The organism is Pseudomonas sp. 05N431, from assembly GCF_056397005.1.
On record NZ_JBFTMN010000005.1, the window covers coordinates 1 to 114,496 of the forward strand.

The following is a 114,496-nucleotide window of genomic DNA, read 5'->3' on the forward strand; positions in this document are numbered from 1 at the left end:
TACTCGCTGCTGTCAACACCTCTTTTTCTCCGCTTTCGACCGAGATGATCGAACCGTCAATAAGGCGAAAACACACTGCCTTACCAACTCCTTCAGGCTTCGATGAACTGAAGCGTAACCGCTGTCGAAAACTGCGTAACTCTTTGTTTACCAAGGAGTTTTCCGTTTCGACTGTGCCGGAAGTGGGGCGAATTATAGACAGATATAATTCGCCGTCAACCCCTATTTTCAACCTTACTCGGATTTAAGAGTAATACGCGCAAATGCCTTCTTTCCGGCCTGGCAAACATGGGTCGCGCCCAGCGCATATATAAAGGTGCGATCAACCACTTCGCCATCTATACGCACACCGCCCGAACCAAGCAGATCACGCGCGACCGCCGAGTTCTTCACCAGCCCTGCTTTATTAAGCACAGCTGCTATCGGCATATCCTCAGTCGCAGTCAGCTCGATCTCTGGCAAGTCATCCGGCAACTCGCCTTCCTTCATACGGTTACCCGCACCACGGTGAGCGTTCGCCGCCGCCTCTTCACCATGGAAGCGCGCAACAATCTCTTCAGCCAGCTTGATCTTGATATCCCGCGGATTGGCGCCAGCCTCAACATCTGCACGCAACGCATCGATCTCTTCCATGGACCGGAAGCTGAGCAACTCGAAGTAACGCCACATCAGCACGTCCGGAATCGAAACCAGCTTGCCGTACATGACACCTGGCGCTTCCTGGATACCGACGTAGTTGCCCAACGATTTGGACATCTTCTTCACGCCATCCAGCCCTTCGAGCAATGGCATAGTCAGAATGCATTGAGCCTCCTGACCATAACTGCGCTGCAGCTCACGCCCCATCAGCAGGTTGAACTTCTGATCGGTACCGCCCAGCTCGACGTCCGCACGCAACGCGACCGAGTCATACCCCTGAACCAGCGGGTACAGGAACTCGTGGATAGCGATTGGTTGATTGGTCGAATAGCGCTTGTCGAAGTCATCGCGCTCAAGCATGCGCGCCACAGTGTATTGAGAGGTCAGGCGAATGAAATCCGCAGGCCCCATCTGATCCATCCAGGTGGAGTTGAAAGCCACCTCGGTTTTCGCCGGATCAAGAATCTTGAACACTTGAGTCTTATAGGTCTCGGCGTTTTCGAGAACCTGCTCACGCGTCAACGGAGGACGGGTAGCACTCTTGCCACTCGGATCACCGATCATCCCGGTGAAGTCACCTATAAGGAAGATCACCTGATGACCCAGATCCTGGAACTGGCGCAACTTATTAATAAGCACCGTGTGACCCAGGTGCAAATCCGGCGCAGTCGGATCGAAGCCAGCCTTAATACGCAGCGGCTGGCCGCGCTTGAGCTTCTCGATCAGCTCGGACTCGACCAACAGTTCTTCCGCACCACGTTTGATCAGCGCTAGCTGCTCTTCAACCGACTTCATAACAGACCCGCAAGGCTCAGATTCAAAGGGAACCAACCATACAAGATCGCGCACCAAATACAAGTTTTGCCCGGCGCACGGACGCCAATCCGCGAACAGAGCATTCGCGACTTGCTTAAGAGATGATTTGGTTATATTTTATACAGTTATTTCATCTTCATCATGTCATTCATCTTTTCCAATTCATCTTTTCCAAAGTCAAATTACCTATGACCACAGAACCGTCTAAAGCGCCGCCGCTTTATCCGAAGACCCACCTGCTCGCGGCAAGTGGCATTGCCGCCCTTCTCAGCCTGGCGCTCCTGGTATTTCCTTCCAGTGACGTTGAAGCCAAAAAGACAACCCTGAGTCTTGAACTGGAACGCCCCGCAGAACAACTGACACAAGATCAAGACGCTGCTGACGTCGTTCAAGCCACAAACGAGCCAGTCGAATCGCCATTCGCCCAGATCGAAACCACTACCGACGATACCAAGGAGTCAGCTAAAGCAGCCCCGGCACCGGTCGTTGAAGAGAAGAAAGCTCCAGGCCACCGGGAAGTGATCGTTGCCAAAGGCGACACCCTCTCCACACTGTTCGAGAAAGTCGGGCTTCCAGCCGCCTCGGTGCACGATGTATTGGCCAGCGACAAGCAAGCCAAGCAGTTCACCCAGCTTAAACACGGCCAGAAACTCGAGTTCGAACTGGGCCGCGACGGCCAGTTGACCAATTTGCACAGCAAGCTCAACGACGTTGAAAGCATCAGCCTGAGCAAAAACGCCAAGGGCTATACCTTTAACCGCATTACAACCAAGCCAACCGTGCGCTCCGCCTATGTCCACGGCGTGATCAACAGCTCGCTTTCGCAATCCGCAGCGCGGGCCGGCCTGTCCCACAGCCTTACCATGGACATGGCCAGCGTGTTTGGTTATGACGTCGACTTCGCCCAGGATATTCGCCAGGGTGACGAGTTCGATGTGATCTACGAGCAGAAAGTCGTCAACGGCAAGGCTGTCAGCAATGGCCCCATCCTTTCTGCCCGCTTCACCAACCGCGGCAAGACGTACACCGCCGTGCGCTACACCAACAAGCAAGGCAACAGCAGCTACTACACGGCCGAAGGCAACAGCATGCGCAAGGCGTTCATCCGTACGCCGGTGGACTTCGCCCGTATTAGCTCGCGTTTCTCCATGGGCCGCAAGCATCCAATTCTGAACAAAATTCGCGCGCACAAAGGCGTCGACTACGCAGCGCCTCGCGGCACTCCAATCAAGGCTGCCGGCGATGGTAAAGTGCTGCTGGCCGGTCGCCGCGGCGGTTACGGCAACACCGTTATCATTCAGCACGGCAACACCTACCGCACGCTGTACGGTCACATGCAGGGCTTTGCCAAAGGCATCAAGACTGGCGGCAACGTCAAGCAGGGCCAGGTGATTGGTTATATCGGCACTACTGGCCTCTCGACCGGCCCGCACTTGCACTACGAGTTCCAGGTCAACGGCGTTCACGTCGATCCGCTGGGTCAGAAACTGCCAATGGCCGACCCGATCGCCAAGTCCGAGCGCGCGCGCTTCCTGCAACAAAGCCAGCCGCTGATGGCGCGCATGGAACAAGAGAAAGCCACCCTGCTGGCTTCGAGCAAGCGCTAAGCCATGGCGCTCTATATAGGTGTGATGTCCGGGACCAGTCTTGATGGCCTGGACATTGCGCTGATCGAGCAAGCACCGGCGATCAAACTGATCGCCACGCACTACATTCCCATGCCCGAACTCCTGCGCGCCGAGCTGCTTGGCTTGTGCGCCAGCGGCCCCGACGAGATAGCCCGCAGCGCCATTGCCCAGCAAAACTGGGTAAAACTGGCCGCCCAGGGCATCAACACCCTGCTTGCAGATCAACACCTGAAACCTGACGACATCCGAGCGATTGGCAGCCACGGCCAGACCATTCGCCATGAGCCCGCGCGCGGCTTCACCGTGCAGATCGGCAACCCCGCCCTGCTGACCGAACTGACCTCGATCACCGTCGTCAGTGACTTTCGTAGCCGCGACGTGGCTGCAGGCGGGCAAGGCGCACCGCTGGTTCCAGCCTTCCATGAAGCCTTGTTTGAACAGCGCAGCGGCAACCGTGCTGTCTTGAATGTTGGCGGCTTCAGCAATCTCAGCCTGATCGAGACCGGCAAACCCGTCTCGGGCTTTGACTGCGGCCCAGGCAATGTCCTGCTGGACGCCTGGATTCACCAGCAACGCGGCGAGACCTTCGACCGTGACGGCAAGTGGGCTGCAAGCGGCAGCATAGAGCCTGTATTGCTGAAAGCACTGCTCGGCGACTCGTTCTTCCTGACCAAAGGCCCCAAAAGCACCGGCCGCGAAGTGTTCAACCTGCAATGGCTGACACATCACCTGGCGCGCCTGCCCGCATTTGCCGCACAAGACGTGCAAGCCACGCTGCTTGAGCTGACGGCGCTGACCATCGTCGAATCGCTACAAGCCGCACAAGCCGATACGCAAGAGCTACTGGTCTGTGGTGGAGGCGCCCATAACGCGACACTGATGACCCGCCTCGCCGACCTGCTACCAAACGCCAAGGTCAGCAGCACCGCGACTTACGGCGTAGACCCGGACTGGGTCGAAGCCATGGCCTTCGCCTGGTTGGCCCATTGCTGCCTCGAAAATATCCCGGCCAATCGCCCAAGCGTCACCGGCGCTCGCGGATTACGCGTCCTCGGCGCCATCTACCCTGCCTGAACACCAGACAGCAAAACGCCGCAAAGCCGTGAGGCCATGCGGCGTTTGGTGATGCTGTGAGGTGCGATCAGATCGAAAACGAAGAGCCGCAACCACAGGTCGTGGTGGCATTCGGGTTCTTGATCACGAAACGCGAACCTTCCAGACCTTCCTGATAATCCACCTCGGCACCTGCCAGGTACTGGAAGCTCATCGGATCAACGACCAGACTCACACCTTCGCGTTCGACGATGGTGTCGTCATCGGCCACTTCTTCATCGAACGTGAAGCCGTACTGAAACCCTGAACAACCGCCGCCCGTAACGAATACGCGCAGCTTCAAGCGATCATTACCCTCTTCATCGACCAGGCTCTTCACCTTGTGCGCGGCACCGTGGGTGAATTGCAAAGCCGTGGGGGTGAAGGATTCGACGCTCATGCTGACTATCTCCCGGTGTTACACCGCCATAATGCGTGATGACGCGCATTATCCGCTTCTCCCAGAAAATCGGTCAACTATTGTTACGGTATATCAATCAACACAATTGTCAGCCCGGAATACAAAAAGGCCCGTTAAACGGGCCTTTTTGCTGAACGGGATAAAGCCTTAGGGCAGCATGCCCGCATGGGACAGGCCCAAGCGCTCGTCCAGACCAAACAGGATGTTCAGGTTCTGCACCGCCTGACCCGACGCGCCTTTGACCAAATTGTCGATCACCGACAGCACCACCACGAGATCGCCGTCCTGTGGACGATGAACCGCAATACGGCAAACGTTGGCCCCCCGCACGCTGCGGGTTTCCGGATGGCTGCCAGCCGGCATGACATCGACGAACGGTTCGTTGGCATAGCGTTTTTCAAACAACGCCTGCAAGTCCACAGAGCGATCGACCACGGTTGCATAGAGTGTGGAGTGAATGCCACGAATCATTGGCGTCAGGTGCGGCACGAAAGTCAGGCCGACGTCCTTGCCTGCTGCGCGACGCAGCCCCTGGCGAATCTCAGGCAGGTGACGATGCCCTTTAACGGCATAGGCTTTCATGCTCTCGGAGGTTTCGGAATACAGCGAACCGACGCTTGCACCACGACCAGCGCCGCTGACACCCGACTTGCAGTCAGCGATCAGGCGCGAAGTATCGGCAAGACCTGCTTCAAGCAACGGCAGGAAGCCCAGTTGCGTGGCGGTTGGGTAGCAACCCGGTACCGCGATCAGGCGCGCTTGTTTGATCTGCTCGCGATTGACTTCCGGCAAGCCGTAGACCGCTTCTTCCAGCAACTCTGGCGCACCGTGCGGCTGACCATACCACTTGGCCCATTCGTCCGCGTCCTGCAGACGGAAGTCTGCCGACAGGTCGATGACCTTGGTCCCGGCTGCCAGCAATTCACCGGCCAGTGCATGCGCTACACCATGCGGAGTGGCGAAGAACACCACATCGCAGGCACCAAGGGTTTTGATGTCCGGAACGCTGAACGCCAGGCCGTCGTAGTGGCCTCGCAGGTTCGGGTACATGTCGGCAACAGCCAGGCCTGCCTCGGATCGGGAAGTGATCACTACCACTTCAGCTTGCGGATGTTGCGCCAACAGACGCAGCAATTCGACACCCGTGTAACCCGTGCCGCCGACGATACCGACCTTGACCATAAACCTGCCCTCAACGAACCCACTGGAAAGCCGTCGATAATAGGGCGCACACCGCCCTGCGACAACCGTCAAGGTGACGTACGGAGGGTCAAGCCTCTACTATTCGGGCTACCGTGAACCTGGGAATAACCAAAAATGCTTTATCTGTGGCTCAAAGCGCTTCATATCATCAGCATGGTCTGCTGGTTTGCCGGCCTGTTTTACCTGCCGCGCCTGTTCGTCTACCACGCGCAAAGTGAAGACAGCATCAGCAAGGAACGCTTCAGCATCATGGAGCGCAAACTGTACCGCGGGATCATGGGCCCGGCGATGATCGCCACACTGGCCTTCGGGATCTGGCTGATCAGCCTCAACCCCAGCGCCTACTTCGGACAAGGTGCCTGGATGCACGCCAAGCTGACCCTGGTGGTGATCCTGATCGGCTATCACCACATGTGCGGCGCGCAGGTAAAACGTTTTGCCCGTGGCGAAAACACCCGCAGCCATGTCTTTTATCGCTGGTTCAATGAAGTGCCAGTTCTGATATTGCTGGCTATTGTAATTCTGGTCGTCGTACGGCCGTTCTGATCTTAATTAGTCGCCACTTATCGGGGTACTTCCAATGTCGCTGCCCGCCTTGCTCGAACAACGCTTGCGTCTGCCCGTCGTGGCGGCGCCGATGTTCCTGATTTCCAATCCACAACTGGTGCTCGCCTGCTGCCGCAATGGTGTAGTCGGCAGCTTTCCAGCGCTGAACCAGCGCGAAAGCAGCGGCTTCAAAGCCTGGCTGGAAGAAATCGAAGCGGGTCTGGCGCTATTGGAGAATCCCGCACCGTATGCAGTGAACCTGATCGTTCACAACAGCAATCCGCGCCTGCAAGCGGACCTGGCAATCTGCATCGAGCACAAGGTCCCGATCGTGATCACCAGCCTTGGCGCCGTTAAAGAGCTGGTCGATGCGGTGCACAGCTATGGCGGCCTGGTATTCCACGACGTGACGACCCGACGCCATGCGGAAAAAGCTGCCGAGGCCGGCGTCGATGGCTTGATTGCCGTGGCGGCAGGCGCCGGTGGCCATGCCGGGACCTGGAGCCCGTTTTCGCTGATTGCCGAGATTCGTCAGTTCTTCGACAAAACCCTGCTGCTGGCCGGCTGCCTGAACCACGGCCACGAGATTCTCGCTGCGCAACTGCTGGGGGCGGATCTGGCTTACTTCGGTACACGCTTTATCGGCACCACCGAAAGCCATGCCCCTGAAGCCTATAAAGAGATGCTGCTGAGCTCCAGGGCTGCCGACATCGTCCATACTCCAGCAGTGTCTGGCGTTCCGGCAAGTTTCATGCGCCAAAGCCTGATAAACGCCGGCTTTGACGTAGACGCGCTGCAAGGCAAGGGTGAAGTCAACTTCGGCGCCAAGCTCAAACCCTTGAGCGATGAAGCCAAAGCCTGGAAAACCGTTTGGTCTGCTGGCCAGGGCGTCGGTGAAATTGACGACCTGCCAAGCGTCGATCAACTGGTTGCAAGGCTGGACGCCGAATACCGCAAGGCTCAGGAGTTTGCAGCTCAACTGCCCAAACGCTGGCCGCGCTAACGCACAAGGTTTGGCCAGCCGATTCTGGCTGGCTTAAACTGCCGAGTACAAACCCTGGACTCGCGACAAGGATGCCCTGGCATGAGCGAAAACCGTTTCAAGATCGTCTTCGACGGAGCCCTGCTTCCGGGCGTCGACATCACCACCGCGAAACTCAATCTCGCCCAGCTGTTCAAAAGCGACGTCTCGGCCATTGAGCGACTGTTCAGCGGAAAGCCTGTCGCGCTTAAGAAGGACCTGTCCCACACAGACGCACAAACCTATCTGAATGCCCTGTCGAAAACCGGCATCGATGCACGCATCGAAGCCGAACCATCGATCGAGCTGAATCTGAGCGACGTTCACGATTCATCGACTGCCGCTTACACGGCATCCACGCTCGGTGACAACGAGTCGCCCTATAGCCCTCCTCGCGCGCCCGTTGGTGAAGCGCTGCCAGAATTTTCGGAACTCAAGGTGTTTAGCGTGCAGGGCCGAATCGGGCGTCTGCGTTATCTCGCGTGGTCATTGGTGGCGCTGCTGATCATGGGGGCTATCGCTGGCGTTTTTGGACTCAGCCTGTTGAGCGGCAATCAAATTGTGCTGAGCACAATTGTTTGTGTCGTTGCGTTCGTGGCGTACCTCTACATAAACATCACCATCAGCGTGCAACGCCTGCACGATCTTGGTTGGTCCGGCTGGCTGTGGTTTCTGAACCTGGTGCCCTTTATCGGCAGCCTGTTTCCATTTGCACTCGCGGTGCTGCCAGGAAACGTCGGGGCGAATCGCTATGGCGCGCCGCAGCCGCCCAACAGCACGGCCGTCAAAGTTCTGTGCGGGCTGTGGCTGGTGGTGATCGCAGTGTTTTTTGTCGGCGCATTTGCCGGTGGACTCAGCACCCTGACCGAAGAATACGAAAGCACCTCGGCCAGCAGTTATGGAAGCAGTGAGCCGGCCGATGCGGTTGAGGCAGACGATGCGGCGAAATCAGCCCAGCCCCCTGTAGACTATGAGAAAGAATAAACGCGCTCGATTCCTGTGACATCTCTGTCCACAGGCCGCGAGCCGTTGCGATGGAGAATTGCATGACCCGTTACGCTCTGATCACTGGCGCCTCCAGCGGTATCGGCCTGGCCATGGCCGAAGCGCTGGCGCGACGCGGCCGCAGCCTGATTCTGGTGGCCCGTCAACGTGATCAGCTGGAAAGTATTGCCATCGAACTGACCCAGCGCTTCGGCGTCGAAGTGCTGTTCCGCGCCTGTGACCTGGGTGAGCCGCTGCGCTTGTCCGGATTTCTGCTGGAACTCGAAGAGGGTGACCGACAGATCGACCTGCTGGTCAATTGCGCCGGCATCGGTACCTGCGGCCCGTTTCTGGCTCAGGACTGGATGACCGAACAAGACTTGATCGAAGTGAATATCCTGGCCCTGACCCGCCTGTGCCACGCCATTGGCAACAGCATGGCCTTGCAGGGCGGTGGGCAGATTCTGAACGTCGCCTCGATGGCCGCCTTCTACCCTGGCCCCTGGATGAGCACCTACTACGCCAGCAAGGCGTATGTACTGCATTTCTCCGAAGGCTTGCGGGTCGAGCTGAAAAAGTGCGCGGTCAAGGTCTCGGTCCTTTGCCCCGGTCCGACACGCACGGCGTTTTTCCGCACCGCGCAACTGGACACCGACAAACTGGCCAACAGCAAAATGCTGATGAGCCCCGAGGAAGTGGCCCTCTACACAGTGCGTGCGCTGGAGAAGAACCGCGCAATCATCATTCCCGGACGCCGCAATCGCTGGTTCGCGCTGTTGCCGCGCTTCGGCTCGCGCTGGCTGACCCGAGCCGTCGTGGGCATGGTCAACAAGGCGCACTGTCCGCGCTGAGCATCACAAAAAGTAAAGGTAACAGGCTGGGCTCGGGCATCTCCCGTGAGTACACTCAGCCCGGACTAACACAATGGAGAAACAGCTGTGGATACTCTGTTCACCAAAATCATCAACAGAGAAATACCTGCCAGAATCATTTACGAGGATGACCAGGTCCTGGCCTTCCACGATATCGCCCCACAGGCACCCGTACATTTCCTGGTAGTTCCGAAAAAACCGGTGCGCACGCTCAACGACCTCACCGAGGACGACAAGGCACTGGCCGGGCACATTCTGTTCACTGCCCAACGCCTGGCGTTGGAGTTGGGCTGCGAAGAAGGCTTTCGCGTGGTCATGAACTGCAATGAACTGGGTGGCCAGACCGTCTACCACATTCATATGCACGTGCTGGGTCAGCGCCAGATGCACTGGCCGCCGGGCTGATTGCAATAACCCTGTGGGAGCGAGCCTGCTCGCGATGACGGTAGTACATTTAGCATCAATGTTGACTGACCCGCCGCTATCGCGAGCAGGCTCGCTCCCACAAAGAACATGACTGCGCAGAACAAACCCACTACGCCGCAATGACCCAGCGCAAACCTAACCCGGCCGATTGCGGTAAACTGGCCGCCGAGATTCTTCCCGGAGGTCAGCATGACTACCCAACGTCACTACTCGCCGATTGACCGTCTTCTGTTGCAAGCCGACACCGCGATGCGCACGTTGCTGCCCTTTAGTGGCCAGCCTTGTCGCCCGTCGCCGGCCATCGTGCAGCCAGAGGCGAAAATGAGCGACGAAGACACCCGGCACGTCGCCGGTCTGATGCGCATCAACCATACAGGTGAAGTCTGTGCCCAGGCGCTGTACCAGGGCCAGGCCCTGACTGCCAAGCTGCCGCGAGTGCGTGAGGCAATGGAACACGCAGCCGAAGAAGAAATCGATCATCTGGTCTGGTGCGAACAGCGCATCCGCCAACTGGGCAGCCACACCAGCATCCTCAATCCATTGTTCTACGGTATGTCGTTCGGTATCGGCGCCGTCGCCGGACTGATCAGCGACAAAGTCAGCCTTGGTTTCGTCGCGGCGACTGAAGATCAGGTGTGCAAACACTTGAACGAACACCTGGAGCAACTGCCGGTCGAGGACGAGAAGTCCCGGGCCATTCTTGAGCAGATGCGCATCGATGAAGAGCAACACGCCGAAAGCGCTCTGGACGCTGGAGGTTTCCGCTTCCCGGCGCCGGTGAAATTCGGCATGAGCCTGATGGCCAAGGTCATGACCAAAAGTACCTACCGGATCTGACGGTGCGTCGTTCGACAGGGCCTCATCGCGAGCAAGTCGAATCGTCGCACCGTCGCTCCCACAATGGGTCTATGTTTGCAGGACTAATGTGGGAGCGAGCTTGCTCGCGAAAGACATACCACGGTCTAACAGAAAGACAACCGCAATAAAAAAGGCGACCGCCCCCGGGCAGTCGCCTTTTTTGTACTCGAAAAATCTTAGCTCGACATGTTGCGTGCGTAGAAAATCTCGAGCATTTCGTGTTTTACGCGCTCAGTCACCTGAGCACGTTGCTCAGAGGACAAGTTGCTGGTGGCGTCGCCGAACAGGTAATTATCCAGCTCGAAGTTCTTCAGCAGCATTTTGGTGTGGAACAGGTTTTCCTGGTACACGTTCACGTCGGTCATCTGATACGCGTCGCGAGTGTCTTCGGAGAGGTAGTTCTGAATCGAGTTGATCTCGTGATCAATGAAGTGCTTCTTGCCTTCGATGTCACGGGTGAAACCGCGCACGCGATAATCCACGGTCACGATATCCGAATCGAACTGGTGAATCAGGAAGTTGAGCGCCTTAAGCGGTGAAATGACCCCACAAGTCGACACATCAATATCCACACGGAACGTTGCGATACCGTCCACCGGATGGATTTCCGGGTAGGTGTGCACCGTGATGTGGCTCTTGTCGAGGTGGGCCAGGATGATTTCGGGCAACGGGCCCGGTGACTCTTCAATCTGACTGTCGGTCGGGGTCACCGGCTCTTCAGAGATCAGAATCGTGACGCTGGCGCCCTGGGGTTCATAGTCCTGACTGGCGATGTTCAGGATATTGGCACCAATGATATCGACAACTTCTGTGAGGATCTGCGTCAGGCGCTTGGCGTTGTACTCTTTATTGATGTACTCAACGTAAGCCTGCTGGTCTTGCGGAGTTTCCGCATAGCAGATGTCATAGATGTTGAAGCTCAAGGTCTTTGTCAGGTTATTGAACCCATGGAGCTTGAGTTTGCTTTTCACCGTTTAAAAACTCTCTATGTATGCGGCCCGGCCGCGTGATCAAGCATGCCCGTCAGATGCGAACGACGCACCAGCGTAGGACGGTTAACACCTCTTCGCGATGGCGATTTTGGTTGTCTGTTCGGGTGTGTGATCTGTCGATTGACCGATCACGGCCCTGAAAAAAGTGGCGCATTATGCAGACCTGGGCCAATGATCGCCAGAGTCTGCACTGCATTTATGATAGTTGAATGTCGAATCAACCGAGTTCGATGATTTCGTAGTCGTGAGTGATGGCGACACCGGCCGCACCGAGCATGATCGACGCCGAGCAATACTTCTCGGCCGACAACTCGATAGCGCGTTTGACCTGGGCTTCTTTCAGCGCCCGGCCCTTGACCACGAAGTGCATGTGAATCTTGGTGAAGACCTTGGGATCTTCAGTCGCACGCTCGGCTTCGAGGAAGGCTTCGCAGCTCTCCACGGCCTGGCGGGACTTCTTCAGGATGCTGACCACGTCGAAATTGCTGCAACCACCCACACCGAGCAGGAGCATTTCCATCGGACGGACACCCAGGTTCCGACCGCCGGCATCAGGCGGACCGTCCATGACCACCACGTGACCGCTACCGGACTCACCGAGGAACATGGCTTCGCCAGCCCATTGGATGCGTGCCTTCATCGCCAAGACTCCACTGTTAAAAAAGGGTCGCCAGCTTAGCACAGGGCCTTCGGTTGACAGCGACTGGCATCAGCACAAGCAACACACTTACAGTATTGATAAATTATCGAATAACGACGGAATGTGTCTGTTAAGCTGGCGCCAATTTCATGGCACTTAGCCTGCTGTTTTTTCGGCCGTCATCAGCGATACATAAAAAAACCACAACACACCGTGCAGTCTTTTCGGGATACAACCATGGTTGCTATTACCCCAACACCCAAAATCAAGAACCTCGACAAGTTGTTGATGCATTGCCAGCGCCGTCGCTATCAGGCCAAGAGCAATATCATTTGCGCTGGCGATCGTTCGGATACGCTGTTTTTCATCATCAAGGGTTCGGTCACCATTCTCATCGAGGACGACGATGGCCGGGAAATGATCATCGCCTACCTCAATGCCGGAGACTTCTTCGGCGAGCTGGGCCTGTTCGAACAAGCCGGGCAGGAACAGGAACGCAGCGCCTGGGTTCGCGCCAAGGTCGAATGTGAAGTGGCCGAGATCAGCTACTGCAAGTTCCGCGAGCTGTCCCAGCAAGACCCGGACATTCTTTACGTACTCAGTGGCCAGATTGCCCAGCGTTTGCGCAATACCACACGCAAGGTCGGCGACCTGGCGTTCTTCGACGTCACCGGCCGGGTTGCGCGCTGCTTGCTGGAGCTGTGCAAACAGCCCGACGCCATGACGCACCCGGACGGCATGCAGATCAAGGTTACCCGCCAGGAAATCGGCCGGATCGTCGGTTGCTCGCGGGAAATGGTCGGGCGCGTGCTCAAGGACCTGGAAGAACGCAACCTGGTCAACGTCAAAGGCAAGACCATGGTGGTATTCGGTACCCGCTAAGCCGACATCACCTCGGAGAGCATTTCCCGATACAGGGTGTCCAGCCGCGCGATGGCATCCGGGGCGGCAAATCGTTCATGCAGGGCGATATGACTCTGCGCGCGAACCCGCTGCTCCAGACTGCAAGCCTCATTAAAACGGTTCACCGCCTCAACCATTGACTCGCGCTCGTCGTCCAGCAACAGCGCACCATGCACCAAACCCACCGGGCGCTGACCACCCTTGCTCTGGCGCCAGCGCTGAGCGGTGCCGACCATTTTGCGGCCATCGAGATTGACGTTGAAACGCCCATCACAGAAAGCGCCCTCGACTTCACCCAATGAAGGCTTGCCGCCGAGTTCCGTCAGCAGCGTACAAATAGGGTCGCACAGACGCCGATAAGCGGTTTCGATCCGACCGTGGTCCCCTTCACTGCGCGGCGGTGCGTACACCAGCGCGATATTGATCGTCGCCGCCGATTGCGGCACCGGCTCACCACCGGTTTCACGCAACAGAACCGGCCAACCATTTGCCGCCGACGCCTGGCAAGCGGCCTCGAACCCCGGCAGACGGCTCAAGCGCCGAGGCATGACCAGCGCGCGATCGCTCGGCTGCCAGAACAACAAACCAAACTCCTGGTCGCCGGCACAGACCGTCGCCAACAAATCCTGCTCGGCACGCAGACCGGCTTCGACGGTCAAGGCAATAGGGTGAGTCATGGCAGTGCGAATCCTTTGCGGTGGATACAAAAAAGCCGGCAACGCCGGCTTCTTCATTGAATCAGGTTCAGTCGAGTGTAGAACCGCTGACCGCCACGCCACGCTCTGGAAAGAACAAGCGTTGCAGTTCAGTGCCCGGGTTCTCGGCGCGCATGAATGCTTCACCGACCAGGAACGAATACACCTCGCTGATTTCCATCAGCTCGACATCGGCGCGATTGAGGATGCCACTTTCAGTAATGACCAGGCGATCACGCGGGATGCGCGGCAGCAGGTCGAGCGTGGTTTCCAGGCTGACATCAAAGGTGTGCAGATTGCGATTGTTCACGCCGACCAGCGGAGTATCGAGAACCTTCAAGGCCCGCTCCAGCTCATCACCGTCATGGACTTCGACCAGCACGTCGAGGCCAACGCCTTTAGCGACGGCTGCCAGTTCGGCCATTTTCACATCATCCAGCGCGGAAACGATCAACAGCACGCAATCAGCGCCCAGCGCACGGGCTTCGACGATCTGATAAGGATCGATCATGAAGTCCTTGCGGATCACCGGCAGCTTGCACGCCGCACGTGCCTGCTGCAAATAAATGTCGGCGCCCTGGAAGAAGTCGACATCGGTCAGCACCGAGAGGCACGTTGCCCCGCCCTTCTCGTAGTCCCTGGCGATTTCGGCCGGCACGAAGTTCTCGCGAATCACGCCCTTGCTCGGCGAAGCCTTCTTGATTTCAGCAATCACCGCCGGGTGTTTGAGCTTGGCCTGGGCAATCAGCGCCTTGGCAAAACCACGCGGAGCATCGGCCACCCTGGCCAGTGCTTCCAGCTCGGCAAGCGTTACGCGAGCGCTGCGCTCAGCCACTTCCTCGACTTTGCGGGCGAGAATTTTCTCCAGAACCGTCGGTACACTCATGCCTCATTCTCCACTCTGAATACCGCGGTAAACGCACCCAATTCTTCAAGCTTTTCACGCGCAAGGCCGGTATGCAGCGCGTCATGAGCCAGGGCAACGCCCTCTTTCAGGCTGACCGCATGATCAGCGGCGTACAACGCAGCACCAGCATTGAGCACAATCATTTCTGCAGCTTTCTGACCGTTCTCGGTTTTGCGCCGCCCCAAGGCATCGCGAATCAGTTCGAGCGAAGCCGCCGGGCTTTCCACCGCCAGGCCGTGCAGGCTCTGGCTCTTCATGCCGAGGTCTTCAGGTTCGATCCAATACTCACTGATCTGGTCATTCTTCAATTCCGCGACAAAGGTCGGCGCTGCCAGACTGAACTCGTCCAGGCCATCCTTCGAATGCACCACCAGCACATGTTTGCTGCCCATGCGCTGCAGGACTTCGGCTAACGGTCGGCACAACGCCTGACTGAACACGCCCACGACCTGATGCTTCACGCCGGCCGGATTCGTAAGCGGGCCGAGCATGTTGAACAGCGTGCGCAAGCCGAGATCGCGGCGCGGGCCAGCAGCGTGTTTCATCGCACCATGGTGCGATTGGGCGAACATGAAGCCGATGCCGACATTGTCGATGCAACGCGCCACTTGAACCGGCGTCAGGTTCAGGTAGATCCCGGCCGCCTCCAGCAAGTCGGCGCTGCCGCTTTTACCCGATACCGCACGGTTACCGTGCTTGGCCACGGTGCAACCTGCCGCCGCCACCACAAACGAGGAAGCCGTAGAAACGTTGAAGATGTTCGCACCATCACCGCCGGTGCCGACTACATCGACAACACCGTCGAGGGTTTTCAGCTCGACCTTGTCTGCCAGCTCACGCATGACCGAAACGGCGCCGACGATCTCGTCGATGCTCTCGCTTTTCATGCGCATGGCCATCATGAACGCGCCAATCTGCGCGTCTGTGCATTGCCCGGTCATGATTTCGCGCATCACATCGCGCATTTCATCAGTGCTCAGGTCCAGATGGCCGACGATACGGCTCAGGGCAGTCTTGATATCCATGGAAAGTCCTTAGCGCGTGCCGCCGGTTTGTTTGAGGAAGTTGGCGAACAGCTCGTGCCCCTGCTCGGTCAGGATCGACTCAGGATGGAATTGCACCCCTTCGATGTTCAATGTCTTGTGACGCAGGCCCATGATTTCATCGATCGAGCCGTCTTCGAGCTGAGTCCAGGCGGTCAATTCCAGGCAATCGGGCAAGGTTTCACGCTTCACAATCAGTGAGTGATAGCGGGTGACGGTCAGCGGACGGTTAAGACCCTCGAACACGCCCTTGTCCTCGTGGAATACCGGGCTAGTCTTACCATGCATAACCTGGCGGGCGCGCACCACATCACCACCGAACGCCTGGCCGATGGATTGATGACCCAGGCAAACGCCGAGAATCGGCAGCTTGCCGGCGAAATACTTGATGGCTTCGATGGACACGCCGGCTTCGGTCGGGGTGCATGGACCGGGGGACACGACGATGCGCTCAGGCTTGAGTGCTTCGATTTCGGCGATGGTCAGCTCATCGTTGCGCACAACCTTGACCTCGGAGCCTAGCTCACCAAGGTACTGCACAACGTTGTAGGTAAAAGAGTCGTAGTTATCGATCATCAGCAACATGGTTTGAAACCTCTTGAATTCACTGACTTTTGAGACGGCCTTCAAATGATTTACCCGCAGTCTTGCAACGCTCGGTCAGTTGCTGGGATGGAACCGGCAAAAGCGGCATTTCATACGGGTAAAGAAGGCAAACAGGTACAGGTCCGGCCGGGCCGGCAGAGAAAGTTCAGGCGCGCCAACGCCAACGGGCGTGGGCCTTGATGACTTGATCCAAGAGTTTGCTGACGATCAACACGGGGAAGGTCTCATTCATACGTTCCCGCACAGTAACTTAGCTGAGCAGAGGGTGCAATATGGCGCAGAGCAAGCAATCGATGCGGCCTTTAGCCATAGCTAAAACGCGAAAGTTTTTGGTACTGTCGTTCCGTTCACTACAACAATAAATAAATGGACTTGCTCATGATCAAACAGACGATGTTTGTACCGCTCGCCAGTTGTGTTCTTGCAATGGCCTGCGCCCAGGCCATTGCAGCCCCCGCCCCCTATACGAAATTCATTGTCTTTGGCGACAGCCTGAACGACGCCGGGCAGTTTACCGATACCGGCGGTCCCGCAGGTGCAACCGAGCGGTTCACCAACCGCGTCGGACCGACCTACAAGGATGGCAACGGCGAGGTTCGCGCCGCCAACTCGACGCAGTTGCTGGGGGGGAAACTGGGGTTTTCACCTGACCAGACGGCCGCTTCGACCTCGGCAGTCCGTGCCAGTGAAGGCTTGCCAGATGGCAACAACTGGGCCACGGGGGGCTTCCGTACCGATCAGATCCTCGACTCGATCACCACCACCTCGGACACCGGTGAGCGCAGTCGGCCCGGTTATCTGCCGAGCAACGGCTTTCGTGCCGATCCGAACGCGCTCTACTACCTCTCCGGTGGCGGCAACGACTTCCTTCAGGGCCGGGTAACCAGCCTGGATCAGGCCAGCGCTGCGGCCGATCGCCTGGTCAGCAGCGTGCAAACACTGCAACAGGCCGGCGCCAGGTACATCATGGTCTGGCTATTACCTGATATCGGGCTAACCCCGGCGATCAACGGCAGTCCGCTACAGGACTTTACTTCCCAACTCAGCGCCCAGTTCAACACCGAACTGGTCAGCCAGTTGCAGCACGTCGATGCCGAAGTCATCCCGCTCAATATTCCGGTGCTGCTCAAAGAGACGTTCGCCAACCCGGCGCAATTTGGCTTGGCCACCGACCAGAACCTCACCGCAACCTGCTTCAGCGGTGACGGCTGTACCGAAAACGCCAAATACGGGATCAACAGCGCTACGCCAGACCCAACCAAGCTGATCTACAACGACTCGGTACACCCGACCGAAGCCGGGCAACGCCTGATCGCCGATTACGCGTATTCCATACTGGCAGCCCCTTGGGAACTGACGCTGTTACCGGAAATGGCCCACGCCACCCTGCGCGCGCATCAGGATGAACTGCGCAACCAATGGCAATCCGACTGGGAGAACTGGCAAAACGTCGGTCAGTGGCGTGCGATTGTCGCCGGTGGTGGTCAACACCTGAATTTTGACGATCAACGCAGTGCAGCCAGTGCCGATGGCAACGGCTACAACCTGAACATCGGCGGTAGCTACCGTCTCGACGAAGCCTGGCGTGTTGGCGTGGCTGCCGGTTTCTATCGTCAGAAGCTGGAAGCGGGCAACGACAACTCGCAGTACAAACTCAACACGTACATGGGCACAGCGTTCGCCCAGTATCAGCAAAACCGCTGGTGGGCTGACGCGGCAATGACGGCCGGGCATCTGGACTACGACAATCTCAAACGCAAGTTCGACCTGGGCGTCAACGAACGCGGGGAGAAAGGCGATACCAACGGCACTGTGTTGGCTGTCACCGCTCGCCTGGGTTACGACATCGCACAGCAGGCAAGCAGCCCGTGGCACTTGTCGCCATTCATCAGCGCCGACTACGCCAAGGTGCAAGTCGATGGTTACTCGGAGAACGGCAACGACTCCACGGCACTGACCTTCGGTGACCAGAAGCGCACCTCGAAGCGCCTCGGCGTCGGTTTGCAGGGCAAGTACCAAATCACCCCGCAGACTCAGGTGTTCGGCGAGTTCGCCCACGAACGCGAATATAAGGACGACACCCAGGACCTGACCATGAGCCTCAACAGCCTGCCCGACAACCACTTCACCCTACAGGGCTACACCCCGCAAACCAACCTTAACCGCCTGAACCTGGGCGTCAGCCAGAAACTGACCTCAGACCTGGCGCTACGAGCCAGCTACAACATTCGCAAGGATGACGACTTCACCCAACAAGGCATCAACGTGGGTGTCAGCCTGGACTTCTAAACCGCAGGCAATAAAAAACGCGGCGCCCTCACAGGCGCCGCGTTTTTTTTGGTGGTGAATTCCTTGTGGGAGCGAGCCGGCTCCGGGCGGCGTTCCGACGAAAGCGGTGGGTCAGGCAACATCAATGCTGCCTGTGATGCCCCCTTCGCGAGCAAGCTCGCTCCCACAGGTTTTGCGTGACCTCAGGCGTCCGGGGTTTGCTCGGCCAGGGCCACGGCGCGGAACATCGCGCGGCGCTTGTTCAGGGTTTCTTCCCATTCGAGCGCAGGCACCGAATCAGCCACGATACCGCCACCGGCCTGCACATGCAGTTCGCCGTTCTTGATCACTGCGGTGCGAATGGCAATCGCAGTATCCATGTTGCCGTTCCAGGCGAAGTAACCGACCGCACCACCGTAGACGCCACGCTTGACCGGTTCCAGCTCGTCGATGATTTCCATGGCACGAATCTTCGGCGCGCCCGACAACGTACCCGCCGGCAGAATCGCCCGCAGTGCGTCCATCGCGGTCAGGCCGGCTTTCAGCTGGCCGGTGACGTTGGAGACGATGTGCATCACGTTGGAATAACGCTCGATGACCATTTTCTCGGTGAGTTTTACCGAACCGATTTCCGACACGCGACCGGTGTCATTGCGGCCAAGGTCGATCAGCATCAGGTGCTCGGCGATTTCCTTGTCGTCCGACAGCAAGTCTTCTTCAAGCGCCCGGTCGGCTTCCTCGTTGGCACCGCGTGGACGGGTGCCGGCGATCGGGCGCACGGTGATCAGGTTGTCTTCGACCCGCACCAGCACTTCCGGCGAGCTGCCAACGACATGGAAGTCGCCAAAGTTGAAGAAGTACATATAAGGCGTCGGGTTGAAGCAGCGCAACGCCCGGTACAGATCGATCGGTGCGGCCTTGAAGTCGATGGACATCCGTTGCGACGGCACCACCTGCATGCAGTCACCGGCAAGGATGTATTCCTTGATGGTGTCCACCGCCCGCTCGTAATCGTCCTGGGTAAAACTGGAACGGAACACCGGATCAGCCGCTTGCTGCTTGCTGAAGTCCAGGCCGCGGCGTGGGGTGATCGGCTGACGGAGTTTTTCCAGCAACTCTTCCAGACGCGCCTGACCTTGCTCGAAGGCGTTGTCCTGCGACGGGTCGGCCAGCACGATGGCGTGCATCTTGCCGGCCAGGTTGTCGAACACCACCACCGCATCGGAGACCATCAGCAAAATGTCCGGCACGCCCAGCGGATCCGGGTTCGGGCACTTGCCCAGACGCTTCTCCACATAACGCACGCAGTCATAACCGAAGTAGCCCACCAGCCCACCGTTGAAGCGAGGCAGTCCGGCAATGGTCGGCACGTTGTAGCGCGCCTTGAAGGCTTCGACGAAGGCCAACGGATCTTCAACCTCGTGGCTTTCTACCTCGGCGCCATCGACGGTCACGCTGACGTGGTGATCATGCACCCGCAGCACCGTGCGGCACGGCAGTCCGATGATCGAGTAACGGCCCCATTTCTCGCCGCCCTGCACCGACTCCAGCAAATAGGAGTTGGGCTCGTCGGCCAGTTTCAGGTAGATCGACAACGGCGTGTCGAAGTCGGCAAGGGTTTCGCAGGCAAGCGGGATGCGGTTGTAGCCGGCAGCGGCCAAACGCAGGAATTCTTCGCGGATCATGAGGTGCCTCGTGGCGTGAGGGTCTAACAGTCAGGTGTGCAAACGCGCCGGATAGCCGGCCAGGATCGAGTCAGGCGCGCCAACGCCAGCGGGCCAGGGCCTTGATGACTTTCATCCAGAGTTTGCGAGTGACCACCACGATGGAGTTTCCAGGAGGGGATTGAACAGCGTCGGGCAACGTTATCTCAGCGGCCGGATCCAGGCAACCGGGAATTAGCTTGCGCAGATCGTCGATCACCAACGTCGGCGACTCTTCGGCAATCGGCCGGCCATGGTTATAGCCATAACTCAGCGCTACGCACTTTACGCCGGCCGCCTTGGCCGCCAGCACGTCAGTGCGCGAGTCACCGATGAACAACGATTGCGAGGCCGGTATGTTGGCCATCTTCATCACGAAAAACAGCGCTGCCGGATCAGGTTTCTTCTGCGGCAGGGTGTCGCCGCCGATGATCCAGCGGAAGTAGCGGCCGATTTTCATCTGATCCAGCAACGGTGCGACGAAGCGCTCCGGCTTGTTGGTGATCAGCGCCATTTCGACGCCCTGCTTGTGCAACCACTTCAGGGTATCGCGTACGCCAGGGTAGACCACCGTCAGCTCATGGCCGTCCGCGTAGGCTTCCATGAAGATCTCCAGTGCGTGCTCGGCCTCGACATCATCGACACTCGCGTGATCGATACTGCCCGCCAGTGCACGACGGACCAGCACCGGCGCACCGTTGCCCACCCATTCGCGCACCGCGTCGAGACCGGCCGGGGCACGCCCGAGTTTGAGCAGCATGTTATCCACAGCCACTGCGAGGTCCGGCACCGAATCGATCAACGTGCCATCCAGATCGAACATCACCAGCCGCGGCAGATGCCCCGGGAACAACTGCTCAAAACCACTCATGGGCGAGCCAGCGCCAGTTCGGAGCGCATCTTTTCAATCACTTCCTGGTAGTTCGGCGCGTTGAAGATGGCCGAACCGGCGACGAAGGTGTCAGCGCCAGCGGCGGCGATTTCGCGGATGTTGTTCACGTTCACGCCACCGTCGATTTCCAGACGAATGTCACGGCCCGACGCATCTATCAGCGCGCGCGCTTCACGCAGCTTGTCGAGGGTGCCAGGAATGAACTTCTGCCCGCCGAAGCCCGGGTTGACGCTCATCAGCAGGATCATGTCGACCTTGTCCATCACGTACTTGAGCACGTCCAGCGGGGTCGCCGGGTTGAACACCAGGCCCGCCTTGCAACCGCCTTCGCGGATCATTTGCAGGGAGCGGTCGACATGCAGGGTGGCTTCCGGGTGGAAGGTGATGTAGGTCGCGCCGGCGTCGATGAAGTCGCCAATGATGCGGTCTACCGGGCTGACCATCAGGTGCGCGTCGATCGGCGCGGTGATGCCGTATTTGCGCAATGCCGAGCAAACCATCGGCCCGATGGTCAGGTTTGGCACGTAGTGGTTGTCCATGACATCGAAGTGAACGATGTCGGCGCCAGCGGCCAGAACGTTGTCTACTTCCTCGCCCAGACGGGCGAAATCAGCGGAGAGAATCGACGGAGCAATAGCGAAGGGCTGCATGACGCACCTTTTTTGAGCAGAATCACAATGGCGCGCATTGTATACCTCATGCTTTGACGCGCGCACCGTGACCGCGATGATTGGGTCTGGCCCTAGTAGGCCGCTCGATAGATCTTCTCAATATCGGCGGTGCTCAATTTACGCGGGTTGTTGCGCATCAATCGCTCTATTCCCGCGGCCTCCACAGCCATCGCCGGGATTGCATCCTCCGGTATGCCAAGGCTGTGCAGGCCTTGAGGGATTTCCACTGCGGCACAGAGTCGCGCCATGGCCTCGACCGCTTTATCCGCCGCCTCTTCAGCGCTCAACTGCGCCGTTCTCACGCCAAGCGCCTCGGCGATATCCTGCATGCGTTCGATGCACGCCATTTTGTTCCAGGCCATGACATACGGAAGCAGCAAGGCGTTGCTGACACCGTGCGTCACGTTGAAACGTCCGCCCAGCGGATACGCCAAGGCATGCACCGCGCCGACCCCGGCGTTACCGAACGCCATGCCGGCCATCAGGCTGGCGGTGGCCATGTCTTCACGGGCCTGCAGGTTCGAAGGATTGGTGTAGGCCTTGGGCAATGCCTTGATGATCAGCTTGATGGCGCCGATGGCCAGTGCGTCGGTGATCGGCGAGGCGTTGAGCGACAGGTAGGATTCGACAGCGTGCACCAGCGCATCGACGCCACTGGAGGCCGTCACGCTGCGCGGGCACGTCAGGGTCATTTGCGGACTGACCAGCGCCACATCCGGCAGCAGATAATCGCTGATGATGCCTTTTTTCAGCTGCGCGACCTTGTCGGAAAGAATTGCCACGTTGGTGACTTCCGAACCGGTGCCGGCGGTGGTCGGAATTGCAATCAGCGGCGGGCCTTTGCGCGGTACCTGATCGATACCGAACAAGTCTTCGAGCGCCCCGTGGTAACCGGCATAGGCTGCAACACTTTTGGCGATGTCGATGGCGCTGCCGCCACCAAGACCAATCAGGCCGTCATGCCCGCCGTCGCGGTAGACACGCATGCAGTCTTCAACGATGGCGATTTCCGGGTCGGGCAACACCCGATCGAAAATCTCGTACGTCCGTCCCCCCAGTTGCGCCAGCGCCAGCTCCACCGTGCCGGACTTGATCAGCGCGGCATCGGTGACGATCAGTGGGTTGTCGACATCCAGACGGGTCAGCTCATCGGCCAACTGCTCGATAGCGCCTGCACCGGTGAGCAATTTGTGAGCGATTTTGAAAGAGGAAATACTCATGTGCGCAGCCTCTTATAAATAGGGGAGCTGGGCACAATAGTAGCTGGGGATTGGGGTTTGTCTGTTATTCAGCTGGCGAATGACAAAAGATCCAATGTGGGAGCGAGCTTGCTCGCGATGAGGGACTGACATTCACCATTGATGTCGACTGGCAGTCCGCTATCGCGAGCAAGCTCGCTCCCACATTTTGACCGCGTGTGCTGTTACACCTGTGCGGTACGCAGTTTCTCGCTACGGCCACGCAGCCATTCCAGGGTCAGCAGCAGGAACACCGAGAAGGCGATCAGCAGCGTTGCGGCGGCGGCGATGGTCGGGCTGAGGTTTTCGCGGATACCGCTGAACATCTGCCGTGGCAATGTCGCCTGTTGAGGGCCGGCAAGGAACAACGTGACCACCACCTCATCGAACGACGTCGCGAAGGCGAATAGCGCCCCGGAAATCACCCCCGGTGCGATCAACGGCAAGGTCACGCGGCGGAACGCCGTCAGTGGCGAAGCCCCCAGGCTGGCGGCCGCACGCACCAGGTTCTGGTTAAAACCTTGCAACGTCGCCGACACGGTAATGATCACGAACGGTACGCCCAGCACCGCATGCACGACGATCAGCGAGACAAAGCTGTTGCCAAACCCCAGCGGAGCGAAAGCCAGGTAACTGGCCACCCCGATGATCACCACCGGCACCACCATCGGCGAGATCACCAGCGCCATCACCAGCGCCTTCCCGGGAAAGTCGCCACGGGTCAGGCCAATCGCCGCCAGCGTGCCGAAGACCATCGCCAGCACCGTCGCCGCCGGGGCGACGATCATGCTGTTCTTCAGCGAACGCATCCATTCGGCCGAGGCGAAGAAGTCCTGGTACCAGTGCAACGAGAACCCTTGCAGTGGGTAGACCAGAAAACTCCCCGAGTTGAACGACAGCGGGATGATCACCAGCACCGGCAGAATCAGGAACAACAAGATCAGCCCGCAGAGAATGCGCAAGCTGTAGAACCACACCCGCTCGATGGGCGACATATAAGGACTCAGCATTTCGATTCTCCCCTTAGCTCAAACGCAGGCGGCTCGCGCCCACCAGCCAGCTGTAAATCAGATAGAGCACGACCGTCGCCAACAGCAGCAACCCACCGAGTGCGGTTGCCATGCCCCAGTTGATGCTGGTGTTGGTGTAGAAGGCGACGAAGTAACTGACCATCTGATCGTTCGGGCTGCCGAGCAGCGCCGGGGTGATGTAGTAACCAATCGCCAGGATGAACACCAACAGGCAACCGGCGCCGACACCGGCATAGGTCTGCGGGAAATACACCCGCCAGAAGCTGGCGAACGGATGACAGCCCAGCGAGATGGCCGCACGCATGTAGGTCGGCGAGATACCTTTCATCACGCTGTAGATCGGCAGAATCATGAACGGCAGCAGGATGTGCACCATCGAGATGTAAACCCCGGTGCGGTTGAACACCAGTGCCAGCGGTTTGTCAATGATGCCCATGGCCATCAACGCGCTGTTGATCAGCCCGCCCGATTGCAGCAAGACAATCCACGCCGCCACCCGTACCAGAATCGAGGTCCAGAACGGCAACAGCACCAGAATCATCAACAGGTTGCTTTGACGTGACGGCAGGTTGGCCAGCAGATACGCCAACGGATAGGCCAGCACCAGGCAGATCGCGGTGATGATCAGGCCCATCCAGAAAGTCCGGGCAAAGATCTCGAGGTAGATCGCCTGATCGGGAGTCGCCGGGGCAATTTCGCCGAGGTCGTCGATCCGGTGGTCGACCGCCGCCAACAGGTAATACGGCGTGATGCTGCTGGTGTTGCGGCGTACCGCTTGCCAGTAGGCCGGGTCGCCCCAACGTTCATCCAGCGCTTCAAGTGCGTCTTTATAGGAGGCCGGTTCAGTTTTGAACGGCAGCGCTCGCGCGGTTTTGGTCAGCAGGCTGCGATAGCCGGCCAGTTCCATATTCAGTCGCTTGGACAGATCGCCCAGGCTTTGATTCTTGCGGGCCTCAAGGAGGTCTTCGCTGGCAGCCTTGAAGACCGGATCCGCCGGCAAGCCTCGGCCATCCCAGCTCGCAATGGCAGCTACGGTGCGCGGCATCCCGCCGACCACTTCCGGGTTACCGACACTTTTGTAGAGCAGCGCCACGATCGGCACCAGAAACACCAACAACAGAAACAGCACCAACGGCGCGATCAAGGCCTGGGCCTTCCAGCGGTTGACCCGCTCGGCATGCGCAAGGCGCTGCTTCAAGGTGCGATGGGTGCCCTCGTTCAGGGGAACGGCGATGGCCATGGCGAACTCCGAAATTCTTTGATCGTTACAGAGGCGGCGAGCCACCTCGATCGTTTAATACACACATCCACTGTGGGAGCGAGCTTGCTCGCGATGGCGCCTTCAGATTCAACATTGACGCTGACTGACACATCGCAATCGCGAGCAAGCTCGCTCCCACATTTGGTGGGCGAGCCCACCAGCAAAGGGTTGTGGTTACTTCGCAGCCCACGAGTTGAAGCGCTGCTCCAGTTGCTCGCCGTTGTCAGCCCAGAAGCTGACGTCGATCTGCACCTGGTTGGCGATGTTTTCCGGGGTGGTCGGCATGTCTTTCAGAATCTCTTTGGACAACAGCGGTACGGCTTGGGTATTGGCCGGGCCGTAGGCGATGTTTTCCGAGTAGGTTTTCTGCTGTTGCGGCATGACCGAGTACGCGATGAATTTCTTCGCGGCGGCAGCGCGGGTTTTATCCAGGCCTTTTGGAATCGCCCAGGCATCGAAGTCATAGATGCCGCCGTTCCATACCACTTTCAGGTTGCTTTCTTTCTGTACGGCAGCGATCCGGCCGTTGTAGGCCGAGCTCATGACGACGTCGCCGGAAGCCAGGTACTGCGGCGGCTGAGCGCCGGCTTCCCACCATTGAATGCTTGGCTTGAGCTCATCGAGCTTCTTGAACGCGCGGTCCTGACCGTCCTTGCTGGCCAGCACTTTGTAGACGTCTTTCGGCGCAACGCCGTCGGCCATCAAGGCGAATTCCAGGGTGTACTTGGCGCCTTTACGCAGGCCACGCTTGCCCGGGAATTTCTTGGTGTCCCAGAAATCCACCCAACTGGTCGGTGCACTTGCCAGTTTGTCGGCGTTGTAGGCCAATACGGTCGACCACACGAAGAAGCCCACGCCGCATGGCTGGATGGCGCCTTTCACGTAGTCTTCGGACTTGCCGAACAGCGCCGGATCAAGCGGCTCGAACATGTCTTCGTCGCAACCACGGGACAGTTCTGGCGATTCAACCTCTACCAGATCCCAGGACACGCTCTTGGTGTCGACCATGGCTTTGACCTTGGCCATCTCACCGTTGTATTCACCGGCGACAATCTTGCCGTTGCCCGCAGCTTCCCACGGTGCGTAGAAGGCCTTGACCTGCGCCGCCTTGTTCGCGCCACCAAACGACACCACGGTCAGGTCAGGGCCGGCCATTGCGTGCGCTGCGCCCATCATGCCCAGTGCGAGGGCTGTGAATTTCAGGGATCTCAACATTTATTATTCTCTCCACGTGCGGGTTGGTGTTGGTGAAGCCGGGGCGATCAGTTCGCCTCTAGAAGTGGGTCGAGCGCGCGAACGTGTTCGACCTGCCAGCCAAGCGGTACCACGTCTCCGACTGCCAGCGCCGGATCGAGCTCGGCGATCGGCTGTTTCACGAAGAAGTCGGTCTTGCCGCAGACTTCCAGGCGAACACGGACGTGGTCGCCCAGATAGATGAATTCCGCCACCCGTCCCGAGAAGCGGTTAACACACGATTCGCTGGAACCATTGAGGCTCACGCGCTCCGGACGAATGGACAGCGTCACTGGCTCGCCGGTCTTGCCGACATTCACTGCCAGCGCTTCGACCTTTTCACCACGCCCCAGCTCAACCACGCAGCGGTCACCGGTGTGGCTGTGCAAACGGCCGTTGAGACGGTTGTTCTCGCCAATGAAGTTGGCAACGAAGGTATTTTTCGGCTTTTCATAGAGTTCGCGCGGTGGCGCAATCTGCTGTATTTCACCTTGATGGAAGACCGCCACGCGATCGGACATGGTCAGGGCTTCACCCTGGTCGTGGGTCACGTAGACCACAGTCACCCCGAGGCGCTGGTGCAGGTGCTTGATCTCCATCTGCATGTGTTCACGCAGCTGTTTATCCAGTGCCCCCAGCGGTTCGTCCATCAGCACCAGTTGTGGTTCGAACACCAGCGCCCGGGCCAATGCCACACGCTGTTGCTGACCACCGGAAAGCTGCGCCGGATAACGCTGGGCGAACGCTTCGAGCTGAACCATGCTCAGCACGCGCTTGACCCGGTCACTGACGTCGCTTTTGTTCAGACCACGGACAGTCAGTGGGAACGCGAGGTTCTCGGCCACCGTCATGTGCGGGAACAACGCATAGTTCTGGAACACCATGCCAATGTCGCGCTTGTGCGGCGGCACGTTGTTGATCGAACGTCCGGCCAGCAGGATTTCGCCGGCGGTCGGCGTTTCGAAACCGGCGAGCATCATCAGACTGGTGGTCTTGCCGGAGCCGGACGGCCCGAGCAAGGTGAGGAATTCGCCTTTGCGAATCTCCAGGTTGAGGTCTTTGACGATCAGGTTCTCGCCGTCGTAGCTCTTTTGCACTCCACGAAAGCTGACCAGAACATCATTCGTTCCAGCGCTTGAATCGACCTCGCTCATACCTGCACCTTTGTATTCTTTATATGTAGGACTGCTGAGGACTAAGCCTAGTGGAGCCTGGAGACCGCGCAAATCGGGACGCAGGAGAGAATCGCCTCAGCCGGATGGAAGGTTGGCTGTAGGGATTCCCCTACAAGGATGGCGGGATTGGGTATGTCGATAAGCAATAGTGGCCAGCATCAGGCTGCAAGCCACAGAAGCCCGTGGGGCCGGGCTTTCCGTCATGTCGCAAATGGACATGACCACGACTGGATGCCTAATGGAGATCCCCGGCGGGAGCGAGCTTGCTCCGGGCGGCGCTCCGACGATGACGGTCTGACATTCACTATTGATGTTGACTGACCGTCCGCTATCGCGAGCAAGCTCGCTCCCACATTGGACTGCAGTGAGCCCATGGGACTGGATGTATCAGAGGAGCTTGTGCTCCATCGCGTACTTCACCAGCTCAGCCAGTGAGGTGATGTTGAGCTTCTGCATCAGCCGCGCCTTGTGAGTGCTGATGGTTTTGCTGCTCAACGCCAGTTGCTGGGCGATGTCGTTGACATTGGCGCCTTGGGCCAGGCGCTCGAACACGGAGAACTCGCGCTCTGAGAGCAATGAATGCAGCGGCCGCGAATCCGTCAGGCCGACCTCGAAGACCATTCGGTCCGCCAGTTCCGGATCGATGTAACGCCCACCCGCTGCGACTTTGCGAATCGCCGTCAGCAGCAGCGCCGGATCGCTGTCCTTGGTGGCATAACCGGCAGCGCCAACCTTCAGCGCACGAGCCGCCATTTGCGCCTCGTCATGCATCGACAGCACCAGGATCGCCGGCGGATTGTTCAGTGCGCGTATGCGTGGAATGGCCTCAAGCCCGTTGACCCCGGGCATGGAGATATCCAGCAACACCACCTCGCAGGGAACGTGGCGCAAGGTCTCGAGCAGTTGCTCGCCATTGCTCGCCTCCCCCACCACCAGCAAATCCTTGGCCAGGCCGATCAACTGTTTGATGCCTTCACGGACGATGGTGTGGTCTTCGGCTACCAGTACACGGATCACGTTCTTCTCCATTCTTCTTATTCAGAGCCAAGATCAATCGCGAGCAGGCTCGCTCCCACACGGGTCCGCGTACATAGGGACAACGCAGATCAAATGTGGGAGCGAGCTTGCTCCGGGCGGCGTTCCGACGAAAGCGTCAGTGCAAACAACACAAAACCATCAGGCCTCATCCAGCGGCACACACACGCACAGGGTGGTGCCCTCGCCCGGCTCACTCTCCAGCGACAACTGACCGCCCATGATCAGCACCCGCTCGCGCATGCCGACCACCCCAAAGGAAGTCGGCTTGCCCTCGGGGGCGACAAAACCTACGCCGTCATCGCTGACCGTCAGGCACAACTCGTCGCCTTCCAGCGCCAGTGTCAGTTCAACAGTATGCGCCTGCGCATGGCGCATGACATTGGTCAGCGCCTCCTGAAGAATCCGGAACAGGCCGATGGCCTTGGCGTCGCTCAGGGCCGGCAGGTTATCCGGAACTTGCACCAGACACGGGATCTGCGTGCGCGCTTCGAAACGCCGGGCCTGCCACTCGATGGCAGACGCGATCCCGGCGTCGAGAATCGGCGGACGCAAGGCCGTGGCCACGTCCCGCACCAGCTGGAACAGTTGGGCAATCAGGCGTTTCATGCTGTTGAGACGGTCACTCAAACCTGGGTCGAGATCGGCGTAGGCCAGTTCGCACATTGAGGTTTCCAGCTTCAGCACCGTCAGCATCTGCCCCAACTCATCGTGGACTTCCCGCGCAATCCGGGCCTTTTCCTCTTCCCGCACGCTTTCCAGGTGCGCAGACAGCTCACGCAATTGCTCACGGGAGCTGGCCAGCTCCAGCTCGATACGCTTGCTCTCGCTGATGTCCCAGACAATCCCGTCCCAGACGAATGCACCATCGTCGAGCCGGCGCGTGATGGCCTTGATCTCGGCCCAGCGCTGCTCGCCCTGGCGAGTGAGAATCCGGCCTTGCCACGACCAGTCACTGTCAGTGTCCAGTGCGTGATCCTGGGTCTGGTGATAACTCGCCTTGTCATCCGGGTGCACCAGGCTGCGCAGGCCCATGTCGCGATGGCTCAAGGTTACCGGTGAATACCCCACCAGACTCTCGCTGCCTTCGCTGATGTAGGCAAAGTCGATTTGCCCGGTCACCGGCGCCCGCTCCAGACGAAAGACCAGACCCGGCACGTTGGCGGCAATCCCCTGCAACCGTGCTTCGCTTTCCTGCAAGGCAGCCAGCGCCCGGCGGCGTTCGGTGACGTCATTGAGGTAAACCACCAGGTATTCGCTGTCGCGAAACCGCAGGAAACTCAACGACACGTCGGCCGGGAGAATACTGCCATCGGCGCGCACGCAGTTGGTTTCGAAACTTTGTGGCGCATCTTCGCTGGCCCGGGCACTCCTCCACAGGCTCAACCAACGGTCCATGTGCAACCCGGGCTCGAAGTCGATCAGTGGCCGATCAATGACGCCACCCGGCGCATAACCGAGCATCGCCTCCGCCGCACGGTTGGCGTAACGCACATGACTGTCCCAATTGACCCAGAGAATCCCGACCGTGCTTTGATCAATCGAAAACTGCGTCAGGCGCAGCGCTTCTTCGCTGGCCTCGCGCAGAGCAATGTCTTCGCGGGCCGCCAGTAAACGTTGCTCGAGGGTATGTTGCTGACGGCGCTGCCACAGCACGATGGCCATGCTGCTGAGGAACAACACGGCCAACAACAGGCAAAGGTTTTGCCAGAACCCCGGCGACTCGGCCAGGCGCGGGTATTTGGGTTGCAGCCAACTCGCGTGCAACTGCTCAAGATCCTTGGCGGGAATCGCATGCAAGGCAGTTTCGACGATGCTGGCCAACTCCGGCCAGTCGCGGCGGGTCGCCACCCGTAGCAACTGTGGCAGGCCTATATCCCCCACCACTGCCAGCCCGGCGAATTCGGGCTCGGTCGACAAGCGACTGAGTTGGGCTTCATCGACAACTGCGTAGCGCGCCTGCCGGCTCAGCAGCAGTTGCAGGGCCTCACGCTCCATTGGCACGCCTTGCAAATTGAGATTGCTGTAAGTGCTGCGTAGATAATCGGCGATCGCACTGGGCATCCGCACAGCGACCCGCGACTGGCTGTCGAGCTTTTCCAGCTCGATGGCGCCGGCGCCCTTCTGCTCGCCGACCACCAGTTGCGGGACGCGCATGTACGGGTCGCTGAATTGCCACAACCGCAAGCCCGCAGGGGTTTGGGTCATGCCCGGCGCGAGATCGACTTCGCCGTCGCGCACCGCTTCTTCCAGTTGCGCCACATCAGGAAAATTGCGCCACGAGAACTCGATATTCAGCGAGCGGGCCAGCCACTGCATCAATTCGATATTGGCCCCGGACAACCGCTGCAAGCGCCGGTCGTACTGTGCAAAAGGCGCTTGCAACACCACACCTACACGCAGTTCGTTGTGCTTAGCGAGCCACTGGCGCTGCTCGGCGTTCAACGGCGCACTATGCGCAGGCAACGCCGGTGCCGCCCATGCCATCAAGGGAAGCCAGCAACAGCCGATAACCAACAGGCAGCGAAAACGCATCATCCGAAATCTCACACACTGACAAATACTGACCAACCCATTAGGCTGCCGGGATTACTTCTGGCCTGGAATATCCGATGCCCCCTGTCTACCGCTTGGCACTGCCAGCATTGTGCCTGTCGCTGATCCTGCCTTGTGCCTTTTCAGCTCAGGCTGCCACCCCGGCATCTGCTGCCGCAGAAAAAACCGCCGAAGTAAAACCGCTCGAACGCCAGCCACTGCCAGAGCGTAGTCAGGAAGAAGCCGCCGCTCTTGAACGGACGGTTCCCGCGCAAGAGCAACAGTCGTTGCAGGCCGGCAGTGACAGCTTTCTCGCACTGTGGAAACCGGCCAATACCAGCACCCCCAAAGGTGCGGTGATTATCATCCCCGGTGCTGGAGAAACCGCTGACTGGCCTCAAGCGATCAGTCCCTTGCGGCAAAAACTGCCCGATGCCGACTGGGGTAGCCTGAGTCTTACTCTGCCAGACCTGCAAAGCAATGCCCCGCAAGCGCGAGTCGTGAACGTCGCACCCGCGCCGGCCAAAACCGAGACCGGCAGCAAAGACGCCAGCACTGCGCCCCCCATCGAACAAGTGGCCGGCGGTGAAGGGGATATCGCCGATCGCGCGGTTACCGAGACCAGCGAAGAGCAAGCCAAGGCTGACGCCGAGCGGATCTACGCACGGATCGACGCAGCCATTGCGTTCGCCGAACAACAAAATGCTCGTAGCATCGTCTTGCTCGGTCACGGTACAGGGGCTTATTGGGCCGCTCGCTACCTGAGTGAAAAACAGCCATCGCGCATCGAGAAGTTCGTGATGGTTGCCGCACAGACACCCGTGACTGCAAAGCCCGGACTGGCCGAGCTGACCACCACCTTGAAGCTGGCGACCTTCGACATCTACTACAAGGACAAGGCGCTGGTGCAGAGCGCTGCCCTGGAGCGTTTGCAGGCCAGCAAACGCCTGAAGGCTTCAACCTTCAGCCAGCTAGCACTCAAGACCTTGCCGGGTAATAGCGCTGCCGAACAGGAGCAGTTGTTCCGTCGTGTACGCGGTTGGTTGAATCCGCAGAACACCGGGAGTTGATCGGCGGATACACCGAAGTCCCCGTAAACCAATGTGGCGAGGGGCTTGCCTCATGCCGGTAAGTTAAGGAATGTCAGGCTTGGCACATTCCCTGTAGCAGTTGGCGAAGCCTGCGTTCGGCCGCGAAGCGGTCGCAATTAGGCGATATGCAGTGTTCCTGAAAGAACGCAGTTTGCCATTTTGCGAGCGCTACGCACTCGAACGCAGCCTTCGGCAGCTGCTACGGTTCGCTTAACCGCTTAACTTACCGGTATTAGGACATGCCCCCCTCGCCACAGAATCAGCGACAGTTAACGAAAATCCCGCCGCTCGCGTATCAACTTATAGGCGTTGTGCAACTCGCGTGTTTTGTCAGTCGCTTCGCGCACCTGGGAAGGTGTCGCCCCCGTGCCGGCAACCTTGTCCGGGTGATGGCGACTGAGCAAACGTCGATACGCACGCTTGATTTGCGACGGCTCGCTGGTGGCAGACACCCCGAGCAGCCGCAACGCTTCCTGATACGCCGCCGCGCTGTTAACCAGAGTCTTCTTTTGTGGTTCGTAATCACTGGCCAGGGCCTGCACCTGCTCCGGCGACCAGCCCAGCCACTTGCCCCACTGCGAAATCAGCTCACGCTCGGCGCTTCCGGCACGCCCGTCGGCCCAGACCATCCGCCAACAGGCGCGCAAGACACCTTCGGCGGCATGCGGCTGCGCGCTTAAACGGCGCAGGTAGCCGCGCAAGCGATCATGCCCCGACTTGCCACGGTTGAACGCCGCGATTGCGCGCTTCTGCGCCGATTCGCTCATGTCCAGCGAACGCATTTCCTGACGCGCCTGATAGATATGACCATCCACCACCCGGCCATCGCTCTTGGCCAGACGTCCCAGCAATACAAACAACAATTCATCGTTACGCAACATCGGCCGACCACCGAGTCGCTCACGCAACTGCCCGAGGCTTTGCAGTTGCAAGCGTCGGTCCAGCGCCTGCCCCAACAATGCACCGAGCATGGCCCCCGGAATGCTGGCTATGGCAAAGCCCGCTCCGGCTCCGATCAGAGTCCCTGGCCACAACATGTCAGTAGCTCGCTTCTATCAAGTGTTCAACTTCGGCCAGACGTTCGTGAGTGCCGACATCTACCCAATGTCCCAGCAGGCGCTCGCCGCTCACCTGCCCTTGCGCCATGGCATCGCGCAACAGCGGGGCCAGCTTGAAGGCACCATCCGCGCATGCCGCGAAGAGCTTCGGATGCAGCACCGCAATGCCACTGTAGGTAAGCGTTTGCGCACCTGGCTGGCCGTCCCGCACCTGGCCGTCGACCAGGCTGAAATCACCGCTCGGGTGGTGCGCCGGGTTATCGGCAAGCACCAGGTGGGCCAGGCCCGCTATTGGTTGCCGCAGAGAAGTGAAGTCGTAATCGGTCCAGATATCACCGTTGACCACCACAAAAGCGTCATCCCCCAAGAGCGGCAAGGCGCGGAAGATCCCGCCACCCGTCTCCAGCGGCTCACCTTCCGGCGAGTACTGGATACTCAGGCCATAACGCGATCCATCGCCCAGGTAATCTTCGATCTGCTGTCCCAGCCAGGCGTGATTGATCACCACCTCGCTGAAACCTGCCGCCGCCAACGCCCGCAGGTGGTACTCGATCAGCGGCACCCCGCCAACGCGCACCAGCGGCTTGGGTGTGGTCAGGGTCAACGGGCGCATGCGCTCGCCTTTACCGGCCGCCAGAATCATTGCCTTCATGCAGTCACTCCAACCGACTGGCGCAGACTGGCCAGCAATACATCCAGCTCCACCAACTCAGGACGACGAGCGACCACTGCTTCTATATAGGCAAAGAAGCGCGGCACATCGCCGAGGTAGCGCGGCTTGCCATCGCGGTGGCAGATGCGGGCGAAAATACCGATCACTTTCAGATGACGCTGCACACCCATCAGGTCGCTGGCACGCAGGAAGTCTTCGAAATCGGGTTGAACCGGAATGCCGAGCGCAGCCGCTTGCTGCCAGTAGTCCGCCAGCCAACCGAGCACACGCTCCTCGGGCCAGCTGAGGAAGGCGTCCTTGAACAGGCACGTCACGTCGTAAGTTACCGGGCCATACACCGCGTCCTGGAAGTCCAGCACACCGGGGTTAGGCTCGCTGAGCATCAGGTTGCGTGGCATGTAGTCGCGATGCACCAGCACTTTGGGCTGGGCCAGAGCACTGTCGATCAGCTTGTCGCTGACTTGTTGCCAGAGCATTTGCTGCGCCGAATCGAACTCGATGCCCAGCTCGCGCTTCACGTACCACTCGGGGAACAGTTCCAGCTCGCGGCGCAACAGTGCCACGTCATAGCTGGGCAGTGGCGCATCCATCGGCAACTGCTGAAAAGCCAGCAACGCTTGCAAGGCGTCCCTGAACAAATCGTCGGCATTTTCGCTGTCGATCACGTCCAGATAGGTTTTGTTGCCCAGGTCATTGAGCAAAAGAAAACCGCGTTCAAGGTCTTGTGCGTAGATTTTCGGCACATTAATTCCGGATTTCGCCAGCAAAAAGGCGATATCCACAAACGGTTTACAGTTTTCCTGGGGCGGCGGAGCATCCATCACGACGAAGCTTCTACCCTCACCTTCCCAACGGAAGTAACGGCGGAAACTCGCGTCGCTGCTGGCCGCGGTCAACGTGGCCGGGGGCACGGCGCCCCATCCTTGCGCGGCAAACAGCGTTGCCAATTGCTCATCGAGCCAAACTTTCAGGTGTTGCAAGCGTACATCTTGGTCAGGCATTACAAGGGTCTCCGACGGCGCTAGCCGTCAAGCGGGTCATGCTTTATTATCCAGCATCTTTTTCAGACCATCGAGAGGCGTGCGGCCCACACCGCGGGCAGATGGCACGCAGGAAGCCCGGACTAATAAGATGGCATTGAAATCCCCCGCGTTTCGTAAAAAATTTCCGTTGTTGGTCACCGGCAGTTTGCTGGCCCTGCAACCTCTAGCCACTTCGTTCGTGGTCGCCGCGGAACAGTATGACTGCTCAGTCTCTGCTTCGGGTGCCTGGGACTGCGCGCCAAAAGCCAACGCAGCCCAATTACCACCGCGCCCTGTACATGAAGGCAGCGCGGTCAGTTCGGGCAACGAGTCAACGGCCGAGAGCAGCACTGCAGGTGGCGAAACCGCCAAGCCTGTGCTGGTCACCGAAGCCAAGGGCCGCGCCCTGAAGTCGCGTAGCGCCGACTACAGTCACCTCGACTGGGTCCCGCGTGACAAGCTCACCGCTGCGCAATTGGCTGAAACAGGTCCTTATTGCTCTGGTTCCTATATCGAACCGATTCGTCCTGGCATGAATGACACGACGAATAAAAGTGACGCCCCGACCTTTATCGGCGCCAAAGCTTCCCGCTACCAGCAGGAAGAACAGGTGGCGACCCTTGCCGGTGACGTGGTCATGCGCCAGGGCAGCATGCAGGTCGAGGCCGATGAGGCCAGCCTCCATCAAGCCGAAAACCGTGGCGAGCTGAGCGGTAACGTTCGCCTGCGCGATAACGGAGCCCTAATCGTCGGCGACCACGCTGACGTACAGCTCGACACCGGTGAAGCCCAGGTCGACAACGCCGAATACGTGATGCACAAATCCCGTGTCCGCGGCAGCGCGCTGTATGCGAAACGCGCCGAGAACGCGATCATCCGCCTCAAGGATGGTACGTACACCACGTGCGAACCGAACAGCAACGCCTGGCAGCTCAAGGGCAACAACATCACCTTGAACCCGGCGACCGGCTTCGGTACCGGGACCAACGTGACGCTGCGGGTCAAGGACATTCCGGTGTTCTACACACCGTATATCTATTTCCCGATCGATGACCGTCGCCAGTCCGGCTTCCTGCCGCCAAGCTTCAGCACCAGCAGCAAAACCGGCTTCATGCTGGAAACACCGTACTACTTCAACCTGGCACCGAACTACGACGCCACGTTGTATCCGCGCTACATGAGCAAGCGTGGCATGTTGATGGAAGGCGAGTTCCGCTATCTGACCAAGTCCAGCGAAGGTCAGTTCGGCGCCGCGTACCTCAACGACGAGTCCAACGATCGCAGCCTGCAGACCGACTCCGAAAAAACCCGCTACATGTACAACTGGCAGCACAAGGGCGGGCTTGATTCGCGGGTATTCACCCAAGTCGACTACACCAAGATCAGCGATCCGTACTACTTCCAGGATCTGCAAACCGGTCAACTGGGTGTAAAAAGCGCCCCCGACTTTGTGAACCAGCAAGGTTTAGTCAGCTACCGTGGCGATACCTACACTGCGGTACTCAACGTGCAGGCCTATCAACTGGCGTCGGTTTCCAACATCACGCCTTATGATCGCCTGCCGCAGATCTTGTTCAATGGTGTTCTGCCTCAGAAACCTGGCGGCCTGAACTTTGCGTATGAAACCGAGGCTGTGCGGTTTGACCGGAGCCTGCAGACAGGTAACTACTTCGACAAGGACGGCGGACCGTTTAACCCAGATGGCACCGTAGGTACACCTCGCCTGGACAACAACGTTCAAGGTCTGGCGCGCGCCACTGGCGACCGTCTCAACCTTGCACCAAGTGTCAGCCTGCCGCTCAACTGGACCTATGGTTTCCTGAAGCCAACGCTCAAGTATCAGTACACCCAGTACGACCTGGATCTCGACAACACCGGCAAACGACAGATTGTCCTGGGGCAGGAATTCGCAGCATCACAAGGCACCGATTACCTTGGTGGTGTGTATGGCCGCAATCAGAATCGCAGCGTGCCAATCGCCAGTATCGACAGCGGGTTGTACTTCGATCGCAACACTCAATGGTTTGGCAAAAACTATCGCCAAACTCTTGAACCGCGCCTGTATTACCTCTATGTCCCTGAGGTAAACCAGGAGAACATCCCGGTATTCGACACCAGCGAAACTACGTTCAACTATTCCTCGCTGTTTCGCGACAACCGCTTTACCGGCTCCGACCGTGTCGGCGACGAAAACAAACTGTCGCTGGGCGTGACCAACCGCTGGATCGAAGACAACGGTTTCGAACGTCAACGCATCAGCGTGGGCCAGGCCGTGTACTTCAAGGACCGCAAAGTACAGCTGCCAGGTATCGATGCAACAACCCGTGCCGATGCGCAGTCCAACGTTTCGCCATATGCCCTGGAGTATGAATATCGCTGGAACCGCGATTGGCGCACCACGGCCGACTACAACTGGGACCCGGACAGCCGCCACCCTCGCTCGGGCAGCGCGATGTTCCACTACCAGCCTGAAGACAACCCGAACAAGGTCATCAACGCCGGTTATCGCTATCGCAATGACCAGATTCGTTACGACCAGAACACCGGTAAGTGGACAGTGGGTGGTGGAGACTATGGCACCCCGGGCACACCTGGTTTCGTGAAGGATTACTACAAGATCAAACAGCACGACTTCTCGGTGATCTGGCCAGTCGTGCCGCAATGGAATGCCATCAGCCGCTGGCAGTACGACTACAACCGCAATCGTACCCTGGAAGCCTTTGGTGGTTTCGAGTACGACAACTGCTGCTGGAAACTACGCCTGATCAACCGTTACTGGGTGTCGTATGACGAGTTCAGTCAAGCGGCCCCGCAAAACGAAAAAGGCGACCATGGCGTCTTCCTCCAAATTGTTCTGAAAGGTCTCGGTGGCGTCATGGGCACCAAGGTAGAGAGCTTCCTCGACAAAGGCATTCAAGGTTATCGTGAACGTGAAGACCAAGCTTTCTGATTGTCTGCGCCCGCTGATGCTGGGCGCGCTGTTCCTGGGTACCGCGGCTAGCGCCGCGGTACAATCCATCGACAAAGTGGTAGCTATCGTCGACAACGACGTGGTCATGCAGAGCCAGCTGGACCAGCGGGTTCATGAAGTTCAACAAACCATCGCCAAGCGCGGCGGCGGCACACCGCCAGCCAGCGCGTTGGAGCAACAGGTGCTCGAGCGCCTGATCGTCGAAAACCTGCAGCTGCAGATCGGCGAACGTTCCGGCATCCGCATCACTGATGAAGAACTGAACCAGGCCGTCGGCACCATTGCCCAGCGCAACAACATGACTGTGGATCAGTTCCGTGCGGCACTGACTCGCGATGGCCTGTCTTACAACGACGCTCGTGACCAGATCCGTCGCGAGATGATCATCAGCCGTGTTCGTCAGCGTCGTGTGGCTGAACGAATTCAGGTGTCCGAGCAGGAAGTGAAAAACTTCCTCGCCTCCGACCTCGGTAAAGTGCAACTCTCTGAAGAACTGCACCTGGCCAACATCCTGATCCCGACCCCGGAAAGCGCCAATTCGCAAGCGATCCAGAATGCTGCGCGTCAGGCCATGGAGATCTATCAGCAACTCAAGCAGGGTGCTGACTTCTCTCAACTGGCCATCGCCAAATCCGCGAGCGACAACGCACTGGAAGGCGGCGACATGGGCTGGCGTAAAGCCGCTCAACTGCCACCTCCGTTCGACCGCGAGCTGAGCGCGATGTCGGTGGGTGAAATCACTCAACCTGCACGTACGCCAGGCGGCTTCATCATCCTGAAAGTGCTGGAAAAACGTGGTGGCGGTACTCAGGTGCGTGACGAAGTACACGTTCGCCACATTCTGGTCAAACCGAGCCCGATCCGCGACGAAGAAAAAACCAAGGCTCTGGCTCAATCGCTCTACACCCGTATTGAAGCGGGCGAAGACTTCGCTGAACTGGCGAAAAGCTATTCGGAAGACCCGGGTTCTGCCCTTAACGGCGGCGACCTCAACTGGATCGATCCGAACGCGCTGGTACCAGAGTTCCGCGAAGTCATGGCCAAGACCCAACAAGGTCAGCTGTCCAAGCCGTTCAAGACTCAATATGGCTGGCACGTACTGGAAGTCCTTGGCCGCCGCGCCACTGACAGCACCACCCAGGCCCGTGAACAGCAGGCCATGACCGTACTGCGTAACCGCAAATACGACGAAGAGCTGCAAACCTGGTTGCGTCAGATCCGTGACGAAGCCTACGTTGAAATCAAGCTCCCTGGCGTCGACCAGGCGGCGAAGTGAGCCCCAAGCGTTTTGCGCTGACACCCGGCGAGCCGGCCGGCATAGGTCCTGACCTGTGCCTGCTACTCGCCTCGCAAGCCCAGCCACATCCCCTGATTGCCATTACCAGCCGCGACCTGCTCCTTGAGCGGGCCGCGCAGCTGGGCGTGGTTGTCGATTTGCTGCCGGTAACACCGGACAGCTGGCCGGACGTTCCTGCGCCGGCCAACAGCCTGTATGTCTGGGATACTCCGCTCAGCGCACCGGTTACCGCCGGACAACTGGACAAGGCCAATGCCGCCTTTGTCCTGGAAACCCTGACCCGCGCAGGCCAAGGCTGCCTGGACGGGCACTTCGCCGGGATGATCACCGCCCCTGTGCACAAAGGCGTGATCAATGAGTCGGGCATTGCCTTCTCCGGCCACACCGAGTTCCTCGCAGACCTGACTCACACCCCCCAAGTGGTGATGATGCTCGCCACTCGCGACTTACGGGTCGCGCTGGTTACCACGCACCTGCCGTTGCGGGAGATTGCCGATGCAATCACCCCAGAGCGCCTGGAGCGGGTCACACGGATTCTGCATACCGACCTGCAACAAAAGTTCGGCATCACCCGGCCACGCATCCTCGTTTGCGGACTCAACCCGCATGCCGGCGAAGGCGGACACCTGGGCCACGAAGAAATCGACATCATTGAACCAACCCTGGAGCGTCTGCGCGCGGAAGGCATGGACCTGCGTGGTCCCCTGCCCGCCGACACTCTGTTTACCCCCAAATATCTGGAGCACTGCGACGCGGTGCTGGCGATGTACCACGACCAGGGCCTGCCCGTGCTGAAATACAAAGGCTTCGGCGCGGCAGTCAACGTGACCCTCGGCTTGCCGATCATCCGCACCTCAGTCGACCACGGCACTGCCCTGGACCTGGCTGGCAGCGGAAAAATCGACACCGGCAGCCTGCAAGTCGCCCTGGAAACCGCCTACCAGATGGCCGAGACCCGTTTATGACCGAGCATTACCAACACCGGGCGCGCAAGCGTTTCGGCCAGAACTTCCTGCACGATGCTGGCGTTATCGACCGCATCCTGCGCTCCATTCATGCCAAGGCAGAAGACCGCCTGTTGGAAATAGGCCCAGGCCAGGGCGCGCTCACCGAAGGCCTGCTCAACAGCGGCGCCCAACTGGACGTGGTTGAACTGGACAAGGACCTGATCCCGATCCTCAACCAGCAATTCGCCGGCAAGAGCAACTTCAACCTGCACCAGGGCGATGCGCTGAAGTTCGACTTCAACAGCCTGAATGCCGCACCTAATAGCCTGCGCGTGGTCGGCAACCTGCCATACAACATCTCCACGCCACTGATCTTCCACCTGCTGAACAACTCAGGCCTGATCCGCGACATGCACTTCATGCTGCAAAAGGAAGTGGTCGAGCGTCTGGCGGCAGGTCCTGGGGGTGGCGATTGGGGCCGTCTGTCGATCATGGTTCAGTACCACTGCCGGGTCGAACACCTGTTCAACGTCGGCCCTGGTGCGTTCAACCCACCACCGAAAGTCGACTCGGCGATCGTCCGCCTGGTGCCGCACGCCGTGCTGCCGCACCCGGCCAAAGACCATCGTTTGCTGGAGCGCGTCGTTCGCGAAGCCTTCAACCAGCGCCGCAAGACCCTGCGCAACACCCTCAAGGCCCTGCTGAGCAACGCCGAAATCGAAGCCGCCGGCGTCGATGGCAGCCTGCGCCCGGAGCAGCTCGATCTGGCAGCCTTCGTCCGTCTGGCTGACAAACTCAGCGAACAAGTCGCCGAACAACCTGCCGACATCTGACAGGCCGGAAGCGTTATCGGGTAGGACACCAGCGCCCATGTCTGGTTTACTACCCGATACTTGGCCTAGACTGATCTCAATCAGTTACGCCCCGCGTCCCGCTTTGCTTTTAAGGCCTCTTGCATGTCCGATCCTCGTTATCAGGTCGACGTCAGCGTCGTCACCCGCTATCTGGCAGAACAATCGCAACCCGAGCAGAACCGCTTTGCCTTCGCCTACACCATTACCGTACAGAACAACGGCCTGCTACCGGCCAGGTTGCTCTCTCGGCACTGGGTGATTACCGATGGCGACGGGCATGTCGAAGAGGTTCGCGGCGCAGGCGTGGTGGGCCAGCAACCACTGATCGGCGTCGGCCAGAGCCACACCTACAGCAGCGGCACCGTGATGACTACCCGCGTTGGCAACATGCAGGGGACTTATCAAATGCTCGCCGAAGACGGTAAACACTTCGACGCTATCATCGCGCCGTTCCGCCTGGCGGTGCCCGGAGCCTTGCACTGATGGCGACGTACGCCGTCGGCGACCTGCAAGGCTGCCTCGAACCCCTGCAATGCCTGCTCAAGCGGGTGGCCTTCGACCCTGCCAAGGATCATCTGTGGCTGGTTGGCGACCTGGTCAACCGTGGTCAGCAATCGCTGGAGACCCTGCGTTTCCTCTATAGCATCCGCGAATCACTGGTATGCGTACTGGGTAACCATGACCTGCACCTGCTGGCCGCCGGCTACAACATCGAGCGCCTGAAGAAAGCCGATACTCTGCGCGAGATCCTCGAAGCCCCGGATTGTAAAGAGCTGCTTGAGTGGCTGCGCCAGCAAAAGCTCATGCACTACGACGAACAGCGTGACATTGCACTGGTCCATGCCGGCATACCGCCGCAGTGGTCCCTGCGCAAAGCCTTGAAGTGCGCAGCCGAAGTCGAAGAGGCATTGCGTGACGACAACCGCATCGCACCCTACCTCGATGGCATGTATGGCAATGAACCGGCGAAATGGAACAGCGACCTTAAAGGTGTAATCCGTCTGCGGGTGATCACCAACTACTTCACCCGCATGCGTTTCTGCACCAGCGACGGCAAGCTCGATCTCAAGAGCAAGGAAGGCCTCGGCACCGCGCTACCGGGTTACGCCCCCTGGTTTTCACACCAGCAACGCAAGACCCGCGGCCAGAAAATCATTTTCGGGCACTGGGCAGCGCTCGAAGGTAAATGTAACGAACCCGGCATCTTCGCCCTCGACACCGGTTGCGTCTGGGGCGGCTCGATGACCTTGATGAACGTCGACACCGGCGAGCGTCTGCATTGTGAGTGCGATACCCAAGGCCACACCAGACCGCACGTCACCTCAACTACCCCCGAACTATTGTCAGCCAGCGCCAAGCGCTAGGCTGCGCTTTCAGCCAGGCCACAGGAGCCCGCCATGAGCGAATTCAAACGCATCCCCCCAGAACAGGCCCAGGCCCTGCGCGAACAAGGCGCGGTAGTGGTCGATGTCCGCGATCCGGCAACCTTTGCCGCACTGCACATCAGCGGATCGAAGCATCTGGATAATCATTCCCTGCACGCATTCATTACCGCCGCCGACCTCGATGCACCGACCGTGGTGGTTTGCTATCACGGTAATTCCAGCCAGGGCGCCGCGGCGTATCTGGTCAGCCAGGGCTTTTCCGACGTCTACAGCATGGACGGCGGATTCGAGCTGTGGCGTACGATTTATCCTTCAGAGACTTCGCAAGGCACTGCCGAATAATTTTTTTCACCCGCTCAAGCCCACGTCTGCCGTGGGCTGACGAACGGTAGTCATAACAAAACTACGCATTGCCCCTTTACCTTTCCGATTCCGAACTATCCTTAGCCTCAGGCCATCCAAAACAGGGGAGAGCCGGTACACCGGCGCACGGGTCATCGGGAGTAGCTTTCAGGGTTGATAGCTTTGAAGGTGTTCTGGGGGGTAACGGCAACTGCATTTTCAGTTGCTTGCCAGCATCCACTGACTGATCCGACGTCGGCTCCAGGTATCGAGCGAGGTGACGTCATGAGTATCTTTAGCCACTTCCAACAACGCTTCGAGTCCACACGGCAGGAAGAGCTCACTCTGCAGGAGTATCTCGAACTGTGCAAAAAGGACCGCAGCGCTTACGCGTCCGCCGCTGAGCGACTACTGTTGGCCATCGGCGAACCGGAGCTGCTCGACACCTCGACCAATTCGAGACTGTCGCGCATCTTTTCCAACAAGGTGATCCGTCGGTATCCGGCCTTTGAAGACTTCCACGGGATGGAAGAATGCATCGACCAGATCGTCTCCTACTTCCGCCACGCAGCTCAGGGCCTGGAAGAGAAGAAACAGATCCTCTACCTGCTCGGCCCCGTCGGTGGCGGTAAGTCATCCCTGGCCGAGAAGCTGAAACAGCTGATCGAAAAAGTGCCCTTCTATGCGATCAAGGGCTCTCCGGTGTTCGAGTCTCCGCTGGGGCTGTTCAACGCCACCGAAGATGGTGCAATCCTCGAAGAGGATTTCGGCATTCCGCGGCGCTACCTGAACACCATCATGTCGCCTTGGGCAACCAAACGCCTGGCCGAATTCGGTGGCGATATCAGCCAGTTCCGGGTGGTCAAGCTCTACCCGTCGATCCTCAACCAGATCGCCGTGGCCAAGACCGAACCGGGTGACGAAAACAACCAGGACATCTCGGCACTGGTGGGCAAGGTCGATATTCGCAAGCTGGAAGAATTCCCGCAGAACGACGCCGACGCCTACAGCTACTCGGGTGCACTTTGCCGCTCCAACCAGGGCCTGATGGAATTCGTCGAAATGTTCAAGGCACCGATCAAGGTGCTGCACCCATTGCTGACCGCCACCCAGGAAGGCAACTACAACAGTACCGAAGGCCTGGGCGCGATTCCGTTCACCGGGATTCTGCTGGCGCACTCCAACGAATCGGAGTGGCACACCTTCCGCAACAACAAGAACAACGAAGCCTTCATCGACCGGATCTACATCGTCAAAGTGCCGTACTGCCTGCGGGTCAGTGACGAAGTGAAGATCTACGACAAGCTGCTGTTCAACAGCTCCCTGGCCAAGGCCCACTGCGCACCCGACACCCTGAAGATGCTCGCTCAGTTCACTGTGCTCTCGCGCCTCAAAGAGCCGGAAAACTCGAACATCTACTCGAAAATGCGCGTGTATGACGGTGAAAACCTCAAGGACACCGATCCGAAGGCCAAATCGATCCAGGAATACCGCGACAACGCAGGTGTCGACGAAGGCATGAACGGCCTTTCGACCCGGTTTGCCTTCAAGATCCTGTCGAAAGTCTTCAACTTCGACCCGCATGAAATCGCCGCCAACCCGGTGCATCTGCTCTATGTGCTGGAACAACAGATCGAACAGGAACAGTTCCAGGCGGAAACCCGCGAGCGTTATCTGCGCTTCCTGAAAGAGTACCTGGCGCCGCGTTATATCGAGTTCATCGGCAAGGAAATCCAGACCGCCTACCTGGAGTCCTACAGCGAATACGGGCAAAACATCTTCGACCGCTATGTGCTCTACGCGGACTTCTGGATTCAGGATCAGGAATACCGCGATCCGGAAACCGGCGAGATCCTCAACCGCGTAGCCCTCAACGAAGAGCTGGAGAAAATCGAGAAACCGGCGGGCATCAGCAATCCGAAGGATTTCCGCAACGAAATCGTCAACTTCGTCCTGCGTGCCCGGGCCAACAACAACGGCAAGAATCCGACCTGGCTCAGCTACGAGAAGCTGCGGGTGGTCATCGAGAAGAAAATGTTCTCGAACACCGAGGATCTGCTGCCGGTTATCAGCTTCAACGCCAAGGCCAGCAAAGAGGACCAACAGAAACACAACGACTTCGTTACACGGATGGTCGAGCGCGGCTACACCGACAAACAGGTACGACTGCTCTCCGAGTGGTACCTGCGAGTCAGGAAATCGCAGTAATACGCTGCCGGTCAGACCGGTTGTCGTTAGCCCGGGCCTGCGTAATAAAATTCTGTTACACAGGTTTCAGGAAGGTGTTTGGAAATCGGCAGCGAAGTCCAGGCAACGCGCGGGTGGTACGGGAGGCGCAAGATCGCGCCTCCTACCCCGCGCCTATTACCGCCAGACTTGCTCGCGATTTCTCAAGACAGCTTCTAAGGAGCAGTCATGAGCTATGTGATCGACCGACGTCTCAATGGCAAAAACAAGAGCACGGTAAACCGTCAGCGGTTTCTGCGGCGTTACCGTGATCACATCAAGAAGGCCGTCGAAGAGGCGGTCAGCCGGCGCTCCATTACCGATATGGAACACGGTGAGCAAATCAGCATTCCTGGTCGCGATATCGACGAGCCAGTGCTTCACCATGGCCGTGGTGGCAAACAGACCATTGTGCATCCCGGCAACAAGGAGTTCACCAGCGGTGAGCATATTGCTCGTCCGCCGGGAGGTGGCGGCGGCAGAGGCCCGGGCAAGGCCGGCAACTCCGGCGAGGGCATGGACGAGTTTGTGTTCCAGATCACCCAGGAAGAATTTCTCGAATTCATGTTCGAGGACCTGGAGCTGCCGAACCTGGTCAAACGCAACCTGAGTGGCACCGACACCTTCAAGACCGTGCGTGCCGGCATCAGCAACGAAGGCAACCCTTCACGGATCAACATCATCCGCACCCTGCGCTCGGCCCATGCGCGGCGCATTGCGCTGTCGGGCAGCAGCCGGGAGAAATTGCGGGTAGCAAAAGAGGAACTGGCGCGACTTAAACAGGAAGAACCGGACAATTTCGGCGATATTCAGGAAATCGAGGCAGAAATCGAGCGTTTGAGCGCGCGCATCAATCGCGTGCCTTTTCTCGACACGTTCGACCTCAAGTACAACTTGCTGATCAAGCAACCCAACCCCAGCTCCAAGGCGGTAATGTTCTGCCTGATGGACGTTTCCGGCTCCATGACCCAGGCCACCAAGGACATCGCCAAACGGTTCTTCATCCTGTTGTACCTGTTTCTCAAGCGTAACTACGAGAAAATCGATGTGGTGTTCATCCGCCACCACACTAGCGCCCGGGAAGTCGACGAGGAAGAGTTCTTCTACTCTCGCGAAACCGGCGGCACCATCGTTTCCAGCGCCCTGAAACTGATGCAGGAGATCATGGCCGAGCGTTATCCAAGCAACGACTGGAACATTTACGCCGCGCAGGCTTCCGACGGCGATAACTGGAACGATGACTCGCCGATCTGCCGCGACATCCTGATCAACCAGATCATGCCATTCGTGCAGTACTACACTTATGTGGAGATTACCCCCCGCGAACACCAGGCCCTGTGGTACGAATACGAGCGTATCAGCGAAGCCTTTTCCGACACGTTTGCCCAGCAACAGCTGGTTTCAGCCGGGGATATCTATCCGGTTTTCCGTGAACTCTTCCAGCGCAGGTTAGTGACATGACCGCCAAAGAGCAGAAGCGCCAACCCATATCCACAGGCTCCGAATGGACGTTCGAGCTGATCCAGGCCTACGACCGGGAAATCAGTCGTCTTGCGGCCCGCTACGCGCTCGATACCTACCCAAACCAGATCGAAGTGATTACCGCCGAGCAGATGATGGATGCCTACGCCTCTGTCGGCATGCCGCTGGGTTATCACCACTGGTCCTATGGCAAACACTTCCTCAGTACCGAGAAGTCCTACAGTCGCGGCCAGATGGGGCTGGCCTACGAGATCGTGATCAACTCGGACCCGTGCATCGCCTACCTGATGGAAGAAAACACCATCTGCATGCAGGCACTGGTGGTGGCCCATGCCTGCTACGGCCACAACAGCTTTTTCAAGGGTAATTACCTGTTCCGCACCTGGACTGATGCCAGTTCGATCATTGATTACCTGGTGTTTGCCAAGCAGTACATCATGCAATGCGAGGAGCGCCACGGCATCGATGCCGTGGAAGACCTGCTCGACTCCTGTCATGCGCTGATGAACTACGGTGTCGACCGCTACAAACGTCCTTATCCGATTTCCGCGGAAGAAGAGCGACGCCGGCAAAAGGATCGTGAAGAACACCTGCAAAAGCAGATCAACGACCTATGGCGCACCATTCCAAAAGGCGCAGACAAGTACAACGAAAAGGACAACGCACGTTTTCCGGCAGAACCGCAGGAGAACATCCTTTACTTCATCGAAAAACACGCCCCGCTGCTGGAGCCATGGCAACGGGAAATCGTACGGATCGTGCGCAAAATCGCGCAGTACTTTTATCCACAGCGTCAGACTCAGGTCATGAACGAGGGCTGGGCGACGTTCTGGCACTACACCCTGATGAACGACCTGTACGACGAGGGCCTGGTGACCGACGGCTTCATGATGGAGTTCCTGGCGTCTCACACAAGCGTAATCTTCCAGCCCGGGTTCGACAGCCCTTACTACAACGGGATCAACCCCTATACCCTGGGTTTTTCCATGTACCGCGACATTCGGCGCATGTGCGAATCCCCTACTGAGGAGGATTACCGCTGGTTCCCTGAAATCGCCGGGACCGACTGGCTGTCGAGCATCAAGTTCGCCATGAGCAGCTTCAAGGACGAAAGCTTCATCCTGCAGTACCTGTCGCCCAAAGTGATTCGTGACCTGAAACTGTTCAGCATCCTCGATGACGACCAGAAGGACGACCTGCTGGTGCCCGCCATTCATGACGAAGAAGGCTATCGGACCATTCGTGAAACCCTCGCAGCGCAGTACAACCTGGGCAACCGCGAACCGAACATACAGATCTACAGCATCGACCGGCGCGGCGACCGCTCGCTGACACTGCGCCATCAGCAACATGATCGCAAACCGCTCGGAGACTCCACCGAGGAAGTGCTGAAGCACTTGCATCGCCTCTGGGGCTTCGATATTCACCTGGAAACCCTGCAAGGCGACCAGATAATGAAAACCCATCATGTCCCGCCCAGAGGCGAGCATAGCGAGGGTGAATACGGTCGAATGGACCTCGCCGTCATTCATCTTTGATGTCAACCGGACCTCCGGAAGTTCGACGCAAGGGTTATTCTGTCGGGCTAACGGAGGTTTTTTATGCAGATTTATAAAGTCGGCGGCGCGGTCCGTGACCGCCTGCTCGGCAAGCCTGTTACCGATATCGACTGGGTGGTGGTGGGCGCCAGCACCGAAGAAATGCTCGCCAAGGGCTATCGCCCGGTAGGCGCCGATTTTCCGGTATTTCTTCACCCCAAAAGCGGCGAGGAATACGCGCTTGCCCGCACCGAACGCAAAAGCGGACGCGGCTACGGCGGCTTCACCTTCCATGCCAGCCCGGAAGTCACCCTGGAAGAAGACCTGATTCGTCGCGACCTGACGATCAATGCCATGGCCGAAGACGATCACGGTCAATTGACCGATCCGTATCACGGCCAGCGCGATCTTGAAGCACGCCTGCTTCGTCACGTATCCCCCGCGTTCGCCGAAGATCCTCTCCGAGTTCTGCGCGTTGCCCGCTTCGCCGCGCGCTATGCCGGGCTCGGATTCACGGTAGCCCCCGAGACTCTGGAGCTGATGCGTCAGCTCAGCGAATCAGGTGAGCTTGAGGCCCTGACCGCAGAACGCAGCTGGAAAGAAATTTCCCGCGCCCTGATGGAAGATCAGCCGCAAGTATTCATCCAGGTTCTGCGTGACTGTGGCGCCCTGAAAGTCTTGATCCCCGAGATTGAAGCGCTGTTCGGCGTGCCACAACCCGAAGCCCACCACCCGGAAATCGACAGCGGCGTGCACACCCTGAGCGTTCTTGAACAGACCGCCCTGCACAAGCAGCCGCTGACCGTACGCTGGGCCTGCCTGCTGCATGATCTGGGTAAAGGCCTGACACCTGAGAGCCAGTGGCCCCGACACATCGCTCACGAGCGCAAGGGCCTGAAGCTGATCAAAGCAGTCAACGAGCGCTTCAAGGCGCCGCGCGACTGCCAGGAACTGGCGTTGCTGGTCGGCGAATACCACACCCATGGTCATCGCGCGCTGGAGCTGAAGCCGTCGACATTGCTGGAGTTGCTGCAGAGCTTCGACGTTTACCGACGGCCGCAGCGCTTCGAAGAATTCATCAACGCCTGCGAAATGGACGCCCGCGGCCGCAAAGGCCTTGAACAGAGAAGTTATCCACAAGCGGATTATTTGCGAGGCGCGGCGACCGCCGCACGCACCGTGGCGGTTCAGCCTCTGCTGGAGCAGGGATTCAAAGGCCCGGAGCTGGGCGAGGCCTTGAAGCGCGAACGGCTCAAGGCGCTGAAGACCTACAAAGAAACAGCCTCCACCTGAGCATCGTCGGATCGCTTTCGCGAGCAAGCTCGCTCCCACAAGAGTCAGCACAAAACCTGTGGGAGCGAGCTTGCTCGCGAAGGCGTCAATCAGGTCACAGCAGATCCGAAGGGGTCAACTGCTCACCACGCCACTCAAACGCCACAGGCGCCAGAACCTGATCAATCTGCGCCTCCGCCCACAGCGTCGCAAAACTTTTACCCACGCCAGGATGCACCCTGTCCGGCGCTATCAGCGACAATGGCCACAGCACAAAGGCGTTTTTCAGAATTTCCGCTCGCGGCAGGATCAATCCGTCAAAATTACCCACCAGATCGCCATACAACAGCACGTCGATATCCAACGGCAAACCCTTGCGATCCGGGGCATAACGACCGTTGTCGGCCTCGATAAACTTCAAACGACGGTCCAGCTCCATCAACGGTAGATCGGTAAACGCCGACACTACGAAATTGAAAAACGGCCCGCTCTTGATCCCCACCGGCTGACTTTCGAACACCGCCGAACAGCGTATATCCACCAGAAAACCGGCAAGCGCTTCCAGCCCCGCCTGCAAATGAGCTTCGCGCTCGACATTGCTGCCGAGCCCAAGAAATACCTGAGTTAGCGACATCCGCGCTCGATCTCCACGCCCACGCCCGTTGCTGCCGGGATAGCCCCCGGCTTGGTCAGCTTGAGGCGCAGCCAGGTAATCTCGAATTCGCTCATCAAGACTTCGGCCAGACGCTCGGCAAAGGTTTCAACCAGTTGGTACTGCGCCTGCTCGGCGAACGCCTGAATACGTGCCGTCACGCTGGCGTAGTCGAGCGCCAGGGTCAGGTCATCACCGGCCGCTGCCGGGCGATTATCCCAGGCGAAGCTCAGATCAAGACGCAGGCACTGACGGATGCCACGCTCCCAGTCGTAGGCACCGATCACCGTGTCGACTTCCAGGCCCTCGATAAACACTCTGTCCAAGCACTCTTCTCCGCAGCACGACAAGGGCGCAATGCGCCGTTAGAATCAGGGCGTCCTCGCCCGGAATAGTTAGCATGTTTTGGTTACTGGCGATCCTCGCCTACCTGCTTGGCTCTCTGTCCTTTGCCATTTTGCTCAGCCGCCTGACCGGTAACCCCGATCCGCGAATGAGTGGCTCGGGTAATGCCGGTGCCACCAACATGTTACGCCTGGCCGGCAAAAAACTCGCCGTCCTGACCTTGCTCGGCGACCTCTGCAAAGGCCTGCTGCCCGTGTTGGTCGCAGGGCTTGCAGGCCTCTCAGTACAGCAACAGGCCTGGATTGGCGTCTACGCAGTGATCGGCCATCTGTATCCGCTGTACTTCCGCTTTCGCGGCGGCAAAGGTGTTGCAACGGCTGCCGGCATGCTGCTGGGGCTTTACCCTCCGGCAGCGCTTCTGGCTATCGGCGCGTGGCTATTGACCTTCTACCTCACACGCACCAGCTCGCTGGCCGCCCTGGTCGCCACGCCCCTGACCCTGCCACTGCTGGCCTGGCAGGAGCCGGGAGCATTGCTGCCCATGAGTGCTCTGACAGCACTGATCGTCTGGCGCCATCGCGGCAATCTACGCGACCTGTTTGCCGGGCGCGAACGGCATTTTTAAATACTCTTGCCGAGCACGCTCTGGACTCACCCGTCTTTACACAGGCGACAACTGCTCCATCGGCCAGCGCGCCTGCACGCTGATCGCCAGACTTTCCTGCTGACCGGCCTGTAACCGCTGACAGCCGGCAAAAGCAATCATCGCGCCGTTATCGGTGCAGAACTCCGGACGTGCGTAGTAAACGTCGCCCTTCATGTCGCCAAGCATTTTCTCCAGGGAAACGCGCAAAGCCTTGTTCGCACTGACACCGCCAGCGATCACCAGACGCTTGAGACCCGCCTGTTTCAGGGCACGCTTGCACTTGATGGTCAAAGTCTCCACCACTGCCTGCTGGAAGGCCAGCGAGATGTCGCTGCGTGTTTGCTCGCTGTCGTCCCCAGCGCTGACGCACTGCTGCCAGGTGTTCAAGGCAAAGGTTTTCAAGCCGCTGAAACTGAAATCCAGACCTGGCCGATCGCACATCGGACGCGGAAACACGAAGCGTCCGGCAACGCCTTGCGCGGCCAATCGCGCGATTTCCGGACCGCCAGGGTAATTGAGGCCCATCATTTTCGCGGTCTTGTCGAACGCCTCACCGGCAGCGTCATCCAGCGTCTCGCCCAACAACTCGTATTGACCGATACCATCGACCCGAACCAGCTGGGTATGACCACCGGACACCAACAAAGCGACGAACGGGAATTCGGGTGGTTGCGGCTCCAGCATCGGCGCCAGCAAGTGGCCTTCCATGTGGTGCACACCCAAGGCCGGAATGCCCCAGGCAAACGCCAGCGCCTGAGCGCAGGAAGCCCCCACCAGCAAGGCCCCGACAAGCCCGGGACCCGCGGTGTAGGCGATGGCATCGATCTCGGTCGGCACGCAGTCGGCTTCAGCCAACACCTGACGAATCAAGGGCAGCATACGTTTGACGTGATCACGCGAAGCCAGCTCCGGCACCACGCCACCATAGGCGCGATGCAGGTCGATCTGGCTGAACAGTGCATCGGCCAGCAGGCCTTTTTCACTGTCGTAAAGTGCGACGCCGGTTTCGTCGCAGGAGGTTTCTAATCCCAGTACTAGCATGGGTTTGCGCCTTGTTTAGGCTAAATTCGAAGGCGCGCATAATAGTCGCCACGTGATGCCCCGACCAGCGGTTTTCGATCAGAGGCTTTGCATTCCGAGCGATGAGGGGTTAACATCCGCAACCCTTAAAAACCGACGTCTTCAAGTGCACTTTTGCCGCGAGGATGTTGACCCCGGTAATGAATGAAGGTAGCTCTGGATGCCAGCCGTCAAAGTTAAAGAGAACGAACCCTTCGACGTAGCTCTGCGTCGTTTCAAGCGCTCCTGCGAAAAAGCCGGTGTTCTGGCTGAAGTTCGTAGCCGCGAATTTTACGAGAAGCCGACTTCTGAGCGTAAGCGTAAAGCAGCAGCCGCTGTTAAGCGTCACGCCAAGAAAGTTCAGCGCGAACAGCGCCGCGCCGTTCGTCTGTACTAATACACAGACGTTCGTAGCAAGCTTCTGCCAAGCCCGGCCCTCAGCCGGGCTTATGGCATTTGCGGATATCGCTTGATGCTTCACTGTCAAAGTCGCAGACGCGACCGAGACAAATCTGCTTCACACGTCAGACCTGGCTCTTTTGCCAGCGGTGCACGTCTCTTCTGACGAGCCTTCCAAGGCTACTGACGAGCACAACCTTTTACTGATTCCTCTCACGACGATCAGCCCAAGGCACGATTTTGCGTGCCCACTTATGAGCTATCCGAGGCCTCCCATTGGCCAATGCGGACTCAGCGCAACACTTTCAAACAGTCGAATACCGATGAGCACTAACGTCAGCGGATTATCGGCAGATACACTTCCCGACAGCGAATACGCAGACGATACCTGGTCGAGCCGCACATCCTTCGCGCCTCAACATAATGACCAGCATCAGACCGCCTTTCGCGCGGGTCAGATTTTCAGCGCAGTGATGACGAGAACGCCATGGCCGGGCTAATTCCCCAGAGCTTTATTGACGACCTTCTGAACCGCACCGACATCGTCGATGTGGTCAGCTCGCGCCTGCAAATGAAAAAAGCCGGCAAGAACTACACCGCCTGCTGCCCGTTTCACAAAGAAAAAACCCCCTCCTTCAGCGTCAGCCCGGACAAACAGTTCTATTACTGCTTTGGCTGCGGCGCTGGTGGCAATGCCCTCGGCTTCATCATGGACCACGACAACCTGGATTTCCCCCAGGCTGTCGAAGAACTGGCCAAAGCCGCCGGCATGGAAATACCCCGCGAGGAAAGCGGTCGCCCGCACAAACCGCGACAACCGACCGACTCGCCGCTCTACCCACTACTGACCGCCGCCGCAGACTTTTACCGCCAGGCACTGAAAAGCCATCCGGCGCGAAAAGCGGCTGTCGACTACTTGAAGGGGCGCGGCCTGACCGGCGAGATCGCCCGCGATTTCGGCCTCGGCTTCGCACCTCCAGGCTGGGACAACCTGTTCAAGCATCTGAGCAGCGACACCCTGCAACAAAAAGCCATGATCGACGCCGGCCTGTTGATCGAGAACGCCGAAACCGGCAAACGCTATGATCGCTTTCGCGACCGCGTGATGTTCCCGATTCGCGACAGCCGCGGGCGCATCATCGCGTTTGGTGGCCGGGTACTGGGCGATGACAAACCGAAATACCTGAACTCACCGGAAACCCCGGTATTTCATAAAGGCCAGGAACTCTACGGCCTGTATGAAGCACGCAAGAACAACCGCAATCTCGACGAGATCATCGTCGTCGAAGGCTACATGGACGTCATCGCCCTGGCCCAGCAAGGCTTGCGCAATGCCGTCGCCACGCTCGGCACCGCCACCAGCGAAGAACACTTGAAGCGGCTGTTTCGCGTGGTACCCAACGTGCTGTTCTGCTTCGACGGCGACCAGGCTGGTCGCAATGCCGCGTGGCGCGCCCTGGAATCAACGCTTTCGAGCCTGCAAGACGGACGGCGTGCGCGCTTCCTGTTCCTGCCCGAAGGCGAAGATCCGGACACGCTGATTCGCTCCGAAGGCACCGACGCCTTCCGCGCACGGATTAATCAGCACGCCCAGCCATTGGCAGACTATTTCTTCCAGCAACTGACCGAGGAATCCGATCCGCGCTCGCTCGAAGGCAAGGCCCACATGGCCACCCTCGCCGCGCCGCTGATCGACAAAGTCCCGGGAGCCAACCTGCGCACCCTGATGCGCCAGCGCCTGACCGAAATTACCGGCCTGAACAGCGAAGCCGTTAGTCAACTGGTGCACAGCGCACCGCAGGATGCACCACCCGCCTACGATCCTGGCATCGATTACGACGCCATGCCGGACTATTCCGACTACCACCAACCGCAAGAGGCCTATGTACCTCAGCAGGAGTGGACGCCGAAAAAGCCGGGCAGCGGCGGCAAGAAGTGGGATAACAAACCCTGGGACAAGAAAGGCAAACGCGACGAGCGGAGCCCACCCCGTACCCCGATTGCTGTCGAGGCCCCTACCTTGATTGCACTGCGCACACTCATTCATCACCCGCAACTGGCCGGCAAAGTCGAGACCGCCGACCACTTCGCAAATGAAAGCAACACTTATGCGCAACTGCTGGTAGCCCTGATCGAGGCTGTGCAAAAAAATCCTAAGCTAAACTCTATCCAGTTGATGGCCCGCTGGCATGGAACCGAGCAAGGACGCCTGCTTAAAGCACTCGCGGAAAAGGAGTGGTTAATTGAAGGCGACAACCTTGAACAACAGTTTTTAGACACCATTACTAGGTTATCAGCGGGTCAGCACACGCAGACCCTCGACGACCTCATCAAGAAAGCGCGGCAGCCAGGATTGACTGCCGAGGAAGCGAATCAAATAGCAAATCAGATGCGCGACCTACTAAAACGGAATGTTTCCGCATCAAACCCGACCTCAAGTGGCGCGTGAGGTCATAGCTAAGGTATAATCCTCGGCTTGTTTTTTGCCCGCCAAGACCTTCAGTGGATAGGGTGTTATGTCCGGAAAAGCGCAACAGCAGTCTCGTATCAAAGAGTTGATCACCCTTGGTCGTGAGCAGGGTTACCTGACTTACGCGGAGGTCAACGACCACCTGCCGGAGGATATTTCAGATCCGGAACAGGTGGAAGACATCATCCGCATGATCAATGACATGGGGATCAACGTATTCGAGGTTGCGCCAGATAAGGATTCCCTTATGCTGGCCGACGCCGATACCGACGAAGCAGCCGCAGAAGAAGCGGCGGCAGCGTTGGCAGCGGTTGAGACCGACATTGGTCGCACTACCGACCCAGTGCGCATGTACATGCGCGAAATGGGTACCGTAGAGCTCCTCACACGTGAAGGCGAAATCGAAATCGCCAAACGTATTGAAGAGGGCATCCGTGAAGTGATGGGCGCAATTGCGCACTTCCCTGGCACGGTTGACCATATTCTCTCCGAATACACTCGCGTCACCACCGAAGGTGGCCGCCTGTCCGACGTCCTGAGCGGTTATATCGACCCGGACGACGGCATTGCGCCGCCTGCTGCCGAAGTACCGCCGCCTGTCGACCCGAAAGCCGTGAAAGCGGATGACGACACCGATGACGACGACGCTGAAGCCAGTGACGACGAAGAAGAAGCCGAAAGCGGTCCGGATCCGATCATCGCAGCGCAGCGTTTTGGCGCAGTGGCCGATCAAGCGGAAATCACCCGCAAGGCGCTGAAAAAGCACGGTCGTGAAAACAAGCAGGCCATTGCCGAGATGTTGGCGCTGGCTGAGCTGTTCATGCCGATCAAACTGGTTCCGAAGCAATTCGAAGGCCTGGTTGAGCGTGTGCGTAGCGCCCTGGATCGTCTGCGTCAGCAAGAGCGCGCGATCATGCAGCTATGCGTTCGTGATGCACGCATGCCGCGTGCCGACTTCCTGCGCCAGTTCCCGGGCAACGAAGTTGACGAAAGCTGGACCGAAGCACTGGCCAAAGGCAAAAGCAAATACGCTGAAGCCATTGGTCGCCTGCAGGCCGACATCGTTCGCTGCCAGCAGAAGCTGACCGCACTTGAAGTCGAAACCGGCTTGAAGATTGCCGAGATCAAGGACATCAACCGTCGCATGTCGATCGGTGAGGCCAAAGCCCGCCGCGCGAAGAAAGAGATGGTCGAAGCCAACTTGCGTCTGGTGATCTCGATCGCCAAGAAGTACACCAACCGTGGTCTGCAATTCCTCGATCTGATTCAGGAAGGCAACATCGGTTTGATGAAAGCGGTAGACAAGTTCGAATACCGCCGCGGCTACAAATTCTCGACTTATGCCACCTGGTGGATCCGTCAGGCGATCACTCGCTCGATCGCCGACCAGGCCCGCACCATCCGTATTCCGGTGCACATGATCGAGACGATCAACAAGCTCAACCGCATTTCCCGCCAGATGTTGCAGGAAATGGGTCGCGAACCGACCCCGGAAGAGCTGGGCGAACGCATGGAAATGCCTGAGGACAAGATCCGCAAGGTATTGAAGATCGCTAAAGAGCCGATCTCCATGGAAACCCCGATCGGTGATGACGAAGACTCCCATCTGGGTGACTTCATCGAAGACTCGACCATGCAGTCGCCAATCGATGTTGCTACCGTTGAGAGCCTTAAAGAAGCGACTCGCGAAGTTCTCTCCGGCCTCACTGCCCGTGAAGCCAAGGTTCTGCGCATGCGCTTCGGTATCGACATGAATACCGACCACACCCTCGAGGAGGTTGGTAAACAGTTCGACGTTACCCGTGAGCGGATTCGTCAGATCGAAGCCAAGGCGCTGCGCAAGCTGCGCCACCCGACGAGAAGCGAGCATTTGCGCTCCTTCCTCGACGAGTGATCACAAAACCCCCGGCCCTGCCGGGGGTTTTGCTTTCTGTAGATTAAATCCCCTTCACTTCGCTCCCGACGCATAGCCCGTCTACACTCGAAACATTCCCCCCAAGCCATAACGAGACCGTTATGCCCAGACTGCCGGCCATGCTTTTGCTATTGCTGATGACCTGGACCACAACGGCTGGCGCGCTGACTCTGACCGACGAAGAACGTGCCTGGCTAGCGGCTCACCCGGAACTGCGCCTGGGTGTCGACGCGTCCTGGCCACCGTTTGAATTTCGCGATGAACAAGGCCGATACCAAGGCCTTGCCGCTGACTACATCAACATTGTGCGTGATCGCCTGGCAATCAAGCTCACACCCATTGAGCCTGTGAACTGGACCGAAGTCCTGGAACAGGCCAAACAAGGCAAGCTGGACCTTTTGCCCGGCGTCATGTCGACGCCCGAACGGCAGAGTTACCTCGCGTTCACGCGGCCCTATCTGGACTTTCCGATCGTCATCCTGGCCCATGTGAAAGGCGCACAGCCGCACAAACTGGAAGACCTTTACGGCCTGAAAGTCGCCGTCGTGGAAAACTACGCCCCCCATGAACTGCTGCGCACCCACCATCCCGACCTCAATCTGGTCCCCATGCCCAATGTCAGCTCGACCTTGCAGGCACTGGCCACCGACGAGGTGGACGCCGTAGTCGGCGATCTGGCCTCAAGCGTCTGGAGCCTTCGCCAACTCAAACTCGACGGGCTCTACGTCAGCGGCGAAACGCCGTATCGCTACCAATTGGCGATGGGCGTACCGCGAGACAACAAAATGCTGGTCGGTATTCTGGATAAAGTGCTGGCGGACATGAGCCCGGGCGAAATAAGCGCCATCCAGGAGCATTGGGTCGGAAACGTCCTCGACCACCGCACCTTCTGGTCCGATCTGCTTATGTACGGCCTGCCCGGCGTACTGCTGCTGGTCACCGTGTTGGCCGTGGTGATCCGCATCAATCGCCGCTTGAGTTCGGAGATTTCCCGCCGGGTCGCCCTGGAACAGGAGCTGCGCACCAGCGAATACCACTACCGCGGCCTGGTGGAGAGCCTTTCGGCGATAGCCTGGGAAGCGCGAATCAGCGATTTTACATACAGTTACGTGTCTCCCCATGCCGAAGGCCTGCTCGGCTACCCCCTGTCCCATTGGCTGATTCCGGGCTTCTGGCGCAACATCATCCATCCTGCCGACCTCACACGCGCCCAGGCATTTTGCGATCACGAAGTACTCGCCGGACGCGATCACAGCCTCGACTACCGGGTGATCACTGCCGACGGGCGCTGCCTTTGGGTACGCGATATCGTCAGCCTGATAGAGCATGGCCACGAGCCGATACTGCGCGGGCTGATGATCGACATCAGCGAAGCCAAAAGAACCGAAGAAGCCTTGCGTCTCTCCGAGCAGAAGTTTGCCTCGGTGTTCCAGCAATGCCCGGACATTCTGGTCATTGCACGCCTGTCTGACGGTTGCCTGCTGGAGGTCAACGAGGCGTTCGAAGAGCAAATCGGCCTCACTGCCGAAGAAGTGATCGGACGGACCGCCACCGAGCTGAACATCTGGGGCATCGCCGGTGTCGGCCCCGGGCTCTTGCAGCGCTTGCAAGCCGGCAGTATTCGCAATCTGGAGATGCCCTTTCGTCGCAGCAATGGCCAGGTGTTTACCGGCCTGATCTCCGCCGAACCCTTCCAGCTCGACACCACCCCGGCGCTGGTCGTGGTAGTGCGTGACATCAGCCAGCTCAAGGAAACCCAACAACAACTGCAAACCTCTGAAGAGAAGTTTGCCAAAGCCTTCCATGCCTCCCCTGACGGCCTGTTGCTGTCACGCGTGAGCGATGGCCTGCTGATCGAGGTCAACGAAGGCTTCAGCCGCATCACCGGCTTCAACAGCGCAATGTCACTGGACCGCTCGACCTTCGACCTCGGCATCTGGGTCAACCTGAATGAACGCAGGCAGATGCTCGACCTGTTGAAACGCGACGGCTTTGTGCGTGACTTCAGTTGCCATATACGCCGCAACGATGGGCAAATCCGTCTCTGCGAGATGTCCAGCCGGCCGCTGCCGATTGGCGATGACGATTGCATGCTGACCATCGCCCGGGACATCACCGAGCGACATCTGATGCAGGAAAAACTGCAACAGGCCGCCACGGTATTCGAGAGCACCGCAGAAGGTGTATTGATCACCGACACCCAACAGCACATCAGTGCCGTCAATCGCGCGTTTACCGAGATCACCGGCTACAGCGAAACCGAAGCCCTGGGCCACACGCCAAGGCTGCTCGCCTCAGGCCTGCATGACAGCGCCTTTTACGCGGCGATGTGGCATCAACTGACCGCCGAAGGGCATTGGCAGGGCGAAATTTCCAACCGCCGCAAGAATGGCGAGCTGTACCCCAGTTGGCTGACCATCAGCGCGGTGCGCAATAAAGACCGCTTCATCACCCACTTCGTCGCGGTATTTGCCGATATCTCCAGCCTCAAGCACGCCCAGGCCAAACTCGATTATCAGGCTCACCACGACCCGCTGACGGGGCTGCCGAACCGGACGTTGTTCGAAAGCCGGCTGCTGACTGCACTCAACAATCAGCAGGAAAACGGTGGTCAGGGCGCCGTACTGTTTCTGGACCTCGATCGCTTCAAGCACATCAACGACAGCCTGGGTCATCCAGTTGGCGACCTGTTGCTCAAAGGCATCGCGGTGCGACTCAAAGAGCAACTTCGGGACATCGATACCGTGGCGCGGCTGGGGGGTGACGAATTTATCATCCTGTTGCCGGGCCTGCAGCAAGCCAGCGACGCCGACCATATTGCCAACAAGCTGCTGAACTGCTTCACAGCGCCCTTCCAGGCTGGCGAGCATGAGTTCTTTATCAGTGCCAGCATTGGCACCAGCCTCTACCCCAAGGACGGCTGCGACGTCGCCACGCTGATCAAAAACGCCGATGCCGCGATGTACCGCTCCAAAGCCAAAGGTCGCAACAGGGTTGAAAGCTATACCCGCGACCTGACCGCACAGGCCAGTGAACGCGTGGCACTGGAGCATGAATTGCGCCGCGCTATCGAGCGCAATGAGCTGACGCTGTTCTATCAACCCAAAGTGAGCCTCAAACATCCGCGCCTGGTAGGTGCCGAAGCCCTGATCCGCTGGCGACATCCAGCCTTCGGCGATGTGCCACCCGAGCACTTCATCCCGCTGGCCGAAGAAAACGGCATGATCCTGCAAATCGGTGACTGGGTACTGGAACAGGCCTGCCTGCAGATGTACGAGTGGAACCAGCGTTATGAAGGTTTCGGCCCGCTGTCAGTCAACCTCGCCGGAGCGCAACTACGCCAGCCGAACCTGCTGGTCCGCATCGAACAATTGCTCAAGGACAACCGCCTCAAACCGGGCTTCCTGCAACTGGAAATCACCGAAAACTTCATCATGAGCCAGGCCGAAGAGGCACTTGAAGTCCTGCATCAGCTCAAACGCCTGGGCGTGCAGTTGGCCATCGACGACTTCGGCACCGGTTATTCCTCGCTGAGCTACCTCAAACGCTTGCCGCTGGATTTCCTGAAAATCGACCAGTCCTTTGTCCGCGGACTGCCGGACGACCCACACGATGCCGCCATCGTCCGCGCAATCATTGCCCTGGGCCGCAGCATGCAATTCACGATCATTGCCGAAGGCGTTGAAACACACGCGCAGCAGCAATTCCTGGCGGCCGAAGGCTGCGAACAGATCCAGGGCTACATCGTCAGCCTGCCTCTGCCCGCTGACGAATTCGCCGCAACCTTTCTTCGTATCGCAGTTTCAGACTTTTCGGATAGCACAGCCGAGAAACCGTCGCTATAATCCGCGGCCTACTGAGGGCCTATAGCTCAGTTGGTTAGAGCAGAGGACTCATAATCCTTTGGTCCACGGTTCAAGTCCGTGTGGGCCCACCAACTCCAAAGCCGCGCATTGCGCGGCTTTCGCGTTTCTGGCTGGTCCATCACAGATACAGTCCTATGGTCCAAGGGTACAAATTACGTACAGTGCTGGTTCGCCTGCCGCCTAGGAGCCCCCTCTCATGGCAACTCTCGTCAAAACTCCTTCCGGCACCTGGAAGGCCCTGATTCGCAAAACTGGCTGGCCAACTATCGCTAAAACCTTCCGCACCAAGCGTGATGCGGAGGCGCCTCGGCCTAACGTCTCCAAAACCGACGCGCTCGATGTGTTGTTACCGAGGAGTTGGCTTGCTGGCGATGAGCCCCGTGCAGACGTCAAATTCCCCGGGGCCTCACATCAAAGACCGTTTGCATCCTAGTCACCGCTTGTAGAAAATCATCGTCTTTTTGCACGAATGGATACGCGCATGAGGTTCGAGAAGACCACGCAGTACAGGTCCGAGGAAGGGATCGTCTTCAATCTGTCTCAAATCACCCTCATGGAAAGCGACCGAGGTCGCCTGCGCGAGCTGCACTTTGGCGAAGCGAAACGCGCCCATTACCAAGTCAACAGCATGGTCGTCGATATGTACGACCGAATGCAGGCTCGAAATCTGCCATGCCTGCTGACAGTCTGCATTTCCAATCCCCTGACCCGGCAGCAGGCCGATGCTATCAGCACTATGCGCGGCAACGTCGCCAAGGGAATTGCTGCGGCCTCAGTGGCGTTGCCGGGAGGGTAGGTGCGTTGAGCGGGCCGCTCATTGGCTGGGCTTCAGGTGCAGTCGTGACGACAGGTGTCAACTGGTACCTCAAAGGGGCCCTGCCGAACCTGCATGCAGGTGACGTGCTGGTCAGCATCGAGGGAGAGGTCCATAGCGGGATTGGCCCACAGCGCTCTGTCGTGACGCTGGTCATCAAGGTCTGAGGAACTGCACATGCCCTACATCATGCAAACTGTCGTCCTTCTGGTGCTGGGCGCGATCCTCGTTCAGTTTCTGAAACCATACCCGCTGCGCAAGTGGCTGGGTTTGGCGCTGCTGGCAACGGGCTTGGTCAGCATCTTCAAGGTTGGTGAGCAGCAGGTGCTGGGCTTTGACCTGGAACTGCTAGCACTGCTGGCCGTGCCGCTGGGCGTGGTGCTCTTCCTGACGCGGCGGCGGTTCACGGAGGGGGACTGAAGCCCCGGCACGATTTCTCGGTGCCGTCTCTGACCCAAAATCATATGGGACAACAGTCAATCAACAGCGCGTTGATCGATGATCTTAGCGTTGGACCTTGCTGGCGGATTGGGGGTTACTTTGAACATACTGGTAACTCCTAACGTAGGTTAGATGCCGCCAAAATCACTGCTAAATGATGGGTGGCGGCTGTAACGCAGGCCAGGTGCAGTCGGAAATGTGTAATGCCACATTGACCAGCCTCGCCAACTCTGCGGGCGCGCCTGCTCCCCTTTCCCGGCAACGTGTAACATGCTCGCCCACCGAAACATGCCGCCGGAGATGACCTTGCCTGATACCCGCCCTCCCGTGCTCGACGAAATCGACCGCCAACTGATCGCGGCCTTGCAGATCAATGCCCGTGAAAGCGTGGCCATGCTCGCCCGGCAATTGGGGATTGCACGCACCACGGTGACGTCACGCCTGGCGCGACTGGAAAAGGCTCGGGTCATTACCGGTTATGGCGTGCGACTCGGCCAGCGGGTGGTCGATGGCGGTTTGCAGGCCTATGTCGGGATCACCGTACAACCGCGCTCCGGCAAGGAAGTGCTGCGTCGGCTCAGCGCCATGGCACAGGTCCAGCAATTGTGCGCGGTCAGTGGCGAATTCGATTACGTGGCCTGGCTGCGTACTGATTCACCAGAGCAGCTCGACCAGTTGCTCGACCAGATCGGCAGCGTCGACGGTGTAGAAAAGACCACCACCTCGATCATCCTCAGCAGCAAAATTGACCGCGGCCAGCCAGTTTGATCAATAAGTTCGTCATATCGCATCAATAACATTCAAAACGACGACACATTGCGTCTTATTAACGTGCTCTACGCTCCCTAGAATGGCGACAGTCTTTTCCTATACTCAGCACCCAGTGCGAGTCGACAGCAAGGTCAGCCATGAACAAGAACAATCGCCATCCTGCAGACGGTAAAAAACCAGTCACCATTTTCGGCCCGGACTTTCCATTCGCCTTTGACGACTGGATCGAGCACCCGGCTGGTTTAGGCAGCATTCCTGCGCACAACCACGGCGCGGAAGTGGCGATTGTCGGCGCAGGTATCGCGGGGCTGGTGGCCGCTTACGAGCTGATGAAGCTGGGCCTCAAGCCGGTCGTCTATGAAGCTTCGAAAATGGGCGGCCGCTTGCGCTCCCAGGCCTTCGAAGGCGCTGAAGGGATCATCGCCGAGTTGGGTGGCATGCGCTTCCCGGTGTCGTCCACTGCGTTCTATCACTACGTCGACAAGCTCGGTCTTGAGACCAAGCCTTTCCCTAACCCGCTGACACCTGCCTCCGGCAGCACCGTCATCGACCTGGAAGGCCAGACCCATTACGCACAGAAACTCGCCGACCTTCCTGCACTGTTCCAGGAAGTGGCCGACGCCTGGGCGGATGCACTGGAAGACGGCTCACGCTTTGGCGAGATTCAGCAAGCGATCCGCGATCGCGATGTGCCGCGCCTCAAAGAGCTGTGGAACACCCTTGTTCCGCTGTGGGATGACCGGACCTTCTACGACTTCGTCGCCACCTCCAAAGCCTTCGCCAAGCTGTCGTTCCACCACCGCGAAGTGTTTGGCCAGGTCGGTTTCGGCACCGGCGGCTGGGACTCGGACTTCCCGAACTCGATGCTGGAAATCTTCCGCGTCGTCATGACCAACTGCGACGATCACCAACACCTGGTGGTTGGCGGTGTGGAACAGGTGCCGCTGGGCATCTGGCGCCATGTGCCGGAGCGCTGTGCTCACTGGCCGGAAGGTACCAGCCTTAGCTCGCTGCACAACGGTGCACCGCGCACCGGGGTCAAACGCATCGCGCGCGCCGCCGACGGCCGCTTCAGCGTGACCGACAACTGGGGTGACACTCGCGAATACGCCGCCGTACTGACCACCTGCCAGAGCTGGTTGCTGACCACGCAGATCGAGTGCGAAGAGTCGCTGTTCTCGCAAAAAATGTGGATGGCCCTGGACCGCACCCGCTACATGCAATCGTCGAAAACCTTCGTGATGGTCGACCGGCCGTTCTGGAAAGACAAAGACCCGGAAACCGGTCGCGACCTGATGAGCATGACCTTGACCGACCGTCTGACTCGCGGCACCTACCTGTTCGATAACGGTGACGACAAGCCGGGCGTGATTTGCCTGTCGTATTCGTGGATGAGCGACGCGTTGAAAATGCTCCCGCAACCAATCGAAAAACGCGTGAAGCTGGCGCTGGATGCACTGAAGAAAATCTATCCAAAAGTCGACATCGCCGCGCGCATCATCGGCGACCCGATTACCGTGTCCTGGGAAGCAGACCCGCACTTCCTCGGTGCATTCAAAGGCGCCCTGCCCGGCCACTATCGCTACAACCAGCGGATGTACGCACACTTCATGCAACAAGACATGCCCGCCGAACAGCGTGGGATTTTTATCGCTGGCGACGACGTTTCGTGGACACCGGCCTGGGTCGAAGGCGCGGTACAGACCTCGCTCAACGCGGTATGGGGCATCATGAATCACTTCGGCGGTAAAACCCACGTCGAAAACCCAGGCCCGGGCGATGTGTTTCATGAAATCGGGCCGATTGCCCTGCCCGAGTAAGAGGAGTCCGAAATGCGCGTAGCTCTCTACCAATGCCCGCCGCTACCGCTCGACGTTGCCGGCAATCTGCAGCGCCTGCAAAAGCTTGCGACAGAGGCCAAAGGCGCTGATCTGCTGGTGTTTCCGGAGATGTTCCTGACCGGCTACAACATCGGCGCCGAAGCGGTTGGCGCATTGGCCGAGGCGCAAGATGGCACTTGCGCGCAGTACATCGCGAGCATCGCCAAGGCCTCCGGTATCGCCATTGTGTATGGCTACCCGGAGCGCGCCGAGGACGGGCAGATCTACAACGCCGTGCAGTTGATCGACAGCCGGGGTCAGCGGCTGGCCAACTACCGCAAGACTCACTTGTTCGGCGAACTCGATCATTCGATGTTCAGCGTTGGACCGGATGAGTTTCCACTGGTGGAGCTCAATGGCTGGAAGCTGGGCTTTTTGATCTGCTATGACCTGGAGTTCCCGGAAAACGCCCGGCGCCTGGCTCTGGCCGGTGCCGAGCTGATTCTGGTGCCGACGGCGAACATGATCCCCTACGACTTCATCGCCGATGTCACCGTGCGTTCGCGGGCCTTCGAGAACCAATGTTACGTGGCGTACGCCAATTACTGTGGTCACGAAGGCGAGATCCACTACTGCGGTCAAAGCAGCATCGCCGCGCCGGATGGCAGTCGCATCGCCCAGGCCGGCCTGGACGAAGCATTGATCGTTGGCACGCTGGATCGCCAACTGATGGTCGATTCTCGCTCCGCCAATCGCTACTTTCTCGATCGTCGACCAGAGCTCTACGGCGACCTGAACAAGCGCTGACCCCAGGTTTTCGCTAGCATGAGCGCTTCTCTGTAGCGGAAGTGCTCATGCCTGCGCCGACCCACCTTCTCCCTCACGTCGAAACCCTGGCCAACGGCCTGCGGGTTTCGCTTCGTCATGCGCCCGGTTTGAAACGCTGCGCCGCTGCTTTACGGGTTGCCGCCGGCAGCCACGACGCCCCACTGGCCTGGCCGGGGCTGGCGCACTTTCTTGAACACCTGTTCTTTCTCGGCACCGAACGCTTTCCTGCTGACGATGGGTTGATGGCCTATGTGCAACGTCACGGCGGGCAACTGAACGCCAGTACCCGCGAGCGCACCACCGACTTCTTTTTCGAATTACCGCCTCAGGCCTTTGCCGGAGGGCTTGAGCGCTTGTGCGACATGCTCGCCCACCCGCGTCTGAATCCAGACGATCAGTTGTGTGAACGGGAAGTCCTGGAAGCCGAATTCATCGCCTGGTCTCAGGATGCCGAGGCGCAACGACAGGTCGCATTGTTCGACGGACTTGCATCAGATCATCCATTGCGCGGTTTCCATGCCGGCAATCGCGACAGCCTGGCGGTGCAGAAGCCTGATTTTCAACAGGCCTTAAGCGCGTTCTATCAGCGTTTCTACCAGACCGGTCAAATAACTCTGAGCCTTGCCGGTCTGCAGTCTGTGGATGAATTGCGCAGCCTGGCCGAGCGCTTGAGCGCCGACTTCGCCGTCGGTGAGCAGCAACCGCAAAGCGCCCCGCCCGCGCTGATGGCAACGGTAAACAGAAGTTATCAACAGGCTGACGAACGCCGACTCAATCTGCTGTTTGCATTTGAAGCCTTGCCGAACGCATCCCGTGAAGCGCTGGATTTTCTCTGCACCTGGCTGAACGCCTCGAAACCGGGAGGCGTGTTCGCCGAGTTACGCCATCGCCAATTGATCGACGGCCTGAAGGCGGCGCCGCTGTACCAATTCGCCGGGCAAGCGCTGCTGCAGATCGAGTTCAACCTGACGGCCAGTGCCGAAACGCAGACCGGGATAATCCGCGAGCTGCTCGGCGATTGGCTGAGCTTCTTCGCCGACGCTGCCGATTGGTCTGAACTGCGCGAAGAATATACCCTGTTGCAACAGCGCAAACGTCAGGCCAGCAACGCCTTGACGCTTGCCCGACTGGATGGCGAAAAGTTGGAGCCAGAACTCTCGGAGTCGGGTGTGATTGCCCTCAAGGCGATCTTGCAGCAGATGAATCCGACACCTGTGGATAACCTGAATGTCACCTGGCAACTGCCACCCGCCAATCCGCTCCTGCGTTCGGCCGAAGTGCCAGCACCAGCCGGTTTGATCCGCGGACAAACCAGCGCCCATCGCGGCTTGCGCACGTTTGCCCAGGATCGCACGCGCAGTCGCCGCGAACGCTCGCCGATGCAGTTCAGCCCGGCACTGGCGGACGATAGCGGCGAAGCGGCGGTTTGCCTGCGTTGGCGCCTCGACTCCGCACCGCCAGCCAATCTTCAACCGACACTGACCCGTAGCCTGCAAGACCTGTGCGATGACGCCAGTCAGGCGGGCGTCGATCTGACTTTCAATGAAACGGGCAATCAATGGCTGCTGAAAATGAGCGGGCAGCATGAGCCAATGCCGGCGATTCTCGAACAGGCGCTGCTGCGTCTGACGAATCCCGCCGCCGATGCCTGGCTCAATACTGAATCGCCAGCGCCGCTGATTGCGATTCGGCAGTTGCTGAAGGTGTTGCCGTTACATTGCCTGGGACAGGGTTCACAGCCGACATCGCAGCCGGCCAGTGCCGGTGACCTACAGCACATCTGGGCCAGTGCACGCTGGGATGGACTGGCTGCAGGTCTGCCGACGACCGTTCAAACCGCGATCACCCGCGCCTTGAGCCGCGTGCCTGGCATTCCTGACAGCGAGATGACCGCGCCGGTCTCCATTGCCGGCCAGCACCTCTGGAGCGAAGTAGCGAGTGACACCAACGAGAATGCACTGCTGCTGTTTTGTCCGACGCCTACTCAAGAGCTGGCCGACGAAGCCGCGTGGCACCTGCTGGCGCAACTCTATCAAACGCCGTTCTATCAGCGCCTTCGAGTCGAACTGCAATTGGGCTACGCAGTGTTCAGTGGTGCCCGTCAGATCAACGGGCAAACCGGGCTGCTGTTCGGCGTGCAATCGCCGAACGCGCCGGTGAAAGAGATCCTCGAACACATCGAAGCCTTCCTGAAGAAACTACCCGAACTGATCTCGACGCTCGATGATGCGGCCTTGATCAATCAACGCCAGACCCTGGCCGAACAACTCGACGGCAATGCCATGCCGCTTGCCCAGGCCTTTGAACTGCTGTGGCAGGGCAAACTGGGCGGCCATTCGTCGGATTACCTGTTGCAGCTGCAACAGGCCGTGTTGCGGCTGGATCGCACAGCTTTGCTCGACGCAGCAAGGCGCCTGATTCACGCAGCAGGTGGCCGCAGATGCCTGGCCACCAATGCCTGCCAGGACGGCATCTGGCAACCGACAGCCCGATCATTACCGGGACTGTAATGGGCTTTCTTCGAGAGATGTCTCCATTTTGCAGAAACGTTTCAGTAACATAGCCCGGCAAGCCTCTGAACATCTCCTGCGGGAGATGGACTATAGGTATAGAGTGAATTTTTCTCACGAGCCTGAAGGAACGTTTTTATGACTTGGTCCAAACCTGCTTACACCGACCTGCGTATCGGCTTTGAAGTCACCATGTACTTCGCCAGCCGTTGATACTGCCCTTGGGTAGAACATGCGGTACAACGCCTCGGCCCGTCCGGGGCGTTTTTATTTTCAGCGTTGAAGTGATGGAGCAACCATGTTTGTCCAGATTCTAGGTTCCGCCGCTGGCGGCGGTTTTCCGCAGTGGAACTGCAACTGCGTGAACTGCGCAGGTTTTCGCGACGGCAGCCTGCGGGCTGAGGCACGCACTCAGTCGTCCATTGCGATTTCCGATGACGGCGTGAACTGGGTCCTGTGCAACGCTTCGCCGGACATTCGCGCACAGCTCCAGAACTTCGCTCCGATGCAACCGGGCCGCGCCCTGCGTGACACCGGCATCAGCGCGATCATCCTGATGGACAGCCAGATCGACCACACCACCGGCCTGCTGAGCCTGCGCGAAGGCTGCCCGCATCAGGTCTGGTGCACCGACATGGTCCATGAAGACCTGAGCACCGGTTTCCCGCTGTTCACCATGCTCACCCACTGGAACGGCGGATTGAGCTGGAACCGCATCGAGCTCGACCAGAACTTCAGCGTCCCGGCCTGCCCGAACCTGCGTTTTACTCCATTGCCACTGCGTAGCGCCGCACCGCCCTACTCGCCACATCGCTTCGACCCACACCCGGGCGACAACATCGGGTTGATCGTCGAAGACCTGCAAACCGGCGGCAAGTTGTTCTATGCACCAGGGCTGGGCAAGGTCGATGCGCCGCTGCTGGAGATCATGGCGGGCAGCGATTGCCTGCTGGTGGACGGCACGCTGTGGGACGACGATGAGATGCAGCGCCGTGGCGTCGGCACCCGCACCGGCCGGGAGATGGGCCACTTGGCACAGAACGGCCCCGGCGGCATGCTCGAAGTGCTGGAGCAACTGCCACAGCTGCGCAAAGTACTTATCCACATCAACAACACCAACCCGATCCTCGATGAGGACTCGGCCGAGCGCGCCGAACTGGTTCGGCGCAATGTTGAAGTGGCTTACGATGGCATGAGTATTGTGCTGTAGCGGATGCCCTCATCGCGAGCAAGCTCGCTCCCACATGAGACAGCGCTATCCTGCTGGAGCGAGCTTGCTCGCGATGAGGCCAGAGCAAACACCACAGAATCCAACGGTTATTCCCCGGAGAACCGAAATGACTGACACACCACTCTCCCCCGCCGAGTTCGAACAGGCGCTTCGGGCGAAGGGCGCCTACTATCACATCCATCACCCGTATCACGTGGCGATGTACGAAGGCAGGGCAACCCGCGAGCAAATCCAGGGCTGGGTCGCCAACCGCTTCTACTATCAGGTGAATATCCCGCTCAAGGACGCGGCGATTCTGGCCAACTGCCCGGATCGTGAAGTCCGTCGCGAGTGGATTCAGCGCCTGCTCGACCACGACGGCGCGCCCGGTGAAGACGGCGGCATCGAGGCCTGGTTGCGTCTCGGCCAAGCCGTTGGCCTGGACCCGGAGCAACTGCGTTCCCAGGAGTTGGTGTTGCCCGGCGTGCGTTTCGCAGTGGATGCCTACGTCAACTTCGCCCGTCGGGCCAATTGGCAGGAAGCCGCCAGCAGCTCGCTGACCGAACTGTTCGCACCGCAAATCCACCAGTCGCGCCTGGACAGTTGGCCGCAGCATTACCCGTGGATCGATCCAGCCGGTTATGAGTATTTCCGCACCCGGCTGGGTCAGGCGCGGCGTGATGTCGAGCACGGTCTGGCGATCACCCTGCAGCACTACACCACGTATGAAGGCCAGCAGCGCATGCTGGAAATTCTCCAGTTCAAACTGGACATCCTTTGGAGCATGCTCGATGCCATGAGCATGGCTTATGAACTGAATCGCCCGCCTTATCACAGCGTGACCGAGCAACGGGTCTGGCATAAAGGGATCGTCTTATGAGTTTCGACCGCAGCAAGACCCCGAGCTGGCGTCCCGGCTACCGCTTTCAGTACGAACCGGCGCAAAAAGGCCATGTGCTGCTGTACCCGGAAGGCATGATCAAACTCAACGAAAGCGCCGCGCTGATTGGTGGCCTGATCGACGGTAAGCGTGACGTCGCGGCGATCATTGCCGAACTGGACGCCCAGTTCCCCGGCGTACCCGAACTCGGTGACGACATCGAGCAATTCATGGAGGTCGCCCGTGCAGAGCACTGGATCGAGCTTGCCTGAATCAGCGGCGCTGCCATTGCCGTCCAAACCCGAGATCGGCCTGCCGCTGTGGCTGCTCGCCGAGCTGACCTACCGCTGCCCGCTTCAATGCCCCTACTGCTCGAACCCGCTGGACTTCGCCGAACAAGGCAAAGAGCTCAGCACCGAGCAGTGGCTCAAGGTATTTCGCGAGGCGCGGGAAATGGGCGCGGCGCAGCTGGGCTTTTCTGGCGGCGAACCGCTGGTGCGTCAGGATCTCGCCGAGCTGATCGCCGAGGCTCGCAAACTGGGCTTCTACACCAACCTGATCACCTCGGGGATTGGTCTCACCGAGCAGAAAATCAGCGACTTCAAGAAGGCTGGTCTCGATCATATCCAGATCAGTTTCCAGGCCAGCGATGAACAGGTGAATAACTTATTGGCCGGTTCGAAAAAAGCCTTCGCCCAGAAGCTCGAAATGGCCCGCGCAGTGAAAGCCCACGGCTACCCGATGGTGCTGAACTTCGTCACCCATCGGCACAACATCGACAAGATCGACCGCATCATTGAGCTGTGCATTGCCCTGGAAGCCGACTTCGTCGAACTCGCCACCTGCCAGTTCTACGGCTGGGCCCAGCTCAACCGCGTCGGGTTGCTGCCAACCAGGGAACAGCTGGTGCGCGCCGAGCGCATCACCAACGAATACCGCGCCAAACTCGAAGCCGAAGGTCACCCGTGCAAGCTGATCTTTGTCACCCCGGACTACTACGAGGAACGCCCCAAAGCCTGCATGAACGGCTGGGGCAGCATTTTCCTGACCGTGACCCCGGACGGCACCGCCCTGCCGTGCCACGGCGCACGGCAGATGCCGGTGCAATTCCCGAACGTGCGCGATCACAGCATGCAGCACATCTGGTACGACTCGTTCGGCTTCAACCGCTTTCGCGGTTACGACTGGATGCCGGAGCCGTGCCGCACCTGCGACGAGAAAGAAAAGGACTTCGGCGGCTGCCGTTGCCAGGCCTTCATGCTCACGGGTGATGCGAGCAACGCCGACCCGGTGTGCAGCAAGTCGCAACATCACGGCGTGATCCTCAAGGCCCGCGAAGAAGCCGAGTACGCCACCCAGACCATCGAACAATTGGCCTTTCGCAATGAACGAAACTCACGCCTCATCGTTAAAAGCTGAACCCTTGAGCGCCCTCAAAGCTGTCGCGGCCGGTGTCGATTTCACTGACTTGTGCGTTGGCGCTCAGGGTTTGTTCTGGAATGAGTACCGCCCCGAAGATGGCGCCTGCCGAATCTGGCACTGGCGCGACAACACCGCCCATTGCCTGACTCCGCCGGGGTTCAGCGCGCGCAGTCGAGTCTATGAATACGGTGGCGGGTCGTTCTGCTTGAGCGATGATGGCGTGGTCTTCGTCAACGAAACGGATCAGCAGCTGTATCGGCAATCGTTGGCCGGTGAAATACCGCAGGCGCTGACCTTGGGTGAATGCCGTTATGGCGATCTGCAATTTGCCGCTGGGCAGGTACTCGCCGTCGAAGAGCAAGGCAATCAGCATCGCCTGGTGGCCATCGATCTGGCAGACGGTAAACGTCAGCTGTTGGCCGAAGGCGCAGACTTCTACTCGGCGCCGACCTTGAGTCCGGATGCGCGGCGGTTGGCCTGGATCGAATGGAGCCGGCCGCACCAACCCTGGACCGAAACACGCTTGATGGTCGCCGAGCGCGACACCGACGGCGGCTTCGGTCGGCCGCGCTGTGTGGCCGGTGATGTTTCTGAAGAGTCCCTGCAACAGCCTCGTTTCGATGATACCGGCCGCCTGTATTGCCTGACCGATCGCGCCGGATTCTGGCAGCCGTGGGTCGAAACGGGATCAGGTTTGCAGCCGTTGCCCAGCAGTGGCGCCGATCATGCGCCAGCGCCCTGGCAGCTCGGTGGCTGCACCTGGTTGCCGCTTGACGAAAAGAATTACCTGGCGAGCTGGACCGTGGATGGCTTTGGACGCCTCGGATTGTGCTCTGACAATTCCACAGAGGACTTCACCGGCGAGTACAGTCGCTTCCGAAATCTGGCACTGGATCAGGAGTTTGTTTACTGCATCGCGGCTTCGCCGGTCAGCCCTTCTGCGGTAGTCGCCATCAACCGAAAAAGCCATCAAGTCCGGGTGTTGGCTGGCGGAGTGGCTCCGCTGCCCGCCGAGCACATCAGCCAGCCGCAAACACTGCGCTACCCAAGCGGTTCCGGTGAGGCCCACGGTTTCTTTTATCCGGCCATGACCGATGTCGCCAAGCCACCGCTGCTGGTGTTTATTCATGGCGGGCCGACGTCGGCGTGCTACCCGATGCTCGATCCGCGAATCCAGTACTGGACACAACGCGGCTTCGCGGTCGCTGACCTTAACTATCGCGGCAGTAGCGGTTACGGTCGCGCCTATCGGCAGGCGCTGCACCTGAGCTGGGGCGACGTGGATGTCGAAGACGCCTGCGCCGTGGTCGCCTACCTCGCCGGACAAGGTTTGATCGACGGCGATCACGCGTTCATTCGCGGTGGCAGTGCCGGCGGTTACACCACACTCTGCGCGCTGGCATTTCGGGACGTATTCACCGCGGGCGCCAGTTTGTATGGCGTCAGTGACCCGGCTGCCCTGGGCCGCACCACCCATAAGTTCGAAGGTGACTATCTGGACTGGCTGATCGGCGATCCACAGCAGGATGCCGAGCGCTACGTCGCCCGCACACCGCTGCTGCACGCGAGTGAAATTCGCGTGCCAGTGATTTTCTTCCAAGGCGAACTCGACGCTGTAGTGGTACCGCAACAGACCCGCGACATGCTCAAGGCCCTGCAAGACAACGGCATTCCCGCCCTGGCCCATTACTACCCGGACGAACGCCACGGCTTTCGCAAGGCCAGCAATCAGGCCCATGTGCTGGAGCAGGAATGGCGGTTTTATCGCGAGGTGATGGAGCAGAAGAACGCCTGAGCGCAGGCGGGGGACAGAGTGTCTTGAAAAGATCGCAGCCACCGGGCTGCGATCCGGGCTTGCAGCACTTGCCAATCAACTCAGGCCAGTATTTCCAGCCCGTGCTTCTGCACGATGCTCAGCAGCTTCAATGCCATGCCACTGGGGTGCTTGTCGCCCGCTTCCCACTGTTTGACGGTAGAAGCACTGGTATTCAAATAGCGGGCGAACACCGGTTGGCTGACATTGTTACGCTCGCGCAGTTGCTTGATCTGTTCGGCGGGTATCGCCTCAGGCACCTGTGCCAGGCATGACTCATCGAACTGGCGCATGGTGGTCTTGCTGATGGCGCCGATCGACAACAATGCAGTGGCCGAGTCGTGAACCGACTCAAGGGCTTCACTCTTGAACTTCTTACTCATGGTGTACCTCCACAAACTCCCTCATATCCAGCAGTTGCTGGACCTGTGTATCACTCAACCTTTCGTAGGCTTTGGCCAAATCTCGAAAGGCAGCCAACTCCGTTTGGCTGATGTTGCTCTGGTCTTTCTTGGCAAACAGAAACTGGTAAACCCAGTACCGCCCCCCCTTGGCCAGAACAATCGAGCGGTGACGGTTTTCGCTTAAACGCTTTTTCCAAACTCCACCTCCCAGACTGTCTGCCTGCCCTTTAAGCAACTCGCGGAACGCTGACCTGAGCTCGTCATCGCCGATCCAGGCTTTGCCTGCCTGGACGGCAAAACGCTTGGTCTTGAACAGCCTGATCGTCATGGACATCCCTTCCCATTACCATACCACTCAGTGGTATATACTTACAAACCAAGCCATCCGCAGTATCAATGCGTGATGGCATCGGCAGTCCTCGCCGACTCCGTCAAAAAGCCATTGTTCTGGCAATCGCTCAAGCACTGAGTAGGGTTTGGAAAATCGCTGAGACAAAAAAACGCCCCATGCCAAAAGAGTCAGGCATGGGGCGCTGCGTTATACCGCGAGACGGTTAGGAAATTAGAGAAGGGCGGGGCTGTTCAGACCGCAATGCCTTTGCGACATTGAAGTTGGGCCGTGCGCACCCGGGAAAAAGCTCGGGCCAGGCGCAGGAGCATTTCGTCGATATTGGCCTTGCTGACTGTCAGCGCCGGTGTAAACCGCAGGCAATCGGGTTTCGGGGCGCTCAACAGCAAACCTTCGTACAACGCCGCGTTCACCACCGCGTCAGCCGAATCGTCACTCAGTGTCAGTCCCCAGAGCAGCCCCTGACCACGCAGTTCACCGTGCCCGTAACGGTTGGCCAATCGACTCAAGCCTTCGCGCAGATGTTGACCGCTATCGCGCACCTGTTCGAGGAAGCCGTGATCCAGCACGCTGTCCAGAACCGCCAGCGCCGCCGATGCCATCAACGCGTTGCCGTGATGGGTGCCATCCAGCTCGCCCGACTCGAGGCAGCAGGCTTTACCGCGTGCCAGAAGCGCCGCCACTGGCACCCCGCCGCCCAGCCCTTTACCCAGCACAACAATGTCAGCACGCACGCCGTAAAGCTGTTCGGCGAGCAGACCGCCGCAACGGCCAATCCCGGTTTGTACTTCGTCGAGTATCAGCAGGATCCCCAACTCACGGCACAGGCGCTCGACACCTTTGAGGTAATGCTCGGTCGCCGGAACCACCCCGGCTGAACTCTGGATAGGTTCGAGCATGATGGCGACGGTCTGCGCATCCACCGCCGCATGTAGCGCTGGCAAATCATTGAACGGAACGTGGCTGAAACCCGGAAGCTGCGGCTCAAAGCGATTACTCTGACTGTCCGACGCGGCCATGGCCGCAAAGCCGTGACCATGGCAGCTACCGCTGGCCGTAATGATCCGCGAAGCACCACCGCGATGCAGTTGCCCCCACTTACGCGCCAGCTTGATCGCTGCTTCGCAAGCTTCACTACCACTGTTGAGCAGGTAAACCTGATCACTGCCGGTACTGGCGCACAACCGCTCGGCCAGATTGAGTTGGCCACGGTTAAGCAGACCCGACCCCGGATTGATCAGTGTTTGCGCTTGAGCGGCGATGGTATTGATCAGTACCGATGGGCTGTGGCCGAGACTGTTGGCCGCACCGCCTTGGGTAAAATCCAGATACGCGCGGTCGTCACTGTCCCAGAGCCAGGATCCCTGGCCGCGAACGAAAATGTGCCGGGGTCGCTCGACACTGGGCATCAGGCACTCGCTGGAAAGGTTGCCGTGTCTGGAAGGTCGAAAATGCTCCACCACCAGATCATCCAGGCTCGGCTGTTGGCGACGCAGGTTGAACAGGTTCATGCGCGCATTCCCTCAAGCGGCGAACCCAACAGACGCGAAGACCAATCCTCGACGCGCCCGGTGCGCAAGCGTTTGAGTGCAATATCACGCCAGCGCGAAGACAGCGCCGGGCAGTCGACGAGCTTTTTCAAACCGGCATGCTCAAGCGGCTCCCGATAAAAACAGCGCAAGGCCCAGGCCACGGTCAGACCCGGGTAGCTGCGCTGGATCAGCTCGAACGGCTGCTCGGCACTGACAAAACCCGGTTTGAGAACTCGGTAGAACCAGCCACAGCGTCCCGTGTCCTGGGCCAGTTGCGGCAGGATCGGCACGCCCCAGAGATGGCTCAACCGATAGCACGGCGAGCGCGGTTGGCTAACTTGCAACAACGCACCGCCCCAGCGAAACATATCGCCGAGGCACACCTGCTCTTCAGTCAGGCCATGGGTTGAAAGATTTTCACCGAAGGCCGGCGCGTTCCAGTCGACCTGTGGATAACGTTTACGCCAGTAAGCGTAGTGCTCGGCCGGGTAATGATGCAGGGCGCGTTCGGGGCCGGTATGAAAACGCGGATCGCCGTGCTCATCGCTGCCCAGGCCTTGCGGCCACAACCAGAGTCGATTGGCAATCCGCTGTTTGTCCGTATCGCTGATCAAACCCTGCCCGAGGTTTTTTGCCTTGCCTATGTAAACACCATCAACGTAAACGGTATTCATCGCGTTCTTTGGCCCTGTAAGCCTTGTGAATGCGGTTAGACTAGGCTTCTGCCGGGCGCTGAGCCATTTCGATTTTCCAGCTTTTTCGATAAGAATTACTTATGGATTTTAAGCAACTGCGTTATTTCGTCGCGGTGTATGAAGAAGGCCATGTCGGACGGGCCGCCGAACGCCTGTCGATCTCCCAGCCGGCGCTGTCGCAACAGATCCGCCAACTGGAACAAAACCTCGACGTGAGCCTGTTCGAACGCAGCAGTAAACGCCTGCTACCCACGCTGGCCGCGCATACTTTGTACAACCACGCCCTGCCGTTGCTCGACGGTCTGCAGCGTGCGCGCGAGGCCTTGGGCAACTTCAAGGGCCAGGCGTTGCGCACCTTGGCCATCGGTGTGCTGCAAACCGTCCACACCAGCCTGGTACCCAAAATGCTGGAGCGTGTACGCAAGGCGCAACCCCACCTGGTGGTACAAATCTACGAGCTCACGGGGCTGGAAATCGAACGTCGACTGCTCAATGGCTCACTCGACATCGGCATCAGCTATCTGCCGCCGCGCCAACCCGGACTGCATGGCGTTTTGCTCTATGAAGATGAACTGACCCTGGTCATCCCTGCCGATCATCCGTTGCGTGAATTCAAGAAAGTCTCCATGAGTCAGGCAGCGGAGTTGCCGATGCTGTTGCTGGGGGAAGAGTTTCAGGTCCGGCAGATCTGGCAAGGGCAATTGGCCAATCTCGGACGCCGCCCGCAAGTACAGGCTGAACTGAACAACATGGCGGGGATCCTCGACAGTTTGCCCCACACCCGACTGGCCACCGTCCTGCCCGGCCGCTCACAGCAGGAACACGGAAACACGGCACTCTTGTGGAAACCCTTGAGTGAGCCGCGGGTCCCCCTGAAAGTAGGATTGGTCTGTCGCGACGTTCAACGTCAGCAAGCGACGCTGGAGTTGCTGCGCAACCTGCTGGAAGACGTGATGAACGGCCCAACCGGGCGAATGACCAGCCCGACGGTACTCGATGTTCAGGGCTGAATGGCAAAACATAAATCGCAGGCAAAAGAAAACCCCGCCGAAGCGGGGCTTTGCAGACTGTTTCCCTGACATCCATTTCACTCCGCCGTCCTGGCAGAATCCTACGTGTCCGTGTTATTGCTTTGCGCTTCCTGCGCGACGTCCATGTGAAGTAGATTAGCTCTGGATCCAATCCTGTAACAGGGGAAAACAGCAGCACGTCACGTAAGTAAATGCTTACATGACGTTACACTTCTCAGAATTGCGCCGCATCCAACAGGAACAGCGACTCACTACCGGCCTTGACCGAAGCGCTCAGCGAATGAATCCGTGGCAGCAGGCGAGCAAAGTAGAAGCGTGCGGTGCCCAGTTTGCTGGCGTAGAAATCATCCTGCGCCTCCTTGCCAAAGGCTGCCTTGGCCATCAGTGCCCACATGTAAGCGTAGGACACATAGCCAAACACTTGCAGATACTCGACCGAGGCCGCGCCGATTTCGTTCGGGTTATTTTTCACACGGTCCAACAGCCAGGCGGTCAGTTCGTCCAACGTATCGACCGCATCGTTCAACGGCTTGGTGAACTCGGCCAGATCAGCGCTCGCAGTGGCGGTGAAATGACGAATCTCATCAGCAAACAACTTGTAGTACGCCCCGCCGCTCCCGACGATCTTGCGCCCCACCAGGTCAAGCGCCTGAATGCCGTTGGTGCCTTCGTAGATCTGGGTGATCCGCACGTCACGCACCAGTTGCTCCTGGCCCCACTCGCGGATGTAGCCGTGGCCACCGAAAACCTGCTGGCCGTGAACGGTGGTTTCGAGGCCCAGATCCGTGAGGAATGCCTTGGCGACCGGCGTCAGCAAGGCCACCAGGTCTTCGGCGCGTTTGCGGGTGGTCACGTCTTCGCTGAACTTGGCGGTATCCAGTTGCATGGCCACGTAGGTTGAAAATGCACGACCACCCTCGTTCGAGGCCTTCATGGTCAGCAGCATACGACGTACGTCCGGGTGAACGATGATCGGGTCGGCGACCTTGTCTTTGTTCTGCGCCCCTGTCGGCGAGCGGCTTTGCAGACGATCGCGAGCGTATTCAACCGCGTTCTGGTAAGAGCGCTCGCCACTGGCCAGGCCCTGGATACCAACGCCCAGACGCTCGTAGTTCATCATGGTGAACATGGCCGCCAGGCCTTTGTTCGGCTCACCCACGAGGTAACCCACGGCTTCGTCGAAGTTCATCACGCAGGTAGCGGATGCCTGGATGCCCATTTTGTGTTCGATCGAACCGCAGTTAGCCGGGTTGCGCGCGCCGAGACTGCCGTCGGCGTTGACCATGAACTTCGGAACCAGGAACAGCGAAATACCTTTCGGGCCCGCTGGGGCATCCGGCAGTTTGGCCAGCACCAGGTGAATGATGTTTTCAGTCAGGTCGTGTTCACCGCCGGTGATGAAGATCTTGGTTCCGCTGACTTTGTAGGAACCGTCCGCCTGCGGTTCGGCCTTGGTACGGATAATCCCCAAGTCAGTCCCCGCATGCGGTTCGGTCAGGCACATGGAGCCTGCCCAGACACCCGCGTACATGTTTGGCAGGTAAGCGGCTTTCAGTTCTTCGCTGGCGTGAGCGTTGATCGACAGGCAAGCCCCGGCAGTCAGCATCGGGTACAGACCGAATGACAGGCTGGCAGAGTTGACCATTTCTTCGACCTGGGCCGAAACCGCTTTCGGCATCCCCATGCCACCGTAGGACGGATCACCACCGACGCCGACCCAACCGCCTTCAGCATAGGTCTGATAAGCCTGTGGGAAACCTGCTGGCGTGGTGACGGCGCCGTCGCTCCAGTGGCAGCCTTCTTCGTCAGCGGCACGGCTCAGCGGTGCGATGCTTTTGCTGGTGACTTTGCCGGCTTCCTCAAGGATTGCCTCAACGGTCTCGGCATCGACGGTGTCGGCCAGGGCGGGCAGTTCAGCCCACAGTTTGGCAACCTCGAAAACTTCATTGAGGACGAAGCGCATATCGCGCAAGGGCGCTTTGTAGTCAGCCATGGCAAACCTCGTGAGAACTTGAAAAGTGATTCGTGGGATCGGATTTCAGCAAGGTCTTGAGTGTACCCGAACAACTTTTACGATACATAGGGTCAGCTAGTGACTTATTTGTAATTTTTGGTCACTGAAAAAAAGATCACAGCCTGGGGCAACTCCTACAGGTTCACCTGAATTGTAGGAGTTGCCCCAGGCTGCGATCTTTCAGAAGCAGTGCCTTATGTCAGAGCGCAAACAACTCCGCAGGCAGTTTCATCAGACAATCACTGCCCGCTTCGATTGCAGCCTGATGGGTAGTCGTACGTGGCAACAGGCGCTTGAAGTAGAACTCGCACGTGGCCAGTTTGCCCCGGTAAAAATCAGCGTCACCGCTGCCCGCCGCAAGCTTTGCCTGAGCCACCAGTGCCATGCGCAGCCACAGGTAAGCCAAAATGATGTAGCCGCTGTACATCAAGTAATCCAGCGCCGCAGCGCCGACCTCATCCGGATTTTTCATCGCGGCCATACCAACCTTGGTGGTCAACTCGCCCCACTGCCGGTTCAAACCGTTCAGCTGCGCCACATACGCGTTGAGCTGCGGATGTGCGGCATTGGCTTCACAGAATTTGTGAACAATCCTGGTGAACCCGCGCAGCAGTTTGCCTTGGCTACCAAGCACCTTGCGCCCTAGCAAGTCCAACGCCTGAATGCCGTTGGTGCCTTCATAGATGGGCGCAATACGGCAGTCACGCACCAACTGCTCCATGCCCCACTCGCGAATAAACCCATGGCCGCCGAACACCTGCATGCCATGGTTGGTCACTTCCAGGCCGGTTTCGGTCATGAAGGCTTTACAGATTGGCGTCAGGAACGCCAGCAGGTCCTCGGCATCCTGACGCTGGGTTTCGTCGCTACTCAGGTGTGCGACATCGAGCAATTGCGCGGTGAAATAGGTCAGCGCGCGGTTACCTTCGTTGAAGGCTTTCATGGTCAGCAGCATACGCCGTACGTCGGGGTGGACGATGATCGGATCGGCAGCCTTTTCCGGCGCTTTGGGTCCGGTCAGCGAGCGCATTTGCAAGCGATCGTTGGCGTACTCGATCGCGCCCTGGAAGCTCGCTTCACCCAGACACAAACCCTGCATCCCGGTGCCGAGCCGGGCGTGGTTCATCATGGTGAACATGCAGTTCAGGCCCTTGTTCGCCTCGCCAATCAGGAAGCCCTTGGCACCATCGAAGTTCAGCACGCAGGTGGCCGACGCCTTGATGCCCATCTTGTGTTCGATCGAACCGCAGGAAACCCCGTTGCGCTCACCGGCCTCGCCTTGGGCATCGGGCAGGAACTTGGGTACGATGAACAGCGAGATACCTTTGGTCCCGGCGGGCGCATCCGGCAGTTTGGCCAACACCAGGTGAATGATGTTGTCGCTCATGTCGTGCTCGCCGGCGGAGATGAAAATCTTGCTGCCAGTGACCGCATAACTGCCGTCGGCTTGCGGCACTGCGCGGGTCTTGATGATCCCCAGGTCCGTACCGCAATGCGCTTCGGTCAGGCACATGGTGCCGGTCCACTGCCCGGCCGTGAGTTTGCTCAGGTAGGTCTGCTTTTGCTCTTCGGTACCATGGGCATGGATCGCCGACATCGCGCCGTGGGTCAGGCCTGGATACATGCCCCAGGAAGTGTTGCTGGAGCCGACCATTTCACTGATCACCAGCCCCAGTGAAAGGGGTAACCCTTGACCGCCGTAAGTCGGGTCCGCCGCCAGACCATGCCAGCCGCCCTCGACGTACTGCGCAAATGCCTGCCTGAAACCTTTGGGAGTAGTGACCACGCCATTGTCGAAATGGCAGCCCTCTTCATCACCGGAACGGTTTAGCGGTGCCAGCACGTTTTCGCAGAATTTAGCGCCCTCTTCGAGGATCGCGTTGACCATGTCCGGGCTGGCGTCGGTAGCACCGAGGGCCGCGTAACTGGCGTGAAAGTCGAAGACGTGGTCGATCAGAAAGCGCATGTCGCGCAGGGGAGCTTTGTACTCGGGCATGGTCGTTTCTCCGTCAGCAGATCTTCCAAACCTACTGCCGCGAATCGCCCCGAACAATCACAGTCCAGACGCTGAATGCGCCATCATCACTCAACCCGCGGCGCCGTCCATGCGCACCGCGCCGCGGCGGCTTTGCCCGAATGCCATCACGCAGTTTCGCCCCGCGCCCTTGGCACTGTAGAGCGCCTGGTCAGCAGATTTCAGGACTTCTTCCGGGGTCCGCTGTTCCAGTCGCTCGGCGACACCGATGCTCACCGTGACCGAAACGCTTGAAGCGCCAGAGCCCGCACGGCGTTGCCGACCTTGCTGATCGTCTTGCGGACGGCTGTCCTGATTACGCAACTGGATGTTGTAGGAGGCAATTGACTCACGGATGACTTCCAGGTGCGGCATACATTCTTCGAGCGTCTTGGCGGCGAACACCAAGGCGAACTCCTCGCCCCCGTAACGATACGCCCGACCACCGCCGCCGATCTTCGACAACTTGCTGGCCACCAGTCGCAACACCTGGTCGCCGACATCATGCCCGTGGGTGTCGTTGAATTTCTTGAAGTGGTCGACGTCGCTCATCGCCAACACATAGTTGCGGCCAAGACGCTGCATGCGCTCGTTCAAGGCGCGGCGCCCCGGCAGACCGGTCAGCTCATCACGAAAAGCCATTTGATAGGCTTCGTGGGCGACCGCCGCGGCAATCATCAACATCACCTGACTGCACATGATGTTCAGGGTGAACGGCAGGATGAAGGTCTTGGGCAACATCCAGAACAGTCCGAGCAAGCCCACCAGTTGCGCCGCATGCAGCGGCCGTGGGTTGCGCCAGTATTGATACGCCAACAGCACAAAGGACGCGAGGAACACCGGATACGACAACTGGATCAAACTCATCCAGGCACCATGCAACGCCGGCCAGCGTATTTCCGACAGCCACATCAACAACGCCTGTGGGTAACTTTGTTCAAGCCCCAGTGCAACACTGCCGAACGCCAGCAGTACGGCAAAGCGCGCGACCATGTCCTGAAACAGGTGAGTGCGTTCCTGCCAGGCAGCAAACAGCCCGTACAGCAAAGGCAGCAGCAAACAGCAGAGATGGAAAACCACCGCCGCGTCGTCACGCACCTTGCCGTAATCACGGTAGTAATCGGTTTGGGTGTCGAGCAGGTAGTAGGCGATGTACACCGTGACCATCAGAAACAGTTCACGTTGGCGTCGGTAAACCGCGCAGTACGAACCACCGAGCAACAGCACCAGGGTTGGCAGCACGTTGAACAGTGAGGTGAAAAAGACGTTGAGATCCTTGACGTAGGCAGCCGCGAGCCCCGCAAGCAACAACAGTAGTGAGGGCAAAAAGTGACTGAGACGTACAGCGGAAGAACGCGGCAAGGGTAGAGCTCCAGCCCGGCAAAACAATTGATGTCATTGTGCCTGCATTCTGGGCAGTTAAGCACATGCAATGTGACGCGCATCACACCGCACACTCTTTAACGGCAGCAAAAGCGTTCTACTTAGCGTTTTAGTCGGGAATATTTGCAGCCGTTTTTAGCGGGCAGAAAAAAGCCGCTGCTCCCGAAGAAGCAGCGGCTGTTTGAAGCGCTCCGCAGGACTTAGTAGCCCAGTGCGAAGTCTTCTTCTTTCATGTCCATCAGGTTGTTAGCGCCCGACAGCATGGTTGCAACGTGAGTGCGGGTACGCGGCAGGATGCGCTGGAAGTAGAAGCGCGCTGTCTGCAGCTTGGCGGTGTAGAACGCCTCTTCGGTGGTGCCGGCAGCCAGTTTCTCGGCAGCCAGACGCGCCATGTCAGCCCAGAAGTAGGCCAGGCAGGCGTAACCGGAGTACATCAGGTAGTCCACCGACGCGGCACCGACTTCCTCGCGATCTTTCATCGCGGCCATACCGACCTTCATGGTCAGCTCGCCCCACTCCTTGTTCAGTGCAGCCAACGGCTCGACGAACTCTTTGACCGCTTCGTTGCCTTCGTTGGTCTGGCAGAACTTGTGGACGATCTTGGTGAAGCCTTTCAGAGCCTCGCCTTGAGTCATCAGCACTTTACGGCCCAGCAAGTCGAGCGCCTGGATACCGGTTGTGCCTTCGTACAGCATCGAAATACGGCTGTCGCGAACGTTCTGCTCCATGCCCCACTCGGCGATGAAGCCGTGGCCGCCGTAGATTTGCACACCGTGGTTAGCGGATTCGAAGCCGACTTCAGTCATGAAGGCTTTGGCGATCGGTGTCATGAAAGCCAGCAGCGCATCGGCTTTCTTCTTCTCTTCTTCGTCCACGCCGTACTTGACGATGTCGACCTGCTTGGCCGTGAAGTAAACCATCGCACGGTTGCCTTCGGCGAATGCCTTCATGGTCAACAGCATACGACGTACATCAGGGTGAACGATGATTGGGTCAGCGGCTTTGTCCGGCGCTTTCGGGCCAGTCAGGGAGCGCATTTGCAGGCGATCACGAGCGTATTTCAGTCCGCCCTGGAAGCCGATCTCGGCGTGGGCCAGACCTTGCAGAGCCGTACCCAGACGCGCGGTATTCATAAAGGTGAACATGCAGTTCAGGCCTTTGTTCGCCGGGCCGATCAGGAAACCGGTGGCCGCGTCGAAGTTCATCACGCAGGTGGCGTTACCGTGGATGCCCATTTTGTGTTCCAGGGAACCACAGCTCACGGCGTTGCGTGCACCGATGCTGCCGTCAGCGTTCGGCAGGAACTTTGGAACGATGAACAGCGAAATGCCTTTGGTGCCAGCAGGCGCATCCGGCAGGCGAGCCAGAACGATGTGGACGATGTTGTCGGCCATGTCGTGTTCGCCGGCCGAGATGAAGATCTTGGTGCCGGAAACTTTGTAGGAACCATCAGCCTGAGGCTCGGCCTTGGTGCGCAGCATACCCAGGTCGGTGCCGCAGTGCGGTTCGGTCAGGCACATGGTGCCGGTCCACTCGCCGGATACCAGTTTGGTCAGGTAAGCCTCTTGCTGCTCTGGCGTACCGTGTTCGGAAATGGTGTTCATCGCGCCATGAGACAGGCCTGGGTACATGCCCCACGACCAGTTGGCTTCGCCGACCATTTCGCTCACAGCTAGACCCAGAGACTCCGGCAGACCTTGGCCACCGTGCTCTACGTCGTGGGCCAGGCTTGGCCAGCCACCTTCGACGAATTGTTTGTAGGCTTCTTTGAAGCCAGTCGGGGTCTTAACGCCGGACTCGCTCCAGATGCAACCTTCGGTGTCACCCACGCGGTTCAGAGGAGCCAGCACCTGCTCACAAAACTTGGCGCCTTCCTCGAGAATGGCGTCAACCATGTCCGGGGTAGCGTCCTGGCAAGCCGGAAGGCTCTGATAGTGCGCTTCGTAGCCGAGCAGTTCGTCACGAACGAAGCGAATATCACGCAAGGGGGCCTTGTAGTCAGGCATAGCGATAAACCTCTGCTGATGTAACCGGGAATGAACGACCGCAATGATTTGTTGTGACGGTCAAACAGTTGTTTGAAACATACGTTTACGCCGAAATCTTGTCAAGCGTCGATCTTTTGCCGTTCGTCATGACCCACATAAATCCCGCACGCGCAAAGGCCCGCAGCCGGTGCGCAAGGCAACAAACCGTGTAGGAAAGATTAGTTGAGCGAGAAGGACATGCCCGACAGAACACCGCGCCAAGGGCGGCGTTCAGGCAAATAGGTTCAGCGAGAGATCAAGCGAAAGTATCGATCAACGTACCGAGCATTTCGTCAGAAGCCTTGGCGACTTTGACACCCAGTTCTGCCTGGATTTTGCCTTGGGACATATCGACCATATTACTGGCCAGATTCGATTGCTGGCTGCGATCGACCGAGCGCAATCGGTCGATCTGAGCGTCGGAGGACTGGCTGGAGGCCGAACGATCGACTGTGGTGCCGGCGATTTGGCTGGCGGCCTGATCAACACGGTTCTGCCCAGCCTGAATGGAACTCAGACCAGCATAAAACGCGGTGCTTCCCGAAATGTCCATGGAGCAACTCCATCCTGCAAAGGATAAACAGCGCTCATTGAACCAGAGACACCGACAAAAGGCCCGACAAAAACACTAATGGCACAATGCCTTGCCATAGGCAAAATCTAGTCGAGCAAGTCCAGCTGAAGATGCTCCGCCACCGCTTCTGCCGTGACTAGCTTGAGTTTCGGCACCCGCCCCAGGCACGGCGCCGGCAGGCGCTCAGCCAGCGTGGCGAGGTTCTCTTCCAGCCGCGACGTCTTGGGGTCAATGATGTTGGCCACCCAACCCGCCAGTTGCAAACCGTCCCGGGCAATCGCCTCGGCCGTCAGCAATGCATGACTGATGCAACCCAGGCGTACACCAACCACCAGAATCACCGGCAGATCCAGCGCCATCGCCAGGTCCGAGAGATTGTCCTGGTCAGCCAGCGGCACCCGCCAGCCGCCCGCACCTTCGATCAAGGTGAAGTCGGCCTGCTTGTCCACTATGTGCCGCATCGGCGCCAGCAACGACTGGACCGTCAGCGCGAACCCCGCCTCGCGCGCAGCCAGATGTGGCGCGATGGCCGGTTCGAAAGCCACCGGATTGACCTCGGCATAGGTCAACGGCAACGAACATTGCGCCAACAGCGCCAACGCGTCGGCATTGCGCAACCCTTTGGGTGTCACCTCGCAGCCAGAGGCCACGGGTTTCCCGGCCGCCGTGCTCAACCCCGCCAGCCGCGCGGCGTGCAGCAGGCCAGCGGCGATGGTGGTCTTGCCGACGTCGGTGTCGGTACCGGTGATGAAATAGGCTGCGCTCATAGTGGCTTCTCCAACACGGCGTAAACCACCTGATAGGTCGCGGGCAGTCCTTGCGCCTGACGAAACTGCTCATAGGCGTCGATCAAACCCATGATCCGCGCCCGGCCTGTCAGCCCGCCCGGCCGACCAGGATTGAGATTATGCGCGCCCAAGGCCTTGAGTTCGTGAGTCAGACTACGCACATCCGGGTAATACAGCACGTGCGGACAACTTTGCAGACTGATCACGTTAAAGCCGCTGGCCGCACACAGCTGTTGATACCTGCCGAACTCGCGGAAACGGTTGACGTGTACCAGGCCATCGACCTGACGCCAACTGTCGCGCAATTCATACAGCGTACCCACACAGAGACTGGCAAACGCCAACACACCGCCAGGTTTCAGAACCCGATAAGCCTCGCTCAGCACCGCCCTGAAATCGGCGCACCACTGCACCGCCAGGCTGGAGAACACCAGGTCACAGCTCGCGTTTTGCAACGGCAAGCGCTCGGCATCGCCGGCTATGAAATGTGTCGCGCCGCCCAAGGGCCGTGCGTGCTTGAGCATGCCTTGCGCGATATCCAGCGCCAGCCCTTCGCTGGCATCGAATCGTTCACTAAGCGCACGACTGAAATACCCTGTGCCACAGCCCAGATCCAGCCAGCGAGCGGGCGTTCGATCAGCCGGCAAACGCCCCAGCAACTCACTGCCGACAGCCCGCTGCAATTCGGCAACGCTGTCATAGCTGGCCGCTGCACGGGAAAAGGATGCCGCGACCTGACGCTTGTCGGGCAAGCCACCAGGCAGGTTGGGAAGGGATAAATCAGTCATCGCCGGACTCATGCAAAAAGGCCTGGATGGCCCCCGCCACACCGTGGGGATCTTCCAGAAGAAACGCGTGACTGGCCTGTTCAATCAGACCAATTTCGACATCGGGGAGTAACGCCAGCAGCTCACCGGCGGCTTCGGCCGGAACCAACCCGTCAAGCCCGGCGAACAGATGCAGCTGTGGACCTCGAAAGGCCTGCAAGGCTTGCCTATTGTCCAGTTGTGCGAGCACTTCCAACCCGCTCATCAACTGCGCCTGCGGGGTATTCGGCGCACCCGCCAACAACAGTCGCGACAACCCACGCGGGTCTTCGGCACCTTGGGCGCAGAGCAGACTGAAACGCTTGAGGGTCATGCGCGGGTCCGCGCTGCACCCGGCCAGAAACGCATCGAAGGTCTCGCCCGGCATGGCGCTCGACCACTCGGCATGCGCCACAAAGGAAGGGTTGCTCGCCAGCGTCAGCAAACCGCAGCAGCGCTCGCCGCGTCGAGCCGCGAGTTCTGAGGCGAGCATCCCGCCGAGCGACCAGCCACCGAGCCAGGCATCTTTGGGCAGGGTCGAATCCAGTTCGTCGAGCCATTCATCAAGGTCGCTCGACTCCAGTTCCGGCAGTGGTTCGATCTCGACGCGCAGGTGTTCGTCCAACCCCTGCAAGGCCGCTGCCAAAGGCTCCAGCGGCGAAATGCCGAGTCCCCAACCGGGCAACAGAATCAGACGATCACGCATGGTTCGGCTCCGCGCCCAGTTGCTGAAGACAATCGGCCAGACCTTCTAACAATAGCTGCACCTGCGCTTCGCTGTGCGCCGCTGTCAGGGTCACGCGCAAACGTGCACTGCCGGCCGGCACAGTGGGTGGACGGATCGCGGTCACCATTAGCCCGCGCTGACGCAGCATCTGCGAAAAAAGCATTGCGCGCCCGGCATCGCCGATCATGATCGGCTGGATCGGCGTAGCGCTGTCCATCAACTCCAGCCCCATCTGCTCGGCGCCTTTTCGAAATTGGCGAATCAGCACGTTCAGGTGCTCGCGTCGCCAATGTTCGCTGCGCAGCAACTCAAGACTTTTCAGGGTTGCACACGCCAGCGCCGGTGGCTGGCTGGTGGTGTAAATGTACGGTCGGGCGAACTGGATCAGGCTTTCGATCAGGTCATCGCTGCCCGCGACAAACGCGCCCGCGGTGCCGAACGCTTTGCCCAAGGTGCCGACCAAGACCGGCACATCCTCCAGACTCAATCCAAAGTGCTCGACGGTCCCGCCGCCATTAGCGCCCAAGGGACCAAAGCCGTGGGCATCATCGACCATCAGCCATGCGCCTTTGGCCTTGGCCTCGCGAGCCAGCGCCGGCAGGTCGGCGATGTCGCCGTCCATGCTGAACACCCCGTCGGTCACCACCAGCGTATTGCCGGTAGCCTTCTCCAGGCGTTTGGCGAGACTGACGGCATCGTTGTGTAAATAGCGATTGAAACGTGCGCCCGACAACAGCCCGGCATCCAGTAGCGATGCATGATTGAGTCGGTCTTCGAGCACCGTGTCGCCCTGCCCGACCAACGCGGTGACCGCACCCAGGTTAGCCATGTAGCCGGTGGTAAACAGCAACGCGCGCGGGCGCCCTGTCAGATCGGCCAAGGCTTCTTCAAGCGCGTGATGCGGACTGCTATGGCCGATCACCAGGTGCGAAGCACCGCCACCGACACCCCAGCGGACGGCGCCGGCACGCCAGGCTTCGATCACTTGCGGATGATTGGCCAGGCCCAGGTAGTCGTTATTACAGAACGCCAGCAATGGCTGGCCGTCGACCACCACTTGCGGACCTTGTGGGGTCTCCAGCAAGGGACGCTGGCGATAGAGGTTTTCAGCACGACGGGCAGCAAGGCGTGCGGCGAGATCGAAAGACATGCAGGCCTCGAAGGTCAACTCACAGAGTGCGGACGGTTGCACAGTCCCCCTGTGGGAGCGAGCTTGCTCGCGATGGCAATGTAGCAGTCAGCATAAATGTTGAATGTTATGGCCTCATCGCGAGCAAGCTCGCTCCCACAAGGGGTTCTGCGTCAATCAAACAGCGGCGTTGTAGAACTGCTCGCTGCTTTTCTGTTCGACCAGCGCTTGCTCGATAGCCGCCTGATGCACTTCGTCGGCGTGCTCTTCGCGTGCTTCCGGGAGGATGCCGAGGCGCGAGAACAGTTGCATGTCCTTGTCAGCCTGCGGGTTGGCGGTGGTCAGCAATTTCTCACCGTAGAAAATCGAGTTGGCACCGGCGAAGAACGCCAGGGCCTGCATCTGCTCGTTCATGGCTTCGCGGCCGGCGGACAGGCGCACGTGGGATTTCGGCATCAGGATACGTGCGACGGCGAGCATGCGGATGAAGTCGAACGGGTCGATGTCGTCGGCATTTTCCAGCGGCGTACCGGCGACTTTCACCAGCATGTTGATCGGCACCGACTCCGGATGCTCCGGCAGGTTGGCCAGCTGGATCAGCAGGTTGGCGCGGTCGTCGAGGGACTCGCCCATGCCGAGAATGCCGCCCGAGCAGATCTTCATCCCAGAATCACGGACATACGCCAGGGTTTGCAGGCGCTCGCTGTAAGTACGGGTGGTGATGATGCTGCCGTAGAACTCCGGCGAGGTATCAAGGTTGTGGTTGTAGTAATCGAGGCCGGCTTCGGCCAGGGCTACGGTCTGGTCCTGATCGAGACGGCCGAGGGTCATGCAGGTTTCCAGGCCCATGGCCTTCACGCCCTTGACCATTTCCAGCACGTACGGCATGTCTTTGGCCGACGGATGCTTCCAGGCAGCGCCCATGCAAAAGCGGGTCGAACCGATGGCCTTGGCGCGAGCAGCCTCTTCGAGGACCTTCTGCACTTCCATCAGCTTTTCTTTTTCCAGGCCGGTGTTGTAGTGACCGGACTGCGGACAATATTTGCAATCTTCAGGGCACGCGCCGGTTTTGATCGACAGCAGGGTCGACACCTGGACGCGATTGGCGTCGAAGTGCGCGCGGTGCACCGTCTGCGCCTGAAACAACAGGTCGTTGAATGGCTGAACGAAGAGTGCTTTGACTTCGGCCAAAGACCAGTCATGACGCAGGTTTGCAGTGGTGCTGGCGCTCATGGGCGTTTCCTTGTTTATGCTTGGCAAGCGGCTGTGGAACGGAATATCCACAGACGCGACACGGATGTTCGGCATATTTAAGGAAGAGCCATGCGCTGTCAACCACGATACAAAGGACCGGTTTACATCTGGTTAAAAAACGAACAATTCTGTTTGCTTTGCGATGAACGGTCTGACACCCTTCAACCAATTTGCACGTCCTGCGAAACCGAGTTGCCCTGGCTCGGCGACCATTGTCAGGTCTGCGCCCTGCCCTTGCCTGTGGCCGGCCTCACGTGCGGCCAGTGTTTGAAAGAGCCACCGGCCTTCGAGCAGGTGATCGCGCCCTGGACCTATAGCTTCCCGCTCGACAGTTTGATCACCCGCTTCAAGCATGGGGCAAAGTGGCCATATGGCCGCTTACTTGCTGAACTTCTTGCTCAATCGCTGCAACATCACTTCGATGAAGGCCTTAAGCGGCCCGACGCCTTGGTGCCGGTGCCCTTGGCCCGCAAACGGCTACGCGAGCGGGGTTACAACCAGGCGGCGATGCTCGCCCGCTGGCTCAGCAACAGCCTGCAGATCAACTGCGATGAGAACCTGCTGTTACGAACCCAGGACACCACCGCGCAACAGGATCTGGATGCCAAGGCGCGCAAACAGAACTTGCTCAGGGCCTTCGCACTGACACCGAACGCGCAGATCAAGGGGCGCCACCTGGCGCTTGTCGACGACGTGCTGACCACCGGTGCCACCGCGCAAAGCCTGACTCGCTTGCTGATCGGGGCGGGCGCGGCGCGGGTCGACGTTTATTGCCTGGCGCGCACACCAAAACCCGGGGAGCCGACTTGACTCTCACGCGCCAAGCCGCCAACGTCCAAATCCATCACTACCCGCTCGCAGCCCCTTGCCATGTCCTTGCCTACTTTGTTGTCCCAACACATCGTCCGTCGTCCGCAGCGCATCGCCTTGCTGCAACACATCGCCGAACAAGGCTCGATCACCCGCGCCGCGAAAAGCGCCGGGCTGAGCTACAAAGCCGCGTGGGATGCGATCGACGAGTTGAACAATCTGGCGCAGAAACCGCTGGTGGAACGCAGCGTCGGCGGCAAGGGCGGTGGTGGCGCAAAACTGTCCAGTGAAGGTGAACGGGTGCTGCGCCTTTATCAGCGCCTGCAAGCCTTGCAGGCACAGGTGCTGGAAGCCGCCGAAGACGCCAGTGACCTCGATTTGCTCGGGCGCCTGATGCTCAGGACCAGCGCGCGCAATCAGCTGCATGGCACGGTCACGACCATCGACTCTCAAGGCCGCAACGATCTGATCAGCCTGGAACTGGCGGCCGGGTTGACCATTCAGGCCCAGATCACCCACGACAGTACCCTGCGCCTGGAACTGGAAACGGGCACTGAAGTGGTGGCGTTGATCAAGGCTGGCTGGCTCGATTTACTCGGCGCAGGACAACTTGCAACACCCGGACACAATTGTCTGAAGGGCACTGTCGAGGAGATTCTCGACGCCGAAGATGGTCCCAGTGAAGTCCGAATCGCCCTGCCCAATGGTCAGACGCTATGCGCGCTGGCCGAGCCGCAGCACCTCAAAAGCCTGGGTTTAAGCGCCAAAAAAGCCGCCCAGGTGCAGTTCTCGCCCTCCAATGTTTTGCTCGGAACACCGCTCTAACTCAGGCCTGCCGCGCTTTTTGTAGCAGCTGCCGAAGGCTGCGTTCGGCTGCGAAGCAGTCGCAATCCTCTCGACTCAAATAAAGACTCAGAATCGCGGTGTCAGGTTTTTGCGGCGGCTTCGCCACCGAACGCAGCCTTCGGCAGCTGCTACAGGTCGGTGCTCACCCCGATCAAAACTGCAACATTTGTGTCATAGACGCTCCTTAAGGTGGCTGCAAAAACCAGCAGGGAGCCTGATGTGAGCCTATTAGAAGAAAACCAAGCCACCGACCTCGAAAAAATCGTCGGCCTCAGTCGTCGTGGTTTTATCAGCGCCGGCGCCCTCTGCGGTGCGGCGATGTTCCTCGGTGGCAACCTGCTGAGCCGTAGCGCACTGGCCGCCAGTGTCAACGCTGCTTCGAGCAAATTGCTGGGCTTCGACAGCATTGCAGCCGCCACCAGCGACACCATCACCCTGCCGCCGGGTTACACCTCTTCGGTGTTGATCAGTTGGGGCCAGCCGCTGCACAAGAACGGCCCGGCCTTCGACCCGAGTGGCAACGGCAGCGCCGAGGCCCAGGAAGTCCAGTTCGGTGACAACAACGACGGCATGAGCCTGTTCGCTTTCCCCGGCGACGACAATCGCGCGCTGATGGCGATCAACAACGAATACACCAACTACCGTTACCTCTACGCCCATGGCGGCATGCCGCAGTCGGCCGAAGAAGTGCGCAAAGCGCTGGCCTGCGAAGGCGTGTCGGTGATCGAAGTCCAGCGTAAAAACGGCCAATGGCAGTTCGTTCAGGGCTCGCGCTACAACCGCCGAATCCATGGCAATGCACCGCTGCAGTTGAGCGGCCCGGCCGCTGGCCATGAGCTGATGAAAACCGCCGCCGACAAGACCGGCAAAAAAGTGTTCGGGACCTTTCAGAATTGCGCCAATGGCAAAACGCCTTGGGGTACTTATCTGACCTGTGAAGAGAACTTCACCGACTGCTTTGGCAGCAGCAATCCCGAGCACAAGTTCGACGCCGCACAAAAGCGCTATGGCGCATCGGTCGCCAGCAAAGAGATCAACTGGCATCAACACGACCCGCGTTTTGATCTGGCGAAAAACCCCAACGAACTCAACCGTCACGGCTGGGTGGTGGAAATCGACCCGTTCGACCCGCAATCGACCCCGGTCAAACGCACCGCCCTGGGCCGTTTCAAACACGAAAACGCGGCCCTGGCCGAGACCCACGACGGTCGTGCGGTGGTGTACATGGGCGACGATGAACGTGGCGAGTTCATCTACAAGTTCGTCAGCCGCGACAAGATCAATCATGCCAACCTCAAGGCCAACCACGACCTGCTGGACCACGGCACGCTGTACGTTGCACGTTTCGATGCCGGCGACAGCAACCCCGACCATCCAAAAGGTCAGGGCCAGTGGATCGAACTGACTCACGGCAAGAACGGCATCGACGCCAGCAGCGGTTTTGCCGATCAGGCCGAGGTGCTGATTCACGCGCGTCAGGCCGCCAGCGTTGTCGGTGCCACGCGCATGGATCGCCCGGAGTGGATCGTCGTCAGCCCGCAAGACGGCCAGGTCTATTGCACCCTGACCAACAACGCCAAACGCGGCGAAGACGGGCAACCGGTGGGCGGGCCGAACCCACGGGAGAAAAACGTCTACGGGCAAATCCTGCGCTGGCGCACTGATCACGACGACCACGCGTCGCTGACGTTCGGCTGGGATCTGTTCGTGGTGGCGGGTAATCCAACCGTGCACGCCGGGACAGCGAAAGCCGGCTCGTCGAACATCACGCCACACAACATGTTCAACAGCCCGGATGGTTTGGGCTTCGACAAGGCAGGTCGCCTGTGGATTCTCAGCGACGGGGACTACAGCAATGCGGGCGACTTCGCGGGCATGGGTAACAATCAGATGCTTTGCGCTGATCCTGCGACCGGTGAGATCCGCCGCTTCATGGTTGGCCCGGTGGGCTGTGAAGTGACCGGCATCAGCTTTTCGCCGGACCAGAAGACCTTGTTTGTCGGGATTCAACATCCGGGGGAAAACGGTGGGTCGACCTTCCCCGAGCATTTGCCTAACGGTAAACCGCGCTCCTCGGTGATGGCGATTACCCGGGAAGATGGCGGGATCGTCGGCGCCTGACAGGCCCTCATCGCGAGCAAGCTCGCTCCCACATGGGATCTGTGAACACATAACCCTGTGGGAGCGAGCTTGCTCGCGATGGCGTCGGTAAAAACAACACTCACCTCAAGCCCAACCACTAAAGTCGCCCCTTCTGCGCTACCATGTTTGGCCGGACGCGGCAGCCTGCTGCGCGCAGGAGTCAGCATGTCTCACCCGTTTGAAACACTTACCCCCGATCTGGTGCTCGACGCCGTAGAAAGCATCGGCTTTCTCAGCGACGCCCGCGTCCTTGCGCTCAACAGCTATGAAAACCGTGTCTATCAGGTTGGCATTGAAGATGGCGAGCCGCTGATTGCCAAGTTCTACCGTCCGCAACGCTGGACCAACGCCGCCATTCTCGAAGAGCACCGCTTCACCTTCGAACTCGCCGAGTGCGAAGTGCCGGTGGTTGCGCCGTTGATTCACAACGGTGAAAGCCTGCACGAACACGCTGGTTTCCGCTTCACCCTGTTCCCGCGCCGAGGCGGCCGCGCGCCAGAGCCGGGCAATCTCGATCAGCTCTACCGTTTGGGGCAATTGCTCGGCCGCTTGCACGCAGTGGGCGCTACCCGCCCCTTCGAACACCGCGAAGCGCTGGGCGTCAAAAACTTCGGCCATGATTCGCTGACCACCTTGCTCGAAGGCAACTTCATACCGCGCAGCTTGCTGCCCGCTTACGAGTCAGTCGCCCGCGACCTGCTCAAGCGCGTGGAAGAAGTCTACAAAGACACGCCGCACCAGAACATCCGCATGCACGGCGATTGCCACCCCGGCAACATGATGTGCCGTGACGAGATGTTCCACATCGTCGACCTTGACGACTGTCGCATGGGGCCGGCGGTGCAGGACCTGTGGATGATGCTTGCCGGTGATCGTCAGGAATGTCTTGGCCAGTTGTCGGAACTGATGGACGGCTACAGTGAGTTCCACGACTTCAACCCACGCGAACTGGCGCTGATCGAACCTCTGCGTGCCTTACGCCTGATGCACTACAGCGCCTGGCTGGCGCGACGCTGGGATGACCCGGCGTTCCCCCACAGCTTTCCCTGGTTTGGCTCCGAACGTTATTGGGGCGATCAGGTGCTGGCATTGCGCGAGCAACTGGCGGCGCTCAACGAAGAACCGTTGAAATTGTTCTGACTCACCCGTTTCGCCCCTCCAAAGAAGATCCAATGTGGGAGCGAGCTTGCTCGCGATGCGAACGCCGCGGTGTATCTGGATGATCGCAGTGATGCAATCGCGAGCGAGCTCGCTCCCACAAAGGTTCCCTGCACATCGAGAAAAATCTCCTTACAATCCCCCCTTTGTTAGCTGCCTAAGCAAGGATTTTGCATGCAAGCCGCCAACCCGCGTCGCGGGTACCTATTGGGCCTGAGTGCCTACATCATCTGGGGATTGTTCCCGCTCTACTTCAAGGCCATTGCCGACGTACCTGCCGTGGAAATCATCATCCACCGGGTACTCTGGTCAGCGCTGTTCGGCGCCTTGCTGCTGATGGTCTGGAAGCACCCGGGCTGGTGGCGTGAACTCCGCGAGAACCCACGGCGGCTGGCAGTCCTCGCGCTGAGCGGCACATTGATTGCGGCCAACTGGCTGACCTACGTCTGGTCGGTGAACAACGGACGCATGCTCGAAGCCAGCCTCGGTTACTACATCAACCCGCTGGTGAACGTGCTGCTGGGCATGCTGATCCTCGGCGAACGGCTGCGACGCCTGCAGTGGTTTGCCGTTGGGCTGGCCACCGTTGGCGTCGCGCAGCAGGTCTGGCAAGTCGGCAGCCTGCCGTGGGTATCGCTGGTGCTGGCGCTGACCTTCGGTTTCTACGGATTGATCCGCAAACAGGCTCCGGTCAAAGCGCTGCCCGGACTGGTGGTGGAAACCTGGATGCTGGTGCCGATTGCCCTTGCCTGGTTGCTCTTCAATCCAACCGCTACCAGCGCGCAAGCAGCGTTCTGGACTACGTCCGAAGCCTGGTGGCTGGTCGCCGCCGGTCCGATAACGCTGGTGCCGTTGGTCTGTTTCAACGCCGCTACACGGCATTTGCCCTACACCACCATTGGCTTCCTGCAATACCTGGCGCCAACACTGGTGCTGCTGCAAGCCGTACTGCTGTTCGGCGAACACCTGTCGTCCACCACACTGGTGGCCTTCATGTTTATCTGGGCAGGTCTGGCGGTTTACAGCATCGACGCCTGGATGAGTTTGCGCCGGCGCGGCTGATCAAAAAACGCACAACTCCTTGCAAGCCACGGTCGCTGTGGCCTGCAAGCATCCGTCCCAAGGTTATCCACAGCGTGATCCCCGTCGTTTGTGCACAAGCCCTTGAAACTGCTGGTTTTTTGATCAACTCCTGAAGAGCCCCGACGGACGTGGGCTGGCGATGTGTCTCTACAGGTTATCCACAGGCCGGTGCACGCTTTACTTGGATAACCCGTTTACGGCTCGCTGCGCAGCACCAACTCCACCATCAAATCATCGGCCAGGGTCTCCAGCCGCGACTGCAACACGTCCAGGGAAAGGGTCAGCGGCACCGCAAGAATCGCTTCGGCGTGGAACAGCGGCTCGCTGCTCATCGGCGCCGGACGTACGTCGGTTACCAAGCGCTCAAGGTTGACCCCCTGCTCACTCAGCAAACGCGTGATGTCACGCACGATCCCCGGCCGGTCGTTACCGACCAGCTCCATGGCAATCGGCTTCCAGGTGCAGGATTGCTCAATACTGCTTTCGGCGATCAACACCCGAATCCCTTGGGCGGACAACGCCTGAAGCGCATCGACCAGCTCGTCATAGCCCTCGGCTGGCACGCCAACCCGAAGGATCCCGGCAAACTGCCCGGCCATCCGTGAAATGTTGCTCTCCAGCCAGTTACCACCATGCTCGGCAATACATTGGGCGACGTGCTCGACCTGGCCGGGCTTGTCCGGGGCGAATACGGTGAGTACGAGGTGGTCCATGGCACAGCCCTCTTGTCATGACTTTTGTTATAGAAAGGCAAGTATAGGCAAGGGACCCGATTCAGCGCGGAAGCAAAAAAATCAAAGCCCCATAGCAGTGAATTCAATATTATGTGTACAAGTTTTTAGATTTATCTGGAACAATCCAATAGTTTTTTGAGAACATCCTATTCCCCGGTGTGACCGGACAGCCTGGCCGGGTCGCTAAACGACGTAATTAGTCTAATTTTCACAACCGCAATTCATCATGTAGTATGCCGCAGCGCGCACTACATAACGTTGGATCGATGTCTGCCCAGGCGCCATCGCAACCCTCAAAGCCCCGTCAGCAAGGCTTCACGCCGTTGATTGGAACCACCCAGCCGCCAGCAATGGCATGTACTGGTAGAGGGGTTTGTGGTTTAAATGGCCAGAGGCTTCATTGTCAAATTGAAGAGCTGAAAAGCGAAATAGCTGAGCAGAGTGAGGCAAGCAATGACTGAACACGTTCAAGTCGGTGGCCTGCAGGTCGCCAAAGTCCTGTTCGACTTCGTGAACAACGAAGCCATTCCCGGTACCGGCCTCACCGCCGACAAGTTCTGGGCCGGTGCCGACAAGGTCATCCACGACCTGGCACCGAAGAACAAAGCCCTACTCGCCAAACGCGACGACCTCCAGGCTCGTATTGATGCCTGGCACCAGTCCCGTGCAGGTCAAGCGCACGACGCTGTGGCTTATAAGGCCTTCTTGCAAGACATCGGTTATCTGCTGCCAGAAGCGGCCGATTTCCAGGCAACGACGCAAAACGTCGACGACGAAATCGCCCGCATGGCCGGTCCACAACTGGTGGTTCCGGTGATGAACGCCCGCTTCGCCCTCAACGCCTCGAACGCCCGCTGGGGCTCGTTGTACGACGCGCTGTATGGCACTGATGCCATCAGCGAGGCCGACGGTGCGGAAAAAGGCAAAGGCTACAACAAGGTTCGCGGCGACAAGGTCATTGCCTTCGCCCGCGCCTTCCTCGACGAAGCCGCGCCATTGGCTGCTGGCTCCCACGTCGACTCTACCGGCTACAAGATTGTTGATCGCAAACTGGTAGTCAGCCTCAAAGGTGGCAGCAACAGCGGCCTGCGCAACGACGCACAGCTGATCGGCTTCCACGGCGACGCTGCGGCGCCGACCGCGATCCTGCTGAAAAACAACGGCCTGCACTTCGAAATCCAGATCGACGCCAGCACACCGGTCGGCCAGACCGACGCCGCCGGCGTCAAAGACGTCCTGATGGAAGCCGCACTGACCACCATCATGGACTGCGAAGACTCCGTGGCCGCCGTCGATGCCGATGACAAAGTGGTGATCTACCGCAACTGGCTCGGTCTGATGAAAGGCGATCTGTCGGAAGAAGTCGTCAAGGGTGGCAAGACCTTTACCCGGACCATGAACGCCGACCGCACCTACACCGCCCCAGACGGTAGCGAACTGAGCCTGCACGGCCGCTCGCTGCTGTTCGTGCGTAACGTTGGCCACTTGATGACCATCGACGCGATCCTCGACAAGGACGGCAACGAAGTGCCGGAAGGCATCCTCGACGGCCTTATCACCAACCTTGCAGCGCTGCACAGCCTCAACGGCAACACCACCCGCAAGAACAGCCGTACCGGTTCGGTCTACATCGTCAAACCGAAAATGCACGGTCCGGAAGAAGCGGCGTTCACCAACGAGCTGTTCGGGCGCATCGAAGACGTGCTCGAGTTGCCGCGCAATACCCTCAAAGTCGGCATCATGGACGAAGAGCGGCGCACCACGATCAACCTCAAGGCCTGCATCAAGGCGGCCAGCGAGCGCGTGGTGTTCATCAACACCGGCTTCCTCGACCGTACCGGCGATGAAATCCACACCTCCATGGAAGCCGGCCCGATGGTGCGCAAGGCCGACATGAAGGCCGAGAAGTGGATCGGTGCCTACGAAAACTGGAACGTCGACATCGGTTTGAGCACGGGCCTGCAAGGTCGTGCGCAAATCGGTAAAGGCATGTGGGCCATGCCCGACCTGATGGCTGCCATGCTCGAGCAGAAAATCGCTCACCCGCTGGCCGGCGCCAACACCGCCTGGGTCCCTTCGCCGACCGCCGCTGCGCTGCACGCGCTGCATTACCACAAGGTTGACGTGTTCGCCCGTCAGGCCGAACTGGCCAAGCGTCCTCGTGCATCGGTTGACGATATCCTGACCATCCCGCTGGCAAGCAACCCCGACTGGACAGCGGAACAGGTCCAGAACGAACTGGACAACAATGCTCAGGGCATCCTCGGTTATGTGGTGCGCTGGATCGACCAGGGCGTGGGCTGTTCGAAAGTGCCGGACATCAACGACGTCGGCCTGATGGAAGACCGTGCGACGCTGCGTATCTCCAGCCAGCACATCGCCAACTGGCTGCGTCACGGCATCGTCAGCGAAGCCCAGGTGCTGGAAACCCTCAAGCGCATGGCGCCGGTGGTTGACCGCCAGAATGCCAACGACCCGCTGTACCGTCCGCTGGCACCAAACTTCGACAGCAACATCGCCTTCCAGGCGGCGGTCGAACTGGTGATCGAAGGCACCAAGCAGCCGAATGGCTACACCGAGCCGGTCCTGCACCGTCGCCGTCGCGAGTTCAAAGCTGCCAATGGCCTGTGAATAAGCGCTGATGCTGGATAAGAAAAGGCCCTGATCGGAAGATCAGGGCCTTTTTTCATAGGAAGTCTCGGATCGTTCCCACGCGTGGGGACGAGCACTGCTAAGGCTCCATCCCCAGCTGATGCTTGACCAGTGCCAACAGCTCTTTGCTATCGATGGGCTTGAGCAGAAAATCCACCACGCTCAAGTGCATGGCATCAATGACATCCCGGGCCTTGGCGTCACCGGAAACGATGATGATCGGCAATGCCGCCCGTTCCGACTCACGCACCTCACGGACCAGCTCCAGACCATCGATGTGACGCATCCGCAGATCGGTGATGAGCAACCCGATCGACTTGTTCGAGTCCAACAGTTTGAGTGCGCTTTCACCACTGGCTGCCGTCATGCTGCGGATGCCATCAAGCGCAAGAATTTCCGAAAGCAGCTCACGCGTGTCCTTGTCGTCGTCGACGATCAGCACACGTTGTGCCGGCAAGTCCGGTTCGTGCATGACTGCACTCAACGCTTCACGCTCGGCATCGCTCAAAATATCGTGGTCGGACATAAATCTCTCTACATATTCGGATTAATCCCCTAGCACCATAGTCGGACATCGCTAAGCAGAACTTAAATGTGCGCTTCGCCGGATAGTTTTCCAAGTGGGCTAATCAGCGGTTTTGCGCATTAATAGCGTAGGGTATTTCCGAAATTTCGCTTCCTGCACCGTTACCTAGACTTACGTCCAATGGGCACTCTTCGCACAGGGGCCGACCATGGCAGTGACTCCGACAACAACAAATCGAAAAAGACTGCGGTAATGGTTATGAGTAAAGCGGATGCCTTCACCCAGGCAGGGAAAACAGCAGTGCTGCAGAACATCCAGGGCACCTTGCAGTTCCTTCAGCGTTTCCCGCCGTTCAATCAGATGGAACACGCGCACTTGGCCTACCTGGTCGAACAATGCCAACTGCGCTTCTACGGTCCGGGCGAGAGCATCATCAAGCCCGCGGACGGACCGGTTGAGCATTTTTACATCGTCAAACAGGGCCGGGTGGTCGGCGAACGTCCGCACACGGCCAAGGGTGGCACCGAAACCACCTTCGAAATCACCACCGGCGAATGTTTCCCCCTCGCCGCACTGCTGGGTGAGCGCGCGACCCGTACCGAACACCTGGCCGCCGAAGACACCTTTTGCCTACAGTTGAACAAGTCGGCCTTCATCAAGCTGTTCGCCCTTTCCAGCACGTTTCGCGACTTTGCCCTACGCGGCGTCAGCAGTCTGCTCGATCAGGTCAACCAGCAAGTCCAGCAAAAAGCCGTGGAAACCCTCGGCACCCAGTATTCGCTCAATACCCGCCTCGGCGAATTGGCCATGCGCCATCCCGTGACCTGTAGCCCCGCGACCCCGCTGCGTGACGCCGTGACCCTGATGCACGAGCAACAGGTCGGCAGCATTGTGGTGGTCAATGAGCAGAAAGCCCCGCTGGGGATTTTCACCCTGCGCGACTTGCGTCAGGTGGTCGCCGATGGCACCAGTGACTTCAATCAGTCCATCGACCGGCACATGATCCACGCGCCGTTCTTCCTGACGCCGGACCACAGCGCGTTCGATGCGGCCATTGCCATGACCGAGCGACACATCGCCCACGTCTGCCTGGTGAAAGACCAACGCTTGTGCGGCGTGGTCTCGGAACGCGACCTGTTTTCCCTGCAACGCGTCGATCTGGTGCACTTGGCACGCACCATTCGCAGCGCGCCACGGGTGGAAAACCTGGTGGCCCTGCGCGGCGAAATCGGCCAACTGGTCGAGCGCATGCTCGCCCACGGCGCGTCCTCGACCCAAATCACCCACATCATCACCTTGCTCAACGATCACACCGTGTGCCGGGTCATCGAGCTGACGCTGGCCGATAAAGGCGACCCCGGCATACCGTTCAGCTGGCTGTGCTTCGGCAGCGAAGGCCGCCGCGAGCAGACGCTGTACACCGATCAGGACAATGGCATTCTCTTCGAGGCACGCGATGCGGTGCAGGCGGCCGAGATTCGCAGCAAGCTGTTGCCGATCGCCCAGCAGATCAATCAGAGCCTGGCGCTCTGCGGCTTTTCGCTGTGCAAGGGCAATATCATGGCTGGCAACCCGCAGCTGTGTTTGTCCCGTGCCGAATGGGCGCGGCGTTTCGCGGCGTTTATCCGCGAAGCAACGCCCGAGAATTTGCTCGGATCGAGCATTTACTTCGACCTGCGGGTGGTCTGGGGCGATGAGCAAGGCTGCGAGCAATTGCGCCGCGCGATTCTCGATCAGGTGGCGGACAATCGGTTGTTCCAGCGCATGCTGGCCATGAACGCCCTGCGCCAACGCCCGCCTGTTGGGCGTTTCCGCGAGTTCGTGCTGGAGAAAAAGAACGGTGAAAAAGCCACTCTCGACCTGAAAGTCCAAGGGCTGACCCCGTTTGTCGACGGTGCCAGGCTATTGGCGCTGGCCCATGGCATTGGGGTCAACAATACGCTGGAGCGCTTTCGTCAACTGGTGGCCAAAGAAGTCATCGACCCACTGGACGGTGCGGCCTATGAAGAAGCCTATCACTTCATCCAGCAAACCCGCATGCAGCAGCATCAGCGACAGACTCGTGAGAACCTGCCCCATTCCAATCGGGTCGATCCCGACAGCCTGAATCATCTGGACCGGCGAATCCTGCGTGAGTCCCTGCGTCAGGCCCAACGCCTGCAAAGCAGCCTGACCCTGCGGTATCAGCTATGAAGCTGTTTTCCTGGCTGCGCCCCGCCGGGCCGACACTGACCGCCGCGCAGCAACAACGCCTGGACCAACTGCCAAGCGCCCCGACGCTGGGCGAATGCAGCCTGCGCGAGCAACGCTGGGTGGTGGTCGACCTGGAAACCACCGGTTTGAACCTGAACAAGGACGTGGTGCTGTCGATCGGTGCCGTGGTGATCGAAGACGGCGCGATCGATTTCAGTCAGCAGTTCGAGCGAACCTTGCAGCGCAGCGACCATAAAATCGGGCCTAGCGTGTTGCTTCATGGCCTGGGCCCAAGCGCGATTGCCGCTGGCAGTGATCCGCGGGACGCGTTGCTGGATTTCATGAAGTTCGTCGGTGACAGCCCGTTGCTGGCGTTTCATGCACCGTTCGACCAGCACATGCTCGGTCGTGCCCTGAAGGACAGCCTGGGTTATCGCCTGCAGCATCCGTTCCTCGACGTTGCCGACATGGCGCCACTGCTGTGTCCACAGGCGAACATCCGCGAAGCCGGGCTGGACGACTGGATCAACTGGTTCAAGCTGCAAGTCTTCGAGCGCCATAACGCCAGCGCCGACGCGATGGCTACGGCTGAGTTGGTGTTGATCCTGTTCAACCGCGCGCGAACGCAGCAGATTCACAGCCCGCTGAATCTGCAACAGCGGTTGAGCCAGTGGAAACGCCGGCAGCAAAGCCATTCCTTCTAGGTTGTCAGCGTCTGTACCGACGCCATCGCGAGCAAGCTCGCTCCCACAGGTATAGTGGTGCCCTTGTGGGAGCGAGCTTGCTCGCGATAGCGATCTTGTGGGCACCACTAAACCCTCGCCAGCCGCGTTGGAACTTACTAGGCTAGATCTCTTGCCCATGCTCCCTGACTACAGCCGAGGAATGTCCATGTCCGCCCCCAGCATGACCTTGTTCCACAACCCTGCCTCGCCTTACGTGCGCAAAGTGATGGTGCTGCTGCATGAAACCGGTCAACTGGACCGCGTGGCGCTGCAACACAGCCAATTGACCCCGGTCAGCCCTGATGCCGCATTGAACCAGGACAACCCGCTGGGCAAGATTCCGGCGCTGCGCCTGGACGACGGCAACGTGTTGTACGACAGCCGGGTGATCCTCGAATACCTCGACCAGCAACATGTCGGCAATCCGCTGATCCCTCGCGAAGGCACGGCACGCTGGCGGCGCCTGACCCTGGCCGCGCTGGCCGACGGGATCATGGACGCCGCGGTGCTGATCCGTTACGAAGTCGCCCTGCGCGCGCCGGAGAAACACTGGGAACAATGGCTCGACGCCCAGCGCGACAAGATCCGCCGGGCCTTGGCAGTGCTGGAAGCCGACGCCATCGCCGAGCTGACCAGCCATTTCGACGTCGCGGCCATCAGCGTTGCCTGCGCCCTCGGGTATCTGGATTTGCGTCATCCGGACCTGGAGTGGCGCAAGAGCAATCCGCAACTCAGCGCCTGGTATGCCGAAGTCTGCCTGCGACCGTCGATGCTGGCGACCGTGCCGAAGGTTTAGCAGCACCTGCCGACCTGAGGGAGCGGGGCTTGCCGATGAGGGCATCACCCCGCTCCAACACAAACAACCTGGCAATCTGCATCGCCAACCATTCGCCCTGCAACTGATCCTCGCGCAACCCCAGCGACCTACTCATATACCACCTCTGGCTTGGCAATCTTGCCCTGGCCAATCCCGTACCAGTCCAGCTTGCGCGTCAGCACCATAAACACGCCCAGCAAGCCGAACAACAGCAGCGAGCCCATCAACAGCGCGTAATCCTCGGCACTCAACAAGCCGTAAAGCAAACCGTAGAGTGCCGCCAATCCCGCCGAAAAACTCAAGCCGTGGCGCGCACTGCGCAACACATGGCAGACATAGAAACCGATCAACAACACGCAGGCAGCGGCCGACAGCAGATACGCCAGGGCAAAGCCGATGTGCTCGGAGAGTGACAACAACAGCAGGTAGAAGAACGCCAGTGCCACGCCCACCAAGGCGTATTGAACCGGGTGTACCGCGAGGCTTTTCAGGACTTCGAAGAGAAAGAACCCGGCAAAGGTCAGCACGATAAACAGCAGCGCGTATTTGATCGCCCGATCGCTTTTGAGGTACTGATCCACCGGGTCGATGAAGCTGACACCGAAACTGCGGCTTTTGAACTCTTCACAGCTGGAATGGGACAAGCAGCTATTGAGTGCCTCTTCCAGATTGGTGGAGAAGAACGAGGTCTGCCAATTGGCGCTGAAACCTTCAGCACTGATCTCACGCTGGGCCGGCAGGTAGTTACCGATAAAGCTCGGATGCGGCCAGTTGGCTTTCAAACTGACTTTGCTGGTTTTGCCCACCGGGGTGATCTGCAACTGACCGGTGCCTTGCAGACGCAGGTCAAAACCGAAGGCCAATTCTGTGGCTTTGTTCGCATCCAGCACCGGCAGCCTGACGTGCACGCCCTCGCCCAGCCAGTCCACTTGCGTACCCGGAACAAAGTCCACGCTCTGGCCATCGAGTTCGAGCTTCAAGGCGTTTTCGATACCACGAATATCGCTGATGCCCACGGCCAGGAACGGCTGGTCGAACTGGTAGTCGGAAAAGTCCTCCTTGATGCCCAAGTGCTCCGGGATAGAAAAGTGCCCGCTGATCCGGTTGTCAGCGTGAAACAACCGCGCCTCGTAAATGCCACGGGCACGCAGTTCGGTTTGAACCTGGCCATCGAGTTCGAAACGTTCAGGAAGGAAATACAGTCGCCCCCGCTCCTGAGTCGTTTCCTGATAACGCTCGCTGGTTTTTTCGTTGGTTTTCCAGGTCCGGACCGCCTTGCGATACGGCACCACCATCAGCGGGCCGCTCAATTGCTGGCTGTAGCTGGAACTGCGGGCGATGTCCTCAAGGACACCGTTGCGCAGTTGCTGGCGGTCAAAAATCACTCCGCTGATCATCAGCAACGGGATCATCAACAGCACAATCAGAAGGGCAATTGCCCCAAGTTTTATGGCCAAGCTGCGGTTCATGGGTTCTCTCCCTGTTCGAATGAGGGAGAGTCTGGAAGCCGGGTGTGAGGGTTTTATGGGGGGAATGTGGAGAGTGTGTGGAGAAAAGCCCTACTGACTGATCGTTACCACGCAGAGCGTGGGAACGATCATCTGGGCAGACGCAGCGTCACCTCGACGCCGTTCGGCACATTGCCGACGTGCAATTCCCCCCCATGCAACTTGACTACTTCTTCAACGAAGTTAAGCCCAAGGCCGGTACTTTTACGTCCACTGTCCGGACGTGGCAGTGAATAGAAGCGTTCGCTCAAACGCCCCAGGGCGTAATCCGGGATCGGTTCGGCCTGATTGAACAGTTTGAATTCGACCTGCTCGGCATGCCGTTCGGCGGTGAAGCGCAAGACGCCGTGGGACGGGGAGAAATCCAGAGCGTTCTCCAACAGATTGCCCAGCGCCTGACGCAACAAGAACGGCTCGCCCAGCACATCCAGGTCCGTTGAAATCTGCGTCTCGATTTTCAACTGCTTGCGCTCGATGCGCGCATGCTGACCGCTGAGCAACTCATCGACCAATGCTGCCACCGGCACCGGTACACGCTCTTCCAGCCCTTGACGCTGTTCGACCTGCGCCAGGTTCAGCAAGCGCTCGATCAACTGCTGCATGCGCGCACTTTCGCTGTCGATATTGCTGACAAAGCGCTGTTGTTGTGTTGCCGGCATCTCGCCTTGCAGCAACTCGGCGGCACCGCGAATCGCCGCCAACGGACTCTTCAATTCATGGGTCAGGGTGTGCACATAACGTTCGACGTAAGCCTTGCCCTCCAATTGCGTGCGCATGTGCTCCACCGCTGTGGCCAGTTGCTCCAGCTCACCCCCGCGATAATGCGGCAGCTCGGCCCTCCGGCCTTCGCTGACCGCCTGGGCGTAGGCGGTCAAACGCCGCAATGCAACACTCAGCCACCAGGACAACGCCGCACCGAACAACAAGCCGAGGCCGATCAACCCGGCGCCGTACCAAAGCAATCGACGTTCGGTGCGGTCGACGTAAGGCTGCAATGAGCTGTTGGGCTTGGCCACGGTGACCACGCCGATGATCTGCCCGTTATCGCGGATCGGCGCGCCAACGTGCATCACCGAAGAAGTGGCATCGTCAGCGATGCTGCGGGTCGAACGTGCGCCGTATTCGCCGCGTAAGGTCAGGTACACATCGTTCCAGCGCGAATAGTCCTGGCCCACTGCTACGCCGCTGGAGTCCAGCACCACGATGCCCTTGGCATCCGTGACGTAAATACGGTGGTTGACCGAATTTTTTGGTAACCCCCAGATCGTCGCCGCCGGTTGCCGCTCACCGTAAGCCTTGAGTAATTCGGGCCAGCGATTCTGGTTGAGGGTGCCCGCCTTGAAGTCGTCACGCAGGATTTCGGCCATCAGGTTGGCGGTGTCCACCAGGGTTTCTTCGGTGGACTGGCGTACGCCGGGGCGGACTTCTTCCATCACCGTGTTGAGCACGAAGTAACCGGTCAGGCCGATGAACAGTACATAGACCAGGAAAATCCGGATTCCCAACGGCATCAGCTATTCCCCGGGCTGTAGCTGTAACCCAGGCCACGGTGAGTCTGGATCGGCTCCGCACTGGCAGCCACCAGACGTAACTTGGCGCGCAGGCTTTTGATGTGGCTGTCGATGCTGCGCTCATAACCCGCATCGGCGGCGACTCCCAGCGCATCGAGCAATTGCTCGCGGCTGAAAACCCGCTCGGGTTGCTCCAGCAAACACTGCAACAGACGGAATTCGTGGCGGGTCAGGCCCAGGGGTTGACCGCGATAGCTGATCAGCACGCGATCGGTGTCGACCTGGAACACTGCGCTGGACAACTCGTTCACCGCGCGCGGCGCCATGCGTTTGAGAATCGCCCGGACCCGCGCCGCCACTTCCCGAGGGCTGAATGGCTTGACTACATAATCGTCGGCGCCGATCTCCAGCCCCACGACCCGATCGATCTCGCCGTCGCGGGCACTGAGGAACATCACCGGCACTTCGCTGAAGCGCCGCAACTGCTTACAGGTCTCAAAGCCGCTGATGTCCGGCAGGCCAATATCCAGAATGATCAAGTCCGCCGGTGTCACGCGCTGATGCTCGAGCGCCGCCGCGCCGAGGCTTAACCAGGTGGTGGTGAAGCCTTCGCCCTGCAAGGCAAAAATCAGCGTGTCGGCAATTGCCGCTTCGTCTTCGACAATCAGGATATGAGGCATGGCATCCAAGCCCGGCAATTAAGTGGGCGAACGGTGCCCCAAGGCTGATTCGGCGTCAATCAGCAGTCAGGCTTATCCGCGACGAAGCGTCTGGCCGGGTTCACCGCCGCGCCAAACTCACGTAATGCCTTGGCACCGATCAGCAGAGGGTAATTGAAACTGCTGCGGTCGGTCAGGTTGACCTCGACCGTGCGCTTGATGCTGCCCAGGCACAGCTCCAGATCAATCACTGGACGCTTGGCCACATCGGACACGTTCTTCTCGTCGTCTTCATCGGCGCGGCTTTTGATTTTGCTGATCCTCGATATCTTGTGTTCGAAAATCTTGTTGCTTGCATCCTTGGTGCCCAGACGGAAGCGCACCCAGTCTTCGCCATTGCGGGTGAAGGTTTCGATGTCCTTGGCCGACAGGGACGCCGTCAGCGCGCCGGTATCCATCTTGGCCTTGAGAACCTGGCCACCGATTTCCGGCAGCTTGATGTATTCGTAACGACCATAAAGAGTCGGCTCGGCCGCCATGACCGGCAGGGCCAGAAGGGCTAACAATGCGATGACAGATTTCACGTAATGGATTCCCTGAGGGTAGGACGACGGGATTTTAGACCTTTGTTGTGTCGATCGTTCACACGCTCTGCGTGGGAATGCAGCCCGGGACGCTCTGCGTCCCAACAGCGGACGCAGAGCGTCCATTGAGGCATTCCCACGCAGAGCGTGGGAACGATCAACGGCCAGTCGCTGGAGCATACCCAGACAAAAGTGAAACATTCGTCGCCACCCGCATTTGGCCTCTGGGCCGAAGCTGCTTATCATTGCGCGCCCAAACGCTTACAAGAGTTATTTATGCGCCGCCTGCTCACCGGCTGTTTCGTCACCTTGCTGCTGTTGCTCAACACCCTGGTCCTGTTCGGTCCGTTGATGGTGTTTGCCCTGCTGAAACTGCTCTTGCCGGGGCGCTTGCGTGATTACGCCAGTGCGGCGGTGATGTGGATCGCCGAGACCTGGGCCGAAATCGACAAGCTGATTTTCGCCCTGTGCATCCCCACACAATGGGACATTCGCGGCGGCGAAGGCCTGCGGGTCGACACCTCGTATCTGGTGATCAGCAACCACCTATCCTGGGTCGACATCCCGGCGCTGATCCAGACGCTCAACCGGCGCACGCCGTTCTTCAAGTTCTTCCTGAAGAAAGAGCTGATCTGGGTGCCGTTTCTGGGCCTGGCCTGGTGGGCATTGGATTACCCGTTCATGAAGCGCTACAGCAAAGCCTTCCTGGCCCGACACCCGGAACTGCACGGCAAGGACCTGGAGATCACCAAAGCCGCCTGCGAGTTGTTCAAGCGCCAGCCGGTGAGTGTGGTCAACTACCTGGAAGGCACTCGCTTCACGCCGGCCAAACGCACCGAACAGCAATCGCCGTTCAAGCACTTGCTCAAGCCCAAGGCTGGCGGCGTGGCGTTTGTCCTGGCGGCGCTGGGTGAACAGCTGGATGCGGTGCTCGATGTGACCGTGGTGTATCCACAGGCGAAGATTCCGGGTTTCTGGGATCTGATCAGCGGTGCGGTGCCTAGGGTGATCATCGACATCAAGACCCGCGAGCTGGATCCGGCGTTGTGGCAGGGTGATTACGAAAACGATCCGGCGTTTCGCCAGAGCGTCCAGAACTGGGTCAACCAGCTCTGGACCGAGAAGGACTCACGCATCGACGCGTTGCGCGCCGAGCCGGTTGAATCAACCGTCGGCGCCCCAGATCCCGCCAAGGCTATTGAGTAGCGAACCGCCGACACCCTGCTGACCGAGGAATTGCAGCAGGATCGGGGTAAACTGGCCGATCATGCCGCCGTCCATGCCCAGCGCGCTGAAGGCGCTGCTCAGGTCATTGGTGTTCTTCACGTTATCCAGGTTGCCCAGGACGCTGTCCAGAGGCGACGACTTGCCGGACGAGCCACCGAGCAGTCCGCCAAGCATACCCAGACCACCACCAGCCGACAGCATGCCCAGCCCCGGCGCGTCTTTGGTCAACTGCGAATAGTCGGTCGAGCTCAACTGGTTCTTCGCCAGACCCAGCATGGCGCTCGTGCCACCGATGGCCTGTTCCGGGGTCACGTTCAGCACACTCAGCGCGCTCAACAGGCCTGTTGCCTGCGGGGTCGATGCAGCGTCAGCCGTCTCGTCGTCTCCGTCCTGCATGCCGGACACAACACCCGCCACATCGTTCAGGCTGAAGCCGGCAGCGAAGACCGGGCTGGTCGCCAGGGTCATGAGCGAAGCCAAAACAAAACCGCGTGAAATCTTCATCGAAACCAACTCCTGAACCCTGAAAGCCACCCGAATGCGGGCGGAAAACTGCTGGTTTGACCGAAACGGGTCAGGCATTGTTCCGTGGCCACGCCAGCCTTTTTAGCACTGCCAGGCGAAGCTCCAGGAGGTGATCATCGATATCAAGACCTGTGAGCTGGATCCGACGTTGTGCCAGGGTGATTACGAAAACGCTCCGGCGTTTCGCCAGAACGTCCAGAACCGGGTCAACCAGCTCTGGTCCGAGAAGGGCTCACGCTTCGACGCCTTGCGTGCCGAGCGGGTTGAATCAGCCGCCGGCGCCCCAGATCCCGCCGAGGCTGTTGAGTAGCGAACCGCCAACGCCCTGCTGCCCGAGGTATTGCAGCAGGATCGGGGCAAACTGGCCGATCATGCCGCTGTCCATGCCCAACGCGGTGAAGGCGTTGTTCAGGTCATTGGTGTTCTTGACGTTGTCCAAGGCGCTGTCCAGGCCTGCCGACTTACCAGGCGAACCACTGAGCAGACCGCTCAAGCCACCCAGGCTGCCCAATGCATTGCTGCCCGATAGCTGATCAAGACCCGGCACTTTATTGGTCAACTGGGAATAGTCGGCCGCGCCCAACTGATTCTTCGCCAGCCCCAACATGGCTCCCGTGCCACCAATCGCCTGCTCCGGTGTGACGTTCAGCGAACTCAGCGCGCTCAACAGACCTGCTGCCTGCGGGGTCGGTGTAGCGGCAGCCGTCTTGTCGCTGCCCTGCATACCGGACACGGCACCGGCCACATCGTTCAGGCTGAAGCCTGCGGCGAAGACCGGGCTGGTCGCCAGCGTCATGAGCGAAGCCAAAGCAAAACTGCGGGAAATCTTCATCGAAACCAACTCCTGAACCCTGAAAGCCACCTGCAATCAGGTGACGGAAACCAGCCGTTTAACTGGTCGCGACATTAATTGTTCCCGGCCATTGTGCGCCGCACCGGCTTGCGTGAAATCTAGCCGAAAAATAATTTTCCTGCGTTGCATCCGATCTCCGGCCGACTGCGTATATCAAGCACGGACAGACATTCCTGGCCGATTCCTCACCTAGGACAATCACCATGAAGCGCACTTCGATTAAAACCCCACTGATCGCCAGCCTGCTGAGCCTGGCCGTGACCTGTGGTTTGACCCTCAACAGCGTGCACGCGGCAGACATGAGCCACGACTCTGTAATGGTCGGTGGACAAGCCATGATGCCGAGCAAGGACATCATCGATAACGCCGTTAACTCGGCGGATCACACCACCCTGGTCGCCGCCGTGAAAGCCGCCGGTCTGGTCGATACCCTCAAGGGTAAGGGTCCGTTCACCGTATTCGCACCGGTCAACGCGGCGTTCGCCGCCCTGCCCGCCGGCACCGTCGACACCCTGCTCAAACCCGCCAACAAAGCCACGCTGACCCACATCCTCACCTACCACGTGGTCGCCGGCAAACTCGACATGGCGACGCTGGCCCAGCAGATCAAGGCTGGCGGCGGTAAAGCCGAACTCACCACCGTCAGCGGCGGCAAGCTGTGGGTGACGATGAACGGCCCGCATAACATCACCCTCAAGGACGAAAAAGGCGCCACCGCCGACATCACTACCTATGACGTGTTCCAATCCAACGGCGTAATTCAAGTCATCGACAAAGTGCTGATGCCGAAAAGCTAAGCGCTGACGCCGGCCCTGCAGATCAGGGCCGGCGTTGCCTTGAGGGCTGTCGCCGTGAATGGAACAACAACGCGCCGTGAACTAACCTCAGCCTGCAACCGACAGCGCATACCCACCGAGATTGCCTGGAGAACGGTCATTTCCACCGCCGACGCCGAACCGCTCAGACAGCTACTCGCCCAATGTTCACTGGGTGACCGCCGTGCGTTCGAGACGCTCTACCGCAGCGTTGCGCCGCGCCTGCATGGCGTGGCGCTACGCTTCATGGGGCGCAGTGACCTGGCCGAAGAGGTGCTGCAGGAAAGCTTCGTGCGCATTTGGAACAACGCCTCGCGCTATCAGGCGCATTTGTCGGCGCCAATGACCTGGATGATCAACATCACCCGCAACCAGGCCATCGACCAGTTGCGCAAACACCGCGACCGCCGCCTCAGCGACCTGGAAGAACAGGCGCTGGTCGACGAAGCGCCCTCGGCCCAGGAGCTACTCAGCAGCGACCGTGAAGCCAGCGCGCTGAAGCGCTGCCTGGAGACCCTTGAAGGCATGCAGCGTCAATCGATCACGGTGGCCTACTTTCAGGGCTTATCCTGCGCTGAACTGGCCGATCATCTGGCGGCGCCCCTGGGCTCGGTCAAGTCCTGGATTCGACGTGGAATGGAGCGCCTGCGCAGGTGCCTTGAATCATGAACTATCAAACCCAGCGCTTGCGCCGCGCCCTCGCCGCCGACTACGCGATTGGCCTGATGCCCGCCGCCGCTCGCCGCCGCTTCGAACAGCTACTGCTGGACGACGCCGAACTGCGCGTTGAACTGGCCAAGTGGCAAGAAAGCCTGGCCAGCCTCAACGAACCCTTGGTCGAAGTACCGGTGCCCGATCGGATATGGACAGCCATCAACGCGCGGATCGAACCGCAAGAACTGCACGTTCCGGCCAAACGTCCGTTCTGGAACTGGTTGCGCGTGACAGTGGCCGTCTGCTCGCTGCTGGTGGCAGTGACGCTGGGCATTCTCTACAACCGCGACAGCAGCCAGTACAGCGCCACCTTGCTCAGCGCCAGCGCGCAGCCTGCCTTGCGAATCAAGGCTCATGACGATTATCTGCAAGTCGAACCGCTTGCCTTGGCCGCCGTCGCCCCCGGACACAGTCTCGAGTTATGGGCGGTTCCCGCCGATGGCAAACCGATCTCCCTGGGCGTAATCCCGGCGGGCGGTAAAGGTCGGGTCGCGTTAAGCGAAAAACAGCATGCGCTGCTGGGTAAACCGATAGCGCTGGCGGTCAGCCTTGAACCTGAAGGCGGTTCACCGACCGGGCAGCCGACGGGGCCGGTGTTGTATCAGGGGGCGTTAGCGGGACTCTGAATCAAGGCACAAAACCTGTGGGAGCGAGCTTGCTCGCGATAGCAGTGGGTCAGTCGACACTCATGTTGAATGAGCTACCGCCATCGCGAGCAAGCTCGCTCCCACAGGGGATGCGCTGTTATACATTTGATCGTTCCCACGCACTGTGTCCGTCGCTTTTCATACTTTATTCCCCCTCCTTCCGATTAGTTGAATAACTTATTTCTAATTCGTATAAACAACTGTCATATCTGACAGTAGGCACAAACAGGGAAGCCCACCAGCATTAGCACTCCAACTACGTAATGGAGTACACGATGATGCAAAGCAAAATTGCGGTGGGTATGTTTGCAATGATGGCGCTGATGGGTAACGTTTATGCAGCAGATATCAACAGCTGCCCTAAAGTGAGCGACATCAAATCAACGCCTTATACGGATCCCAGTGTTCCTGTGCCTCACAATACGGGGTTCAAGTACACTGCGAGTAGCAATGGTAAAACATGGTCTGGCGAAACGCTCTCCACCAGAGATGACTTTCTAGATCCAAAATACGAGTTGAAAGCTGAAAACTATAGTGGAGATATTTGTAGCTACGGTGGCAAAACGATCAAAGAGAACAACGAAACATCCATTCCTTACCTGAAGCTCAAGGCAAGCTAACGCCGAGAGCGTTTCGCTAGCATTAATTGATTAACATAAAAAATGGGCGACCTCAGGGTCGCCCATTTTTTCTCACGCCGCGCTAAACAACTTGTGCGGATCGATCACAAACTTCTTCGGTACACCGGCATCGAATTCGCCGTAACCGCGTGGTGCGTCGTCGAGGCTGATAACCTCGACACCCACGATGTCGGCAATCTTGATGCGGTCCCACATGATCGCCTGCATCAGCTGGCGGTTGTACTTCATCACCGGGGTCTGGCCGGTGTGGAAGCTGTGGGATTTGGCCCAGCCCAGACCGAAGCGGATGCTCAGGCTGCCCATTTTCGCGGCGGCATCGACTGCGCCCGGATCTTCTGTCACGTACAGGCCAGGAATACCGATTTTGCCAGCGACGCGAACCACGCCCATCAGCGAGTTGAGCACGGTGGCCGGTGCTTCGTGTTTCACACCGGCATGGCCATGACCACGGGCTTCGAAGCCCACGGCATCGACGGCGCAATCCACTTCAGGTTCGCCCAACAGTGCAGCGATTTGTTCGTGCAGTGGGGTGTCTGTCGACAGGTCGGCGATTTCGAAACCTTGAGCCTTGGCATGGGCCAGGCGGATCGGGTTGACGTCACCGATGATCACCACCGCAGCACCCAGCAGGCGAGCGGAAGCGGCAGCTGCCAGGCCAACCGGGCCGGCGCCGGCGACGTACACGGTGCTGCCAGGGCCAACGCCGGCAGTCACTGCGCCGTGGTAACCGGTGGGCAGGATGTCGGAGAGACAGGTCAGGTCACGGATTTTTTCCATGGCCCGGTCGCGATCCGGCAGTTTCAGCAGGTTGAAATCGGCATACGGCACAAACGCGTATTCGGCTTGGCCACCGGTCCAGTCACCCATGTCGACATAACCATAGGCACCGCCCGGACGCGCCGGGTTAACGCTCAGGCAGACGCCAGTATGTTGCTCTTTGCACGAACGGCAACGGCCACAGGCAACGTTGAAAGGTACCGACACCAAGTCGCCGATCTGCAGGTTCTCGACACCGCTGCCCTTCTCGATCACTTCACCGGTGATCT

The 114,496-nt window shown here is 59.1% G+C and carries 105 protein-coding genes, 1 tRNA gene and 1 pseudogene (1 of these 107 cut by a window edge); 59 read left to right on the plus strand and 48 right to left on the minus strand.

The features are described 5' to 3' along the window. Positions 1–248: hypothetical protein (locus tag AC1DIG_RS10770; protein WP_477767302.1), on the plus strand; the 248-nt coding region annotated here is incomplete at its 5' end. Here the strand turns inward: AC1DIG_RS10770 and tyrS are convergent. After that, positions 235–1,434: a tyrosine--tRNA ligase gene (gene tyrS, locus AC1DIG_RS10775; RefSeq protein ID WP_054594284.1), complete on the minus strand. Its 1,200-nt coding sequence runs from the start codon at positions 1,432–1,434 to the stop codon at positions 235–237. The genes AC1DIG_RS10770 and tyrS overlap by 14 nt on opposite strands. Positions 1,435–1,643: 209 nt before the next feature. Between tyrS and AC1DIG_RS10780 the strand changes: the two genes are divergently transcribed. Both AC1DIG_RS10780 and AC1DIG_RS10785 read left to right on the plus strand, forming a co-directional pair. After that, positions 1,644–3,062, plus strand: a complete 1,419-nt coding sequence (locus tag AC1DIG_RS10780; protein WP_477767303.1) for a peptidoglycan DD-metalloendopeptidase family protein — start codon at positions 1,644–1,646, stop codon at positions 3,060–3,062. 3 nt (positions 3,063–3,065) lie between these two features. Continuing rightward, positions 3,066–4,157, plus strand: coding sequence for an anhydro-N-acetylmuramic acid kinase (locus AC1DIG_RS10785; protein WP_477767304.1), 1,092 nt, complete (start codon positions 3,066–3,068; stop codon positions 4,155–4,157). A gap of 67 nt (positions 4,158–4,224) precedes the next feature. On the opposite strand, the gene erpA is transcribed toward AC1DIG_RS10785, so the two are convergent. Beyond that, positions 4,225–4,575 (minus strand): iron-sulfur cluster insertion protein ErpA, encoded by a 351-nt coding sequence (gene erpA / locus AC1DIG_RS10790; protein ID WP_007906865.1) that lies wholly within the window; start codon positions 4,573–4,575, stop codon positions 4,225–4,227. 168 nt (positions 4,576–4,743) lie between these two features. Continuing rightward, complete coding sequence (gene argC, locus AC1DIG_RS10795; protein WP_008008353.1) at positions 4,744–5,778, minus strand: N-acetyl-gamma-glutamyl-phosphate reductase; 1,035 nt, start codon at positions 5,776–5,778, stop codon at positions 4,744–4,746. 135 nt (positions 5,779–5,913) lie between these two features. Between argC and hemJ the strand changes: the two genes are divergently transcribed. The 6 genes from hemJ (at position 5,914) to coq7 (ending at position 10,485) form a co-directional block, all read left to right on the plus strand. Continuing rightward, positions 5,914–6,345 carry a protoporphyrinogen oxidase HemJ gene (gene hemJ / locus AC1DIG_RS10800; RefSeq protein WP_477767305.1) on the plus strand — a complete coding sequence of 144 codons (432 nt, stop codon included), beginning with the start codon at positions 5,914–5,916 and terminating at the stop codon, positions 6,343–6,345. A 34-nt stretch (positions 6,346–6,379) separates the two neighbouring features. Continuing rightward, positions 6,380–7,348 (plus strand): NAD(P)H-dependent flavin oxidoreductase, encoded by a 969-nt coding sequence (locus tag AC1DIG_RS10805; RefSeq protein WP_019693894.1) that lies wholly within the window; start codon positions 6,380–6,382, stop codon positions 7,346–7,348. An 81-nt stretch (positions 7,349–7,429) separates the two neighbouring features. Further along, positions 7,430–8,350, plus strand: a complete 921-nt coding sequence (locus AC1DIG_RS10810; protein WP_477767306.1) for a DUF805 domain-containing protein — start codon at positions 7,430–7,432, stop codon at positions 8,348–8,350. Positions 8,351–8,412: 62 nt separating this feature from the next. After that, positions 8,413–9,201, plus strand: coding sequence for an SDR family NAD(P)-dependent oxidoreductase (locus AC1DIG_RS10815; protein ID WP_477767307.1), 789 nt, complete (start codon positions 8,413–8,415; stop codon positions 9,199–9,201). An 87-nt stretch (positions 9,202–9,288) separates the two neighbouring features. Beyond that, positions 9,289–9,627: a histidine triad nucleotide-binding protein gene (locus AC1DIG_RS10820; protein WP_454187960.1), complete on the plus strand. Its 339-nt coding sequence runs from the start codon at positions 9,289–9,291 to the stop codon at positions 9,625–9,627. A 210-nt stretch (positions 9,628–9,837) separates the two neighbouring features. Next, the gene (coq7, locus tag AC1DIG_RS10825; protein WP_019693897.1) at positions 9,838–10,485 is read left to right on the plus strand and encodes a 2-polyprenyl-3-methyl-6-methoxy-1,4-benzoquinone monooxygenase; all 648 of its coding nucleotides are present in this window, start codon (positions 9,838–9,840) and stop codon (positions 10,483–10,485) included. A 197-nt stretch (positions 10,486–10,682) separates the two neighbouring features. Here the strand turns inward: coq7 and speD are convergent, their stop codons facing one another. Together speD and AC1DIG_RS10835 are read right to left on the minus strand one after the other, a co-directional pair. Beyond that, positions 10,683–11,477 carry an adenosylmethionine decarboxylase gene (gene speD / locus AC1DIG_RS10830; protein ID WP_054594292.1) on the minus strand — a complete coding sequence of 265 codons (795 nt, stop codon included), beginning with the start codon at positions 11,475–11,477 and terminating at the stop codon, positions 10,683–10,685. 238 nt (positions 11,478–11,715) lie between these two features. After that, positions 11,716–12,138: an OsmC family protein gene (locus AC1DIG_RS10835; protein WP_017138086.1), complete on the minus strand. Its 423-nt coding sequence runs from the start codon at positions 12,136–12,138 to the stop codon at positions 11,716–11,718. A gap of 237 nt (positions 12,139–12,375) precedes the next feature. Between AC1DIG_RS10835 and crp the strand changes: the two genes are divergently transcribed. Next, the gene (crp, locus tag AC1DIG_RS10840; protein WP_054594293.1) at positions 12,376–13,020 is read left to right on the plus strand and encodes a cAMP-activated global transcriptional regulator CRP; all 645 of its coding nucleotides are present in this window, start codon (positions 12,376–12,378) and stop codon (positions 13,018–13,020) included. On the opposite strand, the gene AC1DIG_RS10845 is transcribed toward crp, so the two are convergent. The 4 genes from AC1DIG_RS10845 to AC1DIG_RS10860 all read right to left on the minus strand — a co-directional run bounded on the left by AC1DIG_RS10845 (position 13,017) and on the right by AC1DIG_RS10860 (position 16,271). After that, on the minus strand, positions 13,017–13,718 hold the full coding sequence (locus tag AC1DIG_RS10845; RefSeq protein ID WP_477767308.1) for a lipoate--protein ligase family protein: 702 nt from the start codon (positions 13,716–13,718) through the stop codon (positions 13,017–13,019). The two genes, crp and AC1DIG_RS10845, sit on opposite strands and share 4 nt — an antisense overlap. Positions 13,719–13,785: 67 nt before the next feature. Then, positions 13,786–14,622 (minus strand): indole-3-glycerol phosphate synthase TrpC, encoded by an 837-nt coding sequence (gene trpC, locus AC1DIG_RS10850; protein WP_427544811.1) that lies wholly within the window; start codon positions 14,620–14,622, stop codon positions 13,786–13,788. Beyond that, on the minus strand, positions 14,619–15,668 hold the full coding sequence (gene trpD / locus AC1DIG_RS10855; protein ID WP_477767309.1) for an anthranilate phosphoribosyltransferase: 1,050 nt from the start codon (positions 15,666–15,668) through the stop codon (positions 14,619–14,621). The genes trpC and trpD overlap by 4 nt, the downstream gene beginning before the upstream one ends. Positions 15,669–15,677: 9 nt before the next feature. Next, positions 15,678–16,271: an aminodeoxychorismate/anthranilate synthase component II gene (locus tag AC1DIG_RS10860; protein ID WP_103319668.1), complete on the minus strand. Its 594-nt coding sequence runs from the start codon at positions 16,269–16,271 to the stop codon at positions 15,678–15,680. Between the two features lie 399 nt (positions 16,272–16,670). On the opposite strand from AC1DIG_RS10860, the gene estP reads away from it, so the two are divergent. Then, positions 16,671–18,581, plus strand: coding sequence for an esterase EstP (gene estP / locus AC1DIG_RS10865; protein WP_477767310.1), 1,911 nt, complete (start codon positions 16,671–16,673; stop codon positions 18,579–18,581). 182 nt (positions 18,582–18,763) lie between these two features. On the opposite strand, the gene trpE is transcribed toward estP, so the two are convergent. From trpE to AC1DIG_RS10915, 10 genes are all read right to left on the minus strand, one after another. After that, the gene (trpE, locus tag AC1DIG_RS10870; RefSeq protein WP_477767311.1) at positions 18,764–20,245 is read right to left on the minus strand and encodes an anthranilate synthase component I; all 1,482 of its coding nucleotides are present in this window, start codon (positions 20,243–20,245) and stop codon (positions 18,764–18,766) included. 70 nt (positions 20,246–20,315) lie between these two features. Continuing rightward, positions 20,316–21,134 (minus strand): phosphoglycolate phosphatase, encoded by an 819-nt coding sequence (locus AC1DIG_RS10875; protein ID WP_477767312.1) that lies wholly within the window; start codon positions 21,132–21,134, stop codon positions 20,316–20,318. Then, on the minus strand, positions 21,131–21,805 hold the full coding sequence (gene rpe, locus AC1DIG_RS10880; protein WP_019693907.1) for a ribulose-phosphate 3-epimerase: 675 nt from the start codon (positions 21,803–21,805) through the stop codon (positions 21,131–21,133). The genes AC1DIG_RS10875 and rpe overlap by 4 nt, the downstream gene beginning before the upstream one ends. 92 nt (positions 21,806–21,897) lie before the next feature. Continuing rightward, entirely contained in the window at positions 21,898–23,046 is a 1,149-nt protein-coding gene (locus AC1DIG_RS10885) for an iron-containing alcohol dehydrogenase (protein ID WP_477767313.1), read from the minus strand. Positions 23,047–23,249: 203 nt separating this feature from the next. After that, a complete protein-coding gene (locus AC1DIG_RS10890) occupies positions 23,250–24,074 on the minus strand; it encodes an ABC transporter permease (protein ID WP_477767314.1) in 825 nt (274 codons plus the stop codon). Between the two features lie 13 nt (positions 24,075–24,087). Then, positions 24,088–25,335: an ABC transporter permease gene (locus AC1DIG_RS10895; RefSeq protein ID WP_477767315.1), complete on the minus strand. Its 1,248-nt coding sequence runs from the start codon at positions 25,333–25,335 to the stop codon at positions 24,088–24,090. Positions 25,336–25,530: 195 nt separating this feature from the next. Continuing rightward, positions 25,531–26,571, minus strand: coding sequence for an ABC transporter substrate-binding protein (locus AC1DIG_RS10900; protein WP_477767316.1), 1,041 nt, complete (start codon positions 26,569–26,571; stop codon positions 25,531–25,533). Between the two features lie 47 nt (positions 26,572–26,618). Next, positions 26,619–27,743: an ABC transporter ATP-binding protein gene (locus AC1DIG_RS10905; protein ID WP_477767317.1), complete on the minus strand. Its 1,125-nt coding sequence runs from the start codon at positions 27,741–27,743 to the stop codon at positions 26,619–26,621. Between the two features lie 408 nt (positions 27,744–28,151). Beyond that, positions 28,152–28,781 carry a response regulator gene (locus AC1DIG_RS10910; protein ID WP_084318557.1) on the minus strand — a complete coding sequence of 210 codons (630 nt, stop codon included), beginning with the start codon at positions 28,779–28,781 and terminating at the stop codon, positions 28,152–28,154. A 159-nt stretch (positions 28,782–28,940) separates the two neighbouring features. Further along, complete coding sequence (locus tag AC1DIG_RS10915) at positions 28,941–31,337, minus strand: PAS domain-containing sensor histidine kinase (protein WP_477767318.1); 2,397 nt, start codon at positions 31,335–31,337, stop codon at positions 28,941–28,943. Positions 31,338–31,411: 74 nt separating this feature from the next. On the opposite strand from AC1DIG_RS10915, the gene AC1DIG_RS10920 reads away from it, so the two are divergent. Further along, a complete protein-coding gene (locus tag AC1DIG_RS10920) occupies positions 31,412–32,404 on the plus strand; it encodes an alpha/beta hydrolase family protein (RefSeq protein ID WP_477767319.1) in 993 nt (330 codons plus the stop codon). A 290-nt stretch (positions 32,405–32,694) separates the two neighbouring features. Here AC1DIG_RS10920 and AC1DIG_RS10925 read toward each other — a convergent pair whose 3' ends face one another. From AC1DIG_RS10925 to AC1DIG_RS10935, 3 genes are read right to left on the minus strand one after another with little or no spacing between them, the layout of a single operon-like run. Next, positions 32,695–33,462, minus strand: coding sequence for a TerB family tellurite resistance protein (locus AC1DIG_RS10925; RefSeq protein ID WP_477767320.1), 768 nt, complete (start codon positions 33,460–33,462; stop codon positions 32,695–32,697). Position 33,463: 1 nt separating this feature from the next. Next, entirely contained in the window at positions 33,464–34,135 is a 672-nt protein-coding gene (gene murU, locus AC1DIG_RS10930) for an N-acetylmuramate alpha-1-phosphate uridylyltransferase MurU (protein WP_477767321.1), read from the minus strand. Continuing rightward, positions 34,132–35,157 carry an aminoglycoside phosphotransferase family protein gene (locus tag AC1DIG_RS10935; protein WP_477767322.1) on the minus strand — a complete coding sequence of 342 codons (1,026 nt, stop codon included), beginning with the start codon at positions 35,155–35,157 and terminating at the stop codon, positions 34,132–34,134. Before AC1DIG_RS10935 ends, murU begins: the two co-directional genes overlap by 4 nt. A 130-nt stretch (positions 35,158–35,287) precedes the next feature. On the opposite strand from AC1DIG_RS10935, the gene AC1DIG_RS10940 reads away from it, so the two are divergent. The 11 genes from AC1DIG_RS10940 to AC1DIG_RS10990 all read left to right on the plus strand — a co-directional run bounded on the left by AC1DIG_RS10940 (position 35,288) and on the right by AC1DIG_RS10990 (position 49,513). Beyond that, entirely contained in the window at positions 35,288–38,128 is a 2,841-nt protein-coding gene (locus tag AC1DIG_RS10940; RefSeq protein WP_477767323.1) for an LPS-assembly protein LptD, read from the plus strand. Beyond that, complete coding sequence (gene surA / locus AC1DIG_RS10945; protein WP_477767324.1) at positions 38,103–39,425, plus strand: peptidylprolyl isomerase SurA; 1,323 nt, start codon at positions 38,103–38,105, stop codon at positions 39,423–39,425. The genes AC1DIG_RS10940 and surA overlap by 26 nt, the downstream gene beginning before the upstream one ends. After that, complete coding sequence (gene pdxA / locus AC1DIG_RS10950) at positions 39,422–40,411, plus strand: 4-hydroxythreonine-4-phosphate dehydrogenase PdxA (RefSeq protein ID WP_477767325.1); 990 nt, start codon at positions 39,422–39,424, stop codon at positions 40,409–40,411. The genes surA and pdxA overlap by 4 nt, the downstream gene beginning before the upstream one ends. Then, on the plus strand, positions 40,408–41,226 hold the full coding sequence (gene rsmA, locus AC1DIG_RS10955) for a 16S rRNA (adenine(1518)-N(6)/adenine(1519)-N(6))-dimethyltransferase RsmA (protein ID WP_477767326.1): 819 nt from the start codon (positions 40,408–40,410) through the stop codon (positions 41,224–41,226). The genes pdxA and rsmA overlap by 4 nt, the downstream gene beginning before the upstream one ends. 123 nt (positions 41,227–41,349) lie before the next feature. Beyond that, complete coding sequence (gene apaG, locus AC1DIG_RS10960) at positions 41,350–41,730, plus strand: Co2+/Mg2+ efflux protein ApaG (protein WP_427544839.1); 381 nt, start codon at positions 41,350–41,352, stop codon at positions 41,728–41,730. Then, positions 41,730–42,611 (plus strand): symmetrical bis(5'-nucleosyl)-tetraphosphatase, encoded by an 882-nt coding sequence (locus tag AC1DIG_RS10965; RefSeq protein WP_477767327.1) that lies wholly within the window; start codon positions 41,730–41,732, stop codon positions 42,609–42,611. The genes apaG and AC1DIG_RS10965 overlap by 1 nt, the downstream gene beginning before the upstream one ends. Before the next feature lie 33 nt (positions 42,612–42,644). Further along, a complete protein-coding gene (glpE, locus tag AC1DIG_RS10970; RefSeq protein WP_427533037.1) occupies positions 42,645–42,974 on the plus strand; it encodes a thiosulfate sulfurtransferase GlpE in 330 nt (109 codons plus the stop codon). A 285-nt stretch (positions 42,975–43,259) separates the two neighbouring features. Next, on the plus strand, positions 43,260–45,182 hold the full coding sequence (locus AC1DIG_RS10975; protein WP_019693927.1) for a PrkA family serine protein kinase: 1,923 nt from the start codon (positions 43,260–43,262) through the stop codon (positions 45,180–45,182). 207 nt (positions 45,183–45,389) lie between these two features. Then, a complete protein-coding gene (locus AC1DIG_RS10980; protein WP_054594316.1) occupies positions 45,390–46,661 on the plus strand; it encodes a YeaH/YhbH family protein in 1,272 nt (423 codons plus the stop codon). After that, positions 46,658–48,220 carry a SpoVR family protein gene (locus tag AC1DIG_RS10985; RefSeq protein WP_477767328.1) on the plus strand — a complete coding sequence of 521 codons (1,563 nt, stop codon included), beginning with the start codon at positions 46,658–46,660 and terminating at the stop codon, positions 48,218–48,220. Before AC1DIG_RS10980 ends, AC1DIG_RS10985 begins: the two co-directional genes overlap by 4 nt. A gap of 63 nt (positions 48,221–48,283) precedes the next feature. After that, complete coding sequence (locus AC1DIG_RS10990; RefSeq protein ID WP_477767329.1) at positions 48,284–49,513, plus strand: multifunctional CCA addition/repair protein; 1,230 nt, start codon at positions 48,284–48,286, stop codon at positions 49,511–49,513. Between the two features lie 94 nt (positions 49,514–49,607). On the opposite strand, the gene folK is transcribed toward AC1DIG_RS10990, so the two are convergent. Together folK and folB are read right to left on the minus strand one after the other, a co-directional pair. After that, positions 49,608–50,126, minus strand: a complete 519-nt coding sequence (gene folK / locus AC1DIG_RS10995; RefSeq protein ID WP_477767330.1) for a 2-amino-4-hydroxy-6-hydroxymethyldihydropteridine diphosphokinase — start codon at positions 50,124–50,126, stop codon at positions 49,608–49,610. After that, positions 50,117–50,470: a dihydroneopterin aldolase gene (gene folB, locus AC1DIG_RS11000; protein WP_477767331.1), complete on the minus strand. Its 354-nt coding sequence runs from the start codon at positions 50,468–50,470 to the stop codon at positions 50,117–50,119. Before folB ends, folK begins: the two co-directional genes overlap by 10 nt. A gap of 74 nt (positions 50,471–50,544) precedes the next feature. Between folB and plsY the strand changes: the two genes are divergently transcribed. Beyond that, positions 50,545–51,114, plus strand: coding sequence for a glycerol-3-phosphate 1-O-acyltransferase PlsY (plsY, locus tag AC1DIG_RS11005; protein ID WP_477767332.1), 570 nt, complete (start codon positions 50,545–50,547; stop codon positions 51,112–51,114). A 36-nt stretch (positions 51,115–51,150) separates the two neighbouring features. Here plsY and tsaD read toward each other — a convergent pair whose 3' ends face one another. Continuing rightward, the gene (gene tsaD / locus AC1DIG_RS11010; RefSeq protein ID WP_477767333.1) at positions 51,151–52,176 is read right to left on the minus strand and encodes a tRNA (adenosine(37)-N6)-threonylcarbamoyltransferase complex transferase subunit TsaD; all 1,026 of its coding nucleotides are present in this window, start codon (positions 52,174–52,176) and stop codon (positions 51,151–51,153) included. 199 nt (positions 52,177–52,375) lie between these two features. Here tsaD and rpsU point away from each other — a divergent pair, with 199 nt between their 5' ends. The 19 genes and pseudogenes from rpsU (at position 52,376) to AC1DIG_RS11105 (ending at position 73,335) form a co-directional block, all read left to right on the plus strand. Further along, positions 52,376–52,591: a 30S ribosomal protein S21 gene (gene rpsU, locus AC1DIG_RS11015; RefSeq protein WP_002551877.1), complete on the plus strand. Its 216-nt coding sequence runs from the start codon at positions 52,376–52,378 to the stop codon at positions 52,589–52,591. A 489-nt stretch (positions 52,592–53,080) separates the two neighbouring features. Continuing rightward, the gene (gene dnaG, locus AC1DIG_RS11020) at positions 53,081–55,042 is read left to right on the plus strand and encodes a DNA primase (protein ID WP_477767334.1); all 1,962 of its coding nucleotides are present in this window, start codon (positions 53,081–53,083) and stop codon (positions 55,040–55,042) included. A gap of 67 nt (positions 55,043–55,109) precedes the next feature. Further along, positions 55,110–56,957: an RNA polymerase sigma factor RpoD gene (gene rpoD, locus AC1DIG_RS11025; RefSeq protein WP_477767335.1), complete on the plus strand. Its 1,848-nt coding sequence runs from the start codon at positions 55,110–55,112 to the stop codon at positions 56,955–56,957. Positions 56,958–57,079: 122 nt separating this feature from the next. Then, on the plus strand, positions 57,080–60,823 hold the full coding sequence (locus tag AC1DIG_RS11030) for an EAL domain-containing protein (RefSeq protein ID WP_477767336.1): 3,744 nt from the start codon (positions 57,080–57,082) through the stop codon (positions 60,821–60,823). 15 nt (positions 60,824–60,838) lie between these two features. Next, positions 60,839–60,915, plus strand: a tRNA-Ile gene (locus AC1DIG_RS11035). Positions 60,916–61,040: 125 nt separating this feature from the next. Continuing rightward, a pseudogene (locus tag AC1DIG_RS11040) lies at positions 61,041–61,145 on the plus strand (integrase); the annotation flags it as partial. 180 nt (positions 61,146–61,325) lie between these two features. Then, positions 61,326–61,640, plus strand: a complete 315-nt coding sequence (locus AC1DIG_RS11045) for a hypothetical protein (protein WP_477767337.1) — start codon at positions 61,326–61,328, stop codon at positions 61,638–61,640. Positions 61,641–61,684: 44 nt separating this feature from the next. Beyond that, a complete protein-coding gene (locus AC1DIG_RS11050; RefSeq protein ID WP_477767338.1) occupies positions 61,685–61,825 on the plus strand; it encodes a hypothetical protein in 141 nt (46 codons plus the stop codon). Positions 61,826–61,835: 10 nt separating this feature from the next. Beyond that, entirely contained in the window at positions 61,836–62,078 is a 243-nt protein-coding gene (locus tag AC1DIG_RS11055; protein ID WP_054594326.1) for a hypothetical protein, read from the plus strand. 327 nt (positions 62,079–62,405) lie between these two features. After that, a complete protein-coding gene (locus tag AC1DIG_RS11060) occupies positions 62,406–62,867 on the plus strand; it encodes an Lrp/AsnC family transcriptional regulator (RefSeq protein ID WP_008067391.1) in 462 nt (153 codons plus the stop codon). Positions 62,868–63,007: 140 nt separating this feature from the next. Next, a complete protein-coding gene (locus AC1DIG_RS11065) occupies positions 63,008–64,690 on the plus strand; it encodes a flavin monoamine oxidase family protein (RefSeq protein ID WP_477767339.1) in 1,683 nt (560 codons plus the stop codon). 12 nt (positions 64,691–64,702) lie between these two features. Continuing rightward, entirely contained in the window at positions 64,703–65,497 is a 795-nt protein-coding gene (locus AC1DIG_RS11070) for a carbon-nitrogen hydrolase family protein (RefSeq protein ID WP_477767340.1), read from the plus strand. A gap of 47 nt (positions 65,498–65,544) precedes the next feature. Beyond that, complete coding sequence (pqqF, locus tag AC1DIG_RS11075; protein ID WP_477767341.1) at positions 65,545–68,028, plus strand: pyrroloquinoline quinone biosynthesis protein PqqF; 2,484 nt, start codon at positions 65,545–65,547, stop codon at positions 68,026–68,028. A 138-nt stretch (positions 68,029–68,166) separates the two neighbouring features. Then, positions 68,167–68,241 carry a pyrroloquinoline quinone precursor peptide PqqA gene (pqqA, locus tag AC1DIG_RS11080; protein WP_003194766.1) on the plus strand — a complete coding sequence of 25 codons (75 nt, stop codon included), beginning with the start codon at positions 68,167–68,169 and terminating at the stop codon, positions 68,239–68,241. A gap of 85 nt (positions 68,242–68,326) precedes the next feature. Next, entirely contained in the window at positions 68,327–69,238 is a 912-nt protein-coding gene (gene pqqB / locus AC1DIG_RS11085; RefSeq protein ID WP_477767342.1) for a pyrroloquinoline quinone biosynthesis protein PqqB, read from the plus strand. Positions 69,239–69,365: 127 nt separating this feature from the next. Next, positions 69,366–70,118 carry a pyrroloquinoline-quinone synthase PqqC gene (gene pqqC / locus AC1DIG_RS11090; protein WP_477767343.1) on the plus strand — a complete coding sequence of 251 codons (753 nt, stop codon included), beginning with the start codon at positions 69,366–69,368 and terminating at the stop codon, positions 70,116–70,118. Next, on the plus strand, positions 70,115–70,390 hold the full coding sequence (gene pqqD / locus AC1DIG_RS11095; protein WP_103315900.1) for a pyrroloquinoline quinone biosynthesis peptide chaperone PqqD: 276 nt from the start codon (positions 70,115–70,117) through the stop codon (positions 70,388–70,390). The genes pqqC and pqqD overlap by 4 nt, the downstream gene beginning before the upstream one ends. After that, positions 70,362–71,537, plus strand: coding sequence for a pyrroloquinoline quinone biosynthesis protein PqqE (gene pqqE / locus AC1DIG_RS11100; protein WP_477767344.1), 1,176 nt, complete (start codon positions 70,362–70,364; stop codon positions 71,535–71,537). The genes pqqD and pqqE overlap by 29 nt, the downstream gene beginning before the upstream one ends. Then, the gene (locus AC1DIG_RS11105) at positions 71,503–73,335 is read left to right on the plus strand and encodes a S9 family peptidase (protein WP_477767345.1); all 1,833 of its coding nucleotides are present in this window, start codon (positions 71,503–71,505) and stop codon (positions 73,333–73,335) included. Before pqqE ends, AC1DIG_RS11105 begins: the two co-directional genes overlap by 35 nt. Before the next feature lie 80 nt (positions 73,336–73,415). Here the strand turns inward: AC1DIG_RS11105 and AC1DIG_RS11110 are convergent, their stop codons facing one another. The 4 genes from AC1DIG_RS11110 to AC1DIG_RS11125 all read right to left on the minus strand — a co-directional run bounded on the left by AC1DIG_RS11110 (position 73,416) and on the right by AC1DIG_RS11125 (position 76,312). Next, positions 73,416–73,736 (minus strand): helix-turn-helix domain-containing protein, encoded by a 321-nt coding sequence (locus AC1DIG_RS11110; protein ID WP_019693952.1) that lies wholly within the window; start codon positions 73,734–73,736, stop codon positions 73,416–73,418. Beyond that, positions 73,729–74,085, minus strand: coding sequence for a type II toxin-antitoxin system RelE/ParE family toxin (locus tag AC1DIG_RS11115; protein WP_477767346.1), 357 nt, complete (start codon positions 74,083–74,085; stop codon positions 73,729–73,731). The genes AC1DIG_RS11110 and AC1DIG_RS11115 overlap by 8 nt, the downstream gene beginning before the upstream one ends. 254 nt (positions 74,086–74,339) lie before the next feature. Then, the gene (locus AC1DIG_RS11120; RefSeq protein WP_477767347.1) at positions 74,340–75,617 is read right to left on the minus strand and encodes an aspartate aminotransferase family protein; all 1,278 of its coding nucleotides are present in this window, start codon (positions 75,615–75,617) and stop codon (positions 74,340–74,342) included. Beyond that, on the minus strand, positions 75,614–76,312 hold the full coding sequence (locus tag AC1DIG_RS11125; protein ID WP_477767348.1) for an MOSC domain-containing protein: 699 nt from the start codon (positions 76,310–76,312) through the stop codon (positions 75,614–75,616). Before AC1DIG_RS11125 ends, AC1DIG_RS11120 begins: the two co-directional genes overlap by 4 nt. Positions 76,313–76,413: 101 nt before the next feature. Here AC1DIG_RS11125 and AC1DIG_RS11130 point away from each other — a divergent pair, with 101 nt between their 5' ends. Continuing rightward, on the plus strand, positions 76,414–77,343 hold the full coding sequence (locus tag AC1DIG_RS11130) for a LysR family transcriptional regulator (protein ID WP_477767349.1): 930 nt from the start codon (positions 76,414–76,416) through the stop codon (positions 77,341–77,343). A gap of 235 nt (positions 77,344–77,578) precedes the next feature. On the opposite strand, the gene AC1DIG_RS11135 is transcribed toward AC1DIG_RS11130, so the two are convergent. The 10 genes from AC1DIG_RS11135 to bioB all read right to left on the minus strand — a co-directional run bounded on the left by AC1DIG_RS11135 (position 77,579) and on the right by bioB (position 90,059). Continuing rightward, the gene (locus AC1DIG_RS11135; protein ID WP_123581214.1) at positions 77,579–79,357 is read right to left on the minus strand and encodes an acyl-CoA dehydrogenase C-terminal domain-containing protein; all 1,779 of its coding nucleotides are present in this window, start codon (positions 79,355–79,357) and stop codon (positions 77,579–77,581) included. A gap of 220 nt (positions 79,358–79,577) precedes the next feature. Continuing rightward, positions 79,578–81,374: an acyl-CoA dehydrogenase C-terminal domain-containing protein gene (locus AC1DIG_RS11140; RefSeq protein WP_477767350.1), complete on the minus strand. Its 1,797-nt coding sequence runs from the start codon at positions 81,372–81,374 to the stop codon at positions 79,578–79,580. A gap of 90 nt (positions 81,375–81,464) precedes the next feature. After that, on the minus strand, positions 81,465–82,754 hold the full coding sequence (locus tag AC1DIG_RS11145; protein WP_477767351.1) for a GGDEF domain-containing protein: 1,290 nt from the start codon (positions 82,752–82,754) through the stop codon (positions 81,465–81,467). Positions 82,755–82,975: 221 nt separating this feature from the next. After that, positions 82,976–84,781 (minus strand): phenylacyl-CoA dehydrogenase, encoded by a 1,806-nt coding sequence (locus tag AC1DIG_RS11150; RefSeq protein ID WP_477767352.1) that lies wholly within the window; start codon positions 84,779–84,781, stop codon positions 82,976–82,978. A 277-nt stretch (positions 84,782–85,058) separates the two neighbouring features. Continuing rightward, positions 85,059–85,355, minus strand: coding sequence for a hypothetical protein (locus tag AC1DIG_RS11155; RefSeq protein WP_054594343.1), 297 nt, complete (start codon positions 85,353–85,355; stop codon positions 85,059–85,061). A gap of 107 nt (positions 85,356–85,462) precedes the next feature. Then, positions 85,463–86,143, minus strand: coding sequence for a dethiobiotin synthase (gene bioD, locus AC1DIG_RS11160; protein ID WP_477767353.1), 681 nt, complete (start codon positions 86,141–86,143; stop codon positions 85,463–85,465). Then, on the minus strand, positions 86,140–86,952 hold the full coding sequence (gene bioC, locus AC1DIG_RS11165) for a malonyl-ACP O-methyltransferase BioC (protein WP_477767354.1): 813 nt from the start codon (positions 86,950–86,952) through the stop codon (positions 86,140–86,142). The genes bioD and bioC overlap by 4 nt, the downstream gene beginning before the upstream one ends. Beyond that, the gene (locus tag AC1DIG_RS11170) at positions 86,945–87,676 is read right to left on the minus strand and encodes an alpha/beta fold hydrolase (protein ID WP_477767355.1); all 732 of its coding nucleotides are present in this window, start codon (positions 87,674–87,676) and stop codon (positions 86,945–86,947) included. The genes bioC and AC1DIG_RS11170 overlap by 8 nt, the downstream gene beginning before the upstream one ends. Further along, a complete protein-coding gene (bioF, locus tag AC1DIG_RS11175; RefSeq protein ID WP_477767356.1) occupies positions 87,669–88,847 on the minus strand; it encodes an 8-amino-7-oxononanoate synthase in 1,179 nt (392 codons plus the stop codon). Before bioF ends, AC1DIG_RS11170 begins: the two co-directional genes overlap by 8 nt. A 156-nt stretch (positions 88,848–89,003) precedes the next feature. Beyond that, the gene (gene bioB / locus AC1DIG_RS11180) at positions 89,004–90,059 is read right to left on the minus strand and encodes a biotin synthase BioB (protein ID WP_054594348.1); all 1,056 of its coding nucleotides are present in this window, start codon (positions 90,057–90,059) and stop codon (positions 89,004–89,006) included. Between the two features lie 90 nt (positions 90,060–90,149). Between bioB and AC1DIG_RS11185 the strand changes: the two genes are divergently transcribed. The 5 genes from AC1DIG_RS11185 to rarD all read left to right on the plus strand — a co-directional run bounded on the left by AC1DIG_RS11185 (position 90,150) and on the right by rarD (position 96,098). Then, positions 90,150–90,890, plus strand: coding sequence for a double zinc ribbon domain-containing protein (locus AC1DIG_RS11185; RefSeq protein ID WP_477767357.1), 741 nt, complete (start codon positions 90,150–90,152; stop codon positions 90,888–90,890). A gap of 60 nt (positions 90,891–90,950) precedes the next feature. Further along, entirely contained in the window at positions 90,951–91,715 is a 765-nt protein-coding gene (locus tag AC1DIG_RS11190; RefSeq protein ID WP_477767358.1) for a TOBE domain-containing protein, read from the plus strand. Between the two features lie 240 nt (positions 91,716–91,955). Continuing rightward, complete coding sequence (locus tag AC1DIG_RS11195) at positions 91,956–93,857, plus strand: PhoX family protein (RefSeq protein ID WP_477767359.1); 1,902 nt, start codon at positions 91,956–91,958, stop codon at positions 93,855–93,857. 186 nt (positions 93,858–94,043) lie between these two features. Beyond that, positions 94,044–95,018, plus strand: a complete 975-nt coding sequence (locus tag AC1DIG_RS11200) for a serine/threonine protein kinase (protein WP_477767360.1) — start codon at positions 94,044–94,046, stop codon at positions 95,016–95,018. Between the two features lie 192 nt (positions 95,019–95,210). After that, the gene (rarD, locus tag AC1DIG_RS11205; RefSeq protein WP_477767361.1) at positions 95,211–96,098 is read left to right on the plus strand and encodes an EamA family transporter RarD; all 888 of its coding nucleotides are present in this window, start codon (positions 95,211–95,213) and stop codon (positions 96,096–96,098) included. 215 nt (positions 96,099–96,313) lie between these two features. Here the strand turns inward: rarD and AC1DIG_RS11210 are convergent, their stop codons facing one another. Then, positions 96,314–96,832 carry a glycine cleavage system transcriptional repressor gene (locus AC1DIG_RS11210; protein ID WP_477767362.1) on the minus strand — a complete coding sequence of 173 codons (519 nt, stop codon included), beginning with the start codon at positions 96,830–96,832 and terminating at the stop codon, positions 96,314–96,316. A gap of 474 nt (positions 96,833–97,306) precedes the next feature. Here AC1DIG_RS11210 and AC1DIG_RS11215 point away from each other — a divergent pair, with 474 nt between their 5' ends. Then, complete coding sequence (locus AC1DIG_RS11215; protein ID WP_477767363.1) at positions 97,307–99,484, plus strand: malate synthase G; 2,178 nt, start codon at positions 97,307–97,309, stop codon at positions 99,482–99,484. A 100-nt stretch (positions 99,485–99,584) separates the two neighbouring features. Here the strand turns inward: AC1DIG_RS11215 and AC1DIG_RS11220 are convergent, their stop codons facing one another. Continuing rightward, positions 99,585–100,031 (minus strand): response regulator, encoded by a 447-nt coding sequence (locus AC1DIG_RS11220; RefSeq protein ID WP_477767364.1) that lies wholly within the window; start codon positions 100,029–100,031, stop codon positions 99,585–99,587. A 252-nt stretch (positions 100,032–100,283) separates the two neighbouring features. On the opposite strand from AC1DIG_RS11220, the gene AC1DIG_RS11225 reads away from it, so the two are divergent. The 3 genes from AC1DIG_RS11225 to AC1DIG_RS11235 all read left to right on the plus strand — a co-directional run bounded on the left by AC1DIG_RS11225 (position 100,284) and on the right by AC1DIG_RS11235 (position 103,745). Beyond that, the gene (locus AC1DIG_RS11225; protein ID WP_477767365.1) at positions 100,284–102,224 is read left to right on the plus strand and encodes a putative nucleotidyltransferase substrate binding domain-containing protein; all 1,941 of its coding nucleotides are present in this window, start codon (positions 100,284–100,286) and stop codon (positions 102,222–102,224) included. Further along, positions 102,221–102,928, plus strand: a complete 708-nt coding sequence (locus AC1DIG_RS11230) for a 3'-5' exonuclease (protein ID WP_477767366.1) — start codon at positions 102,221–102,223, stop codon at positions 102,926–102,928. The genes AC1DIG_RS11225 and AC1DIG_RS11230 overlap by 4 nt, the downstream gene beginning before the upstream one ends. A gap of 187 nt (positions 102,929–103,115) precedes the next feature. Beyond that, a complete protein-coding gene (locus AC1DIG_RS11235; RefSeq protein WP_477767367.1) occupies positions 103,116–103,745 on the plus strand; it encodes a glutathione S-transferase in 630 nt (209 codons plus the stop codon). 128 nt (positions 103,746–103,873) lie between these two features. On the opposite strand, the gene creD is transcribed toward AC1DIG_RS11235, so the two are convergent. The 4 genes from creD to rloA2 all read right to left on the minus strand — a co-directional run bounded on the left by creD (position 103,874) and on the right by rloA2 (position 108,028). Beyond that, positions 103,874–105,235 (minus strand): cell envelope integrity protein CreD, encoded by a 1,362-nt coding sequence (gene creD, locus AC1DIG_RS11240; RefSeq protein WP_477767368.1) that lies wholly within the window; start codon positions 105,233–105,235, stop codon positions 103,874–103,876. A gap of 128 nt (positions 105,236–105,363) precedes the next feature. Beyond that, positions 105,364–106,785, minus strand: a complete 1,422-nt coding sequence (gene creC, locus AC1DIG_RS11245) for a two-component system sensor histidine kinase CreC (RefSeq protein ID WP_477767369.1) — start codon at positions 106,783–106,785, stop codon at positions 105,364–105,366. Then, positions 106,785–107,465: a two-component system response regulator CreB gene (gene creB, locus AC1DIG_RS11250; RefSeq protein ID WP_477767370.1), complete on the minus strand. Its 681-nt coding sequence runs from the start codon at positions 107,463–107,465 to the stop codon at positions 106,785–106,787. Before creB ends, creC begins: the two co-directional genes overlap by 1 nt. 59 nt (positions 107,466–107,524) lie before the next feature. Further along, positions 107,525–108,028 (minus strand): retropepsin-like aspartic peptidase RloA2, encoded by a 504-nt coding sequence (gene rloA2, locus AC1DIG_RS11255; protein WP_477767371.1) that lies wholly within the window; start codon positions 108,026–108,028, stop codon positions 107,525–107,527. 276 nt (positions 108,029–108,304) lie between these two features. On the opposite strand from rloA2, the gene AC1DIG_RS11260 reads away from it, so the two are divergent. Then, positions 108,305–109,234, plus strand: a complete 930-nt coding sequence (locus tag AC1DIG_RS11260) for an acyltransferase (RefSeq protein WP_477767372.1) — start codon at positions 108,305–108,307, stop codon at positions 109,232–109,234. On the opposite strand, the gene AC1DIG_RS11265 is transcribed toward AC1DIG_RS11260, so the two are convergent. Then, on the minus strand, positions 109,193–109,759 hold the full coding sequence (locus tag AC1DIG_RS11265; RefSeq protein WP_477767373.1) for a DUF2780 domain-containing protein: 567 nt from the start codon (positions 109,757–109,759) through the stop codon (positions 109,193–109,195). The two genes, AC1DIG_RS11260 and AC1DIG_RS11265, sit on opposite strands and share 42 nt — an antisense overlap. A gap of 130 nt (positions 109,760–109,889) precedes the next feature. Between AC1DIG_RS11265 and AC1DIG_RS11270 the strand changes: the two genes are divergently transcribed. Then, positions 109,890–110,090 (plus strand): hypothetical protein, encoded by a 201-nt coding sequence (locus tag AC1DIG_RS11270; protein WP_477767374.1) that lies wholly within the window; start codon positions 109,890–109,892, stop codon positions 110,088–110,090. Here the strand turns inward: AC1DIG_RS11270 and AC1DIG_RS11275 are convergent. Further along, positions 110,049–110,612 carry a DUF2780 domain-containing protein gene (locus AC1DIG_RS11275; RefSeq protein WP_477767375.1) on the minus strand — a complete coding sequence of 188 codons (564 nt, stop codon included), beginning with the start codon at positions 110,610–110,612 and terminating at the stop codon, positions 110,049–110,051. The two genes, AC1DIG_RS11270 and AC1DIG_RS11275, sit on opposite strands and share 42 nt — an antisense overlap. Positions 110,613–110,836: 224 nt before the next feature. On the opposite strand from AC1DIG_RS11275, the gene AC1DIG_RS11280 reads away from it, so the two are divergent. The 4 genes from AC1DIG_RS11280 (at position 110,837) to AC1DIG_RS11295 (ending at position 113,429) form a co-directional block, all read left to right on the plus strand. After that, complete coding sequence (locus AC1DIG_RS11280) at positions 110,837–111,430, plus strand: fasciclin domain-containing protein (RefSeq protein WP_477767376.1); 594 nt, start codon at positions 110,837–110,839, stop codon at positions 111,428–111,430. Between the two features lie 54 nt (positions 111,431–111,484). Continuing rightward, on the plus strand, positions 111,485–112,117 hold the full coding sequence (locus AC1DIG_RS11285) for a sigma-70 family RNA polymerase sigma factor (RefSeq protein WP_477767377.1): 633 nt from the start codon (positions 111,485–111,487) through the stop codon (positions 112,115–112,117). Continuing rightward, a complete protein-coding gene (locus tag AC1DIG_RS11290) occupies positions 112,114–112,788 on the plus strand; it encodes an anti-sigma factor (RefSeq protein ID WP_477767378.1) in 675 nt (224 codons plus the stop codon). The genes AC1DIG_RS11285 and AC1DIG_RS11290 overlap by 4 nt, the downstream gene beginning before the upstream one ends. A 296-nt stretch (positions 112,789–113,084) precedes the next feature. Then, on the plus strand, positions 113,085–113,429 hold the full coding sequence (locus AC1DIG_RS11295; RefSeq protein WP_477767379.1) for a hypothetical protein: 345 nt from the start codon (positions 113,085–113,087) through the stop codon (positions 113,427–113,429). Positions 113,430–113,501: 72 nt separating this feature from the next. On the opposite strand, the gene fdhA is transcribed toward AC1DIG_RS11295, so the two are convergent. After that, positions 113,502–114,496 carry the 3' portion of a formaldehyde dehydrogenase, glutathione-independent gene (gene fdhA / locus AC1DIG_RS11300; protein ID WP_019580688.1) on the minus strand. The gene runs 205 nt beyond the window's last position, so 995 of the gene's 1,200 nt are visible here — the last part of the coding sequence; its start codon lies off the right edge, out of view — the gene reads right to left on this strand; the stop codon is at positions 113,502–113,504.

Bases quoted from the DNA above. Each gene is read 5' to 3' on its own strand.
- AC1DIG_RS10860 (WP_103319668.1), bottom strand. From the start codon at position 16,271: ATGTTGCTGATGATCGATAACTACGACTCTTTTACCTACAACGTTGTG.
- AC1DIG_RS10780 (WP_477767303.1), top strand. From the start codon at position 1,644: ATGACCACAGAACCGTCTAAAGCGCCGCCGCTTTATCCGAAGACCCAC.
- rpe (WP_019693907.1), bottom strand. From the start codon at position 21,805: ATGCAGCCCTTCGCTATTGCTCCGTCGATTCTCTCCGCTGATTTCGCC.
- AC1DIG_RS11070 (WP_477767340.1), top strand. From the start codon at position 64,703: ATGCGCGTAGCTCTCTACCAATGCCCGCCGCTACCGCTCGACGTTGCC.
- AC1DIG_RS11065 (WP_477767339.1), top strand. From the start codon at position 63,008: ATGAACAAGAACAATCGCCATCCTGCAGACGGTAAAAAACCAGTCACC.
- AC1DIG_RS10935 (WP_477767322.1), bottom strand. From the start codon at position 35,157: ATGCCTGACCAAGATGTACGCTTGCAACACCTGAAAGTTTGGCTCGAT.
- AC1DIG_RS11225 (WP_477767365.1), top strand. From the start codon at position 100,284: ATGGTTATGAGTAAAGCGGATGCCTTCACCCAGGCAGGGAAAACAGCA.
- tsaD (WP_477767333.1), bottom strand. From the start codon at position 52,176: ATGCTAGTACTGGGATTAGAAACCTCCTGCGACGAAACCGGCGTCGCA.
- apaG (WP_427544839.1), top strand. From the start codon at position 41,350: ATGTCCGATCCTCGTTATCAGGTCGACGTCAGCGTCGTCACCCGCTAT.
- AC1DIG_RS10810 (WP_477767306.1), top strand. From the start codon at position 7,430: ATGAGCGAAAACCGTTTCAAGATCGTCTTCGACGGAGCCCTGCTTCCG.
- dnaG (WP_477767334.1), top strand. From the start codon at position 53,081: ATGGCCGGGCTAATTCCCCAGAGCTTTATTGACGACCTTCTGAACCGC.
- trpD (WP_477767309.1), bottom strand. From the start codon at position 15,668: ATGGATATCAAGACTGCCCTGAGCCGTATCGTCGGCCATCTGGACCTG.
- AC1DIG_RS11120 (WP_477767347.1), bottom strand. From the start codon at position 75,617: ATGAACCTGTTCAACCTGCGTCGCCAACAGCCGAGCCTGGATGATCTG.
- AC1DIG_RS11280 (WP_477767376.1), top strand. From the start codon at position 110,837: ATGAAGCGCACTTCGATTAAAACCCCACTGATCGCCAGCCTGCTGAGC.
- rpoD (WP_477767335.1), top strand. From the start codon at position 55,110: ATGTCCGGAAAAGCGCAACAGCAGTCTCGTATCAAAGAGTTGATCACC.
- rsmA (WP_477767326.1), top strand. From the start codon at position 40,408: ATGACCGAGCATTACCAACACCGGGCGCGCAAGCGTTTCGGCCAGAAC.
- AC1DIG_RS10885 (WP_477767313.1), bottom strand. From the start codon at position 23,046: ATGAGTATTTCCTCTTTCAAAATCGCTCACAAATTGCTCACCGGTGCA.
- AC1DIG_RS11115 (WP_477767346.1), bottom strand. From the start codon at position 74,085: ATGACGATCAGGCTGTTCAAGACCAAGCGTTTTGCCGTCCAGGCAGGC.
- folK (WP_477767330.1), bottom strand. From the start codon at position 50,126: ATGTCGCTAACTCAGGTATTTCTTGGGCTCGGCAGCAATGTCGAGCGC.
- AC1DIG_RS11230 (WP_477767366.1), top strand. From the start codon at position 102,221: ATGAAGCTGTTTTCCTGGCTGCGCCCCGCCGGGCCGACACTGACCGCC.
- AC1DIG_RS10815 (WP_477767307.1), top strand. From the start codon at position 8,413: ATGACCCGTTACGCTCTGATCACTGGCGCCTCCAGCGGTATCGGCCTG.
- AC1DIG_RS11105 (WP_477767345.1), top strand. From the start codon at position 71,503: ATGAACGAAACTCACGCCTCATCGTTAAAAGCTGAACCCTTGAGCGCC.
- AC1DIG_RS10805 (WP_019693894.1), top strand. From the start codon at position 6,380: ATGTCGCTGCCCGCCTTGCTCGAACAACGCTTGCGTCTGCCCGTCGTG.
- glpE (WP_427533037.1), top strand. From the start codon at position 42,645: ATGAGCGAATTCAAACGCATCCCCCCAGAACAGGCCCAGGCCCTGCGC.
- AC1DIG_RS11260 (WP_477767372.1), top strand. From the start codon at position 108,305: ATGCGCCGCCTGCTCACCGGCTGTTTCGTCACCTTGCTGCTGTTGCTC.
- AC1DIG_RS10835 (WP_017138086.1), bottom strand. From the start codon at position 12,138: ATGAAGGCACGCATCCAATGGGCTGGCGAAGCCATGTTCCTCGGTGAG.
- AC1DIG_RS10925 (WP_477767320.1), bottom strand. From the start codon at position 33,462: ATGTTGTGGCCAGGGACTCTGATCGGAGCCGGAGCGGGCTTTGCCATA.
- plsY (WP_477767332.1), top strand. From the start codon at position 50,545: ATGTTTTGGTTACTGGCGATCCTCGCCTACCTGCTTGGCTCTCTGTCC.
- AC1DIG_RS11210 (WP_477767362.1), bottom strand. From the start codon at position 96,832: ATGGACCACCTCGTACTCACCGTATTCGCCCCGGACAAGCCCGGCCAG.
- AC1DIG_RS10965 (WP_477767327.1), top strand. From the start codon at position 41,730: ATGGCGACGTACGCCGTCGGCGACCTGCAAGGCTGCCTCGAACCCCTG.
- murU (WP_477767321.1), bottom strand. From the start codon at position 34,135: ATGAAGGCAATGATTCTGGCGGCCGGTAAAGGCGAGCGCATGCGCCCG.
- AC1DIG_RS10985 (WP_477767328.1), top strand. From the start codon at position 46,658: ATGACCGCCAAAGAGCAGAAGCGCCAACCCATATCCACAGGCTCCGAA.
- AC1DIG_RS11235 (WP_477767367.1), top strand. From the start codon at position 103,116: ATGTCCGCCCCCAGCATGACCTTGTTCCACAACCCTGCCTCGCCTTAC.
- rarD (WP_477767361.1), top strand. From the start codon at position 95,211: ATGCAAGCCGCCAACCCGCGTCGCGGGTACCTATTGGGCCTGAGTGCC.
- AC1DIG_RS11130 (WP_477767349.1), top strand. From the start codon at position 76,414: ATGGATTTTAAGCAACTGCGTTATTTCGTCGCGGTGTATGAAGAAGGC.
- bioD (WP_477767353.1), bottom strand. From the start codon at position 86,143: ATGAGCGCAGCCTATTTCATCACCGGTACCGACACCGACGTCGGCAAG.
- bioC (WP_477767354.1), bottom strand. From the start codon at position 86,952: ATGACTGATTTATCCCTTCCCAACCTGCCTGGTGGCTTGCCCGACAAG.
- pqqD (WP_103315900.1), top strand. From the start codon at position 70,115: ATGAGTTTCGACCGCAGCAAGACCCCGAGCTGGCGTCCCGGCTACCGC.
- AC1DIG_RS10900 (WP_477767316.1), bottom strand. From the start codon at position 26,571: ATGTTGAGATCCCTGAAATTCACAGCCCTCGCACTGGGCATGATGGGC.
- AC1DIG_RS10905 (WP_477767317.1), bottom strand. From the start codon at position 27,743: ATGAGCGAGGTCGATTCAAGCGCTGGAACGAATGATGTTCTGGTCAGC.
- trpC (WP_427544811.1), bottom strand. From the start codon at position 14,622: ATGAGTGTACCGACGGTTCTGGAGAAAATTCTCGCCCGCAAAGTCGAG.
- AC1DIG_RS11110 (WP_019693952.1), bottom strand. From the start codon at position 73,736: ATGAGTAAGAAGTTCAAGAGTGAAGCCCTTGAGTCGGTTCACGACTCG.
- pqqB (WP_477767342.1), top strand. From the start codon at position 68,327: ATGTTTGTCCAGATTCTAGGTTCCGCCGCTGGCGGCGGTTTTCCGCAG.
- AC1DIG_RS11200 (WP_477767360.1), top strand. From the start codon at position 94,044: ATGTCTCACCCGTTTGAAACACTTACCCCCGATCTGGTGCTCGACGCC.
- hemJ (WP_477767305.1), top strand. From the start codon at position 5,914: ATGCTTTATCTGTGGCTCAAAGCGCTTCATATCATCAGCATGGTCTGC.
- AC1DIG_RS10990 (WP_477767329.1), top strand. From the start codon at position 48,284: ATGCAGATTTATAAAGTCGGCGGCGCGGTCCGTGACCGCCTGCTCGGC.
- AC1DIG_RS11215 (WP_477767363.1), top strand. From the start codon at position 97,307: ATGACTGAACACGTTCAAGTCGGTGGCCTGCAGGTCGCCAAAGTCCTG.
- trpE (WP_477767311.1), bottom strand. From the start codon at position 20,245: ATGATCCGCGAAGAATTCCTGCGTTTGGCCGCTGCCGGCTACAACCGC.
- AC1DIG_RS11125 (WP_477767348.1), bottom strand. From the start codon at position 76,312: ATGAATACCGTTTACGTTGATGGTGTTTACATAGGCAAGGCAAAAAAC.
- pqqF (WP_477767341.1), top strand. From the start codon at position 65,545: ATGCCTGCGCCGACCCACCTTCTCCCTCACGTCGAAACCCTGGCCAAC.
- AC1DIG_RS10920 (WP_477767319.1), top strand. From the start codon at position 31,412: ATGCCCCCTGTCTACCGCTTGGCACTGCCAGCATTGTGCCTGTCGCTG.
- AC1DIG_RS11170 (WP_477767355.1), bottom strand. From the start codon at position 87,676: ATGCGTGATCGTCTGATTCTGTTGCCCGGTTGGGGACTCGGCATTTCG.
- AC1DIG_RS11190 (WP_477767358.1), top strand. From the start codon at position 90,951: ATGTCCTTGCCTACTTTGTTGTCCCAACACATCGTCCGTCGTCCGCAG.
- AC1DIG_RS10940 (WP_477767323.1), top strand. From the start codon at position 35,288: ATGGCATTGAAATCCCCCGCGTTTCGTAAAAAATTTCCGTTGTTGGTC.
- crp (WP_054594293.1), top strand. From the start codon at position 12,376: ATGGTTGCTATTACCCCAACACCCAAAATCAAGAACCTCGACAAGTTG.
- AC1DIG_RS11275 (WP_477767375.1), bottom strand. From the start codon at position 110,612: ATGAAGATTTCCCGCAGTTTTGCTTTGGCTTCGCTCATGACGCTGGCG.
- AC1DIG_RS11155 (WP_054594343.1), bottom strand. From the start codon at position 85,355: ATGGACATTTCGGGAAGCACCGCGTTTTATGCTGGTCTGAGTTCCATT.
- AC1DIG_RS10915 (WP_477767318.1), bottom strand. From the start codon at position 31,337: ATGATGCGTTTTCGCTGCCTGTTGGTTATCGGCTGTTGCTGGCTTCCC.
- creD (WP_477767368.1), bottom strand. From the start codon at position 105,235: ATGAACCGCAGCTTGGCCATAAAACTTGGGGCAATTGCCCTTCTGATT.
- estP (WP_477767310.1), top strand. From the start codon at position 16,671: ATGATCAAACAGACGATGTTTGTACCGCTCGCCAGTTGTGTTCTTGCA.
- AC1DIG_RS10890 (WP_477767314.1), bottom strand. From the start codon at position 24,074: ATGCTGAGTCCTTATATGTCGCCCATCGAGCGGGTGTGGTTCTACAGC.
- AC1DIG_RS10895 (WP_477767315.1), bottom strand. From the start codon at position 25,335: ATGGCCATCGCCGTTCCCCTGAACGAGGGCACCCATCGCACCTTGAAG.
- AC1DIG_RS10845 (WP_477767308.1), bottom strand. From the start codon at position 13,718: ATGACTCACCCTATTGCCTTGACCGTCGAAGCCGGTCTGCGTGCCGAG.
- argC (WP_008008353.1), bottom strand. From the start codon at position 5,778: ATGGTCAAGGTCGGTATCGTCGGCGGCACGGGTTACACGGGTGTCGAA.
- AC1DIG_RS11045 (WP_477767337.1), top strand. From the start codon at position 61,326: ATGAGGTTCGAGAAGACCACGCAGTACAGGTCCGAGGAAGGGATCGTC.
- AC1DIG_RS11295 (WP_477767379.1), top strand. From the start codon at position 113,085: ATGATGCAAAGCAAAATTGCGGTGGGTATGTTTGCAATGATGGCGCTG.
- AC1DIG_RS10875 (WP_477767312.1), bottom strand. From the start codon at position 21,134: ATGAGTGGTTTTGAGCAGTTGTTCCCGGGGCATCTGCCGCGGCTGGTG.
- AC1DIG_RS11265 (WP_477767373.1), bottom strand. From the start codon at position 109,759: ATGAAGATTTCACGCGGTTTTGTTTTGGCTTCGCTCATGACCCTGGCG.
- creC (WP_477767369.1), bottom strand. From the start codon at position 106,785: ATGCCGTTGGGAATCCGGATTTTCCTGGTCTATGTACTGTTCATCGGC.
- AC1DIG_RS11135 (WP_123581214.1), bottom strand. From the start codon at position 79,357: ATGGCTGACTACAAAGCGCCCTTGCGCGATATGCGCTTCGTCCTCAAT.
- AC1DIG_RS11290 (WP_477767378.1), top strand. From the start codon at position 112,114: ATGAACTATCAAACCCAGCGCTTGCGCCGCGCCCTCGCCGCCGACTAC.
- AC1DIG_RS11055 (WP_054594326.1), top strand. From the start codon at position 61,836: ATGCCCTACATCATGCAAACTGTCGTCCTTCTGGTGCTGGGCGCGATC.
- AC1DIG_RS10975 (WP_019693927.1), top strand. From the start codon at position 43,260: ATGAGTATCTTTAGCCACTTCCAACAACGCTTCGAGTCCACACGGCAG.
- AC1DIG_RS11185 (WP_477767357.1), top strand. From the start codon at position 90,150: ATGCGCTGTCAACCACGATACAAAGGACCGGTTTACATCTGGTTAAAA.
- AC1DIG_RS11140 (WP_477767350.1), bottom strand. From the start codon at position 81,374: ATGCCCGAGTACAAAGCTCCCCTGCGCGACATGCGCTTTCTGATCGAC.
- AC1DIG_RS11220 (WP_477767364.1), bottom strand. From the start codon at position 100,031: ATGTCCGACCACGATATTTTGAGCGATGCCGAGCGTGAAGCGTTGAGT.
- tyrS (WP_054594284.1), bottom strand. From the start codon at position 1,434: ATGAAGTCGGTTGAAGAGCAGCTAGCGCTGATCAAACGTGGTGCGGAA.
- AC1DIG_RS10980 (WP_054594316.1), top strand. From the start codon at position 45,390: ATGAGCTATGTGATCGACCGACGTCTCAATGGCAAAAACAAGAGCACG.
- bioB (WP_054594348.1), bottom strand. From the start codon at position 90,059: ATGAGCGCCAGCACCACTGCAAACCTGCGTCATGACTGGTCTTTGGCC.
- AC1DIG_RS11030 (WP_477767336.1), top strand. From the start codon at position 57,080: ATGCCCAGACTGCCGGCCATGCTTTTGCTATTGCTGATGACCTGGACC.
- creB (WP_477767370.1), bottom strand. From the start codon at position 107,465: ATGCCTCATATCCTGATTGTCGAAGACGAAGCGGCAATTGCCGACACG.
- coq7 (WP_019693897.1), top strand. From the start codon at position 9,838: ATGACTACCCAACGTCACTACTCGCCGATTGACCGTCTTCTGTTGCAA.
- pqqC (WP_477767343.1), top strand. From the start codon at position 69,366: ATGACTGACACACCACTCTCCCCCGCCGAGTTCGAACAGGCGCTTCGG.
- AC1DIG_RS10785 (WP_477767304.1), top strand. From the start codon at position 3,066: ATGGCGCTCTATATAGGTGTGATGTCCGGGACCAGTCTTGATGGCCTG.
- bioF (WP_477767356.1), bottom strand. From the start codon at position 88,847: ATGTCTTTCGATCTCGCCGCACGCCTTGCTGCCCGTCGTGCTGAAAAC.
- AC1DIG_RS11150 (WP_477767352.1), bottom strand. From the start codon at position 84,781: ATGCCTGACTACAAGGCCCCCTTGCGTGATATTCGCTTCGTTCGTGAC.
- erpA (WP_007906865.1), bottom strand. From the start codon at position 4,575: ATGAGCGTCGAATCCTTCACCCCCACGGCTTTGCAATTCACCCACGGT.
- rpsU (WP_002551877.1), top strand. From the start codon at position 52,376: ATGCCAGCCGTCAAAGTTAAAGAGAACGAACCCTTCGACGTAGCTCTG.